This is a genomic window from Shewanella sp. ISTPL2, from assembly GCF_013283205.1.
GTDB classification, from domain to species: Bacteria; Pseudomonadota; Gammaproteobacteria; order Enterobacterales; family Shewanellaceae; genus Shewanella; species Shewanella oncorhynchi.
Window position 1 is genome coordinate 4481053 of record NZ_JAAPAV010000001.1, and the last position, 115343, is coordinate 4596395.

90 protein-coding genes, 17 tRNA genes and 1 pseudogene (2 of these 108 only partly in view) are annotated in these 115343 nt (G+C 45.8%); 60 read left to right on the top strand and 48 right to left on the bottom strand.

Going from position 1 to position 115343, the window contains the following annotated elements; all coding sequences use genetic code 11:
* From HUB64_RS19890 to HUB64_RS19910, 5 genes are all read right to left on the bottom strand, one after another.
* Positions 1-458 carry the beginning of an acetyl/propionyl/methylcrotonyl-CoA carboxylase subunit alpha gene (locus tag HUB64_RS19890; protein ID WP_173497689.1) on the bottom strand. It extends 1585 nt beyond the left edge of the window, so only the first 458 of its 2043 coding nucleotides appear in the window; its start codon is at positions 456-458; the stop codon falls past the left edge of the window.
* Positions 458-1336: an enoyl-CoA hydratase-related protein gene (locus tag HUB64_RS19895; RefSeq protein WP_173497690.1), complete on the bottom strand. Its 879-nt coding sequence runs from the start codon at positions 1334-1336 to the stop codon at positions 458-460. The genes HUB64_RS19890 and HUB64_RS19895 overlap by 1 nt, the downstream gene beginning before the upstream one ends.
* Positions 1337-1384: 48 nt before the next feature.
* The gene (locus HUB64_RS19900) at positions 1385-2992 is read right to left on the bottom strand and encodes a carboxyl transferase domain-containing protein (RefSeq protein WP_105252050.1); all 1608 of its coding nucleotides are present in this window, start codon (positions 2990-2992) and stop codon (positions 1385-1387) included.
* A gap of 116 nt (positions 2993-3108) precedes the next feature.
* Positions 3109-4278 carry an isovaleryl-CoA dehydrogenase gene (locus tag HUB64_RS19905; RefSeq protein WP_173497691.1) on the bottom strand — a complete coding sequence of 390 codons (1170 nt, stop codon included), beginning with the start codon at positions 4276-4278 and terminating at the stop codon, positions 3109-3111.
* Positions 4279-4418: 140 nt separating this feature from the next.
* Positions 4419-4826, bottom strand: a complete 408-nt coding sequence (locus tag HUB64_RS19910) for a MerR family DNA-binding transcriptional regulator (protein ID WP_006082318.1) — start codon at positions 4824-4826, stop codon at positions 4419-4421.
* A gap of 291 nt (positions 4827-5117) precedes the next feature.
* Here HUB64_RS19910 and HUB64_RS19915 point away from each other — a divergent pair, with 291 nt between their 5' ends.
* The 3 genes from HUB64_RS19915 to gndA all read left to right on the top strand — a co-directional run bounded on the left by HUB64_RS19915 (position 5118) and on the right by gndA (position 9362).
* Complete coding sequence (locus tag HUB64_RS19915) at positions 5118-7076, top strand: propionyl-CoA synthetase (RefSeq protein ID WP_173497692.1); 1959 nt, start codon at positions 5118-5120, stop codon at positions 7074-7076.
* A 284-nt stretch (positions 7077-7360) separates the two neighbouring features.
* A complete protein-coding gene (gene sugE / locus HUB64_RS19920) occupies positions 7361-7675 on the top strand; it encodes a quaternary ammonium compound efflux SMR transporter SugE (protein WP_173497693.1) in 315 nt (104 codons plus the stop codon).
* A 160-nt stretch (positions 7676-7835) separates the two neighbouring features.
* Positions 7836-9362: an NADP-dependent phosphogluconate dehydrogenase gene (gene gndA, locus HUB64_RS19925; RefSeq protein ID WP_173497694.1), complete on the top strand. Its 1527-nt coding sequence runs from the start codon at positions 7836-7838 to the stop codon at positions 9360-9362.
* A gap of 141 nt (positions 9363-9503) precedes the next feature.
* Here the strand turns inward: gndA and HUB64_RS19930 are convergent, their stop codons facing one another.
* Positions 9504-10403 carry a LysR family transcriptional regulator gene (locus HUB64_RS19930; RefSeq protein WP_173497695.1) on the bottom strand — a complete coding sequence of 300 codons (900 nt, stop codon included), beginning with the start codon at positions 10401-10403 and terminating at the stop codon, positions 9504-9506.
* Positions 10404-10566: 163 nt separating this feature from the next.
* On the opposite strand from HUB64_RS19930, the gene HUB64_RS19935 reads away from it, so the two are divergent.
* Positions 10567-11049: a DoxX family protein gene (locus HUB64_RS19935; RefSeq protein ID WP_173497696.1), complete on the top strand. Its 483-nt coding sequence runs from the start codon at positions 10567-10569 to the stop codon at positions 11047-11049.
* Between the two features lie 97 nt (positions 11050-11146).
* Positions 11147-11962 carry a class III extradiol ring-cleavage dioxygenase gene (locus tag HUB64_RS19940; protein ID WP_173497697.1) on the top strand — a complete coding sequence of 272 codons (816 nt, stop codon included), beginning with the start codon at positions 11147-11149 and terminating at the stop codon, positions 11960-11962.
* 146 nt (positions 11963-12108) lie between these two features.
* On the opposite strand, the gene HUB64_RS19945 is transcribed toward HUB64_RS19940, so the two are convergent.
* Positions 12109-12984 (bottom strand): 1,4-dihydroxy-2-naphthoate polyprenyltransferase, encoded by an 876-nt coding sequence (locus tag HUB64_RS19945; RefSeq protein WP_028761099.1) that lies wholly within the window; start codon positions 12982-12984, stop codon positions 12109-12111.
* A gap of 342 nt (positions 12985-13326) precedes the next feature.
* On the opposite strand from HUB64_RS19945, the gene HUB64_RS19950 reads away from it, so the two are divergent.
* From HUB64_RS19950 to HUB64_RS19965, 4 genes are all read left to right on the top strand, one after another.
* Positions 13327-14265: an SDR family NAD(P)-dependent oxidoreductase gene (locus HUB64_RS19950; RefSeq protein ID WP_028761098.1), complete on the top strand. Its 939-nt coding sequence runs from the start codon at positions 13327-13329 to the stop codon at positions 14263-14265.
* 226 nt (positions 14266-14491) lie between these two features.
* Positions 14492-15358 (top strand): acyl-CoA thioesterase II, encoded by an 867-nt coding sequence (gene tesB, locus HUB64_RS19955; protein WP_028761097.1) that lies wholly within the window; start codon positions 14492-14494, stop codon positions 15356-15358.
* Position 15359: 1 nt separating this feature from the next.
* Positions 15360-15761, top strand: a complete 402-nt coding sequence (locus HUB64_RS19960; protein WP_168824317.1) for a YbaY family lipoprotein — start codon at positions 15360-15362, stop codon at positions 15759-15761.
* A 740-nt stretch (positions 15762-16501) separates the two neighbouring features.
* Entirely contained in the window at positions 16502-20398 is a 3897-nt protein-coding gene (locus HUB64_RS19965; protein ID WP_173497698.1) for a S8 family serine peptidase, read from the top strand.
* A gap of 85 nt (positions 20399-20483) precedes the next feature.
* Here HUB64_RS19965 and HUB64_RS19970 read toward each other — a convergent pair whose 3' ends face one another.
* Complete coding sequence (locus HUB64_RS19970) at positions 20484-21365, bottom strand: LysR family transcriptional regulator (RefSeq protein ID WP_028761094.1); 882 nt, start codon at positions 21363-21365, stop codon at positions 20484-20486.
* A 162-nt stretch (positions 21366-21527) separates the two neighbouring features.
* Between HUB64_RS19970 and HUB64_RS19975 the strand changes: the two genes are divergently transcribed.
* A complete protein-coding gene (locus HUB64_RS19975) occupies positions 21528-22775 on the top strand; it encodes an MFS transporter (protein WP_173497946.1) in 1248 nt (415 codons plus the stop codon).
* A gap of 16 nt (positions 22776-22791) precedes the next feature.
* Here HUB64_RS19975 and HUB64_RS19980 read toward each other — a convergent pair whose 3' ends face one another.
* From HUB64_RS19980 to HUB64_RS20055, 15 genes are all read right to left on the bottom strand, one after another.
* Entirely contained in the window at positions 22792-24171 is a 1380-nt protein-coding gene (locus HUB64_RS19980; protein WP_173497699.1) for a sigma-54 dependent transcriptional regulator, read from the bottom strand.
* Between the two features lie 4 nt (positions 24172-24175).
* Positions 24176-25972: an ATP-binding protein gene (locus HUB64_RS19985; protein ID WP_173497700.1), complete on the bottom strand. Its 1797-nt coding sequence runs from the start codon at positions 25970-25972 to the stop codon at positions 24176-24178.
* Between the two features lie 129 nt (positions 25973-26101).
* Positions 26102-27499, bottom strand: a complete 1398-nt coding sequence (locus tag HUB64_RS19990; protein ID WP_173497701.1) for a TRAP transporter large permease — start codon at positions 27497-27499, stop codon at positions 26102-26104.
* Entirely contained in the window at positions 27499-28155 is a 657-nt protein-coding gene (locus HUB64_RS19995; RefSeq protein ID WP_173497702.1) for a TRAP transporter small permease, read from the bottom strand. The genes HUB64_RS19990 and HUB64_RS19995 overlap by 1 nt, the downstream gene beginning before the upstream one ends.
* A 59-nt stretch (positions 28156-28214) precedes the next feature.
* Positions 28215-29234, bottom strand: coding sequence for a TRAP transporter substrate-binding protein (locus tag HUB64_RS20000; RefSeq protein ID WP_173497703.1), 1020 nt, complete (start codon positions 29232-29234; stop codon positions 28215-28217).
* A 467-nt stretch (positions 29235-29701) separates the two neighbouring features.
* Positions 29702-29932, bottom strand: coding sequence for a hypothetical protein (locus HUB64_RS20005; RefSeq protein ID WP_105252063.1), 231 nt, complete (start codon positions 29930-29932; stop codon positions 29702-29704).
* 167 nt (positions 29933-30099) lie between these two features.
* Positions 30100-30175: transfer RNA gene (locus tag HUB64_RS20010), tRNA-Val, on the bottom strand.
* A gap of 28 nt (positions 30176-30203) precedes the next feature.
* Positions 30204-30279, bottom strand: a tRNA-Val gene (locus tag HUB64_RS20015).
* 28 nt (positions 30280-30307) lie between these two features.
* A tRNA-Val gene (locus HUB64_RS20020) sits at positions 30308-30383 on the bottom strand.
* Between the two features lie 48 nt (positions 30384-30431).
* Positions 30432-30507 (bottom strand) — tRNA-Val (locus tag HUB64_RS20025).
* 662 nt (positions 30508-31169) lie between these two features.
* Positions 31170-32036 (bottom strand): hypothetical protein, encoded by an 867-nt coding sequence (locus HUB64_RS20035; protein WP_173497704.1) that lies wholly within the window; start codon positions 32034-32036, stop codon positions 31170-31172.
* Between the two features lie 183 nt (positions 32037-32219).
* Positions 32220-32882 (bottom strand): hypothetical protein, encoded by a 663-nt coding sequence (locus HUB64_RS20040; protein ID WP_254451442.1) that lies wholly within the window; start codon positions 32880-32882, stop codon positions 32220-32222.
* A gap of 50 nt (positions 32883-32932) precedes the next feature.
* A tRNA-Val gene (locus tag HUB64_RS20045) sits at positions 32933-33008 on the bottom strand.
* A gap of 37 nt (positions 33009-33045) precedes the next feature.
* Positions 33046-33121: transfer RNA gene (locus HUB64_RS20050), tRNA-Val, on the bottom strand.
* Between the two features lie 44 nt (positions 33122-33165).
* A tRNA-Val gene (locus HUB64_RS20055) sits at positions 33166-33241 on the bottom strand.
* Positions 33242-33848: 607 nt separating this feature from the next.
* Between HUB64_RS20055 and gltX the strand changes: the two genes are divergently transcribed.
* The 5 genes from gltX to HUB64_RS20080 all read left to right on the top strand — a co-directional run bounded on the left by gltX (position 33849) and on the right by HUB64_RS20080 (position 35963).
* Positions 33849-35258: a glutamate--tRNA ligase gene (gltX, locus tag HUB64_RS20060; RefSeq protein WP_173497705.1), complete on the top strand. Its 1410-nt coding sequence runs from the start codon at positions 33849-33851 to the stop codon at positions 35256-35258.
* 105 nt (positions 35259-35363) lie between these two features.
* A tRNA-Ala gene (locus tag HUB64_RS20065) sits at positions 35364-35439 on the top strand.
* A gap of 63 nt (positions 35440-35502) precedes the next feature.
* Positions 35503-35578, top strand: a tRNA-Glu gene (locus HUB64_RS20070).
* 104 nt (positions 35579-35682) lie between these two features.
* Positions 35683-35758: transfer RNA gene (locus HUB64_RS20075), tRNA-Ala, on the top strand.
* Between the two features lie 129 nt (positions 35759-35887).
* Positions 35888-35963 (top strand) — tRNA-Glu (locus tag HUB64_RS20080).
* Positions 35964-36783: 820 nt separating this feature from the next.
* Here HUB64_RS20080 and HUB64_RS20085 read toward each other — a convergent pair.
* Both HUB64_RS20085 and HUB64_RS20090 read right to left on the bottom strand, forming a co-directional pair.
* Entirely contained in the window at positions 36784-37689 is a 906-nt protein-coding gene (locus tag HUB64_RS20085) for a helix-turn-helix transcriptional regulator (protein WP_006083558.1), read from the bottom strand.
* A 69-nt stretch (positions 37690-37758) separates the two neighbouring features.
* A complete protein-coding gene (locus tag HUB64_RS20090; RefSeq protein ID WP_131525795.1) occupies positions 37759-38631 on the bottom strand; it encodes a formate dehydrogenase accessory sulfurtransferase FdhD in 873 nt (290 codons plus the stop codon).
* A gap of 337 nt (positions 38632-38968) precedes the next feature.
* Here HUB64_RS20090 and HUB64_RS20095 point away from each other — a divergent pair, with 337 nt between their 5' ends.
* The 14 genes from HUB64_RS20095 to HUB64_RS20160 all read left to right on the top strand — a co-directional run bounded on the left by HUB64_RS20095 (position 38969) and on the right by HUB64_RS20160 (position 56647).
* Positions 38969-39433: a DUF3305 domain-containing protein gene (locus tag HUB64_RS20095; RefSeq protein ID WP_105250549.1), complete on the top strand. Its 465-nt coding sequence runs from the start codon at positions 38969-38971 to the stop codon at positions 39431-39433.
* Positions 39433-40113, top strand: a complete 681-nt coding sequence (locus HUB64_RS20100) for a DUF3306 domain-containing protein (protein WP_173497706.1) — start codon at positions 39433-39435, stop codon at positions 40111-40113. The genes HUB64_RS20095 and HUB64_RS20100 overlap by 1 nt, the downstream gene beginning before the upstream one ends.
* Positions 40114-40302: 189 nt before the next feature.
* Positions 40303-41964 (top strand): 4Fe-4S binding protein, encoded by a 1662-nt coding sequence (locus tag HUB64_RS20105; RefSeq protein ID WP_173497947.1) that lies wholly within the window; start codon positions 40303-40305, stop codon positions 41962-41964.
* A gap of 10 nt (positions 41965-41974) precedes the next feature.
* Positions 41975-42652 carry a molecular chaperone gene (locus HUB64_RS20110; RefSeq protein ID WP_113940321.1) on the top strand — a complete coding sequence of 226 codons (678 nt, stop codon included), beginning with the start codon at positions 41975-41977 and terminating at the stop codon, positions 42650-42652.
* A 177-nt stretch (positions 42653-42829) separates the two neighbouring features.
* Positions 42830-43021, top strand: coding sequence for a twin-arginine translocation signal domain-containing protein (locus HUB64_RS20115; protein ID WP_173497707.1), 192 nt, complete (start codon positions 42830-42832; stop codon positions 43019-43021).
* 24 nt (positions 43022-43045) lie between these two features.
* Entirely contained in the window at positions 43046-45898 is a 2853-nt protein-coding gene (locus HUB64_RS20120; RefSeq protein ID WP_173497948.1) for a formate dehydrogenase subunit alpha, read from the top strand.
* A 26-nt stretch (positions 45899-45924) separates the two neighbouring features.
* A complete protein-coding gene (fdh3B, locus tag HUB64_RS20125) occupies positions 45925-46521 on the top strand; it encodes a formate dehydrogenase FDH3 subunit beta (RefSeq protein ID WP_006083566.1) in 597 nt (198 codons plus the stop codon).
* A 49-nt stretch (positions 46522-46570) separates the two neighbouring features.
* A complete protein-coding gene (locus HUB64_RS20130; RefSeq protein WP_173497708.1) occupies positions 46571-47599 on the top strand; it encodes a formate dehydrogenase subunit gamma in 1029 nt (342 codons plus the stop codon).
* Positions 47600-47989: 390 nt separating this feature from the next.
* Positions 47990-48190 (top strand): twin-arginine translocation signal domain-containing protein, encoded by a 201-nt coding sequence (locus HUB64_RS20135; RefSeq protein ID WP_105250556.1) that lies wholly within the window; start codon positions 47990-47992, stop codon positions 48188-48190.
* Between the two features lie 17 nt (positions 48191-48207).
* Positions 48208-51060 carry a molybdopterin-dependent oxidoreductase gene (locus HUB64_RS20140; protein ID WP_173497709.1) on the top strand — a complete coding sequence of 951 codons (2853 nt, stop codon included), beginning with the start codon at positions 48208-48210 and terminating at the stop codon, positions 51058-51060.
* 29 nt (positions 51061-51089) lie between these two features.
* Entirely contained in the window at positions 51090-51659 is a 570-nt protein-coding gene (gene fdh3B / locus HUB64_RS20145) for a formate dehydrogenase FDH3 subunit beta (protein ID WP_105250558.1), read from the top strand.
* Positions 51660-51738: 79 nt separating this feature from the next.
* Positions 51739-52722 (top strand): formate dehydrogenase subunit gamma, encoded by a 984-nt coding sequence (locus HUB64_RS20150; protein WP_131525797.1) that lies wholly within the window; start codon positions 51739-51741, stop codon positions 52720-52722.
* A gap of 450 nt (positions 52723-53172) precedes the next feature.
* Positions 53173-54756 carry a methyl-accepting chemotaxis protein gene (locus tag HUB64_RS20155; RefSeq protein WP_173497710.1) on the top strand — a complete coding sequence of 528 codons (1584 nt, stop codon included), beginning with the start codon at positions 53173-53175 and terminating at the stop codon, positions 54754-54756.
* 499 nt (positions 54757-55255) lie between these two features.
* The gene (locus HUB64_RS20160) at positions 55256-56647 is read left to right on the top strand and encodes a tetratricopeptide repeat protein (protein ID WP_173248128.1); all 1392 of its coding nucleotides are present in this window, start codon (positions 55256-55258) and stop codon (positions 56645-56647) included.
* A 73-nt stretch (positions 56648-56720) separates the two neighbouring features.
* Here the strand turns inward: HUB64_RS20160 and HUB64_RS20165 are convergent, their stop codons facing one another.
* Complete coding sequence (locus tag HUB64_RS20165) at positions 56721-57632, bottom strand: bile acid:sodium symporter family protein (protein ID WP_173497711.1); 912 nt, start codon at positions 57630-57632, stop codon at positions 56721-56723.
* Positions 57633-58012: 380 nt separating this feature from the next.
* On the opposite strand from HUB64_RS20165, the gene HUB64_RS20170 reads away from it, so the two are divergent.
* From HUB64_RS20170 to HUB64_RS20180, 3 genes are all read left to right on the top strand, one after another.
* Positions 58013-59350 carry a coproporphyrinogen III oxidase family protein gene (locus HUB64_RS20170; protein WP_105250563.1) on the top strand — a complete coding sequence of 446 codons (1338 nt, stop codon included), beginning with the start codon at positions 58013-58015 and terminating at the stop codon, positions 59348-59350.
* A 132-nt stretch (positions 59351-59482) separates the two neighbouring features.
* Positions 59483-59716, top strand: a complete 234-nt coding sequence (locus HUB64_RS20175) for a hypothetical protein (RefSeq protein WP_011787794.1) — start codon at positions 59483-59485, stop codon at positions 59714-59716.
* A gap of 46 nt (positions 59717-59762) precedes the next feature.
* A complete protein-coding gene (locus HUB64_RS20180; RefSeq protein WP_173497712.1) occupies positions 59763-60704 on the top strand; it encodes a DUF4424 domain-containing protein in 942 nt (313 codons plus the stop codon).
* 53 nt (positions 60705-60757) lie between these two features.
* Here HUB64_RS20180 and HUB64_RS20185 read toward each other — a convergent pair whose 3' ends face one another.
* Positions 60758-62758 carry a ligand-gated channel protein gene (locus HUB64_RS20185; RefSeq protein WP_173497713.1) on the bottom strand — a complete coding sequence of 667 codons (2001 nt, stop codon included), beginning with the start codon at positions 62756-62758 and terminating at the stop codon, positions 60758-60760.
* A 125-nt stretch (positions 62759-62883) separates the two neighbouring features.
* On the opposite strand from HUB64_RS20185, the gene HUB64_RS20190 reads away from it, so the two are divergent.
* Both HUB64_RS20190 and HUB64_RS20195 read left to right on the top strand, forming a co-directional pair.
* Positions 62884-63897, top strand: a complete 1014-nt coding sequence (locus tag HUB64_RS20190) for a LysR family transcriptional regulator (RefSeq protein ID WP_173497714.1) — start codon at positions 62884-62886, stop codon at positions 63895-63897.
* Positions 63898-63974: 77 nt separating this feature from the next.
* Entirely contained in the window at positions 63975-64856 is an 882-nt protein-coding gene (locus HUB64_RS20195; RefSeq protein WP_173497715.1) for a patatin family protein, read from the top strand.
* Here HUB64_RS20195 and HUB64_RS20200 read toward each other — a convergent pair.
* Positions 64840-65781, bottom strand: coding sequence for a LysR family transcriptional regulator (locus HUB64_RS20200; RefSeq protein ID WP_173497716.1), 942 nt, complete (start codon positions 65779-65781; stop codon positions 64840-64842). The genes HUB64_RS20195 and HUB64_RS20200 overlap by 17 nt on opposite strands.
* 28 nt (positions 65782-65809) lie before the next feature.
* Positions 65810-66667: a DMT family transporter gene (locus HUB64_RS20205; protein ID WP_173497717.1), complete on the bottom strand. Its 858-nt coding sequence runs from the start codon at positions 66665-66667 to the stop codon at positions 65810-65812.
* A 193-nt stretch (positions 66668-66860) separates the two neighbouring features.
* On the opposite strand from HUB64_RS20205, the gene trmL reads away from it, so the two are divergent.
* The gene (gene trmL / locus HUB64_RS20210; protein ID WP_105250569.1) at positions 66861-67325 is read left to right on the top strand and encodes a tRNA (uridine(34)/cytosine(34)/5-carboxymethylaminomethyluridine(34)-2'-O)-methyltransferase TrmL; all 465 of its coding nucleotides are present in this window, start codon (positions 66861-66863) and stop codon (positions 67323-67325) included.
* Between the two features lie 29 nt (positions 67326-67354).
* Here trmL and HUB64_RS20215 read toward each other — a convergent pair whose 3' ends face one another.
* Positions 67355-67906 (bottom strand): hypothetical protein, encoded by a 552-nt coding sequence (locus HUB64_RS20215; RefSeq protein ID WP_173497718.1) that lies wholly within the window; start codon positions 67904-67906, stop codon positions 67355-67357.
* Between the two features lie 212 nt (positions 67907-68118).
* On the opposite strand from HUB64_RS20215, the gene HUB64_RS20220 reads away from it, so the two are divergent.
* Entirely contained in the window at positions 68119-70146 is a 2028-nt protein-coding gene (locus HUB64_RS20220; RefSeq protein WP_173497719.1) for a S9 family peptidase, read from the top strand.
* A gap of 88 nt (positions 70147-70234) precedes the next feature.
* Here the strand turns inward: HUB64_RS20220 and HUB64_RS20225 are convergent, their stop codons facing one another.
* The 5 genes from HUB64_RS20225 to HUB64_RS20245 all read right to left on the bottom strand — a co-directional run bounded on the left by HUB64_RS20225 (position 70235) and on the right by HUB64_RS20245 (position 78344).
* The gene (locus HUB64_RS20225; RefSeq protein WP_173497949.1) at positions 70235-71671 is read right to left on the bottom strand and encodes a pitrilysin family protein; all 1437 of its coding nucleotides are present in this window, start codon (positions 71669-71671) and stop codon (positions 70235-70237) included.
* 11 nt (positions 71672-71682) lie between these two features.
* Positions 71683-73014 carry a pitrilysin family protein gene (locus HUB64_RS20230; RefSeq protein WP_173497720.1) on the bottom strand — a complete coding sequence of 444 codons (1332 nt, stop codon included), beginning with the start codon at positions 73012-73014 and terminating at the stop codon, positions 71683-71685.
* 137 nt (positions 73015-73151) lie between these two features.
* A complete protein-coding gene (locus HUB64_RS20235; RefSeq protein ID WP_173497721.1) occupies positions 73152-74549 on the bottom strand; it encodes an amidohydrolase in 1398 nt (465 codons plus the stop codon).
* 543 nt (positions 74550-75092) lie between these two features.
* Entirely contained in the window at positions 75093-76865 is a 1773-nt protein-coding gene (locus HUB64_RS20240; protein ID WP_173497722.1) for an ATP-dependent endonuclease, read from the bottom strand.
* Positions 76866-77624: 759 nt separating this feature from the next.
* The gene (locus HUB64_RS20245) at positions 77625-78344 is read right to left on the bottom strand and encodes a helix-turn-helix transcriptional regulator (RefSeq protein WP_173497723.1); all 720 of its coding nucleotides are present in this window, start codon (positions 78342-78344) and stop codon (positions 77625-77627) included.
* Between the two features lie 64 nt (positions 78345-78408).
* On the opposite strand from HUB64_RS20245, the gene HUB64_RS20250 reads away from it, so the two are divergent.
* Positions 78409-78792, top strand: coding sequence for an NIPSNAP family protein (locus tag HUB64_RS20250; RefSeq protein WP_063882506.1), 384 nt, complete (start codon positions 78409-78411; stop codon positions 78790-78792).
* A complete protein-coding gene (locus tag HUB64_RS20255; RefSeq protein ID WP_173497724.1) occupies positions 78789-79118 on the top strand; it encodes an antibiotic biosynthesis monooxygenase in 330 nt (109 codons plus the stop codon). Before HUB64_RS20250 ends, HUB64_RS20255 begins: the two co-directional genes overlap by 4 nt.
* A gap of 118 nt (positions 79119-79236) precedes the next feature.
* On the opposite strand, the gene HUB64_RS20260 is transcribed toward HUB64_RS20255, so the two are convergent.
* The 3 genes from HUB64_RS20260 to HUB64_RS20270 all read right to left on the bottom strand — a co-directional run bounded on the left by HUB64_RS20260 (position 79237) and on the right by HUB64_RS20270 (position 81286).
* Positions 79237-79626, bottom strand: a complete 390-nt coding sequence (locus HUB64_RS20260) for a DUF6678 family protein (RefSeq protein ID WP_173497725.1) — start codon at positions 79624-79626, stop codon at positions 79237-79239.
* A gap of 114 nt (positions 79627-79740) precedes the next feature.
* Entirely contained in the window at positions 79741-80643 is a 903-nt protein-coding gene (locus HUB64_RS20265; protein ID WP_173497726.1) for a hypothetical protein, read from the bottom strand.
* Between the two features lie 91 nt (positions 80644-80734).
* Positions 80735-81286, bottom strand: coding sequence for an SMI1/KNR4 family protein (locus HUB64_RS20270; protein ID WP_173497727.1), 552 nt, complete (start codon positions 81284-81286; stop codon positions 80735-80737).
* A gap of 265 nt (positions 81287-81551) precedes the next feature.
* Between HUB64_RS20270 and HUB64_RS23090 the strand changes: the two genes are divergently transcribed.
* The gene (locus HUB64_RS23090) at positions 81552-81695 is read left to right on the top strand and encodes a hypothetical protein (protein ID WP_217363206.1); all 144 of its coding nucleotides are present in this window, start codon (positions 81552-81554) and stop codon (positions 81693-81695) included.
* A gap of 196 nt (positions 81696-81891) precedes the next feature.
* On the opposite strand, the gene HUB64_RS20280 is transcribed toward HUB64_RS23090, so the two are convergent.
* Complete coding sequence (locus HUB64_RS20280; protein WP_173497728.1) at positions 81892-82554, bottom strand: class I SAM-dependent methyltransferase; 663 nt, start codon at positions 82552-82554, stop codon at positions 81892-81894.
* A gap of 105 nt (positions 82555-82659) precedes the next feature.
* Positions 82660-83031, bottom strand: a complete 372-nt coding sequence (locus HUB64_RS20285; RefSeq protein WP_173497729.1) for a hypothetical protein — start codon at positions 83029-83031, stop codon at positions 82660-82662.
* A gap of 292 nt (positions 83032-83323) precedes the next feature.
* On the opposite strand from HUB64_RS20285, the gene HUB64_RS20290 reads away from it, so the two are divergent.
* Positions 83324-85444 (top strand): bifunctional diguanylate cyclase/phosphodiesterase, encoded by a 2121-nt coding sequence (locus tag HUB64_RS20290; RefSeq protein ID WP_173497730.1) that lies wholly within the window; start codon positions 83324-83326, stop codon positions 85442-85444.
* 800 nt (positions 85445-86244) lie between these two features.
* Here HUB64_RS20290 and HUB64_RS20295 read toward each other — a convergent pair.
* Positions 86245-86865, bottom strand: coding sequence for a tRNA-uridine aminocarboxypropyltransferase (locus HUB64_RS20295; protein WP_173497731.1), 621 nt, complete (start codon positions 86863-86865; stop codon positions 86245-86247).
* 226 nt (positions 86866-87091) lie between these two features.
* Between HUB64_RS20295 and HUB64_RS20300 the strand changes: the two genes are divergently transcribed.
* On the top strand, positions 87092-87925 hold the full coding sequence (locus HUB64_RS20300) for a hypothetical protein (RefSeq protein ID WP_173497732.1): 834 nt from the start codon (positions 87092-87094) through the stop codon (positions 87923-87925).
* Between the two features lie 170 nt (positions 87926-88095).
* Here the strand turns inward: HUB64_RS20300 and HUB64_RS20305 are convergent, their stop codons facing one another.
* Positions 88096-89304 (bottom strand): multidrug effflux MFS transporter, encoded by a 1209-nt coding sequence (locus tag HUB64_RS20305; protein WP_113940291.1) that lies wholly within the window; start codon positions 89302-89304, stop codon positions 88096-88098.
* A 113-nt stretch (positions 89305-89417) separates the two neighbouring features.
* Here HUB64_RS20305 and HUB64_RS20310 point away from each other — a divergent pair, with 113 nt between their 5' ends.
* The gene (locus HUB64_RS20310) at positions 89418-90389 is read left to right on the top strand and encodes a LysR family transcriptional regulator (RefSeq protein ID WP_173497733.1); all 972 of its coding nucleotides are present in this window, start codon (positions 89418-89420) and stop codon (positions 90387-90389) included.
* Between the two features lie 83 nt (positions 90390-90472).
* Here HUB64_RS20310 and HUB64_RS20315 read toward each other — a convergent pair.
* Positions 90473-90934: pseudogene (locus HUB64_RS20315) on the bottom strand (methyl-accepting chemotaxis protein); the annotation flags it as partial.
* 366 nt (positions 90935-91300) lie between these two features.
* Here HUB64_RS20315 and HUB64_RS20320 point away from each other — a divergent pair.
* From HUB64_RS20320 to HUB64_RS20365, 10 genes are all read left to right on the top strand, one after another.
* Positions 91301-93298 carry a methyl-accepting chemotaxis protein gene (locus tag HUB64_RS20320; protein ID WP_173244282.1) on the top strand — a complete coding sequence of 666 codons (1998 nt, stop codon included), beginning with the start codon at positions 91301-91303 and terminating at the stop codon, positions 93296-93298.
* A 178-nt stretch (positions 93299-93476) separates the two neighbouring features.
* Positions 93477-93567, top strand: a tRNA-Ser gene (locus tag HUB64_RS20325).
* Between the two features lie 376 nt (positions 93568-93943).
* Positions 93944-94034, top strand: a tRNA-Ser gene (locus HUB64_RS20330).
* Positions 94035-94512: 478 nt separating this feature from the next.
* Complete coding sequence (uvrY, locus tag HUB64_RS20335) at positions 94513-95157, top strand: UvrY/SirA/GacA family response regulator transcription factor (RefSeq protein WP_006082070.1); 645 nt, start codon at positions 94513-94515, stop codon at positions 95155-95157.
* 103 nt (positions 95158-95260) lie between these two features.
* A complete protein-coding gene (gene uvrC / locus HUB64_RS20340; RefSeq protein WP_173497734.1) occupies positions 95261-97090 on the top strand; it encodes an excinuclease ABC subunit UvrC in 1830 nt (609 codons plus the stop codon).
* Between the two features lie 47 nt (positions 97091-97137).
* On the top strand, positions 97138-97686 hold the full coding sequence (pgsA, locus tag HUB64_RS20345) for a CDP-diacylglycerol--glycerol-3-phosphate 3-phosphatidyltransferase (protein ID WP_028759642.1): 549 nt from the start codon (positions 97138-97140) through the stop codon (positions 97684-97686).
* A 214-nt stretch (positions 97687-97900) separates the two neighbouring features.
* Positions 97901-97976, top strand: a tRNA-Gly gene (locus HUB64_RS20350).
* A gap of 44 nt (positions 97977-98020) precedes the next feature.
* Positions 98021-98094, top strand: a tRNA-Cys gene (locus HUB64_RS20355).
* Between the two features lie 49 nt (positions 98095-98143).
* Positions 98144-98230, top strand: a tRNA-Leu gene (locus HUB64_RS20360).
* Positions 98231-98367: 137 nt separating this feature from the next.
* A tRNA-Leu gene (locus HUB64_RS20365) sits at positions 98368-98454 on the top strand.
* A gap of 466 nt (positions 98455-98920) precedes the next feature.
* On the opposite strand, the gene HUB64_RS20370 is transcribed toward HUB64_RS20365, so the two are convergent.
* Complete coding sequence (locus HUB64_RS20370; RefSeq protein WP_249195627.1) at positions 98921-100504, bottom strand: glucan biosynthesis protein G; 1584 nt, start codon at positions 100502-100504, stop codon at positions 98921-98923.
* Positions 100505-100956: 452 nt separating this feature from the next.
* Positions 100957-101670 carry a dipeptidase PepE gene (gene pepE, locus HUB64_RS20375; RefSeq protein WP_173497736.1) on the bottom strand — a complete coding sequence of 238 codons (714 nt, stop codon included), beginning with the start codon at positions 101668-101670 and terminating at the stop codon, positions 100957-100959.
* Between the two features lie 435 nt (positions 101671-102105).
* Between pepE and htpX the strand changes: the two genes are divergently transcribed.
* Positions 102106-102969, top strand: coding sequence for a protease HtpX (gene htpX / locus HUB64_RS20380; RefSeq protein WP_006082065.1), 864 nt, complete (start codon positions 102106-102108; stop codon positions 102967-102969).
* Between the two features lie 208 nt (positions 102970-103177).
* On the opposite strand, the gene HUB64_RS20385 is transcribed toward htpX, so the two are convergent.
* Positions 103178-104113, bottom strand: a complete 936-nt coding sequence (locus HUB64_RS20385; protein WP_173497737.1) for a LysR family transcriptional regulator ArgP — start codon at positions 104111-104113, stop codon at positions 103178-103180.
* A gap of 125 nt (positions 104114-104238) precedes the next feature.
* Between HUB64_RS20385 and HUB64_RS20390 the strand changes: the two genes are divergently transcribed.
* On the top strand, positions 104239-104856 hold the full coding sequence (locus HUB64_RS20390) for a LysE/ArgO family amino acid transporter (RefSeq protein WP_173497738.1): 618 nt from the start codon (positions 104239-104241) through the stop codon (positions 104854-104856).
* Positions 104857-105099: 243 nt separating this feature from the next.
* Here the strand turns inward: HUB64_RS20390 and bcp are convergent, their stop codons facing one another.
* Both bcp and HUB64_RS20400 read right to left on the bottom strand, forming a co-directional pair.
* Positions 105100-105567 carry a thioredoxin-dependent thiol peroxidase gene (gene bcp / locus HUB64_RS20395; protein WP_113940881.1) on the bottom strand — a complete coding sequence of 156 codons (468 nt, stop codon included), beginning with the start codon at positions 105565-105567 and terminating at the stop codon, positions 105100-105102.
* A 3-nt stretch (positions 105568-105570) separates the two neighbouring features.
* Positions 105571-106122 (bottom strand): glycine cleavage system protein R, encoded by a 552-nt coding sequence (locus tag HUB64_RS20400; protein WP_028759648.1) that lies wholly within the window; start codon positions 106120-106122, stop codon positions 105571-105573.
* A 172-nt stretch (positions 106123-106294) separates the two neighbouring features.
* Here HUB64_RS20400 and dapA point away from each other — a divergent pair, with 172 nt between their 5' ends.
* From dapA to HUB64_RS20430, 6 genes are all read left to right on the top strand, one after another.
* Positions 106295-107179, top strand: coding sequence for a 4-hydroxy-tetrahydrodipicolinate synthase (gene dapA / locus HUB64_RS20405; RefSeq protein ID WP_113940880.1), 885 nt, complete (start codon positions 106295-106297; stop codon positions 107177-107179).
* 3 nt (positions 107180-107182) lie between these two features.
* A complete protein-coding gene (gene bamC / locus HUB64_RS20410; RefSeq protein WP_028759650.1) occupies positions 107183-108280 on the top strand; it encodes an outer membrane protein assembly factor BamC in 1098 nt (365 codons plus the stop codon).
* 368 nt (positions 108281-108648) lie between these two features.
* Positions 108649-109731: an efflux RND transporter periplasmic adaptor subunit gene (locus HUB64_RS20415; protein ID WP_173497739.1), complete on the top strand. Its 1083-nt coding sequence runs from the start codon at positions 108649-108651 to the stop codon at positions 109729-109731.
* The gene (locus HUB64_RS20420) at positions 109728-112823 is read left to right on the top strand and encodes an efflux RND transporter permease subunit (protein WP_131523289.1); all 3096 of its coding nucleotides are present in this window, start codon (positions 109728-109730) and stop codon (positions 112821-112823) included. The genes HUB64_RS20415 and HUB64_RS20420 overlap by 4 nt, the downstream gene beginning before the upstream one ends.
* A gap of 193 nt (positions 112824-113016) precedes the next feature.
* Complete coding sequence (gene htpG / locus HUB64_RS20425) at positions 113017-114930, top strand: molecular chaperone HtpG (protein WP_028759653.1); 1914 nt, start codon at positions 113017-113019, stop codon at positions 114928-114930.
* Between the two features lie 184 nt (positions 114931-115114).
* A protein-coding gene (locus HUB64_RS20430) for a tetratricopeptide repeat protein (RefSeq protein ID WP_173497740.1) crosses the window boundary here: on the top strand, positions 115115-115343 show its start. The gene runs 635 nt beyond the window's last position; the window shows 229 of its 864 coding nt (coding positions 1-229); it begins with the start codon at positions 115115-115117; the stop codon falls past the right edge of the window.

The following is a 115343-nucleotide window of genomic DNA, read 5'->3' on the forward strand; positions in this document are numbered from 1 at the left end:
GCCTCCGCTTTTAAGGTCGCATCGGTTTGGTCATCGCCGTGATAACCCGGCACTAAGGGCACATTTGCCGCTGTCATAATGGATTTGGCGGCGCTTTTGCTGCCCATGGCATCGATAGCATCACTGCCTGGGCCAACAAAGGCGATGCCAGCGGCTTCACATTTACGGGCAAAGTCGGCATTTTCAGACAAGAAACCATAACCTGGGTGAATCGCTTGTGCGCCCGCTTTTTTGGCGATATCGATAATCAAATCGCCCTTTAAATAGGAGTCTGCCGGCGCGCTGCCGCCTAAATAGAAGGATTCGTCGGCCATGGCGACATGGCGCGCTTCTTTATCGGCATCGGAATATAGGGCAATGGTGCGAACGCCCATGGCATGGGCCGTTTTGATGATGCGACAGGCGATTTCACCGCGGTTAGCAATCAATAGTTTGGTAAACATGTGCTTGGTCAACATCAAAGGGCTCCTTGGGTATCACTTGGCTTTTGCACGGGCTTGGAGGGCGTTGAGTGTGCTTGTTGCCAGTTAGGCTGACGTTTCTCAAAAAAGGCGTTTAAGCCCTCTTGGCCCTCGGTCGATACCCGAATGCGGGCAATACGCTCGCTAGTGTAATCAATGGTTTTTTGGTCTATCACGCCGTCTTCAAGATGCGACAGCAGTGTTTTTACCCATGCCATGCCTTGCGGGCTATTGGCTCGTAACGCGTCAATCATAGGCTTTGCGGCGGCGTCTAAGTCATCGCTGATCTCATGAATGACGTTAAGTTTTAATGCGGTTTCTGCACTAAAACGCTCGGCGGTCAGCATGTAGCGGCGCGATGTGCGGTTACCCATAGCGCGGGCAACGTAAGGGCTAATTACTGCTGGAATTAATCCGAGTTTCACTTCGCTCAAGCAAAAGCTGGCGCGCGTCGTGGCGATAGCGATATCGCAGGCGCAAATCAGCCCCAGTGCGCCGCCAAAGGCTGCACCTTGCACTAGTGCAATGGTGGGCTTAGGAAAGGTATCAAGATCCTGCATCAGTTTTGCTAAGGCTTTGGCATCATTTAGATTTTGCTCAAAGTCCATTTTGGCTTGCTTGCGCATCCAATTGAGATCGGCGCCGGCGCTGAAGTTTTTGCCGTTCGCTTTGAGTACCAGCACTTGGCATTGCTTGTGTTCAGCAAAATAGCTAAGCACAGCAATCATCTCGCTAATCATCACTTCATCGAAGGCGTTGTGCACATCGCTGCGGTCAAGGATAAGCTCGGCAACGCCGTGATTGAGCGCATGGCTCACGTGCTGCAAGTTGCTTAAATCCTTTGCGTCGCTAGCGCTGTTTAATGTGTCTGTCATTATTTTTTCCTATCTTCTTGTGTGGCATATGTTTTTCACATGTGCCTTTTACATACGGAACACACCAAAGCGGGTGTCTTCGATAGGAGCATTTAATGCTGCCGATAGGGCAAGGCCGACCACATCGCGGGTTTGCGCTGGGTCAATAATGCCGTCATCCCATAAACGGGCGCTGGCATGATACGGATGACCTTCTTTATCGTACTGGGCGACAATTGGCGCTTTAAAGGCTTTTTCATCCTCAAGTGACCATTCTTCACCTTTACGGGCTAAACCGTCGCGGCGTACTGTGGCGAGAACGCCTGCGGCTTGCTCTCCGCCCATCACAGAAATACGGGCATTAGGCCACATCCACATCATGGTCGGTTCGAACGCGCGGCCACACATGCCGTAGTTACCCGCGCCGTAGCTGCCGCCGATAATCACAGTAAATTTAGGCACATTGGCACAAGACACCGCGGTTACCATTTTGGCACCGTGTTTGGCTATGCCTTCGTGTTCGTACTTTTTACCCACCATAAAGCCGGTGATATTTTGTAGGAACAGCAGCGGAATTTTGCGCTGGCAGCACAGTTCAATAAAGTGCGCGCCTTTTTGCGCCGACTCAGAGAAAAGAATGCCGTTGTTGGCGACAATGCCGACGGGGTAGCCGTGAATACGGGCAAAACCGCATACTAAGGTTGCGCCATAGTTGGCTTTAAACTCATCAAAATCAGAATCATCGACGATACGGGCGATCACTTCTTTAACATCAAAGGGCTTTTTCAAATCAGTGCCGACAATGCCGTACAGTTCGCTAATGTCGAACTTCGGTGGTTTGACAGGACTTAAGAGTGATTTGATTTCTTTTTGATGATTCAGGCGTGATACCGCGCGGCGTGCAAGCTCTAACGCATGCTCATCGTTTTGGGCTAAATGATCCGCTACGCCGGAAATTTTAGTGTGCACTTCGGCGCCGCCGAGTTCTTCGGCGCTGACTTCTTCACCTGTGGCCGCTTTGACTAATGGCGGACCGGCTAAGAAGATAGTGCCTTGATCTTTTACGATAATCGATTCATCCGCCATGGCTGGCACATAGGCGCCGCCTGCGGTACACAGGCCCATCACTACTGCAATTTGGGGGATGCCCTTAGCGGACATTTGCGCTTGATTGTAAAAGATGCGGCCGAAATGGTCGCGGTCGGGGAAGACTTCATCTTGGCGAGGCAGGTTAGCGCCGCCCGAGTCGACTAAATAGATACAAGGCAAGTGACAACGGCTGGCAATATCTTGGGCGCGTAGATGTTTTTTAACGGTAATCGGGTAGTAAGTGCCGCCTTTAACTGTAGCGTCGTTGGCGATGATCATGCACTCAACACCGCTCACACGGCCGATACCAGCGATAATGCCTGCTGCGGGCACTTCTTCGTCATAAACTTCAAACGCCGCAAATTGCGACAGTTCTAAAAAGGGCGAGCCTGCATCAAGCAGCTTTTCAACCCGCTGACGTGGCAGTAATTTACCGCGGGATAAATGGCGCTCTAGCGCCACAGGGCCGCCGCCGAGTTCGATTTTATTGAGTTTAGTTTTGAGATCGGCCACTAGGGCGGCCATATCGTCGGATTTTGCTTTAAATTCATCGCTACGGGCGTTGATACGACTGCTTAATTGCGTCACTTTGATTGTCCTTATAAAGCGGAAACTCGGTATCACCTTGCTCGAATGGGTGGCGCAAACTGTAAGTTACAGTGAGGTGCTACCCATTCACTTGTGAGAGATTATTTGAACGCGCGTTATTTCGACTCATTGAACAGTTCGCGGCCAATCAGCATGCGGCGAATTTCTGATGTGCCGGCGCCGATTTCATACAGCTTGGCATCACGCAGTAAGCGGCCAGTGGCGTATTCGTTGACATAGCCATTGCCGCCTAGCAGTTGAATTGCATCCAGTGCCATTTTGGTGGCGAGTTCTGCGCTATAAAGAATGGCGCCTGCGGCATCTTTACGGGTGGTTTCACCGCGATCGCAGGATTTTGCCACGTTATAGACATAGGATTTGGCGGCATTCATACCTGTGTACATGTCGGCTAACTTGCCTTGCACTAGTTGGAATTCACCGATGGATTTGCCAAATTGCTCACGCTCGTGGATGTAAGGCACAACGATGTCCATACAGGCATTCATGATCCCCAGCGGACCGCCAGACAGTACGACACGCTCGTAATCTAGGCCGCTCATCAGCACTTTTACGCCGTTATTGAGGCCGCCTAAAATGTTTTCTTCTGGTACTTCTACATCTTCAAACACCAGTTCGCAGGTGTTAGAGCCGCGCATGCCGAGTTTGTCGAGCTTTTGCGCTTGGCTAAAACCTTTCGAATCACGTTCAACGATAAAGGCGGTAATACCGTGTGTGCCTTTGGTTAAGTCGGTTTTCGCGTAAATGACATAGGTGTGTGCATCTGGACCGTTAGTGATCCACATTTTGTTGCCGTTTAAGATGAATCGGTCGCCTTCTTTACGGGCATGCAGCTTCATCGAAACCACGTCAGAACCCGCGTTTGGCTCACTCATGGCCAGAGCGCCAATATGCTCACCGCTCACCAATTTTGGCAGGTACTTGGCTTTTTGCGCTGCATTACCGTTACGGTTGATTTGATTGACACACAGGTTTGAGTGGGCGCCGTAACTTAGGCCGATAGAAGCTGATGTGCGGGAGATTTCTTCCATCGCCACGACGTGGGCTAGGTAGCCCATGTTCGCGCCACCGAACTCTTCGGGTACAGTTACTCCGAGCAGTCCCATTCCTCCAAGCACAGGCCAAAGTTCATTGGGAAAGGCATTGTCGTGATCCACTTTCGCGGCAATTGGGGCGATTTCATTCGCGGCAAAATCCTGCACTGCATCGCGCAGCATATCGACGTCTTCGCCTAGGCCAAAATTCAGACTTGTGTAGAGAGAGTTCATTGCTTGTGTCCTTTCAGATGTTCTAATTTCAGATTGTTATAGTTTTTATGATTTTTAGGTGCTTGAGTCTTTTAAATCTTGTACTTAAATCCGTAGTCGTTATCGCCATCAAATTGATTTGATTTTGTGTTAACGGGGATTTAGGCTTTTGCCGTTTTGTTATCTTCTAAGGCTAAACGGCACTGCTGCTCGGCGGAATTGAGTTCCATTAATACGACTTTGATGTCGTCCATTTGCTGTTGTAGTGCGGACTTCTTTTCTTCCACTAGCGCCAGCATGGTATTGAGCTGTGAGGTGCTGCTCTTGTCGGCATCGTATAATTCGAACAAACGACGGGTTTCTGCCAAAGAAAAGCCCAAGCGTTTACCGCGAAGAATGAGCTTGAGACGCACCCTGTCTTTGAGGCTATAAATACGGGTTTGGCCGCGGCGTTTAGGTTTAAGCAAACCTTGGTCTTCGTAAAAACGAATACTACGAGTAGTGATATCAAACTCTTTTGAGAGATCACTGATCGAGTAAGTCGTTTGTGGTGTGTTCGTTGCGCTCATTCATGCACCCTAAATAATCAGTTTTAAGCAAGATATATGAAGTTTACGTAAAGGTAAAGATTTTGGCTTTTATTCTGTTGGCAAAAAAGTGTCAATCCCAATTGCCATCAGCCTGTGCAGCGAGATTAAAACGTGTGCTTTAAATTAGTGTTCTCACATAAAACCACAAATATCTTCTGGTTATAGGCTAACGTCTAATAGTGGGCTTTAGACCTCCTTGCTAATAATAGAAGCAGGAAGGGGTAGTTATTGCGGCTGACGATGTGAGTCGCAGTCCTGATTGGAGGACATATGTTGACCGAACAGCAAAATGCATCTGTAGCGCAAGCCACAAATCAAAAACAGAACCAACAAAAACATCAAGCGTTGCACCAAGCATCCTTGCTTAATAAAGCCGAATTCTGGGGAGAAGCGGCGAAGACGCTCGATTGGATTAAGCCGGCGCAAACTGTGCTCGATGAATCGCAGGCACCGTTTTATCACTGGTTCGCCGATGGTGAGATGAACACTTGTTATAACGCCGTTGACCGCCATGTGTTGGCTGGACGCGGTGACCAAGTGGCTATCCAGTATGTGAGTCCTGTTACTGATACTGAATACGACATTAGCTACGGGGAGTTACAGGCTCAAGTGAGCCGACTCGCGGGCTTTATGCAATCTATTGGTATAGGGAAGGGCGACCGTGTGGTGATTTATATGCCTATGGTGCCGGAAACCACCTTCGCTATGCTGGCCTGTGCCCGCATAGGTGCGATTCATTCGGTGGTTTTTGGTGGCTTTGCCGCCAATGAACTCGCGACTCGGATCAATGATGCTAAGCCTAAATTGGTCTTGTCGGCATCCTGTGGCATTGAGCCTTCGGGCGTGATCCCTTACAAGCCTCTGTTAGATAAAGCGTTAGCTCAGTCAGTGCATCAGGTTGATCACTGCCTAATTTTGAATCGTAGCCAGTATCAGGCTGATTTGCTTGAGGGCCGTGACTTAGATTGGCAAGCCGCATTAGCAACTGCACCTAAGGCCGACTGTGTCGCGCTTAAGGCTACCGATCCCTTGTATGTGCTTTATACCTCAGGCACCACGGGTCAGCCTAAAGGTGTGGTACGCGATAATGGTGGCCATGCCGTGGCTCTGGCTTGGTCGATGCAGCATATTTACGATATTCAAGCGGGTGATGTGTTTTGGGCTGCGTCTGATGTGGGTTGGGTTGTGGGTCATTCTTACATTGTGTACGGACCGCTGCTGGTGGGCGCTACAACCTTAATGTATGAAGGCAAACCTGTCGGTACGCCAGATCCCGGCGCATTTTGGCGCACGATTGCCAAATATAAGGTCAAAAGCTTCTTCACCGCGCCGACGGCTATTCGCGCAATCAAGCGTGAAGACCCTGATGGTGAGTATCTACAAGGTGTTGATTTAGCTTGTCTTAAATATGTTTTTTTGGCGGGGGAGCGTTGCGATCCCGATACCTTAGTCTGGGCACACACTAAACTCGCTAAACCTGTTATTGATCACTGGTGGCAAACCGAAACGGGCTGGCCTGTCGCAGCAAATTTGATGGGTACAGCACCAGTTACCATTAAACCGGGTTCGCCAGCTTTACCTGTGCCAGGTTATGCGGTTGAAGTGCTGGACGAATTAGGTGAGCAAGTTGCGGCCAATACTTCGGGTAATGTGGTGATTAAATTGCCTCTACCGCCGGGGACATTGACGACACTGTGGCAAAATGATCAACGCTATCAAGATAGTTACTTGTCTATGTATCCGGGTTACTACTTAACTGGCGATGCGGGTTATACCGATGAAGACGGCTATCTCTACATTATGAGTCGTATCGATGACATCATAAATGTAGCGGGGCACAGGCTATCGACGGGGCGCTTCGAAGAAGTGTTATGTCAACACCCTGATGTGGCCGAAGCCGCGGTAATTGGGGTAGATGATGCGCTTAAGGGCCAAGTTCCCCTCGGATTAGTGGTACTCAAGAAAGGCGTGACGATTAGTGATGAAGAGCTGCATAAACAGTTAATAACCCTAGTACGCCAAGAAATTGGTCCCGTCGCCTCCTTTAGGTTAGTGAGTGCGATTCAAAAATTACCTAAAACGCGCTCTGGTAAAATTTTACGCGGTACTATGCGAAAAATTGCCGATAATCAGCAATATACCGCGCCAGCGACTATAGAAGATCCACAGACCTTAGAGTTAGTGCGTACCGCGCTCACTCGCATGGGTTATGCCGATGCTTTAGTGTAAGAAATAGAGCGTAAAGGCTTTTATAGGAAGAGTGTAAAGGTCTTATAGAGAGTTGAAATATTAAGGCGATAGTAAACTGACCAAGCTTGCTATCGCCTTTTTGCGCATGGCATTTCTTATTTCGGCAAAATCAAAGATTGAAATTTTCACCTCAAATTTGCTAGTCTTGCATTCTCATCACGTACAGCTATATCACCTACAGTTTTACTGTAATCAAATGGCTTAGGGACGACCCTAAATACGCCTAATCTAACATGGGGACGACCCCTTTATGGGAGTTCACTATGAGTTGGTTCTTATTAGTTCTTGCGGGTTTATTTGAAATTGGTTGGGCTATAGGGCTTAAATATACCGACGGTTTTACGCGTTTGTGGCCAAGTATCTTTACAGTAGCGTCGATGGCAGTGAGTGTGTTGCTACTAGGACTCGCGGTTAAGCATTTGCCTATTGGTACGGCTTACGGCGTGTGGGTCGGCATTGGTGCTATGGGTACGGCGATTGCGGGAATTATCCTCTTAGGAGAAGGCGTTAGCTTACTGAAAATCACCAGTTTGATACTGATCTTACTGGGGGTTTTAGGGCTTAAACTCGCCCATTAATTGACGCTTATATTGGATAAAATGAGACCTAAACGATTGGTACTTTCGGCACAATCGAAATTGCCAATCGTATGTCTCTGGTAATTAAGTTACAAAGATCGGTATAATTACGCCTCAAAATTGGTTAGCTCTAACCTCTGTGACCCGTGGGAATAATATAATGCAAAACCACAGCAATCTTAATGATATCGGCGTAATTGGCCTTGGTGTTATGGGTAAAAACCTTGCGCTAAACATCGCAGATAACCAATATCACGTCAGCGCGTTTGACCTCGATCCTGTTAAAGTTAATGGTGTAATACAGCAAGAAAAACAGGAACGTGCTGGACTCGAATCTCGCATTCTTGGCTGTGCTAATCTTACCGAAATGTTAGCCAGTCTCACAAAACCCCGTATTCTTGTGCTTTCTGTTCCTGCTGGTGCCCCCGTCGATGGTGTCTGTAGTGCCTTGATTTCTGCCGGAATTGAGTCCGACGATATTGTTATCGACACAGGAAACAGTTTATGGACTGACACTGTTGAGCGTGAAGCGCGCTACAAAGGGCAGTTTGTATTTTTCAGCTCTGCAGTTTCGGGCGGCGAAGTCGGTGCGCGTTTTGGACCCTCACTTATGCCTAGCGGTGATATCGATGCATGGCACCATGTTGCGCCGATTTGGAAAGCGATTGCCGCTAAGGTTGATACCAAAACTGGGCTACCTATCGAACGCTTCGAGCCGGGTAATCCAGTGACAGAAGGCGAGCCATGCACGACTTATATTGGCCCCGCGGGTGCTGGCCATTATGTGAAAATGGTGCACAACGGTATCGAATACGCTGATATGCAGTTGATTTGCGAAGCGTATCAAATGCTGCATGACGGTTTAGGCATGAGTGCATCGGAAGTGGGCGATGTGTTTGAACGCTGGAACAAAGGCAGTTTAAACAGCTATTTGATGGGGATCAGTGCCGAAGTATTAAAACAGGTCGATCCATTAACGGGTAAACCGCTGGTGGAAATGATCTTAGATAAAGCGGGCCAAAAAGGCACGGGTTTGTGGACGGCCGTGAGCAGTTTACAAATTGGCTGTCCGGCGCCGACGATTGCTGAAGCTGTGTATGCGCGCGCCATAAGTACCCAAAAATCCTTACGTCTACAACTCAGCCAGAAATTGGCTGGGCCAAATGCACCTGTTATCGATGACGCACAAAAAGCACTGTTGATTGAAGCCCTTGAAAGCGCGTTATATTGCGCGAAAGTGTGTTGTTACGCCCAAGGCTTCCAGTTGATGGCGATGACGGCTCATGAACAAAAATGGCAGTTAGACTTTGCTGAAATTGCAAAAATTTGGCGTGCGGGTTGTATTATTCGCGCGACTTTCTTGCAATCAATCACTCAAGCCTATGAAGACAAATCTGATCTTAGCAATCTGTTGATGGCGGACAGTTTTGCGTCTGCCTTGTCTGAAAAGCAAGGCCTATGGCGCACTGCGGTAGCGACTGCGGTAATGCAAGGTATTCCAGCGCCGTGTATTAGCTCAGCACTGGCATATTACGACAGTTACCGCTGCGAAACATTACCAGCGAACTTACTCCAAGGTCAGCGTGACTTTTTCGGCTCTCATACCTTTGAACGTATCGATACCCCAGCAGGCGAGAAATATCACTTAGATTGGAGCGCTAAAGAGCGCACCTTAGCTAAGGTTTAGTCTAAGGTTCTGCCCACTAACAAAATGAAAAACGCCCCTTATCAAGGGGCGTTTTTTTATGGTCGATGATTTTATAACGGCTTATGACTTTTTGACTTCAATTCATTTTAAGTCACTAAGTTAAATCTTAAGCTTGAATTCCTAAGTATTCAGCTCAGATGAAAAGGCGATCAGCTTTTGCCAGAGTGCTTGGGCGACAGGGCCTAAAGGTGAGTGGGGTTTTCGCATCACATAGTAATCGAGTTGAATGTTGTTTTGCCTTTCACGCAGATCCAGTGCAATCAACGCGCCCTGTTTGAGTGAATCTACAATCATATAGTGCGGCAGCTTGCCCCAGCCCATACCACTTTGAATAAGCATTTTTTTAGTGTAAAAATCATTAACATACCAACGTCGTTGCCCCGCCTGTACCCCAAACTCAATATTCGCAGTGCCTGAGCCCGTATCTTGGATCACGATTTGGTATTCATTAACGAGCTCTCGTGCGTAGGTCAGTGTCGGATGACGCTCAAGCATGCGCGGCGCGGCAACATCGAGAAGGCTACCGGAAAATAAATAGGCTAATTCTAAATGACTCGAGCGTATGGGCTCAATTCCGCCTGCGGAGATGATGATTTCAGCTTTATCTTGATTCAGCGCTTCGAGTGCACCAGTTAAAAACTCTTGTTTGAGAATAATTTGGGTATAGGGAAACTCATTTTGAGTCAGCTCTAAAATCGGCAAAATTCGAGCGAGATTAAAGGAGGCTTCAAAAGCTAAGGTGATGCTTGCTTCGTTACCTTTGGCTAAATGCTTCGCTACTTGCTTCATTTCTTGCGCTTCATTCAGTACCCGCAGGGTATGTTGCAGCAGTTTTCGACCTTGCTCAGTGATAGCGAGTCGATAACCTTCGCGATTAAACAGGATAAGATCGAGTTGGGATTCTAACTGTTTGATACTTTGGCTAATGGCGGGTTGGGTTTTATGTAGCTTGTCACTAGCAGCTTTGAGTGAGCCCGCCTCAGCCACGGTTTTAAACATCAGCAGTTGGTCTAAGGTCACTGGGATTGCTCGCAAGTCGTAAATTATTAGTTTATGAGATATTAGATTTTATTCCATATTTATTTATCTTTTATCGGCTCATAATCGATTCCATTCTCGCTCGTCGTCTGCGAATTTATACCCAAGACTGACGGCAAATATCACGTTTAATGGGGTGTGTGCGATGCGATTTTCAAACTTATGTAATACCAAGGGTTCAAGTATCAATGGCTTAGTTGCAGAGGTTGATACACAGAAGTTATTCCTTTGTGCCAATACACTCAATCGCGCCGCTGCAACCGTCACATTGGCGATGAGCATAGTGTTTTTCATCTCGGGATTTGCCAAGTTATTTGGCGTGTCTATGTTCCATGTTCCGTTCACATTAATGAATCTTCCCACTGGTTTTGGTTATTTTATTGGTTTGATGGAAGTGATTGGCGCCCTTGGATTGTGTCTACGTGACTACCGAGTGCTATCGGCGAGCGGTTTACTGGCGATTATGCTGGGGGCGATTTATTTCCACTTTAACTATGAAGCGCCGATTAATGCACTGCCGGCATTGAGCTTATCGGCAGGACTCTTTCTGATTATTAAACTGGATGAAATTATTGAGCGTTTAGTGCGATTTCAGCGGCAGTTGGTGCAGAGTCGTTCAGCATTTTAAGCATGCATTGAAGTGTTGTGTAGAACAGTGAGTTAAGTGAGAAATGCTGAGTTTAAAGCCAGTAGTACAGATATAAGTTAATCAACACGAGAGGATTATGATGCAAGTTAACGCGAGTCGTATGCCTGTGCTATTTGTGCCCCATGGTGGTGGCCCTATGCCTTTGCTCAATGATGTTAATCATAGGGAGTTGCGTGCATTTTTAACTTCAGTAACAGCGCCAATGCCAACTCCGAAGGCGATTGTGTTGATCACTGCCCATTGGGAAGAATCTGTGGTGACTTTGTCGAGTAGCCCAAAGCCAAGTATTTTGTATGATTACTATGGATTTCCACCTGAGGCTTATCAGCTGACATATCCTGCACCCGGTGAGCCAGAATTAGCCGCACAGATTGCGAATATGCTAGCGGATAAGGGCATCGCCGCCCGCTTAGATAGCGAACGCGCATTCGATCACGGTACCTTTGTACCACTTAAGTTGATGTATCCTGAGGCGAATATTCCCGTGGTGCAGATGTCGTTAGTCCACAGCCTCGATCCTAAAACCCATATAGCGATTGGGGAGGCTTTAGCGCCGCTGCGGGACCAAGGGGTGTTGATCGTGGGGTCTGGCATGTCGTTTCACAATATGCGGGCATTTTTCTCAAGCGATCTCACAGTGCAAAGACGCAGTGCAGAATTTGATTATTGGTTGACGCAAACTTTAACGGCAAGTGTTAGTTCTGCCGAGGTAAAAACAGCGTTAACTCATTGGCAATCAGCCCCTGAAGCGCGTTTTAGTCATCCGCGGGAAGAGCATTTATTACCGCTACATGTGTGTTTTGGTGCAGGCCATAATGGTTCATCCCATGCCGAACGCAACTTTAATGGTATTTTGTTAAACACTTTGATCTCTGGTTATATCTGGCAATAAATGGAGGGTAGGATTTCCCTCGTCGATAATAAGCCAAATTGGAGTCGTGCTGCGGCCAATAAAAAAGGTTCGTATCTATCGAAGATATGAACCTTTTTATATTCAGCATTGAGCTGTGGTGTAGCATTAGCTTAGCGGATTTACTCTTATGCGGTAAACACTAAACCTACGCTAAACAAGGTACTGAAAATCATGGTTAACTTAGCTGTGCGGCCGAGTAACGGATTTAAGGCTTCACCAGAAACTGCATAAAAATCGCTACTGAGTTTGCGGGCAATAAGCAGAGATAATCCCGCAAGTAGTACTGGTAAGCCGGGTAAAATACCGAATAAAAAGCCAGCGATGACTAAGCCAAAGGGCAAATAGATTAAAGCTTGATAAAGCACTTTTGCCTGAGCTTCGCCAATACGTACCGCTAGAGTATGCTTGCCCGCTTGGGTGTCGGTACGGATATCGCGAGTGTTATTCACCAACATAATCGCAGCGTTGAATAAGCCAATTGCACAGCCTAATAACCAAGCATTAATAGTCGTATCGCCCGCCTGCAAATAATAACTGCCCACCACTGCAACTAAGCCAAAAAAGACAAATGCCGCGACTTCACCGAGCCCATGGGAGGCGAGGGGATAGGGGCCACCACTGTAGCCAAGAGCACCTAAAATAGCGGCTGCGGCGAGAATGGCGATGGGCCAGCCTCCGTGCCAAATCAGATATGATCCCACGGCAAGCGCCATTAAGAGACAAAATATCATGGCATTGCGAACGCTTGTTGGTGAAATTAAACCACTTTGAGTCACGCGAACGGGCCCTAAGCGCTCGTCTGTATCTATGCCGTTTTTAAAATCAAAATAGTCGTTAGCGAGGTTGACGGCGATTTGTAATAAGACAGCACACAACATTGAAGTGGCAGCGATTAACCAGCTGTAACTCTCAAGATGCAGGGCGAGAATGTTGCCTATCAGTAGGGGACCTATGGCCGCGGGTAGCGTACGGGGTCTTATTGCTAAAATCCAAGGATTCATGGCGTCCAGTCGTTATTGGTAAATGGAAATGGTACCGAGCAAGGGCTCAATTAGCGCATAGCATAACAAGATTTAACACGAAAGTGAGCACTATCTAATAAACGCATTTAACAGAGTTTGAATTGGCGCACATATGTTCACTGATGCAGGATGAGATTTGTCGTTAAGTTCAAAGAAAATCAAAAAAGTCTGTGTTTCCATAGTTAATGTTTATGGAGGCTTTGTGCTGTCCATGACATAGGCATAACGCTAAATACTCTGTTTAGTAGATAGCATAGGCGGTTGCTACCCTATGCTCGTTATTTTTTGCCGCTACAACAATGCCGATAAGGACATATTTGGATGCGTTTTGACAATCAGGTGGCATTAGTCACTGGGGCTGCGGCTGGGTTAGGTCGAGCGTATGCCATCATGTTGGCTGAACGGGGGGCAAAAGTGATACTCGTCGACCAGCCGTTATCGTCTTATGAGTCAATTTCCACCGACGGCGCTCAGACGAGCCAAGCTAACTTAGAATTAATGCAGACCTATTGCAGCATTATTAAACTCGGTGGAGATTGCATTTATTTTGTGCTTGATGTGAGTCAGCGAAATGAAGTGAATAGCATGATTGAAGAGGTGATCCTACGCTGGCATCGCATTGATATCTTGATTAATAACGCGGGCGTTTATGGTGCTTGTCCCTTTGAGCACATTAAACTTGAGCAGTGGCAACGGCAATTGGATGTCGATCTCAATGGCAGCTTTTATCTCACTCAAGCTGTTTGGCCTTATATGCAACAACAGCATTTTGGCCGGATAATGATGACAACGGGAGCCTCGGCCTTGTTCGGTGACTTGCACCAAGTTGGTTTTAGTGCAAGCAAGATGGCGCTGGTCGGCATGGTGAATAGCTTATCATTAGAAGGTGAAATCCATAATATTCGAGTCAATAGTTTATGCCCTCAGGCCGTAACTGCGATGACGGCCAAACATTTAGCGAGTGCGATTCAGCCGCTATTTTCCTTTGAATCATTAACTGCTACTACGGCTTTCTTGGTGAGTGAACAGGCGCCAAATGGTCAACATCTACTCGCCGGAGCGGGCAGTGTTAGCCACGGCATGTTTGTTGAATTTCAGCCTATGTATTTTAATGAAGGTCTTTTTACGCCAGATAACCTCGCGCAGCAGTGGCCACAGTTACACCAATCCTTCCCCGTGACTTTGCACTCCTGTGGAGAGGATAAAGTGTTGTCTTGGTCTAAGTTAAGTGCGCTAGAACATCACATTAAAATCGATTGATTCATCATGCTTGTATTTGAACTAAGCCTGCATCTATAGCGATTTAAATGCAGTAAATGGCCGTAGATGCTAACCACAATAAACAACATGATAATCCAGCGTGCCTCGTTTAATTCCTCACCGTTGGAGTGATGATTTGATTGTGAATAATCGATAGAAGACTGGTCAGCCTAAGGCTAACTGAGTTACCCTTTAAGATTAATTGCTAATTACGCAGTAGGATCCCATGAGTCAGGTATTAGACGATCTTTTATCATTACTTTCCCTTGAGCAAATTGAAATTGGCCTCTTTCGTGGTCAAAGCCAAGATCTGGGTTTTGGGCATGTGTTTGGTGGTCAAGTGATGGGCCAAGCACTGAGCGCCGCAAAACAGACAGTAGCTGCTGAGCGTAAGATCCATTCATTACACTCCTACTTTTTACGTGCAGGTGACGAGAAGTTGCCGATTGTTTACGAAGTAGAAAATATGCGTGATGGCGGTAGTTTTAGCGCTCGTCGGGTTAGTGCTATTCAAAAAGGTCGCCCTATTTTTCATATGACCTGCTCCTTCCAAGAACCTGAGGAAGGCTTTAGTCATCAAGCCGCTATGCCGCAAGTGCCCGGACCTGAAGGTTTGTTGAATCAGCAGGAATTGGCGCTGACGATGCGGGATAAAGTACCGCCGAGCATACTTGAAAAGTTTATGGCCGATGCGCCAATTGAGATGCGATTGGTCAATCCACTACACCCTTTTGCGCCTAAAGAAACCGAGCCGTACCGTTATGTTTGGATGAGGGCTAATGGTCCTATGCCAAATGATGCCCATATCCATGAATATTTACTCGCCTATGCCTCAGACTTTAACTTTTTAGTCACGGCAGCTCAGCCCCACGGTGTATCCTTCTTAAGTCCTGGGGTACGAATGGCGACGATCGACCATGCGATGTGGTTCCACCGCCCGATTAATATGGGAGAGTGGTTGCTTTACAGTATCGATAGCCCTAATGCTAGCGGTGGCAGAGGTTACGTCAGAGGGCAGTTTTTCAATCAACAAGGCGAGTTAGTGGCTTCTTCTACCCAAGAAGGCCTGATACGCATGGTAAAAGGACGTTAGTATGTATCTGAAAATAAAATCGTTTATATTGTTCTCTCTCATGGCTGTCTTGCTCAATGGCTGCGTGACTGTAACACCTGAACAACCGATTATCATCAATGGCGCAGCTGGCTATCTAGAGAAGATCCCATTACCTCAAGGCTGCCAAATCATTATTGCCATTATTGATTTGAATACTCCAGGTGTCGTCGTCGCACAAAAAACCTTCAATATCGCCAGAGCACCTGTGCCATTTAAATTTACACTGCCCGCTAAATCGATCGATAAAAGTATCCAATATGGCGTAGTGGCGATGATCAAGTTTCAAGACCAAGTGATCTTCCAAACCTATGACAGGTTCCCAGTTATCAATAATGATAAGTTCACGACAGAAGTGTTAATGAAGGCGGTGATGGCGAATTAACCACTGGCCACAACTGCAATAATATTGTTTTTATATTGATGAAGATTTTGCCCTTTCAATTCGATATTGAAAGGGCTTTTTTGTGGTCAATAATCCGCTTGCTATGCTGTAAATGTGAGATTAAGTATTAATTTGCTCTATACAGGATTAAGAATATTAATGCATAAGTTAGTTAATTTTTATAAGGGGTATCATTTTGTAAAATATTATACAAATACAAAATGCATACAATTTGTTAATTTAATGTTTCATTTTTGATTCTTTATTGTTTTATTTGGGGTCTTTTGTGTTTATTTTGTAACTAATGATATTTATAAAAAAGAGTATTTATTTACGGGGATTTATTCTGTTTAACCTAATGCTATTTTTGAGATGACACTTAAGTGTTGAGTTTAACTCTATGATTTAATGTGTATTATTTGTTTTTATCGATTTTTACACTACGAATTATCGTTGGGGCATAAAACAGTCTGATAAAGGTTCTATGGATTTATTTTAACAAGGTATGAGGTCGTTCATCATTTACTGAGTTACGTTCTGTTAATTTGCTGTTTTAATTTGTATCATCGCGTGTTACAAATTGTCGCGATAAAACTCAGTGATCATCATCACAGTAAATTGAATGGTTATTCATAAAAAATGTCAGTTACGGGTGATGTTTTTGGTTGCCGCAGCGTTTTCATGCCATCCAAACCTGAGTTTTATAAATCATACAACTTATAAGAATTAGGGAAGTCACAATGAAAACTAAAATAGCATTAGCAGTGTCTATGGCACTGTTATCGTCGGCGGCAAATGCACAAACCGTATTATCACCTACGGGTGAAACCTTGCAGTTAGATATTCCAAGTGAATTACAAGTCACTTCATTACGCGGTAACGCTGCCGGAGCTGAGGTTAAGTTTGTACCAGAAGCAGATTTAGGTGAGGGTGAATATACTTATATCGTTCGTTTACGCGATAGTTCGGTTGCTAATTACCAAGGAACTATTCCAGGATTAAAAGCGACTAGTTCACAAAGAGTGCAGGTAAACGGTACTTCAAAAGTTGCTGTGAACGGTAAACTTGATGCTTCTAAAGCTGAAGTCAAAAGTTATGTTAGTTATTTGAAAGTAAAACAGAACCGATTTTTAGCTAACGCGAGTGCGGCTATTGGCACCAATCTGCAACCATTAACGACATATCAGTATGCGTTAAACGGTATGGCGGTTCGCATGACTCAAGCTCAAGCGAAGAAAATGGCTGAGTTACCTGAGGTTGCGTTTGTTGAGCGCGAGCGTATGGAGCAAATGGAAACCGATGTCAGTCAAGCGCTTATCGGTTCTCCTAATGTATGGGATGGCAGCGCGACGGGCACGAAAGCCATGGGGGAAGGCGTGATCGTCGGTATTATCGACTCAGGTATTAACTCAGATCATGCTTCATTCGCTGATGTTGGCCAAGATGGCTATGACCACACAAACCCATTAGGTCAAGGCATCTATATTGGTGATTGTAAAACTGATTTCGCGAGCATGTGTAATGACAAGTTGATTGGAGTTCGCAGTTACTCTGAGATAACAAATAACTACGACGATGCAAAAGTGTTTGGTGACACCCCTCCAGCTAAAAATGGTGAGGATTACGGTGGGCATGGTACTCACGTTGCGAGTACCGCAGCAGGTAACATCCTAGTGAATGTGCCTTATGTGCAAGGTGAAACAGGTAAGTTAGAAAGCGATGGCATTGCGACAGGCCTTGAATTTAAACAAATCTCAGGTGTTGCACCACATGCAAACATTATAGCTTATCAAATTTGTAATCCGGGTAATGCGGGCGACACTTATTCTGGCTGCCCGACCGCACCGATTTTAAAAGCCTTAGATGATGCGATTAAAGATGGCGTCGATGTGCTGAACTTTTCTATCAGTGGTGGTGGAAACCCGTGGAATAGTGCGACGGAACAAGGTTTTTTAGCCGCGCGTAATGCGGGGATTTTTGCTGCAGTGGCTGCGGGTAACACACGTGCTGCGACAAGCACGAGCCCTGCGATTAATCAAACACCTTACTCTACGCCTAAAAATGCACCTTGGTATACTTCGGTCGCTAACTCGACTCATAACCGTGACATAGTACGCGCCGTGGAATTTAATGGTAAAAACTATCATTACACTGCTGGTTCTGGTCCGGTTCAAACTGAAGTGCTCAAAGGTGTGCCCCTTTATGCTGGCGCAATCGATGCGACCAATTTTGAAGCCTGTAAACCGTTCCCAGCCGATGCCTTTAAAGACAAGATCGCCGTTTTAAGACGCGGTGTTTGCTCATTCGATATCAAAGTGGCCGCCGCAATGGCCGCTGGCGCTAAGGGTGTGATTGTTTTCAATAGAGATGGTGAAAATAATGCGCGTCTGACTATGTCGGGGCTGGATAAATTGAATATTCCAGCGGTATTTATTGGTGATATTGATGGCTTAGAATTGATTGCTGCTATGGCGGCAAATCCTGCTCTTGAAATCACGCTGTCTCCAACCCCTAAAGTTGCCAGTAAAGAAGCGGATGTTTTATCTGCCAGTTCATTGATTGGACCTAATCTGACTAACGATGTACTCGTACCCTATGTCGCTGCACCGGGCAGTGACATCTACGCAGCTTATTCCGACCAACAATTCGGCCATGATGAAACAGGTACAGATCCTGCTGATTTCACTTTGATGTCAGGTACTTCAATGGCGAGTCCTCACGTTGCCGGTGCTGGTGCGTTACTTAAATCGCTGCATAAGGATTGGACGCCAGACAACATTCGTTCTGCGCTAATGATGACGTCAACGACAGCCCAAGCCATGAAAAAAGCCGATGGTAAAACCGTTGCTGATCCGTTTGACGTAGGAGCCGGTCGTATTCGTGTTGATTTAGCGGCAAAAACGGGCTTAGTGATGGATGAAAGTGCCTTAAACTACGAGATTGCTAATCCTTCGACAGGTGGCGATCCACGTAAGCTAAACATTCCAAGCATGGCTGATTCACGTTGTATCGATACTTGTACTTGGACACGTACTGTTACTGCAACGGCTGATGGTAGCTGGACTGCAAAAGGCGTTTCCGCAACGGATAAATTCGCGTTAACTGTGACGCCAGAAAGCTTTAATCTCAAAAAAGGTGAAAGCCAAACGATTACAGTGACTGCGGATGTGACTGACGTCGGTGCAAGTTGGGGCTTTGGTAACTTAGTATTAACGTCCGATACTTTCCCAACGGCTAATATGCCGATCGTAGCTAAGATAGCTAAACGCGATTTACCTGCTTTGGTTAATGTTTCAGCCTCACGTGATGCCGATGAACGCAATTTGGCGCACTTGAAAGCGGTTGATCTACCGGGTGTTGCGGCGACAGTGACTGCACTTAAATTAAGCGCTACTTATGAATCAAGTGTGAAACAGGATTCAAATACCGATAGTGCATTTGATGATTTGGCCGATGGCGTAAAAGTATTTAGCTTTAATGTTGAAGATAAAGCTTTATATTTCAATGCATCAATCGGTAATACAACCTCTCCTGACTTAGACATGTTTGTGATACTCGATAAGAAAGACGGTAGCAAGCTTTCTATAGCGGCATCTTCTGCGTTTGGCGGTTCAAAGGAAAGTGTATCCATTAAGAACCCAGTGAAGGGTGAGTATATTGTCGTTGTACAAAACTATCAGGCATCTGCAGCCGATGCGGATGATGCCTTTAGTTTGAAACAAGTAACCTTATACGATGAAGCGGGTGATAACTTAACTGCAAATCTTACGGGTGATCATAAAGATTTCAATGTCAACTTAGCATGGAAACAAGCGATGCTAGTGGGAGATGCTGGCATCGCTATGCTGACGCTGACCACCACTGATGACAAAGTTGCACCTGTTAAAATTCCGGTCGTATTTGAGCGCGTTAGTGATGACGTATTACCTCCTCTAGGCAGTACTGTTTCTGGTGAATTAACACCTGGTACCGCTAAAGTGATGAAGACACGTATCGAAGCGAACAAAACGCAAGAAACCCGTGTTTACACCCTAGAGGCGTTATTACCAGAAGGTCACGAAGTGGCTAATATTAGCCATCAAGGCGCACAAGTGGGCAATAAGATCACTTGGACTATCGAAATGGCCTCTGCTGCTGCGGCATTAGATGTCACGTTTGACTTAGTGCCACGTAAGGCGAGTCAAGGCAACATAGTGGCATTGACCAACAAAGTGAATAACGACTCGGCTGAAATCTTGAAGCAGGAGTATCAATTTGATGTTCCAGAAGTGGCGCCAGTCGCTGTGATTGAAGCTCCTGCCACTGTCCAAGAAGGTAAACCTTTGTTCATCGATGCGAGCAAGTCGTCGGATGCCAACAATGATCCTTTGACCTACAAATGGACTCAGTTAGGGGGCACCAGCTTTAACTTTGACGCTAATGCGGCCAAGCTTAATCTCGTTGCACCAAACGTGAGTGGCTCTGCTCAGACTGTTTCATTCCAACTGACAGTATCTGATAACCACGGCAATAAAGATTCAAGTGTTGTGTCTGTATCTGTGACTGAAACACCAGCCAAGAAAGATGATGGTGGTGCCTTAGGTTGGTTAAGCTTGTTGTTGCTACCTTTTGCTTTTGGTCGTCGTAAACAAGGCTAAACCCTCAGAGTAAAATCGGAAGGTTTAATGGTAAGAGAGAAGGGCTGATATTGATATCAGCCCTTTTTGTATTTGCTGGTTTGGGTTAGCGATTTGACATTAAAAAATCGACAAAGGCACGGTCTGCTTGGCTGACAGGGCGCTGCTTTTTCCATGCAATATGGAGGTTTAAAAATACCGGTGGATCGAAGGGTTTAGCTAAAATGTCATCTTTTGAGCTTATCGCCATCTCAAGTACACTGGTGATCCCAAATCCTTGGGAAACAATCTGTTTAATCAGATTAATCAAATTGGTCTCGAAGGCAATATTGGGCTTTTTGCCTAATTCTTTGGCTTGAGAGAGTATCCACTCACGGTGGAAATAACCTGTCTTGAACATCACTAATTCATGGTCGAAAAAGTCATGTAGACTCACAGCGCTATGTTCTGCTAAAGGGTGTTCAGCACCCATGGCGATCACCATTTGCTCACGGATCAACAGCTGACTATCAAATTCGGGCTGTAGGTCTTGGGCGGTAATGATCGCAATATCCACTTCTTCCTGTTGCAACATGCGCAGTGCATCCCGCGTCCCGCCTTCAAACAGTGATAGTTTCAACTCGGGGTATTTATGCCGAAAAGCCATTAAGCGCGAGGGGAGATAGAAAGAACCCAGCATGCCCGGCACGGCAATGCGGACCTCTCCCGAGGTGAGATTGGCCATGGCGCGGATTTGCGCTTCGGCCTGCTTAACTTGTTTTAGGATCAAAGTGGCGTGTTGATGCAGGACTATACCTTCGGCCGTGAGTGTGAGCAGTTTATCATTCTTGTTGCTCGTACGATTGACTAAGGTGACGCCGAGTGCGACCTCTAAGCGCTTGATACTTTGACTTAACGCGGGCTGAGCCATATTCAGTTTCTTGGCTGCGGCGGTAAAGCTGCCGGTATTGGCAAGGGCATCTAAATGTTTGAGTTGGCGAATATCCATTAATCGGGCTCGTACTATTTTATCAGTGGCAAGATGTGTACTTTTGGCGCGCTATTTCTATAACAAAAATCAATGATTACGATAGATATTATCTATTATTGTTATGTTATGCCCAGTGATAATCTTTGTCTATCCTATGAGTGATACTTGGTCGAGGCTCCCGTGCAAGCCGTATTAGATACTATGATTGACAATAAACAGCGTGACACCCGATTGATGTGGGCGCTCTGCGTCGCTTCAGTGGTGGTCTATATCAACTTGTATTTAATGCAAGGCATGTTGCCGCTGATTGCGGAACATTTTGCGGTATCAGGCTCTAAAGCAACCTTGATCCTGTCGGTGACCAGTTTTTCCTTAGCCTTTTCATTGCTCTTGTATGCGGTACTGTCAGATCGTATCGGTCGACACACTCCAATTATTGTCAGCTTGTGGTTATTGGCATTGTCTAACTTACTATTAATCTGGGCGCCGGATTTTAATGGGTTAGTGCTAGTGCGATTGCTACAAGGTGCATTACTCGCTGCTGTCCCTGCAATTGCCATGGCGTACTTTAAGGAACAATTATCACCGAGCATTATGCTGAAAGCCGCAGGTATTTATATTATGGCGAACAGTATTGGCGGGATTGTTGGACGTCTGCTAGGTGGTTTAATGTCGCAGTTTTTATCTTGGCAAGAATCTATGTGGTTGCTGTTTCTAGTGACGTTAGCGGGGGTGGCTTTAGTGAACTATTTGCTGCCTTCACTTGCCGATGCGCAGTCGATGTCACCCAGTAACACTGAGCCTTCCTTATCAAAACGCGCCCGTTTAGCGCAAGATCTTCATGGCTTTAGTCATCATCTGACCGATGCGCAAATGCGTTTGGTCTACGCGATTGGCGGCTTGACCTTTATGATGATGGTGAATCAATTTAGCTTTATTCAACTGCATTTGATGGATCCACCCTATGAATGGAGTCGTTTCCAAGCCACCTTGATTTTTCTGTGTTATTCCAGCGGGACTATTGCGTCGTATTTCACTGCGAAATGGCTCGCCAAATTTGGTCAACATAAGTTGTATCAGTGGTCTTGGTGCGTGATGTTGCTCGGCAGTTTACTGACCCTGTTTGATACGACCTTAACCATTAGCTTAGGTTTTTTAATGACCGCCTGTGGGTTCTTCCTAACCCACAGTTGCTGTAATTCCTTTGTTGCAATGCGGGCCAGTCGTGATCGAGCTAAGGCGACGTCACTCTATTTATGTTGTTATTACTTAGGTGCTGCGATTGGCGGCCCTTATTTGATGATGTTTTGGCATGAGGCGCAGTGGCGCGGTGTGGTGATGGGATCGTTAACCTTATTAGCCTTGATCGCCTTAGCAATCACCCGTTTGCATTACCATCAAACTCATGTCAAACGGGCGTTAGTCTAAAGCTTAAATATGTCCTTTAGTCATCGGAATTAATGTATTGTTTGCGGTCTAAATCGTATTTACGCATTTTGTCGTAGAGGGTTTTGCGGGGCAGTTCTAGCTGCTCCATGGTCTGCTTAATGCTGCCCTTGTTGTGGCTAAGTGCTTCTTCAATCAGTACCCGTTCAAAAAACTCTACCCTTTGTAGCAGGGACATACTCGAGTGCAGGCTTGGAGTATTGCCTAACGTGCCAGCAAAGGCGGCTTCTCCGCCCAGCAGCACAAAGCGTTCGGCGAGATTACGTAACTCACGCACATTGCCTGGCCAGTCGTGGGAAGTAAGTATCGCGTTTTGCTCTGCATTTAAGGCGATAAGCGCTTTGTGATAGCGTGCCGATGCGACGCGGGCAAAGTGTAAAAAGAGTAACGGAATATCTTCACGGCGATCTCTCAGGGGAGGGATGGGTACAGTCACCAGATTTAAGCGATACAACAAGTCTTGGCGAAATTCCCCGGTGTCACACAGGCTCTTTAAATCTACTTTAGTGGCGGCGATTACCCGTATATCAAGGCTGATGCTTTTGTTTGACCCTAAACGTTCAACCTTACGATCTTCAAGCACTCGCAGCAGTTTTACTTGCAACGACAGTGGTGTACTTTCAATTTCATCTAAAAATAACGTGCCACCATTGGCATATTCAAATTTGCCAATGCGCATCTTATCGACGCCAGTAAAGGCCCCCGCTTCGGCGCCAAAGAGTTCACTTTCAATCAGGTTTTCGGGGATTGCACCACAGTTGATGGCGACAAAGTTAGCTTGGCTGCGGCTGCTGTGGTCGTGTAAATAGCGGGCAACAAGTTCTTTACCTGTACCTGTTTCGCCTTCAATTAACACATCCGCAGGCGTATCTATCACTTGCGTTATGATGTGGCGCATACGGTTGATGCCGACACTGTTGCCCAAAATACGAGGGCCCGGTACGCTTTGGCTTTCGAGATCCTTTTTAAGCTTGCGGTTCTCTAAGGTCAGACTGCGTTTTTCTAAGGCGCGTTTAACCACATCGAGTATATGTTCGTTATTAAAGGGTTTTTCGAGAAAGTCGTAGGCGCCTTGTTTTAAGGCATTGACTGCCATGGCAATATCACCAAAACCAGTGAGTAGGACGACGGGGAGATCGGGATCTTGCAGACGGATTTGTTGCATTAAGCTGATGCCGTCTAATTGTGGCATGTTGACATCCGATATCACCATTCCCGCCCAATCTTTATGCAGCAACTTAGCGATACCTTTGGGTTCTGTGGTGGCGAGCGCCTTAATGCCCTCCAGTTCAAATAGTTGAACGAGAACTGTGCCTATGTGCGGCTCATCGTCGATGATGAGAACAGAATAATCTTGAATTGAATTGGGCACACTCATAAAACTAACGTTCCTCGAGCAAGTAAATAGGTAAAATAATCTGGAAAATAGCGCCACCCTCTTCGGCATTGGCAACGTTAATTTGGCCTTGCATGGATTCGATAATACGTTGTGAAATCGATAAGCCTAGCCCCAATCCGTGCCGTTCGTTGGTGGTAAAGTAGGGTTCGAAGATTTTCTCCATTTGGCTTTCACGCACACCAGGGCCCGAATCTTGGATACTGATGCAAAACTTATCTTCACTGGTCACGCGGATAACCAATTGGCGTTTAACCGATTGTTGCATAGCGACAATTGCGTTGCTCATAATGTTGACAAACACTTGTTGTAATCTAACCTTATCCCCCCAAACCTGATAGTTGCTGTTGGGTAATTGCACATCGAGTTCAACACCCTGTTTATCAATTGCAGGTTGAACTATGGTCAGGGCTTGCTTGATACAGCGGCCAATATCGGTTGCGCTATCAGCGCCTTGGCTCTTGCGGGTAAAGCTTTTAAATTGCCCAACAATATCGGCTAATCTGTCGGTAAGTTCAATAATAATCTTGATATTATCCAGTGCCTTATCTTGCATATCACGGGCGAGAAAAGTTTGGGTATTTTGGGCATAGCTGCGAAGTGCCGCGAGTGGTTGATTGAGTTCATGGTTAATACTGGCGGATAAACTACCGATTACTGTCAGTTTTGCCGCTTGGATCAGCTCGTCTTGAGTATCTTTGAGTTGATTGTTGGCCTGCTGTAAGTCCTGAGTACGTTCTTCAACTCGCTGTTCTAAAAGGCTTTGCGCTAGTTGCATTCGGTGTAGATTGCGACGGCGCTCGGCGTTAAATAGGATGCTGAGTGCCAGCAAAAGATAAATACTAGCTGACAGTAACATCAGCGCGGGCAAAGAGGTCAGTAAAGGTTTGATTGGCGCTAAGATGTGTACTCGCCAGCCTGCTTTAGCCATTGATTGGTGGATGTCCATGTATTGTTCATGGTCTGTACCCGTTTGCAGTTGGTAAAGCATAGCTTGACTACCACTTTCATAGGGCGGCTTCATCAACAACTCTCCTATGGGACGTTCTGCATAGCGTTTAGAGGCATTAAGGGCATATTGCTTGGCTTGGGTAAGCGGGGTTAATGACTTTAACCGCCATTCATCGATACTGGAAATAAAGACGATATCTTCAGGATCACTGATAAGGAATTGATACTGACCCGCAATTGCGATACTGGTACTTTGTTGCTCTATGTCGGCAATATTAACTTTGACTATGATGGCCCCAAGTATGCCTTTACCACCTTGTTGATAAATAGGGTAAGAGAAATAAAATCCGCGCTTATCTGAGCTGGTACCCACTGCATAATAACGGCCTAGATTGCCCGAGATAGCATCTGTGTAATAGGGTCTAAAGGAGTAGTCCTTGCCAATAAAGGAAAAACTTTGTTGCCAGTTACTGGCGGCAATGGCGATACCTAAGGCATCAATCAGATAGATATCGGATGCTTCGGTAACATGCTGAATTTCTTCGAGATATAAATTAAGCTCTTGGACTTTGTCAGGATTCTGCTGGTCGTTCAGGACATTGGCGAGCATTGGGTTAGTCGAGAGCACGTGGGGAATACTTTCGTAGCGCGATAGTGCACCATCGAGAAAACTGACTAATTCCTTTAGTTGTTTCTCCGATTGCTTTTGGATCTCGATTTTACCTTGATGCAAATGCACCCAGTATGTCAGTTTGAGGGTTGCAAATAGGCCTGCAAGTAACACAACGGTCAGAAAGAGGCGTTTCTTGGCCTTAGGCGTCATGGGCAACATGGTGGTTATCCTGATAAAGCAACGGGATCAATAACTGATACTGCGCATAATAAAACAAAGCGAGCCTGACTAGGCTCGCTTAAAATCTATCTGTAATCAAGGGGTAATCTCACAACCTTGAATTGCAGACTAATATCCACGCATCGAATCCAACCATTCAGGTAAGAAGAGTGAAATCTGTGGTACGTAAGTAATCAGGGCTAAGAAGGCTAGCATCACGAGTAACCAAGGCAGAACCGACTGAATCACCCAACCAATACTGCGCCCCGTGATCCCAGCGGTGACAAAGAGATTGAGTCCCACCGGCGGCGTTAGCATACCGATCTCCATGTTCACGACCATTATGATACCTAAGTGGATAGGATCTATACCTAATTGCGTTGCAATAGGGAACAGAATTGGCGCCATAATGAGTACAATCGCCGATGGCTCCATAAAGTTACCGGCAGCAAGCAACAGTAAGTTAACGATGATCAGGAATCCCCAGGCGGGTAAACCCATGCTAACAATATACTCAGCAATAATGTGAGGGATACGTTCTGTGGTTAATACATGCGCAAATAGCATAGCGTTAGCTATGATAAACAGCAGCATGATACTGACCTTGGCACCATCGCGCACAACATGACGTATGTCTTTGTCGATAGGCGTTTTAATCAGTCCTAAGAACATATGGCCTAAGTTACGCGCAGTTGCTTTGGCTAAGTTTTCATCTTGATTACGCCATGCCACGTCTTTTAATGGCCCGATATCACGGTAGCCAAATACCGCAATAAGGTAAGCATATACACAAGCCACAGCTGATGCTTCGGTTGGGCTAGCAACGCCACCATAGATAGAGCCTAATACGATAAAGATGAGTGCTAATCCACCCATTGCCTTGGCACTTGAAATCCCCAGTTGTTTAACGCCAGGGAAAGGACGTGAGGGCAAGTTTTTAAAGCGGGCAACGATATAAATGACGATCATCAATATAAATCCCATCATTAAACCTGGGATTAAGCCTGCCATAAACATTTTTGCAGCCGACACTTCAGTTGCTGCGGCATACACTAACATGACGATTGAAGGTGGGATCAAAATCCCGAGAGTGCCAGAGGTCGTGATCACGCCTGCAGCAAATTTTTCGGGATAACCTGCTTTTACCATGCCGACTATGACGATAGAACCAATTGCCGCAACAGTCGCAGGAGATGAACCAGAAACCGCAGCAAACAGCATACACGCCATAACGGATGCCATTGCTAATCCACCACGGACATGTCCAATACTGTCCATGGCAAAATCGATAATCCGTCTAGCGACACCACCCGTTGATAGGAAGGCGGATGACAGAATAAAGAAGGGGATAGCGAGTAAAGTGTAATGCTCTGATGAAGACTCATACAGCTTGAGTGCAACTGAAGCTAAGGAGTCATTCGAGAACAATAAAATCGTCAGCATGCTGGAAAAACCTAATGCGATAGCGATAGGCATACCGAGAAACATACATACGAATAGGGCGGTAAATAGGGTTGCAATAGCCATTATTTAGCCTCCTTTTGGTCAGAGACTGGATCTACTTTAGCGTTTTTAGCGCTCTCATCGATTAAATGCATACTTTCTTTCGCTTCATCGGCAAATTGGAAGCCTGAGACTTGGTCACGCAGAATGGCGATAAAGAGTTCGACGAAACGCCAAGTCAACATAAAAAAGCCAATAATTAAAATACTTTGAGATAACCAAATCGGTATTGCGCCATCTTCAATATCGATTTTTAAAGTGTTCCAAGCAAAATCTGGATCGAGGCTTTTTAATATAAATTGTGGGAAATGTATGTCTTCCATAGGCAAACCGATTTGATACATCTGGCTTAAGTAATCCCAACTGCCTTTTAAAAAGAGTCCGCAATAGACGATACAAACAAAGGCGGTAATAAGAGATACTATCTTTTTAGCCTTTGGCGCTAAATTTTTAACAAACGCATCGACACCAATATGGGCACCGACTTTAACCCCATAGGACATACCAAATAACACAAACCAACCGCAAAAGGTTAATGTAAGTTCTTGGATCCAAAGAAAACCCGTGTTGAAGAAGAAGCGAGCGACGACTTCTGAAAACACTAACAGCGTCATCAGAGTGATCAATAAATTGAGCACACCTTCTTCAATATAACCAAATATTCGCGATATCACAGCCATAATCCCCTCGCTGAAATGGTCGCCTAAGCTCGGTTGAGCTTAGGCGACTATCATCATTATTATTTATTTGCAGCTACAGCAGCATCAATCACATCTTTACCGATTTGATCTTCAAACTTAGCCCAAACAGGTTTCATTACCTCAACCCATTTTTGACGTTCAGCAGGAGACAGAGTCACTAACTGTGAACGTTTAGAATCAAGGATTAACTTTTTGTCTTCATTGTCTTTTTCAGCGGCAATCTTGTTACCTAATGCGATAGATTCGTCTAAAGCTTCTTTGATGATCTTACGTTTGTCAGCAGGTAGACCTTTCCAGAAAGTGTCAGAGGTCACGACCATATAGTCGAGAACACCGTGATTACTTTCAGTGATTTGGCTTTGCACTTCATAGAACTTTTGTGAATAAGTATTTGACCAAGTGTTTTCTTGACCATCGATAGCGCGGGTTTGAAGTAGGGTAAATACTTCAGAGAAAGGTTTTTTCACAGGGATTGCACCAACAGCATCAAACTGGGCTGCTAGAACATCAGATGCCATAACGCGGAATTTTAAGCCTTTTGCATCAGCAGGATTTTTAAGTGGTGTATTAGAGGAGAACTGTTTCATACCATTGTGTAAATAACCCAGACCGACAATCCCTTTACGGCTCATGGAGTTCAGTAATGTTTGACCAGCTTCACCTTGTTGGAAACGGTTCACGGCATCCATATCATTGAATAGGAAAGGTAAATCGAATATTTGTAGACGTTTAGTGTAACGCTCAAACTTTGAGAGTGAAGGCGCGACAAATTGTACGTCGTTTAACAGCAGTGCCGCTAGTTCGTTGTTATCCCCAAATAACTGTGAGCTAGGAAATACACTGACTTTGTATTCACCTGGTAAACGTTGTTCAACGAGTTCTTTAAATTTAAGTGCCATTTGGCCTTTAGGTGTGTTTTCTGCCACTACGTGTGAAAACTTAATTTCAATCGGTTCTGCAAATACGTTAAAACTGGTCGCAAATACGGAGGCAACAGCGAGCATTTTGACTAAGGTTTTGAGTGGACGGGTCAATCCAGTTTGTTGATTCAATATCATCTTGAGTTCCTTTTTCTGTTGTTAGGATTTGTCCTCAGTCTTGGTTAGTTTGTTACCAAGTTTGAGTAGGAATACAGCCTTGATTTCCCTGAGGTCTGTCTTACTAAAGGCAAATACCACGCCAACTTACACTGGCTTCTGTAAGTGTTTGGTTACTAAAGTGTAGTTCATTTGATGTTTGTCACACTTTTAGTTTGGTGGGTGAGATCTCGCTCACAGTGATTTTGTGTTTGGGTGGAAACCCACCCATAGTGAAGATCGGCCCCAAATTGACGGCTTTTGTCGTTGCAGATAAATTAAACAAACTTAGTTATTTTGAGATCAAAAAAAGCCGTAAAAGTATGCGATATAACGACAAATACTGTGGTGGGCTGCTTTAGGAGAAGAAGTGTAGGTGAGATGTGAAGTCTATGGAGGTTAAGTCGATAGCTATCGTAGTCAATCAAGACACAATTCATTTGATGCTGTTAGTCATCCTCTAAAAGAATACGTTTAAGGATAGCATCGCTAGGTAACAAGGCTAAATGGCCCTGTTCATCAAAGTACCAACCGGTAATAAAGCCTTTTTGGCGCATGCTGACGAGATTATGCATGACTTCCCGCGCCTCTTTTAGAGCTGTTTGCTCATCGCAGGCATGGGTATGCTTTAAATAAGTGGCAATATTGGCAAGAGAAGCGGATTGACTGACGCTGGCCATAATGTTGATCTCCAAAAATGCTAAAGCAGAATGAAATCAGGCCGAGTGTCGATAGTGCTTAGTATTTAACGAAATATAAAATGCCGAACAGCACAATTTATCACTCGCGGATTGAGATCAAGCATAGTTGAGTAAGCGCGTGGGTAAAGTTTATTGGGGGAGATATATGGTGGTCGCTACTGGGCTCGAACCAGTGACCCCCTCCTTGTAAGGGAGGTGCTCTCCCAGCTGAGCTAAGCGACCTGGGATATAACGTGTGTATTGCAGAATATGGTGGTCGCTACTGGGCTCGAACCAGTGACCCCCTCCTTGTAAGGGAGGTGCTCTCCCAGCTGAGCTAAGCGACCTGGGATATAACATGTGTATTGCAGAATGTGGTGGTCGCTACTGGGCTCGAACCAGTGACCCCCTCCTTGTAAGGGAGGTGCTCTCCCAGCTGAGCTAAGCGACCTGGGCATTCTTAAACTACACAACTTTTAAGTCATTCTTCACTAAAGAATGGTGGTCGCTACTGGGCTCGAACCAGTGACCCCCTCCTTGTAAGGGAGGTGCTCTCCCAGCTGAGCTAAGCGACCTGGGANGACAACCCCAGATGCAGCTACTGGGCATCCTCGTGGTCCCGCGGCTGGTAATGGCAGCGGTACNCCAACCAGAGGTAGCGGATAAATGGCGCAAAAATCAATGCCATGAAAAAAAAACCATACCATTGGTCAGACTCATACCAGTGTGCCACCAAGCCAATCAGCACCATTATACCGCAGGGAATAATGACAACGAGCCACCCCATGGCATACACGGTCGCTACCTTAATATCCCACTCATAGAGGGTGGGCGCCTCACGCACCCGCTGCTGACGTAGCTTATTGAGCCGGTCTTGCTCCTCTTGGGGTAATTGCAGGAACTCACTGCGTGGCAAATCTTCATACCGGCTGTCGTTCAACGGTTGTGTGTCATGCTCTGTCGACGCCGACTGCTGCGGCGCTGATCTCTTATTCATATAGCTATTCCTTTGCTGTGCCCACGGTACTGCATGGTCATCGTTAACCTACCCACACGGCTCGTACTTAATGTCTTCTCGCTCTTGACGACCTCGCCGCTAAAGGTCTGTTAGCCTATATCCAGATAATGGCCGTAATTGGCGTCACCCTAGCACAAACAGACCTGTCAGCATCTTGGTGGTAAAACTGCCACTGATGGACACCGAATCTCGCGCCAATAACAGGCGCGAGAAAAAACGTTAACTGGGCAGGGTATTGTCAGGGGTAAAATCTGATAGTTGGGCTAGTTTGCCGTCACGGGTGCCAACTTTAGAGAGGCCAACTATTCGTTCATTTTTCAATAAAAAGAGTTCAGACCCCGGTAATTGCTTCATCAGTAGCGACAACACTTTATGCATATCTTCGGGATGGCAATAACAGTCGAGATTTGAATAATATCCGAAATAAAACCTGTCTGTATCACACGATATATATGGCCTCTTGTGGGTCACTTTTATCATATGGGGGTGTCCACGCTTGATAGCACTTATTGAGGTGGTTTCTACATTTTTAAAACCAGTAAAGAAAAATGCCCCCAGAGCCATTCCGCCTGCACCAATCAGCGCTGCTGGGCCTAAAAAGGCCACCCCGACAATACAAACCACCACCCCAAACCAAGCCAGCCCACGCACTACCGCGTAAGCTGCATCCGGAATCGCGTCATGATAGGTGGTAACTAAACCCTCGGAGGTGAGCCGATAATGGTACTGTTTGTCTGCAAACCAGAGGTAACGAGCAGATAAGCACATAATTAAAGCCATGATGATTAACCCTATACCCAAGCTAGTATCGCCAGATAGCAAATAGCACCCTATAAGTGCTACGCAACCACACGGGATCAGGAAGGTTAACCAAAATAGACCATACACAGTCGCTACCTTAATATCCCACTCATAAAGCGTGGGCGCCTCGCGCACCCGCTGCTGACGCAGCTTGTAGAGCCGGTCTTGCTCCTCTTGGGGTAATTGCAGGTACTCACTTCGCGGCAGGTCTTCATACCGACTGTCGTCCAACAGTTGTGTCTCTTGCTCTGTCGACGCCAACTGCGGCGCAGCTCTCTTATTCATATAGCTATTCCTTTGCTGTACCCACGGACTGCACGGTCATCGTTAACCTACCCACACAGCTCGTACTTAATGTTTTCTCACCCTTGACGACCTTGCCGCTAAAAAGTCTGTTAGCATCTTGGTGGCAAAGCTGTCACTGATGGACACCGAGTCTCGCGCCAATAACAGGCGCGAGAAAAAACGTTAACTGGGCTGGGTATTGTCAGGGGTAAAATCTGCCAGTTGGGCAGGTTCGCCTGACTCAAATAACGCAAATGGTACGCCATCTAACACGCGCTCATTTTTAAATACACGGATTTCTGAATCAGGTAACTGCGTCATCAGCAATGACAAGATAGTGTGCATCTTATCCAATGGGCAATGAAGACGAATACTTGCTCGTAAGCCCATTGTTCGTACATCCGATTGGCAGGCAATAAATGGACGATTCCGCGTTACCTTAATCAAATGACGATGCCCATTTTTTATAGGGCTCTCATAAGTTGTCTCTATATTTTTAAAACCAGTAAAGAAAAATGCCCCCAGAGCCATTCCACCTACACCAACCAGCGCTGCTGGGCCTAAAAAGGCCACACCGACGATGCAAACCACTACCCCAAACCAAGCCAGCCCCCGCACTACCGCGTAGGCGGCATCCGGAATAACGTCATGATAGGTAGTAACTAAACCCTCGGTGGTGAGTCGATAATGGTACTGTTTGTCGGCCAACCAGAGGTAGCGGATAAATGGCGCAAAAATCAATGCCATGAAAAAAAAACCATACCATTGGTCAGACTCATACCAGTGTGCCACCAAGCCAATCAGCACCATTATACCGCAGGGAATAATGACAACGAGCCACCCCATGCTATNCATTCTTAAACTACACAACTTTTAAGTCATTCTTCACTAAAGAATGGTGGTCGCTACTGGGCTCGAACCAGTGACCCCCTCCTTGTAAGGGAGGTGCTCTCCCAGCTGAGCTAAGCGACCTGGGAATGACTTTTACACATTAATACATCAAGTTATATGGTGGTCGCTACTGGGCTCGAACCAGTGACCCCCTCCTTGTAAGGGAGGTGCTCTCCCAGCTGAGCTAAGCGACCTGGGATATAACATTTTGTATGCCATAATTTCTTTGTAGAAAATATGGTGGTCGATACTGGGCTCGAACCAGTGACCCCCTCCTTGTAAGGGAGGTGCTCTCCCAGCTGAGCTAATCGACCTCGCTGTGTGGAGCCGTATTATAGGGAGGTTCGATCTAGTGTCAACGCTTTTTAGTGAAAAAAGCATTGGTCGCGCTATTTTTGTCCACATTGGCTTAATGCTAATCACGCCGCCGATCAAAGTGTTATTTAATTCGCCAGTCAATGGTACGTAATTTGGACGCTCGCGATTAAATACGAGTTGAACTCATCCCATTCACCTGACTTTTTTGTGGTAAAAGTGCTGAGGAAGTGAGTGATTTATAAAAATTAGCGCACTAACAGCATGAGTGCATTGATAGTGTATAGATGCGCGTGTTCGATGGCGCAGATATTTATAGTCGAAGGTATATAGGTGTAGAGATTTAGGGTTGGAATATAAAGCCTGAAAAATCATCTCAAGTGTTAGCATTAATCAATGGTGGTGATAGCAATAGTGCCACCTTTATATATCGCTTTATATTGGCTTCCTATATAAAGGAGAGGGATTAGCGACACGATTTAACAAGATAAGTGATACTGTGAAGCTTGTCCCATTTGCAGCGCCTGCTTTGACTGTTAGAATAAGCCCACTTTTTTATCGTGATTGTCTTTATCTAGACGACTTTATATAGGTTAGTGTCCCATTATGACAACTAAGACGCGTTTTGCCCCTAGTCCTACCGGTTTCTTGCATGTTGGTGGTGCCCGTACTGCACTTTATTCTTGGTTACAAGCCCGTGCCAATAACGGTGAGTTTGTATTACGTATTGAAGACACTGATATTGAGCGTTCGACTCAAGCCGCTTGCGATGCGATTTTAGAAGGCATGAACTGGCTAGGTTTGACATGGGACGAGGGCCCATATTACCAAACTAAGCGTTTTGACCGTTATAACGTAATCATTACTCAAATGTTAGAAAAGGGCACAGCGTATAAATGTTACTGTTCACGTGAGCGAATCGATGCCTTAAGAGAATCACAGGCCGCTAACGGTGAAGCACAAAAGTATGATGGTTGCTGTCGCGACTTACCCGCTCGCGAGACTGATGAACCATTTGTGGTGCGTTTTAAAAATCCAATCGGTGGTTCAGTGGTATTTGATGACCATGTTCGTGGTCGGATTGAATTTTCTAATGATGCATTAGATGACTTGATCATCGCCCGTACCGACGGTGTGCCAACCTATAACTTCTGTGTGGTGGTTGACGATTGGGATATGGGGATCACTTGTGTGGTGCGTGGTGAAGATCATATCAACAATACCCCGCGTCAAATCAACATTCTTAAAGCATTAGGGGCGCCGATCCCAGAATATGCACACGTATCTATGATTCTAGGTGATGACGGCGCTAAGTTGTCTAAGCGCCATGGCGCTGTTAGCGTAATGCAGTACCGTGACGATGGCTATTTACCAGAAGCACTGCTGAACTATTTAGTACGTTTAGGTTGGTCACATGGCGATCAAGAGATTTTCTCATTAGAAGAAATGAAGCAATTCTTTAAGTTGAGTGACATCAACAAAGCCGCTTCTGCTTTTAATACCGATAAACTGGTGTGGTTGAACCAACACTATATAAAGAGCCTAGATCCAGAATATGTGGCAACACACTTACAATGGCACATGGACGATCAAAAAATTGATCTGTCAAATGGCCCAGCATTAGCTGAAGTGGTCACTGCATTAGCTGAGCGCGCTAAGACTCTAAAAGAGTTAGCCGCATCTAGCCGCTATTTCTATGAAGATTTTGCTGAGTTTGATGAAGCACAGGCGAAAAAGCATTTACGCGGTGTTGCGTTAGAGCCATTGCAACTGGTGCAACAGAAATTATCGGCATTAACTGAGTGGACAGCTGAAGCTATTCATCAGGCAATTGAAGATACAGCGACTGAATTAGATGTGGGTATGGGTAAGGTCGGTATGCCTTTACGTGTTGCAGTAACAGGGGCAGGGCAGTCTCCAGGCTTAGATATCACACTATTTTTAATTGGAAGAAGCCGTTCTGAGCAAAGAATATCCAAAGCGATTGAATTTGTAGCAGATAGAATAAATTCCTAAAAAAACGAGTTGACACTTTTAGGTGCGCTGCATAGAATGCGCCACGCAGTTGAGACACAGTCGAGCAAATGCTTGCTGTGCACTTAAATGTAGTTCGATAGGTTTGGGGTTATAGCTCAGCTGGGAGAGCGCTTGCATGGCATGCAAGAGGTCCACGGTTCGATCCCGTGTAGCTCCACCAAACTTACCGTAGATGTTAAACGGGAACCTTTTCTAGTGAAAAGTTCAAATTAATATGTCCAGGGTCCCCTTCGTCTAGAGGCCTAGGACACCGCCCTTTCACGGCGGTAACAGGGGTTCGAATCCCCTAGGGGATACCAAATATTGGTTCCTAGCAAATAACTAACGTGTTGTTTGGTAAGAACAAAATCTAAATTTCTGCTGATACATATACTGCTAAAGTTAGCTGTGTTGACAAAAATTTGGGGCTATAGCTCAGCTGGGAGAGCGCTTGCATGGCATGCAAGAGGTCCACGGTTCGATCCCGTGTAGCTCCACCAATTTACTGCCTTATTAAGCAGAAACGAAAGTTTAAATTAATACACCCAAGGCATACTTCGCTACTTAGAAGAGGCCTATGAGACCGTAGATGTTAAACGGGAACGTTAAGTTCAAATTAATATGTCCGGGTCCCCTTCGTCTAGAGGCCTAGGACACCGCCCTTTCACGGCGGTAACAGGGGTTCGAATCCCCTAGGGGATACCACATTTTGGTTCCTAGCAAATAACTAACGTGTTGTTTGGTAAGAACAAGGCATTTGCTTCCTAGNGTTTTATCTTGTTAAAGAGCAACTCAATATTCGTAAGAGAACTTGAGTACCACACTGAGCGTCGAACGCTTCCAGTTGGCTAGGGCTGCGTATTCTACGCATTTCCCGTTTCGCGTCAAGGAGTATTTTCAACTTCTTGCTGCGGTTGAATTAAGTGCTTAAAAGCTATTCAATTCAACCTAACTCGTCAGCCTGCTTTCGCTGTCTGCCGTGTCAGTGGATGCGCATTATAGGCAGCAGAGGATTTTGTGCAACCCCTATTTTAAGGAAATTTGCAGTTAATTCTAATTATCTAATCTAGCCACAAGATACCCACTACTTACCCCCAAAGTTATCCACAAAATAGCGCTTTATCTGTAATTTGGCCCAATTGATTACCAGCGTACAGTATCAAGACAAAGGGATCATGAGCATGAATGCTATCAGATTTAAATGAGAATAACGGCTGCTCGAACCGGAATATCTCACCTCCACTTTTATATGGAGTCGTTTATGGGAGAATGACGGGGAACAACAGAAGAAGATGGCACTCTGAGTGTATTTGGCGATGAAGATACTTTACCTATATATAGTAGTTGCCTCCCATCAGCCCACCATAGAAAGTCGAAACAACGTAATCAGCAATATAAAGAGGGTCTCTTTGATACTTATTCGTTAGTAACTGGCTACATTAGATATCAGCATGTAGTAGCAGTAATAAGTAGTTCAGAGACCATTCAACTCTATTCACCTTAATCCATTACCGAGTTGAGTGGATTAGCTCGCACTCCATAGCAGTTGTCCGCAGTCGGTAAGATCATAGCCACCAAGTAGTGCCGCCATTTGCCTCGAGTGACCACTCGCCAACATAGTAAAAAGTTGTTGAAGCTGACGACGGAAGTAAATGCTTTGCGGCATAACGAAATCGAAAGACTCTTTAATCAGTGGCACGAAACTTAAACCACTTTCCAAAGCCACAGATTGACAACCAAAACCAATATCGGCATCACCCCTAGCGATATAACCCGCCAACTCGCGTTCACTATAGGCAGTTAGCACGACATTAAGTTGATCTAAGCGAGCACCTTGCTTTAACAACCAATGCTCTAAGTGCTGTTGGCTACCTGCGCCCCCCTGACGACTCACCCAACGCCAAGGCAAGTTCACGACTTTATCTTCTTCTTGGCATCTGTGGTGCATATCGGCACGCATGATCAACCCTTGCTGACGGGAGTAACCATGCACCATGATCCATTGTTGATGGTTGTTATAACCTTTAAGTAACGCTGGGTGGCGAATATTTCTATCCTCCATGCTACCCCAGTGTAAGGTGCACACATCGGCATAACCTTTAGCAAGCAACTCTAACCCTAAGCGTGAACCTGTTGCGCTGTAGCTTATCAACTCACGGCTACCAACTTGCGCCATCAAACGCGCCACCAGCATAGATAATAGTGGATCGTCACTACCAGTGATCAATAAACGGTCGGTCAGCATGCCACTGTGGCAAGAATCCATTACCCAACGGTCGATTAACACTTTCGGAAATAGCCATTTACCGGTGATTTTAGTGGCGGGGAGAATTCTGTCATTAGCCATGGCGTAGACTTTTTTCTCATTAAGATCTAAATACTCAGCCACTTGCTTCGCGCTCATGTAGACCAATTCACTGGCAGACGTCATCTTGTTTCCTTGTCTTATTCTTCGTTACTGCATGTAAGTCTTAGCATTACTGTCTTAGCTAACTTGGGGCTAAGGAGCGGTATTGGCATCAAACTGCAGATTTTCACTACCGTGGTACACCAAAAAGTGACGACCTTTGGCGCGGGCAATAATAGTAATACCCAGCTGCTGCGCTAGTGCTAAGCCCATTTGAGTCACGCCACTGCGTGATAACAAAATAGGGATCCCCATTTTAGCGACTTTAATCACCATTTCCGAAGTTAAGCGACCAGTGGTATAAAATATCTTATTATCGCCGCGATCCTGAGTCAGCCACATATCCCCAGCCAAAGTATCTACGGCATTATGACGGCCAACATCCTCGACAAAAGCCATAATTTTATCGTCTTCGCACAAACCACAACCGTGCACAGCACCCGCATTTTTATAGGTTTCGTTATATTCATTGATATTTTTCAATAAGCTATAAAGGGTGCTTTGCTTAAGACTTGGCGTTGGTAAATTGATGCCGTCTAAATCTTGCATAAAACTGCCATAAACAGTGCCTTGACCACAGCCTGATGTCACCGTTTTTTCGGAGAGTTTCTCATCCAGATCGGCGGTTTGTTCACGGGTAACCACGGCTGCAGAACTCACATCCCAATCGACAATAACCGAGTCCAATAAGCTCACATCCGAAATAAAGCCTTGGTTCTTAAGATAACCTAACGCCAGTGACTCAGGTTTCGCCCCTAGGGTCATAAGTGTCACTATTGGTCGCCAGTTCAAATACACGGTAAGCGGACGTTCGCAGGCGACAAATTTATCCAACACTTCCCCAGCTTCATTCACTGCTTTTACAGCAATGGTTAGCGGTACTTCCACTTGAGTTCTCACAAAAGAACACTGATGCTGAGTTTTTTGAGAAGGATTGGCTACCGCTATTTCGCTATCTGTGCTCATGTTGTTATCAGGAATAGTGATATTTTCAGAGATCATAATGTTACCGCTTAACGAGTCATGGCCAGAGCATAGCAATATTTATACCTAGACATAAAAATTGGGGTTAAATGCGTGATCTGCCGCAATGCTGATTTTTCATTAGCCCTTTTATGTCCCAAACAAAATCCTGTACTGGACAAAATGTCCAATTTACAGGGTGTTTTTGATGATCTAGCTCAAACTAATCCACTATGTTTACTGGCACCAATATTGCAGTGACCTTTTATCGCAATTTGTTGGTAAAACCGAACCGTTCACTCTACGGTTTGTCCATCAACACGGCTGAGACGGAGAGACAATGCAACATACAACTAGTGTTTGGCCTATGTACGTTTCACTCAAGAAAGTAGAGAAGCAAGTTGGCCGCTGGACCTCAGTACAATGGGAAATTGATCACCTACTTCCCGCCACCCATCAAGCCCCAGACGATGCAACCTTAGTGCTACTCGAACTGCACAAAGACGAACGCGCCAGCTATCGCCTCAATCTCGATTTAGATAACGCCATGCTGTATTTAGTATGTGATGAAACGGCCGATGGCACTTGGATACCGGCGGCATTATCGGCGGATCAGAATGTCGCGGCGGGTTGTCTTGAGGGCAATACCCCTGTCCTCAACTTATTGATGCCAAAAGCTATCGCTTGTTGGATTGAAGCCTTTATCACCCAATATGGTGAAGTCGAAATTGCCGCTCATCGCCGTAAACATGTCGATGGCCGTAATAATCAAGGCCCGAGTCACGATCCATTGCGGAGGGACTAATGGCTGAATCCATACAAAAAACAGGCGGGCTACTGAGTCGCTGGAACCAACGGCGCGAACAAGTTGCAGCAGAGGAAGCGCGAGAGGCTAACGGGGAAATCACACCTCAGGAGACCATCGTAGCCGAGCCCACTATGGCAGTTGAGCAGCTTCAACCCACAGAGTCAGCCATTGAACCTAATACTGCAGAGCATGACGATCCTAATCGCATCCTCACTGCAGCGGATTTACCCAATCCAGACGAAATTGAAGTAGGCGGCAGCTTTGCGAGTTTTATGGGCGCCAATGTTGACCCTGCGGCTAAATCTGCAGCGCTACGTGCACTGTGGAAACAACCGCATTTCAACGAGATAGATGGGCTTTTGGAATATGCACTCGATTACAGTAATCAACCGAAACTCAGTGCAGAAGTCTCAGCTGAATTGATGCAAAAAGTCTTCCGTTACATAGCCGAAGACAGCGAGACCTCGGATGAAGAATCAGCTGTTTTAGCCAAACAAACTGAAGAAAGCAATCCATCCACGAGTCTTGATGTAAGCGAAACAACAACTCATGAGACTAATGAAGTCGAAGTCGAATGGGCAGCTGAGCCGATAACGGACAATTTGGATGGGGAGACTGATGACCTACCCCAAAATGCACCAGAGCCCTTAGCTCAGGTACATACCCGAGTTGTTTAACGTCAGTTTAGCTAATTTTAATGTCCGTAACTTTGGTATGTGAATTGCTGTACTAAGATATAAAAAAGCTTAGATAAAAGCAGAAAAGGCAATGACTTACTTATTACCAGCCGCCTAAATCTGCCCAGATACAGTAAAACAAGAAACAGCCAAAGTACTGTTCAGGAACGCAATGTGAGCACTTATTTGATGACCAATCAAACCCAAGAAGCGTTAAAACAAGCGCGACAACAGGTATTAACGCAAACTCAGATGTTGCAGAATCTGATCCCGCCAACTGTCAGCTATACCACCGAAGGCAATGTTCTTATTATTGGCCCAGAAGATCTGGCTCGCCTTGCCGCGGACAAATTGTCCACTATGGCCCATAGGGTGATTTTAGCCAACGAAGCCATTACCAGCCAAGATGAAGCACACCTAGAACGTGTCATGGCAGCGGCAACTGATGTCGAAAGCTATTACAACAAACTCATTGGCGTAAAAGGCTTTTTAGGCCAATTTCAAGTCAGTGTTGAACATCAAGATGGTGCAGCCGAACTCAGTTTAGTGTCAATCCGTAAACCCCATTTCGATATCGTGCTCGATTTGAGCAGCGCAGCTTGTTTGAACTTAGAAATGCTGCCACCCGGCTATTTTTACGTAGGCCAAGACGCTGAAAAACTCGAAGATGCCCTTGCGCAAATTCCCGATCTCATAGGCCAATTTGATAAGCCGCGCTACGTCAAAATTAACCCAGATATCTGTGCCCACGACCGCAATGGCATCAATGGTTGTAATCGTTGCCTCAACTTCTGCCCAGCAGATGCGATCAGCAGTGTCGCAAAGAAAATTGAAATCGATCCATATCTTTGCCACGGCGCAGGCAGTTGTACCAGCGCTTGCCCAACGGGTGCTATCAGTTACGATTTACCTACGCCGCAAGCTTTGCATTCATACCTGAACAAAATTGTTAGTCGGTTCCGCGAGCAAGCACAAACCGCACCGGTGATTTTGTTCCACGATAATGCCGTCGGCGCCAACTTTATTAGTGACGATTTAGCAGGCGACATCCTCCCCGTTGCCCTCGAAGAAATTACCGTTGCTAGCGTAGATCATTGGTTGTCAGTACTCGCTTGGGGCGCGCGCCAAGTGCTGATCCTCAACACCGATGCAACAGCGCCAACCCTAACGCAAATGCTTAAAGGCGAACTTTCTTTAGCCAACAGTATTTTAGATGAGATGGGTCAGCCGCAACGTATCAGCCTCATCGACCCAAGCATGCTTGCCGATTTAGATTCGATGCTCGATATCAGCTTAGATTGGCCCGTGATCGTGCCCGCCGCATTTGCGTCGACCACTAAACGCAATACGCTATTTGAAGCGATCGACCACCTCAATAGCCAAGCGGGTGAAATCGATACTTGCCTCAGCCTCAGCAATATTCCCTTTGGCAAAGTCAGTGTAAATGTAGAAAAGTGCACTATGTGTATGTCCTGCGTGGCAATTTGCCCAACCGTGGCATTACAAGATGGTGGCGACAAACCTTCACTACACTTTATTGAGCAAAACTGCGTGCAATGCGGTTTATGTGAGGCAGCGTGTCCTGAAAAAGTGATAAGCCTTACCCCGCAAATTAACTTTAATAAAGCTGCCCGTCAGCAACAACACACCCTGAAAGAAGAAGCCCCCTTCGAATGTATTCGCTGCGGCTCTCCTTTTGCGACCCAATCTATGGTGCATCGGATGCTGGATATGGTCGGCGCGCACAGCGCATTTTCTGCCAATATTGAACGCTTGAAAATGTGTGGCGACTGCCGGGTAAAAGACATGTTTGAAGACATTCTTCAAGATCCTGAAAAGCAACTGCGATAAGAGATCCGCTATGACCGAATCAGTAAGACAAGTTTCAGAAAACGATCAGTTGAGAGCCGATATCTATCAACTGTTAGCCGCCCTATTGCGCCGTCAGCCAAGCCCTGAACTGCTACACTTTTTGGCCAATCTTGAAATTGATGCCAATGAAGACAACGAGATGACTAAAGCTTGGTTATCACTCCAACTCGCCGCACAGCAGTTCAACAGCGCACAACTAGAAGACGAGTATTTTGCCCTGTTCCTCGGTGTAGGTTGCGGTGAGATCCTGCCCTACGGCAGCTGGTTTATGACGGGCTCATTGATGGATAAACCACTGGCATTGCTACGCCAAGACTTAATGCAACTGGGGTTTGAACGCGAAGACAACGTCAAGGAACCCGAAGATCACGTTGCAGCCCTGTGTGAAGTGATGGGAACCCTGATTTTAGAAGCGCCAAGTTATCGCCAATTGGCTTTTTACCAACGCCATATCGGCAGCTGGATTGGCCGTTTTTGCGATAATTTAGCCAAGGCGCCAAGTGCGGCGTTTTACGCCACGGTTGCACAGCTAGCAAAAGCGTTTTTTGCAATGGAAGCCAGTGCTTTTGAGCAATTAAGCTTAGATATTCCAGTCAATTGCCCAGGCAGCGCAGACTTACAGCCAGCCACCAGCGATTTAGCAAAACCAGTAGAGTTAATGAACTAAGACTAAACTGAGTGATAGCGCGGCATGTGCGTGCTAAATGTAAATGTTAGAGATGAGTTCAAACTGCGAAGGTGAGATTAATGTTTACCTTAGCAACAATAACGGAAGCTTAGGCTTCCACAATAACCGAGGTGGTAGCCGTTTATACCACCTTATCCAGTAACACAAGGAGACACTATGAAGAAGCCAGCTTCCGACATGGGCCGTCGTCAATTGCTTAAAGCATTGGCACTCGGCAGTGCGACAGGCGCAGTGGTCACTGTGAGTAGTCAAGCGTTAGCTTCGACAAAAACGGCAGCAACCACAGAGCCTAAAAGTGAGAACTACCGCGAAACCGACCATATTCGTAGCTATTATGCGTCGCTTTAAAACTAAAATAGAGGAGAGTGTGTGATGCGATTAACCCGCAAAACAGACCAGGTTGTCGAAGCTAAAGCGCCAGCACTGGGTCTCAATCGTCGTCAATTCTTAAAATCGGCAAGTCTTGCCACAGGAGGGATCGCTGCGGCGTCCATGCTGGGCACAGGCATGATGCGTAAAGCACAGGCCCAAGAAGATATTGGCCATAATGTTCCCACCGAAGTCAAACGTACCATCTGTTCTCACTGTGCCGTAGGTTGTGGTGTGTATGCAGAAGTACAAAATGGTGTATGGACGGGTCAAGAACCCGCATTCGATCACCCGTTCAACGCTGGCGGTCACTGCGCGAAAGGTGCTGCACTGCGTGAACATGGTCACGGCGAAAAACGCCTGAAATACCCCATGAAGTTAGAAGGCGGAAAATGGAAAAAGATCTCTTGGGATCAAGCGATTAATGAAGTCGGCGATAAAATGGCTTCAATTCGTCAAGAGTCAGGTCCAGATTCAGTCTACTTTATGGGTAGCGCTAAGTTCTCTAACGAACAAGCTTATTTATATCGCAAATTTGCGGCATTGTGGGGTACGAACAACGTCGACCATTCTGCCCGTATTTGTCACTCTACCACGGTAGCCGGTGTTGCTAACACTTGGGGCTACGGTGCGCAAACCAACTCAATCAACGATATTCGCAACTCTAAGTGCATCATGTTTATTGGGGCAAACCCCAGTGAAGCGCATCCTGTTGCCATGCAGCATATTTTGATTGGTAAAGAACGCGGTGCCAAAATCATCGTTGTTGATCCACGTTTCACCCGTACTGCAGCGAAATCTGACGAGTACGTGCATATCCGTCCTGGCACAGACATCCCCTTCATTTATGGCCTGTTATGGCACATATTTGAAAACGGCTGGGAAGATAAAGAGTTTATCAAACACCGTGTCTATGGCATGGATCGTATCCGCGAAGAAGTGAAAAAATACCCCCCAGAAGAAGTTGAACTGGTTGCGGGTGTACCAAAAGCGCAGATGTACCGCGTCGCCAAAATGATGGCTGAAACCAAACCCGGCACCATTATTTGGTGTATGGGTGGTACTCAGCATCACGTGGGTAACTCGAACACCCGTTCATACTGCATGTTACAACTCGCTTTAGGCAACATGGGTGTACCTGGCGGCGGCACTAACATTTTCCGCGGCCATGATAACGTGCAAGGCGCAACCGACTTTGGTTTGTTATTTGATAACTTACCGGGTTACTACGGTTTAACGACTGGCGCTTGGGCCCATTGGAATAATGTGTGGGATCTCGACCCTAATTGGGTAGCGAGCCGTTTCGATCAAGGCGAATATCTAGGACAAAAACCGCAAACCTCTGCGGGTATTCCTTGTTCGCGCTGGCACGATGGCGTGTTAGAAGATAAAACCAAGATAGCGCAAAAAGACAATATTCGTCTGGCGTTCTTCTGGGGACAATCGGTCAACACTGAAACCCGTGGCCGTGAAGTGCGTGAAGCTTTAAATAAAATGGACACCGTCGTCGTTGTCGATCCATTCCCAACCATGGCGGGTGTTATGCACCAACGTCAAGATGGGGTTTATTTACTTCCTGCGGCAACCCAGTTTGAAACCTATGGTTCAATCTCTGCGACTAACCGCTCAGTACAATGGCGTTCTAAGGTCATAGAACCCCTGTTCGAATCCCTGCCTGATCATGTGATCATGTACAAACTCGCCAAAAAAGTGGGTATAGATAAAGAGCTATTCAAGCATATTAAAGTCAATGGTGAAGAGCCTTTGATTGAAGATATCACCCGCGAATTTAACACAGGTATGTGGACTATCGGTTATACCGGACAAAGCCCAGAGCGTTTAAAAATGCACCAAGAAAACTGGGGTACTTTTGATGCTGACAGCTTAGAAGCCCCCGGTGGTCCTGCCAAAGGCGAAACCTACGGCTTACCTTGGCCATGTTGGGGCACACCAGAGATGAAACATCCTGGTACCCAAATTCTGTATAACGAAGCCAAACATGTGAAAGACGGTGGCGGTAACTTCCGTGCTCGCTATGGTGTGGAACATGAAGGCAATAATATTCTTGCCGAAGGTACTTACTCTAAAGGCAGTGAGATCCAAGATGGCTATCCTGAATTTACCGCCGATATGCTTAAGCAATTAGGTTGGTGGGATGACCTAACCGAAAACGAGAAAAAACACGCCGAAGGCAAAAACTGGAAAACTGACATTTCCGGCGGTATCCAACGTGTTGCTATCAAGCACGGCTGTATCCCTTACGGTAACGCTAAAGCTCGTTGTATTGTATGGACATTCCCAGACGATATTCCACGCCACCGCGAACCACTTTACACGCCTCGTCGTGACTTAGTCGCTAAATACCCCACCTACGAAGATCGTATGGTTGCACGTTTACCGACACTGTATAAGTCAATTCAAGACAAGGATTTTGCTAAAGACTTCCCATTGGCACTCACATCAGGCCGCCTAGTGGAATATGAAGGTGGTGGTGAAGAATCCCGTTCTAACCCTTGGTTAGCTGAACTACAACAAGAAATGTTCATCGAAATGAACCCTGCTGATGCAGCGGATCGCGGTATTCGCGACGGTGACAATGTTTTTGTTCATGGTCCAGAAGGCGCCAAAATCACGGTTAAGGCTATGGTGACACCGCGCGTTATTACCGGTGAATGTTTTATGCCATACCACTTTGCTGGGGTGTTTGAAGGCGAAAGCCTAGCGAAAAACTATCCAGAAGGCACTGTGCCTTACGTGATAGGCGAATCTGCAAACACCATTTTAACTTATGGCTACGACGTTGTGACTCAGATGCAAGAAACTAAGTCCAGCCTATGCCAAATCAGCAAAGCCTAACCTACTTGATGAGGAGATAAGCCATTATGGCAGTCATGAAATTTCTGTGTGACACCAAGCGCTGCATCGAGTGTAACGGTTGCGTCACTGCATGTAAGAACGAAAACGACTCCGCTCTCGAGTGGGGAATTCAACGTCGCCGCGTGGTGACGATCAACGATGGTCTACCTGGCGAAGCCTCAATTTCAGTGGCTTGTATGCACTGTACTGACGCTCCCTGCATGGCCGTATGTCCGGCAGATTGTTTCTACCGTACCGAAGACGGCATAGTGCTGCACAACAAAGATACTTGTATCGGTTGTGGTTATTGCTTCTATGCTTGTCCATTTGGTGCACCGCAATTCCCGAAAAAGACTGCCTTTGGTAGTCGTGGCAAGATGGACAAGTGTACTTTCTGTGCCGGTGGCCCAGAAGAAACCTTCTCCGAAGCCGAGCGTAAAAAATACGGCGCCAACCGTATTGCTGAGGGCAAGTTACCTATGTGTGCTGAGCTTTGTTCTACTAAAGCGCTGCTCGCAGGTGATGCGGAAGTGGTATCAAACATTTACCGTCAACGTATGGCCTCTCGAGGCAATCCTAACGTGATTTGGGGTTACAACCCCAAGACAGGTGAGATTAACTAAGCAGAGCGAGGGTTAGGGAGAAATCCCTAACCTCTGGCAAGGAGTGAAAATGTTAAACAAACAGTTAAACAAATCACTGCGCAGTCTGTTTGCTCTGTTGGTGCTCGTCATGGGATTGGGATTAGGTTCAGTCATGAGCTCAAACCCAGTACACGCAAGTGATCAGCAATCGAGTCAACAACAGGCGAAAGCGCAAACCAGCGATGCCGATCTTTGGCGAGCGGTAAAAGCAGGCGATGCCGGCTATACCACTGCCAAAGGGATAGATACTGGGGTGTTGATTAACGTTGCCGGTAACCAAGGTAAAGAACTGAGAAATGAATACTTAACCCCCGTCATGGCGCTAGCCGTGGTAGGTGTGTTTGGTGCTTTCTTATTGTTTTATCTGGTGAATGGTCCATCAAAACTGAGCCATGGCTTTTCAGGCAAGATGGTTTCGCGCTGGTCAAAGGCGGATCTGTGGATCCATTGGGTCATGGCGAGCAGCTGTCTGGCACTGATGTTTACCGGTCTAACCATAATGTTAGGTAAGCATGTCATACAGCCAATGTTAGGCCCCGACCTTTGGGCGCCATTGATCTATGGCAGCAAAACAATCCACGATTGGGCAGGTCCCATTTTTATCGCGGCTTGGGCTATATGTGTGGTGAAATGGATGCCGTTACAAACCTTCAAGATGTATGATTTGAAATGGTTTTTAGTGGTAGGTGGTTATATCAACTTTGGCCCGTTCAAAGGTAAGCACCCTGACAGTGGTTTCGCTAACGCCGGTGAAAAAATGTGGTTCTGGACCCTGATGTTGTTTGGTTTATTCATCAGCGTATCTGGCATCATGTTGGTATTGCCAGGCTTGGATTTACCCCGCGAAGCCTCTATGGGCGCGCTGCTGATCCACTCTATCAGCGCCATTATCTTGATTGCCTTTACTATAGTGCATATTTGGATGGCGACCGTACTGAGCGAAGGCGGTATGGAGTGTATGAAGTCAGGCTATTGTGATGAAAACTGGGCAATCCAGCACCATAATCTCTGGTATGACGAAATCAAAGCCAACGGCAGCTTAAAGTATAAAGACTAAGTTAAACCGCAGCTTTTACATCCTCAAAACACCCCGCATCGCGGGGTGTTTTTTATTCGCACTGATACCCTAATTCAACAGTACAAAAAATTAACAACTGAAACGGCGAGATACAAAAATCCGCCAACGCCATCCTCCCCAGTAGTTCACTAAACTATGAGCGAGTTAACGCTTTAAGAGAACGGCCGCAGATTTCAGGGCTGCAAACTGTCCTAGATCAATTCCTACTCAACCCTTTCCTACTATATTGCCGTCACGCGCGATGATTGATGGTAAACAAGATGATTTCATTATCTTTTCCGCCGCTAATCTTCACTTTTTGATAACAAGATAAACCCCCACAAAAAGCCGTGCGATCTCAAAAACTAAACCCTAATTTCAGGAGTCAGCATGAAGCAGCAACCCAGCGATTTATCTCGCCGATCTTTGCTCAAAGCGCTCACCGTCGGCAGCGTAGCGGGTGCCGCCATTGCCGCAACCGGCATGAGCGTGGCACAGGTCAGCGAGAGCAGCAAGGTAACCACTAAAGAGTCAAAGGGTTACCACGAAACTGCGCATATCAGCAGCTATTACGATAGCTTGCGCAGCTAATCTAGGAGAAGTCAGCGATGAAGTTAACTCGCAAGTCCAATGTTGCCACAGTGGCAGACAAACCGGCGTTAGGCATCAGCCGTCGTCAATTTATGAAGCACGCAGGTATCGCTACTGGTGGTATTGCCGCAGCATCTCTGATGGGCACAGGCATGATGCGTCGTGTCGAAGCCAAAGAAGTGCCGCATGATGCGCCAATCGAAATCAAACGTACTATTTGTAGTGCCTGCGCCGTCGGTTGTGGCCTGTATGCCGAAGTACAAAATGGTGTGTGGACGGGCCAAGAACCCGCATTCGACCATCCATTCAACGCTGGTGGTCACTGCGCGAAAGGTGCTGCACTGCGTGAGCATGGTCATGGTGAAAAACGCCTGAAATATCCAATGAAATTGGTTGATGGCAAGTGGAAAAAAATCTCTTGGGAAGATGCTATTAACGAAGTGGGCGACCAAATGCTCAACATTCGTAAAGAATCTGGCCCAGACTCAGTGTACTTCATGGGTAGCGCTAAGTTTTCTAACGAAGGTTGTTACATGTACCGCAAATTGGCGGCTATGTGGGGCACAAACAACGTCGACCATTCAGCTCGTATTTGTCACTCTACCACTGTAGCCGGTGTTGCTAACACTTGGGGCTACGGTGCGCAAACAAACTCTTTCAACGATATCCAGAATGCTCATGCCATCTTCCTGATCGGGGCAAACCCAGCAGAAGCGCATCCCGTTTCGATGCAACATATTCTGATCGCTAAAGAAAGAAACAACGCCAAAATCATCGTCGTTGACCCACGTTTCTCTCGCACTGCAGCGCATTCAGACTTGCATTGTGCAATTCGCCCAGGCACTGATATTCCGTTTATTTACGGTATGTTATGGCACATTTTTGAAAATGGTTGGGAAGATAAAACCTTTATCAAGCACCGCGTTTTCGAGATGGAAAGTATCCGTGCTGAAGTGAAGAAGTTCCCACCTAAAGAAGTCGAAAACATCACTGGCGTGAGCGAAGCCGAGGTTTATCAAGCGGCTAAATTAATGGCTGATAACCGTCCTGGCACTGTGATTTGGTGTATGGGTGGAACTCAACACCACGTTGGTAATGCCAACACTCGCGCTTATTGTATTCTGCAATTAGCACTAGGCAACATGGGCGTTTCAGGTGGCGGCACTAACATTTTCCGTGGCCACGATAACGTACAAGGCGCAACTGACTTAGGTTTGTTATTTGATAACTTACCCGGTTACTACGGTTTGACCTCAGCAGCATGGAGTCACTGGACCCATGTTTGGGATCTGGACATGGCATGGGTGAAAGGTCGTTTCGATCAAACAGCCTACCTTGGCAAAGATCCAATGACGACACCGGGTATCCCTTGTTCTCGTTGGCACGATGGTGTGTTAGAAGATAAGAGCAAATTAGCGCAGAAAGATAATATCCGTATGGCGTTTTTCTGGGGACAATCTGTCAACACTGAAACCCGTCAGCGTGAAGTGCGTGATGCCTTAGACAAGATGGACACAGTCGTCGTTGTCGACCCATTCCCAACGATGGCAGGTGTTATGCACCGTCGTAAGAATGGCGTATATCTGCTGCCTGCGGCAACTCAGTTTGAGACTCACGGTTCAGTATCTAACTCAGGCCGTTCTATCCAGTGGCGTGAGCAAGTCATCGAGCCACTGTTCGAGTCTAAAACCGACATCGAAATCATGTACCGTTTAGCCCAAAAACTGGGTATTGCCGAGCAGTACACTAAACGCATTGCGATTGAAAATGGATTACCTGTGATTGAAGAAATCACCCGTGAAATCAACCGCGGTATGTGGACTATCGGTATGACAGGTCAAAGCCCTGAGCGTATCAAGTTACACACCCAAAACTGGGGCACTTTCAGCAACAAGACGTTGGAAGCCGCAGGCGGCCCAGCTAAAGGCGAAACCTACGGTTTACCTTGGCCATGTTGGGGTACGCCAGAAGCTAAACACCCAGGCACTCAGATCCTCTATAACCAAGCCAAACACGTTAAAGACGGCGGTGGTAACTTCCGCGCCCGTTACGGTGTTGAATATAAGGGTCAAAGCATTTTAGCCGATGGCACTTATTCTAAAGGCGCTGAAATTCAAGACGGTTACCCAGAATTTACTGCCGATATGCTCAAACAATTGGGTTGGTGGGATGATCTGACGGCGGAAGAAAAAGCGGAAGCCGAAGGTAAAAACTGGAAAACAGATTTGTCAGGCGGCATAGTGCGCGTGGCGATCAAGCACGGTTGTATCCCCTTTGGTAATGCTAAAGCTCGTTGTATTGTTTGGACTTTCCCTGACCAAGTCCCTGTGCACCGTGAACCGTTATACACAGCACGTCGTGACTTAGTGGCGAAATACCCAACCTATGACGACATGCAAGTACACCGTCTCCCTACGCTGTATAAGTCTATCCAAGACAAAGACATGAGCGGCAAGTACCCGTTGGTACTGACATCGGGTCGTCTGGTTGAATACGAAGGTGGTGGTGAAGAATCTCGCTCCAACCCTTGGCTGGCTGAACTTCAACAGGAAATGTTCGTTGAGATAAGCCCTGCCGACGCTGCCGATCGCGGCATTCGTAACGGTGAAGACGTCTGGTTAGAAGGCGCCGAAGGTGGCCGTATTAAGGTACAAGCCATGGTTACCCCAAGGGTAAAACCCGGCGTTACCTTTATGCCATATCACTTTGCGGGTGTGATGCACGGAGAAAGTTTAGCGCCTAATTATCCAGATGGAACAGTGCCTTACGTTATTGGTGAATCTTGTAACACTGCGCTGACCTATGGTTATGACCCTGTGACACAAATGCAGGAAACCAAGGCATCACTCTGTCAGATTGTTAAAGCGTAAGTGCAGCTTAAGCTAGGAGAATTGCCATTATGGCTACAATGAAATTTTTGTGTGATACCAAGCGCTGCATCGAATGTAACGGTTGTGTCACTGCCTGTAAAAACGAAAACGACTCCGCTCTCGAGTGGGGTATCCAACGCCGCCGCGTAGTGACAATCAACGATGGTCAACGTGGTGAAGCCTCAATCTCTGTCGCCTGTATGCATTGCTCAGATGCACCTTGTATGGCGGTTTGCCCAGCAAACTGCTTCTACAGAACCGACGACGGCATAGTGCTACACGACAAAGATGCCTGTATTGGTTGCGGTTACTGCCTTTACGCCTGTCCATTTGGCGCACCTCAGTTCCCGAAAAAAGGTGCCTTTGGTAGCCGCGGTAAGATGGATAAATGTACCTTCTGTGCCGGTGGCCCAGAAGAAAACCACTCAGATGCAGAACGCCAAAAATACGGTTCAAACCGTATTGCCGAAGGTAAACTGCCTATGTGTGCAGAACTGTGCGCGACTAAAGCCCTGTTAGCGGGTGATGCCGAAGTGGTTTCAAGCATCTTCCGTGAGCGTGTGGCTTATCGTGGTGCTAAAAACGCGGCTTGGAATTAATTCAGGTCAACAGGATCTGTCCACAGACTTAGCTTAGCGCCTTCCTAGGTGGGCGCGGCTAAGTGAGAGAGGATATATGATGAACAAATGGTTCAAACACATAGGTTTAGCCATAGCACTGTTATTTAGTGCTGTGTGTATAGCCAATGGTGGTGATGAACTGGCGAATCAAGTTCAACAGTCTGATGCCCAAATTTGGGCACAACTGAAGGATGGTGCCACGGGATACACTACCTCCCAAAGTGAGTTTCATGCTCAGCCGATCAATACCTACGATTTACGGGTATTAGCGCTGCGTAGCGACTGGTTAGCGCCCGCCTTAATGGCTGCACTATTCGGTATGATCATTATCTTTGTCCTATTTATCAAGGTGAATGGCATCTCCAAGCTGCACCATGGTTTTTCAGGCAAGTTAGTGCATCGCTGGTCTAAGTTTGATGTTTCAATCCACTGGTTAGGCGCGATTCCATGCTTACTGTTGATTTTAACAGGCTTAACCTTGCTGGCGGGTCGCTTTTTCTTCCAACCTTGGTTGGGCGAAGGCATCTGGGAAGCAATCGTCTATGGCGCGAAGCAAATCCATGACGTGATGGCGATTCCCTTCATGATAGGTTGGGCATTGATGACCACCCTATGGGCAAAAAACCAACTGCCAAAAATGTACGACGTAAAGTGGTTCATGGTAGTAGGCGGTTACATTAACTTTGGTCCGTTCAAAGGTAAGCACCCAGATGCAGGTTTTGCTAACGCGGGTGAGAAAATGTGGTTCTGGGCATTTGCCCTGTTTGGATTAGTGATTTCGGCCTCGGGCATGTTATTACTCTTCCCTAACCTGTTCGAGCCAAGCCGTACATTAAGCTTGATCGCCCTGGTACTGCATTCAGTGAGCGCTATCGTGATCTGTGCTTTCTCTATCGTACACATCTTCATGGCAACTGTGATGTCAGAAGGTGGTATGGAATGTATGGTGTCAGGCTACTGTGATGAAAACTGGGCAAGCCAACATCACAACCTATGGTTTGATGAAATCAAAGCCAACGGCACGCTTAAATATAAAGAATAAGACTGGAATCTAGTTGTAGGTATTCCAAAAAATACTTAGCCACTAGCAAACGTAGAGCCCCCGTCAATCACTACTGGCGGGGGCTTTTATTTCAGCATTAGTCATCGGCTTTAACTATATGTCTGAATTACATTTTGAATCATTTGTAGCATTTGAGTACGAGATCACAAAGACCAATTTAAATGCTAAATCACTGTAAAAAAATTGCATGTATCATAGTCATTTAATAATAAAAACAATAATCTAGATAAAAGTTGAATTTAAACAACACAACATTTCGTAACTTAGCAACCAACCAGATGCAACACCAATAAAACAATTCAATTAAAAACAGTATCTTAGTGGACATTTCCATAAAATACTCTCTTGCTGGCTAGCTCACGCACACGCTAAAATTACCTATAGCGTAATTAAATTACGCATTGCTGCTTTTTATCCTAGAAGGTCACCATGTTTAAAAATGCCAAAACCAGTACATTGACGGCATTGCCATCAGTGTTTACAAGTATCTTACTGATCATCATAGGTATTTCGTGCTATCGCAGTTTTAACGAACTCGGTGAGACCAGTAAAAGCCTAGTCGACAACACTCAGCTCGCAGAAACTTTCACTACAGTACGAGAATCCTTTTTTGAGCTGCGCTTAGCCACCTTAGTCCACAACGGTAAAGCTATCGCCGATCAACAACATAAGGTCGCACAACTTGTCTCTCAACTGACCAAATTTAATACCGACTTCATGGGCACTGATGCTCAAGCTATTCACACTCTTTTACCACAAACAGAACATTATGTTCGTCTCTACCAAGAAGAACTGGCACTCGCTAAACAAACTGGAGCAGTACCTGAGCTAACCGCTGAGCGTGCAGCGCTCGGGCCTAAGGTCAGTAATCAAATCAACCAATTAGTCGCGCTGATCACTCAGCGAAATCATGAGTTAGGCAAACAAGCTGAAGATAAAGTCACCTCAACAGAAAGCATCCTACTGGGATTGATCTTGTTCGCGATTGTAGCGTCACTCTTCAGCGCCCTCATTATGAGTAAACAACTCGTCCACATAATCAATGAGATAAAACGGGTAATGGAACGTCTTGCCCATGGCGACCTAACTCATAAAACAAATATTAAAGGACAAAATGAGCTCTGCTCACTCGCAGAAGATCTCGACAGCGTGATAGGTAATCTACGTGAAATTATGTCTGAAATTGCCCAAGCCTCGGATCATATGTCCGACCAAATAGGGCAATTGAATGTGCAGTCAAATGCCAATAATCATGCACTGCAAATCCACGCCGTTGAAACCGACCAAGTCGTGACAGCCATGACTGAAATGAGCGCCACGGCCCATAATGTCGCGGGTGATGCTGCATCCGCAGCCCAGTTTACTCAACAAGCAAATGCGCAAGCGGATAAATCAAAGCAAGCCGTCGAACAAGCTGCCAACACTGTGATAGCCTTAGTCGCTAAAGTCGATGTCGCTGCTGATGCGATTAATGATATGAACGAAAATACCCGTCATATCGCCGCGATTTTGAATGTAATAGGTGAAATTGCCGATCAAACCAATCTGCTAGCGCTTAATGCAGCCATCGAAGCCGCCCGTGCAGGTGAACAAGGTAGAGGCTTTGCTGTTGTCGCCGATGAAGTTCGCTCACTGGCCGCACGCACTCAAGCAAGTACCGCAGAAATCAACCAGATGCTGGAACAACTTTATCTTGGTGCCAATGCCGCCGTAACCGCAATGGTGCAAACTAAACACAGTTGCCAGCAAGCCGCCGATACCACCAATCTGGTGACGGAAAACCTTGATACCCTGACCACTTATGTGTTCGATATTAATGGGCTCAGTAATCAAATCGCCACCGCAGCAGAAGAGCAAAGTGCTGTGACCGAAGAGATAAACCGTAATCTGACCACCATTCGTGAAATGGTCGATGAACTGAATCAAAGCGGTAAAGCCACCCTCAATAGCGCAACCTCTTTGGCCGCGACGAAGGAACAACTCGTCGTTGTGGTCTCGCATTTTAAGCTTTAGGTTTAGGCTCCCTGAAAAAAGCTTTTAAATCTGCGGCCTAATAACAAAAATTATTGGGCTGTCAGATTTTTAGATGAGATATAAAGCGAGTCACACACCTGCAATATAAATCGCAGCCAAGAAAACTAACCTATTATTAATGCTGTATTTTTAGAAAAATTATTTATCAAAAAATGATTAAATTGATTCAGTGCCAACAGTACTAAAGCAATAATAAGAGCGTGAAGCCTATAGTTCAGGAATGAAGATGCGTATTGCCCATCTCCCACTCCCACAATATTAAATGCCACTAAAAAACTTCGGACTCAGCTAATCAACGATTAGCTATCGTCGGCTTCCATGTAACGCCAACACACGGCAGTGCTACCGCTGCAATTCATCCACCGATCCATAACACAGTGGTAAACCGCAAGGCTTGCTTGTAGCATAACAAGCCTCTACGTTAAACAACTTCACTAGCACTACCGCTTACAAGTACCCGCTTAACGACAAGGATGTTATGAAGATATTCACTATTGCGACTCTCCTATTACTGTTGACAGTAAGCTTTGCAGCAACTGCAGAAAAGTCCGCGCTGGAACAGCTATTTGAGCAACAACAATACGACGCTTTCTTGCAACAAGCACAGCAGCAAGCAGCAGAGAACAATGCTGAGGCGTTATTCTTACTGGGTAAAGCCTACCATCTCGGCCGTGGCGTCACGCAAGACAATGCCACCGCCAGCCAATACTATGAACAAGCCAGAGCCTTAGGTTCGGCCCGTGCCAGCCATAATCTAGGCAGCATGGCGCTGGATAATGATAGCAAAACGCAGGCCATCCCCTTGTTAGAAGAAGCGCTGGCGCGGGGTCTTAAACTACCGACCTTATATAACCTAGGACGAGCACACAGTCCGGCAGATCCCAGCTCAAGGTTCTATCTAGCGAAAGCAATCACTGCGGCGCAGCAAGCGGGGAGTTACTTTGGGCAAGCCTTTGAACTCCAGCCCGATAACCTCTATCTGGATAATGCCTCACGCGAGTGTCTGCGCGCGTACTTAATGGCGATGCAAAGTGTCGGCAGCGAAAGAGAAAGCCTCAACATCCCGCAGTTACGCCAGCAAGCCATAAAGTGGCTAGAATTGGGTATGGCAGCAGATGACGGTACGGCGTGGACAAACTACGGCGCTCTGCTGTTGAATGAAAATGACTACAGCGGTGCGAAAGCCGCATTTTTACAAGGTGCTAAGCATCAAGTTGCCATCGCTAACTATCATTTAGGCAGCATGGAAGAGCGCGGTTTGGGCGCAGAAGCCGATAAAGTGCGAGCACTGGCATACTACGAGAAAGCAGCGTTAGCCGGCATGGAACAAGCTAAAATGCCCGCATATAATCTGCTTAATGCACAACTAGAATACGAAAATGATCTCACGAAATTGGAACAGGGCATTGCCCGCTTTAATGCTCTAAAACAGCAAGATGAGTATGTTCCCATCTCACTGGACTCAGTTATTCATCGCCTGGCGTGGGGCACGTTTCTGGCACAGCAGCGACAACAGATTATTTCGCTGCCAACAGCGGCCAAAAACCAATTAAGCTTGCAGGCCTGTGGTTTAGGCTACAACCAACTGCATGGCAGCACATACAATATTGGAGAAAACTCTCACTGGCGTATGGCGGCGTATCTAACCTTAGCTGACAAAATCGCCTTACCACTAGAAGGCAGAGTCGATGAGCATGGCTGCGCCAGTTTAACGATTGCCATGACAGATCAGCTGTATCACTTGTTACAACAAGGTGCCGTATTCGGATTGCGCTTTCCCAACTACACACTGCCACTGGCATTAAGCCGGCAAGAAAATATCTTGCAGCTGACACTTATGCCCGTCGAGACCCCATTACCGGTTAATTAGTCACAGCAATTTAAGCCTGTGGCCGCGCTTGCTCAGGTTACAGGCATAGTCTATTTTCGACAGCAACATCTTATTAATCTTGCGATTCCCTCGCCCAATATCCGGCCAACATGGCGCCTGATAGGTTATGCCATATCGAGAAGATGGCACTGGGGATAGCGGAAATGGGGCTAAAAAATTTAATACATAAAGCAGTGGCGAGACCGGAGTTTTGTAGGCCAACTTCGATAGAGATAGTTTTACAAACTGTGTGGTTAAAGCCTAATAAACGGCAACAGAAATAGCCTAAGGCGAGACCAAGACCATTATGTAAGAACACGGCCAGCAGAATAATGGGGCCAACTTTATCAAACTGATTGGCATTTAACGCCACGATAATCGTAATCGCCATCACAATTGCCAAGATAGAAATCAGTGGCAATGCAGGAGCGACTTTAGCCACCAGCGATTTAAAAAAATGATTGATAATCACGCCAACGCTGACAGGGATTAGCACAATTTTCACTAAACTCAGCAGCATATCGGCGAAGGGTATATCGATCATTTCCCCAATCAACAGCTTAATAATCAGTGGTGTTAACACCACGCCCGCTAAGGTTGATAGGGCCGTCATGGTTATCGATAAAGCCACGTCGCCTTTCGCTAAATAACAGATCACGTTTGAGGCGGTGCCGCCTGCAACACTGCCTACTAGCACCATGCCTATGGTGAGTTCCCTATCTAATCCTAATAACAGGCTGATCAATAATGCGCTGAGCGGCATGACCGAAAATTGCAGCACGAGTCCTGCGAGTACCGCACGTTTCTGTTTGAAGGCATTAGCAAAATCCTGCAGATCTAAGGTGAGCCCCATAGATAGCATGATGATCACCAACAGCGGCACTATGGCGGATTTAAGCTCAGTAAACCAACTCGGTATCAGATAAGCTGTCATTGCGCCTATCAGTGCCAACAGCGGGAAGAAGCGGTTTACGTTTGCCAACATAGTGGGCCCTTTACATCAAGAGGTTATTTTTATCGCTCGGATGATGACAGCCGTCCCTTGGATAGACAAGCGCTAATCCGCCAGCAACAAAATGCCTAGAATGGTGATTTTCAATCTCAGTATTTAGACTGACACGGCAAGCTAACCCCGCAAATCTACAATAAATTCCGCTAAAAAATGTATGATAAAAATGCATTCTCAATCGCTAAAACATGATCTGCTTAACAAAAAGCCCGTGATTTCCTTGTTAGGAAACCGTAACTTATAACCAGTTCACGTTTTAACAATTACATACGAGGTAGTCTTATTGCGCTAGGTGGTCGTGAATTACCTAAAGCAATTTCGGTGTTTACGGTTAGCACTCTCAGATAGGAATCGTTATGTCATCAGTTATTCAAACGCTCAGCGGCGCTATCGCAACGCCTTATCAAGCGAATATTACCGTCCCTAACTGGATGCTCGGCTCGATGGAACGGGTCATGCAGTACTATGTCGATAAGAATCTTCGCCTCGATACGCTTTCCGCAGAAATGATGCCAGCACCGGTTGAAGGCAAAAAATATATGCTATACGCACATATTCCCTTCTGCCATACCCTGTGCTCTTACTGTACCTTCCACCGTTTTATGTTTAAGGAAGACAAGGCGCGTGCCTACTTCATCTCATTACGTAAAGAGATGGAAATGGTCAAGGCCCTCGGCTATGACTTTGAATCTATGTACATTGGTGGTGGTACCACCACGGTATTAGAAGACGAATTAGCCCGCACCATAGAACACGCTAAAACCCTATTTCCTAGCATTAAAGAAGTCTCCTGCGAGTCCGATCCGCAGCATTTAGACAGCCCAGGCTTTAAACAGCTCAAAGGCTTAGTGGATCGCATGTCTATCGGCGTACAAAGCTTTAATGACGATATTTTAAAAATGACCGACCGACTCGATAAATTCGGCACGGGTCAGCAAACCTTCGACAAGATCATGGGTGCCAAAGAGTTGTTCCCTATTATCAACGTCGACCTGATTTTTGGTTTCCGCGGCCAAACCGATGAAGTGATCCAACACGATCTCGACATGGCATCGCGCTTAGACCCAAGACAAATTACCACCTATCCGCTGATGATCACTCATCAAACCCGTAAAAGCGTTAAAGGCAAATTAGCGGCGCCGCAAGCGGATATGGCAAACCAATATCGCCAAATATTAAACAGTCTTAATGGTCAATATAATCAATTGTCTGCATGGGCATTTGGTAAAACCGATGACGAAGGATTTGATGAATACGTTATCGATTACGACGAATATTTAGGGGTAGGTTCGGGCTCATTTAGCTTCTTAAATGACACGCTTTATGTGAACACTTTCTCGCTACGTAAGTACCAAGAACGCATCGCAGCGGGTCAAATGGGTGTCGAGCAACAAAAGAACTACAGCAAAAAAGACGTGATGCAATATCGCTTTTTGCTGGGCATGTTCTCCGGCCGTTTATCGCGTAAATATTTCCGCGAAACCTTTGGCGTCAATTTAGATACCGCCTTATTTAAAGAAATGACCTCGATGAAACTGATTGGCGCCATCAAAAACGACCCAACAGATCCCGACAATCTGATAGTCACCGATAACGGCAAGATGATGGGTCTATTGATGATGAAAGAGTTTTACTCAGGCATGGACAACGTGCGCGCCCAGTTGCGTAAGCCACTCAAACCCTGCGATATGTAACACTTATTGATGATTGTTGATTCATAAAGACTAAACAGGCCCTTCGAGGGCCTTTTTGTTAACTCGGTTTAAAGGTAATCTTGCCCAGTACTATTAATTGAGCACAATCCCAACAATAAAGGAGTATTCGTTATGGGTTTTAATGAACAAGAAAAACAAGCCTTATTAGCACTCAAAGGCGTTGGCCCGACAGTAATTAAACGCTTCGAAGAAATTGGCATCAGCTCGCTACAACAACTCGCCCAACACGAAGTGGATGATATTGCTAACTTAGTCGCCAGCATGCTGCGCACTACTTGCTGGAAAAATAGCCCACAAGCGCGAAATGCGATAAGTGCGGCCATCGACCTCGCCCGCGCGCAATAATCGTTCCCCATTGATACTAAAACATCCAACTAGAGTTAAGAAGTACATGTCAGCACACTTAGCCATACCCCTTTTTGCTATAGTTTTACTCGTCTACGGAGAAACTGCCTCTGCCAACGATAGCAGTTTTGGCGATGCTAATGGCTCTATTACCTTGAAATATCAGCCTAATATCAGTATGGATAAAGAGTCCCTCTTCATCAGCGAGACCGAAGTCAGGGTCGATTATGTGTTTACCAACACCAGTTCGCAGGATCTTATCGTCCCCATCGCCTTCCCCATGCCACCGATGTTTTTTGGCTCCGCCGATCACAGCAGCATTGATAACTTCACCCTTAAAGTGAATGGCAAAACCCAGCCAACTCAGCACAGGCTGGTTGCCCAACTCGCCGATAAAACCGATATTTCAACCGAGCTGAAACAGCTTGGCTGGGGTGTAGATGAAGTCGCTTACTTTGCCGAATATGCCAAAGTCCCCGAGGGCAAACCCGCGCTCCCCAAGCAATGGTTGGATGAGGACCAACAAATCGCCTTTACCCTAAGTGATTACTTTGTGTGGGAACAAACCTTTCCCGCGGGCCAATCTGTCGCTATCAGCCATAGCTACACGCCAAGCCTCTCAACGGGCATCCCCGATACTGCCAGTAGTATTATTGATACTTACACTGAACTGGCCTGTTTAGATGAAAGCGCCAAGCAAGGCATTAGGAAGCGCAACCTTATCGTTAAACAAGACGGTGAAGATCAGGAGATTGGCGTCGAATGGAGCCATCTTAGCTATATTTTGGTCACAGCTAATAACTGGCAAGGGTCAATTAAGGACTTCAAACTCACCCTAAAAAAATCCCAGCCCACAGATCTCATTAGCTTGTGTTTTGATGGCGAGCTTAAAAAAACTGACCCACTCACCTTTGAGTTCCAGCAAAAACAGTTCACGCCAAAGCAAGATCTCAGCGTCCTGTTTATTCGTAAACCGAATTTTGAATAATCAAAAAAGAAGCCAGCTAAGTGCTGGCTTCTTTATAACTCGCTATTTTTAATTTAAAAACTATAGGTCATACCTAACCAGTAACGGCGGCCATCTTCGATATAACCGTATTCTTCTTGGGTAATATCCTTATCGAAGGCGTTATAAATGCCCGCGCTAAATTTCAGGCTATCGTTCAACTGGTAGTTAGCCCCCAAATCCAGCAGAGTATAAGAAGGGGCGATTAAACTGCTCGATGAAGGTCCTGTCGTCGGTTGGCTCTCTTCGCCACGGTAGTTCACCCTCAACCAAGTGCTTAAATTATCAATAGGCTCGTAGTTGAAAGACGCTTGGATCAAATGCTTAGGCAATTGATTCAATGGGCTACCTTTATAAACACCTGTCTTTTGCTCTGAATCCGTATAGGTATAGTTACCTGTCAAACTCAAGTTTGAGCGAATGCGATAGTCGATACTCAGTTCAATCCCTTGGGTCACAGCTTCGTCGACGTTCACATAAGTCGTCGGATTAGAACCAAATTGATTTGGACCATCGGTACATTGAGTCGCAGGACAGGCTACGCGGGTGATCTTGTCATTAAACTCGTTATAGAACACACCCGCGCTGGCGGTAATGCTCTCGGTCAGATCAGAATACAAACCTAACTCGTAGTTAACTGAAGTTTCAGGTTGTAAATCTGGATTACCGTACATGTTGCCACCGCGGCTAACTTGTCCCCAGTCGGGCACTGTCTGGCGTAAACTCGGCGCCCTAAACCCTGTTGATACACCGCCCTTTAAGGTGGTGCTGTCGGTTAATCCCCACACGCCATAAACGCGCGGACTGACATGATTACCAAAGTTTTCATCATCATCCAAACGCAGCCCCATGGTCAGAGCAAAGCTATCGACAATGCGCCATTCATCCTCTGAAAACACCGACCATTGTTTGCGACTAATATCAGTTAAGTCACTCACTTGGTTACCTGTTTCGTCGGTGAGATCTTGATGGTTGAATGCTGCGCCAAAGGTCGCTGTATGACTTTGGCCTAACGTAGTGATAAGGCTAGATTGCGCATCCGTGTTAGTGATTTTCATCTTACGGGATTTATTATCAAACACTTCATGCTTGATATAACTATCCGAAGTACCAAAGTCCCAACGACCTGTATGTGAAAGGGAGAAGGTGCTGTTTTCATATTCTGTCGTTGAAGATTCAGGGCAACCGCGACGACCACAGGCTTCGCCCGGTGCTAACGGTGTGACTGTTTTACCTAAACTGCTGTCGAGTTCTTGGTTAGAAGTGCCAACTTCAAACATGATATCGTGATTTTCATTGGGCGTGAGCGCAAATCTCGCGGTCAAGTTAGTCGCATCGCGACCTCGGTAACCACCATAGATTTGATCTTCTTCACGCTGGGTATATTGACCATAAAGTTGCATCCCTAGCAGATCTTTGATCAAACCACCGTTGACGAAAAAGTTGCCTTGATACACATTTCCCGAGTCAGATTTCTCCTGCAAAGTGCTGTCGAGTCGCACCTCACCCTGCCACTCGTTTGGCACTTTGCGAGTGATAATGTTAATTACCCCACCAATGGCATCCGAACCATAAAGTGACGACATAGGCCCACGAACGATCTCAATTCTATCGATAGCAGCCAATGGTGGCGTCCAAGCGCCTTCAACGCCTGGGCCGTCACTGTTGGTCCGTGTCTCGCGCGAGGATTGGCGTTTACCATCCACTAAAATTAACGTGTATTGGCTACCCATGCCCCGCAGACTGATATCCTGACGGTCTGCACCGCCCGTAATCACCACGCCGGGCACTTCTAACATGGCATCGGTTAAGTCGCGGTAGAAGCGGTTATCCAGATCCTCACGGGTGATCACGCTGATAGAAGCTGGCGCATCGCGAATTTGCTGTTCAAATCCCGATGCAGTCACCACGATTCTTTCCATCATCTTTTCTTTATCTGACGCGGTATCCGCAAGGGCATTTGTTACTGGTACTGTGGGCAACAAACATAAAGCGGTGATCACTTGAGCGAGGTACTTCTTACGACTTAACAACATAACCGACAAGTCTCCATTAGAGCAAAGATTGTAAATGAGAACAATTTTCAATACGGTAATGTATCTCTATGTTACAATCAGCTCAAGTTAGACTTTAGGTATTCACTTGTAAGAGTTACTTAAAAATGAATAAAAACATGATCAAAGGGATGATCGTTTTTGCGACAATCGCAGAAAAGGGCTCAATGAGTGCCGCAGCGCAGCAATTAAATCTCAGCTCGTCGGCGGTAAGTCAGCAAGTGACCAAGCTCGAAATGGACATGGGGATCAGCCTATTCCACCGCAATACCCGCAACCTCACACTCACCGAAGCGGGCAGTTTGTTCTATGAGAATTGCCGCAAGGTCATAGCGATAGTCGAAAGCACAGAGCAGAAACTTAATAACTTGAAAGGTATTCCATCAGGGGAATTAAAGATTGCCGCGCCTATAGGATTTGGCGGCGGCCTGTTAAGCGAACCTTTTAATTACCTGTTGGCAGCACATCCACAGATAAGTTTGAATTTACTGCTGCAAGATGGCCCGATAGATATAGTCAACGACGGTATCGATCTGGCGATTTGCATCGGCCCCTTATCGGATTCCAACCTAATTGCCCGCCATTTAGCCGATTGGCGTATGTTACTGTGCGCCTCACCTAATTATCTGCCAATGCATAAAAACCTTAGCCACCCAAAGGAATTAACTGAATTAAATCGGATCTATCACACTTATGCTAAAGGCGATATCTTAACCCACGCCTTCAGCCAAGAGTGTTTTGAACTGACAAGCCAGCGAATTAGCGTCAACAATATGCAGGCGTTAATTCAACTCACACTCGATGGTCTAGGATTTGCCGCCCTGCCCGAACCTGAAGTACACAAATACCTCGAAAGCGGCCAACTGGTCACCCTATTACCCGAATGGTCACTCAATACCTACAGTGTTTATAGCGTAACGTCGGCGCGAGATAAGCAGCCCGCAAAAGTGAAAGAAGCGCTCAATGCACTTAGCCAATACTTTAGTCAGGCAGATTTTCACCAAGCCTATCATGTTAATCTGGGCCATCAAAAAGATAGCGTAAACGATAACGTAACCAATATCTTACCAATTAAAACTAAGAAAAAGTCACATCATCTTGATGTTGGTCACGCATCTTGAGGATACCTTACACGCATTCATTTCTGCGCTAAGCTGGGGTATTCTGCGGTGATAAACCGATAAAAAGATGTAACTCGATGAAAGATGTGGCCTTAGTGTTGGAAGGTGGTGGCCTCAGGGCCATTTATACCGCAGGTGTATTAGACGCGTTTTTACAGCAGTCACTTCACTTCAACTATGTAATTGGGGTATCTGCAGGTGCCATTTATCCCGCGTCCTATGTATCCCGCCAATTTGGTCGCAATCTCCACATTCAGCAGCAATATCTCAATGACAAACGCTATATGGGCATTCGCCATTGGCTGGCAACGGGTAATTATGTCAATACAGACTTTACCTACCGTCGCATGGCTTATGAGTTGCTGCCATTTGATTTTGATACATTTTTAAATAGTAATACCGAATTCAAGGTCGGCGCCTTTAACTGCAATACAGGAAACACCGATTACTTTGGGATGGCCGATTTTAATGAACACGATAAATTGCTCGACGTGCTCATTGCCTCCTCTAGCCTGCCTTTTATGTCTAAACCCAGCGTGATTAACCAACACCATTACCTCGATGGCGGCATCGGCGAACCGATACCGTTAGCGCAATCACGCAAAGATGGTTATGCACGCCAAGTGGTGATCTTGACTCAAGATCAGCATTATCAAAAATCCGCGATGAAAATGAATTGGTTAGCCCGCAAAACCTATAAACACTATCCCGCCGTTGCCCATGCGCTAAATGAACGCCATCGTGTTTATAATCAAGCATTAGTCGAGTTAAACCAAGCCGTTGCGAATAATAAAGCCTTTGTGATCCGCCCAGCGCAACCACTTAATCTATCGCGGCTCGATCGCAATATCGGTAAAGTAACCGCTGTCTATCAGCAAGGCTTAACAGATGGGCAAAATATCTTGCCCGCATTAATCACTTGGTTAGCCGCACCAAAACGGCCTAAATCTGAAGTGTAATCGAACGCAGCACTTGGCTAATAATCAACTCTCGCAGCCATTTATGGCTCAAGTCGTGTTCGAAGTGTTTGTGCCACATCAATAAATACGCACCGGGGATCAGCTTGATGGGTGATGGTAAAGACTGAAGCTCAAAAGACTTCATCACAGCCAAGGCATAGCGCGAAGGTGCGCAGAGGATCAAATCGCTCTGTTCACACAGGGTGAGAGCACTCTGAAAGTCGGTCATATTCACGGCAATATCCCGCTGACGGCCCTCGAGTTGCAACACATCATCCAGCAACCAATGCTCTAAACCGCCAAAGGCCACTTGCAGATGGCGATAACTCAAGAAGGTATCTAAATTCCATTCTTGTGTTAACGCCGGATGATCACGACGCATCAAACACACGGGATAATCCTGCACTAACTCAACATGGCATAAGTCATCGGGAATATTATTCACATGCATGGGCGAGCGCTCGTCCCACTCGCGGCAACCTATGGCTAAGTCGATGTCGCAGCGCAGTAATCTGTCCATGGTATCGAGTCGCCACGTTTGGCAATTGAGACTCACACCGGGCGCTTGAGTGAGCAACATGGGCATAAAATGAGGAAAGGTCAGTGAATAGGTGGTTTCGACCAAATGCATTCTAAACTGTCGTTGGCTCAAGGCGGGTTCGAAGGTGTCCGGCCGAGTAAATTGCGCCAATTGCTGTAAGCATTGGCGCAACTCAGGCGCGAGTGACAAAGCCTTGGGTGTCGGTTTTAGGCCGTAGGCGGTACGCTCAAATAAAGGATCATCAAATACTTCCCTCAGACGTGTGAGCTGTTTACTCACCGCCGACTGGCTCAAATGCAACCGCGCAGCAGCGGCGGTCACGCTTTGCTCCTCAAGTAGAATTTCGAGTACGGGCAGTAAATTCAGATCCAAACGTTTTAGCATCTATGCCTCATTCACCCCAAAATAATGACTAGGGTTGCACTTTTTTAAATGGATTTAACCTTAAATTCTGCGGCAACTTCATCAATAACAGTGACAATAAAATCACAGCTATTCCCATCCATTGGCGCATATCTAAAGTTTCCCCCACAATCATGACCCCTAATGATACGGCAACCACAGGGTTGACTAAAGCGACCATACCCATGATTTCTGGCCCTAAGTTTCGCATAGACCATAACCAAGCCCAATAGGCAACGGCGGTGTTGGCAATCACTAACCATATCAGTGAAGGTACAAGCGTCATACTCGGTAGCTGCGGTGGCCCTGCCATAAACCAAGCCAGTGGGATCAACATCAAACCGCCTAATAATAGCTGCCACGCGGTCAGCACTAAAAAGTCACCCACATCCCACTTTTGCATCCAGCGAGAAGAAAAGGCAATTAACGTAGTGGCGCTCAACATGCACAACACGCCGATAGGATCGAGATCCGCCGAAGGGTTAAGCAGTAAAATCACCCCACCAAGACCCATTAAGCCTAATAATAACCACTTCATTGCTGGGCGTTTTTTATCAATGAGCCAAGCCAGTATTAAGAAGATGAGCGGCAGAGTGGCCCCTAAGGTTCCCGCCACCGCGCCCGGCAAACGATACGCGCCGATAAATAGCAAAGTGAAGAAGGCACCGATATTACAAAAAGCCAGCAAACCAAGCTTTGACCAAACCAAAGTTGGCAAACGAGGACGCAGCATCAACATCAGAATCCCCGCAGGCAGCGCGCGCCACACAGCCACCCAATAGGGCGACATATCATGTAAGTAGAGACTCACTAACGCATAGGTCGTCCCCCAAAATACAGGGGCGAGTAACGCAATAATAAAGGGCATAATGACTTCCTAAAAAGTATCTTGATGTTGAGATATATTACTTTGAGATAATAAAACAGGCAAGCCTTGAGATAACAATTCCACCTATCACAACCTCTATTGCATGAACTTAGCCAAATCCACCCACAACAGACACTGCGCTTGGCCACCGTTTGCCGTATAATCGGCCGTCATTTTCTACAGGCGGGCCAGTATGTTCCATATCGCACTCTATGAGCCAGAAATCGCACCTAACACAGGTAATATCATTCGCCTTTGCGCAAACAATGGCTGCCAGCTGCATTTGATTGAGCCATTAGGTTTTGATCTAGAAGAGAAAAAGCTACGCCGCGCGGGTTTGGACTATGCCGACTTAACCAATGTGACTCGCCATAAAGACTTCGATACTTTCCTCGAAGCCATGACGGGCAAGCGCATTATGGCCTGCACCACTAAGGGGAGTCGCCCGCATACTGAGCTGAGTTTTGCCAAAGACGATGTGCTGCTATTCGGCCCAGAAACCCGAGGTTTACCGATGGCGATTATCGAATCTATCCCCACTGAGCAGAGACTACGCATCCCCATGGCGGCCACCAGCCGTAGCTTGAATCTGTCTAATGCGGTGGCAATTATCAGCTATGAAGCATGGCGCCAACTGGATTTTGCTGGCGCACTTTAAGCGCTATCGAAGGTAAATCGGATTGGCGACTAAGGAGATGGCGCGACTGGCGTCATCTCTATCCCGCGAAAAAGCTGATAGCGATCAACATCATCGTCTAAATATTGAATATTCTGCGTCCATTGCCATGTGTTAGCTTGAGCACCCGCCCCCTTTGCCTCGAACAGTAATTGAATTAACGCAGACCGGGCAGTCACCACGCCCTCACCCAGCAAAGAATAATCGCCATTTTGACGATATAAGCTAAAGACTTGCTGCTTCTCTTGGGACACGCCATCGTAATAAGTCAACAACACTTGCTCGCCCTGCTCCCTAAACCACCAGGTTTCACTATAGGGCGCACGCGTGCCAACACTCACAGACAATAACAGCTGCCGCTTATCATGGGAGCAAAATCCGGTGACTGTGACTTTTCGTGGCACTTCCCCCACTTTAGCGGCATCGCCCACCCATTGACCGGTAAACTGAGGGCAAAACTCACTAAAACTTACCCTAGCCGCGTGCGCAGCCAGAGGAATAACAGTACTCAGTGCAATTGTCACTCCCCATAATAGTCTTAATCGATTGATTTTATTCTGCATCTACCTAGTCCTCAGCCGAAATCTCATCCTAGATTAGCCTGTAATTCTGCCATCAACAAATCACAATTAGCCGACAACCATTCACAGATGCTTACACAAAGCGTCCCGCTATGGGTTATCACTCAGTTTGCTTTCATGCTCGGTTTCTATACTCTCGAATCTGCACCATAAATAAAATCATTATAACTATATGTATGATAAGGAGACTCACAGTGAAGAAGGCAGGAATCTTATTGCTCTGTCTGTTGATGCCATTCGGCTCAGCATTTGCGGAGCAGGGTAAACCGCTCTCGGTGGAATTGCTCTGGCAACTTAAGCGTATTGGTAGCCCAGTCGTATCGCCCTCTGGTGAGCATATTATTGCGCCAGTCACAGAATATGATCTGAAGGAAGATAAAGGTTCGACCCAGTTATGGCGTTTTGATGGCGAAGGTAAAAATAATCGTGCTATTACAGTCAAAGGGTTAAAGGTAAGTGAACCCGTGTTTTCGCCCGACGGCAAAACCTTAGCCTTTGTGAGTGAGCGAAATGAAGACGACGCAGGCCAAATCTACCTATTGCCTATGGACGGTCCGGGTGAAGCGCAGCGCTTAACCGACATACCTACTGGCGTAAATGGTATTAAATGGGTTGGCAAGCATTTGTATTTCATCAGCAATATATTCCCAAATCAAACATGGGACGAGATGAAAACCCAACTAAAAGCCGACGAGGACAATAAGGTCTCCGCTCGCCAGTGGAACGCTTTGCCCTACGCTCAGTTCGATCATTGGTTAGATGAACGTCGCCAAGCCCATGTATTTAAGATCCCCGCTTCGGGCGGCGAAGTCGAATCCGTGACGCAAGCGCTCGGCCATGAGTTACCACGCTCGAGCCAAAGCAGTTCAAGTTACGATATTTCGCCTAATGAAGGCTTAATTGCCTTCAGTACTTATGGCTCAGACAACCGTATCGACCCTAAACTGGATATTTTCCTTGCGACGATTGGCAGTGGTAAAGCAGAGAATATCACCCCAGAAAATCAAGCCGCTGATGCTGATCCCAGCTTTAGCCCCAATGGCAAAACGCTGGCTTTTACCCGTCAGAAAATCCCTGGTTTCTATGCCGATACTTCAAGGCTGATGTTACTGGATATCGATAGCCGTAAACTTAATACGCTAACACCTGAGTGGGATCGTTCGGTCAGCCAATTTAATTGGACCCCCGACAGTAAAGGCTTTTATGCCACCATCGAAGATGCCGCCACTAACCGCATTTATCATATCGATGCCAAAAACGGTAAAGTCAAAGCCATTACAGAGGCAACTGACTTTGGCCAACCCGCCATAGGCAAAGACGGTGAACTGATTGCCACCAACGAGAGCTTTTTGCACCCAGCGCGCTTGGTCAGCATTAATCCCCGCAATGGTAAGACGGTACGCCTAGAGAATTTTAATGACGATATTCTCAAAGATGTTGATTTAGGCACTTACGAATCAGTGACCTACAAGGGATATCAAGATCAAGATATTCAAATGTGGGTTCACTATCCCCCCGGATTTGATCGCAGTAAAAAATATCCACTCTTTATGCTAGTTCACGGCGGGCCACACAACGCCATTACTGACGGTTTCCATTACCGTTGGAACGCACAAACCTTCGCTTCTTGGGGATATGTCACTGCATGGCCGAACTTCCATGGCTCTAGTGGCTTCGGACAAGCGTTTGCCGATGCGATTAACCCAGATTGGAAGAATAAATCCCTCGAAGATGTGCTCAAGGCGGCCGACTGGTTTAAACAGCAAAGCTGGATTGACAGCGACCGCATGGTGGCGGGTGGCGCAAGTTACGGCGGTTATCTGACCTCAATTATTTTAGGTCAACCACATCCCTTTAAAGCCTTGTTGATCCACGCTGCGGTTTACGACATGTATTCACAAATGGCGTCGGATTTTGCCGTCCACAGCACCCGATTTGGCAACTACTGGGATAATCCTGAGCTGTATAAAGCCATTTCTCCACATTACTTTGCGGCTAACTTTAATACCCCAACCTTAGTCAGTCATGGTCAACTTGACTACCGGGTACCAGTGGGGCAAGGGTTTGAACTGTTCCGCACCCTTCAAACTCGCAATGTGGAATCGCGGATGATTTATTTCCCCGATGAAAACCATTGGGTTATGAAACCCAATAACTCTATCTATTGGTATAACCAAGTGAAGGATTGGATGACCCATTATGCTAAGCCGGGTGGACAATAAACGCTGCATCTAGCACCAAGAACAGAAAAGCAAAAGGTCTGCACTATGCAGACCTTTTCTTTATCGAATCAAGCCTCGCAATAATAGCTTATTGGCCAAATCCCGTGGCTTTAATATCGACGGTTTGCACTTTGCCGTACTTAGCAGCAATCGGTGCAATCTTAGCCGCATTGCCAATCAGCACAAATTGCAGATCTTTTTGCGGGAAGTAAGTTTTCACTAACCTTTGGGTTTCTTCTAAGGTCAAACCATCCACCTTAGCTTGGAACTCATTGATAAACTTATCATCGAAACCGTACAAATACATGCCAGATAAGAGCCCTGCCAGCTGACCTGAGGTTTCAAACTGAGGCGGGAACTGACCCTTAACATAGGCTTTAGCCGAATCTAAAGTCGCTTGATCTACACCTTTCTCCCATAAACGTGCATAGGTTTTTAAGGCTAGATCCATCGCTTCTTGAGTGGTTTCCGTCTTAGTGAAAGTGCTGATAGTAAACACACCCGAGTCGGTATAAGGACTAAAACCTGAGCGCGCGCCATAGGTTAGACCCGCGTTCACCCGCAGCTCGTCGTTAAGCCAAGAGGTGAAACGACCACCTAGAATAGTGTTCACTACCGTTAAACCTACATAGTCTGGATTGTCACGACTAATACCTAAGCCCCCGATCACAAAAGTAGTTTCGATTGCATCGGGTTTATCCACCAGCAAGACTTTGGCCTCGGTCAACTGAGGCAAACCTTGGTTTAAATCAGGTTGTACCAGTTTTTCGTTGCCTTGCCACTGACCAAAGGTTTGCGTCAACTTGGCTTTCATCGTCGCCACATCAAAGTCACCCACGACAGTTATCGCAGTATTGGAAGGCTGATAGTAACTCTTATGGAAGGCGCGCAGCTGCGACACAGTCACTTGTTCAAGCGAATCACTGTTACCCGAAGCCGCATTACCATAAGGATGGGCACCGAATACGAGCTTATCGAAGTAGCGACCAATCACCGCCCGTGGGCTTTCTTTATCCTGCTGCAGCCCAGCAATCGCGCGCTGTTTGAGTTTATCAAACTCGGCGGCATCAAAGTCAGGCGTTAACATCGCCGCGCTAAATAAGCCCAGCATCAAGTCAATGTCCTTCGCCATAAAGTCAGCACTCAGATAACTGCCTTCCTTATCCGCTTCGGCCACTAAACTTGCACCGAGAAAATCCACTTGCTGCTCGATATCTGCCTTAGATTTCCCCGCCGCACCTAACAGCAAGCCTTCTGCTGTCATATGTGCCACGCCTGCGGTGGTGTCATTGACAGCCCCCGCACGTACCACGGCATTTAAGGTGACTAAAGGCACTTCGCGCTGCGGCATTAAATACACAGTTAAGCCGTTATCCAGCACGAACTTGTCGTAACTTGGCATCACAAAGCTGCCAGTTTCAACGCGTTTTGGCGCCGATGTCGTAGTAGCACAACCCGCTAAGGCTAAACTTGTGCCTAGGGCTAATGCGGCCATTAACTTAGAAGGTTTCCCGATTGATGCCATCTTAAGTGATTTCATTGAGAGATCTCCTCGTTTGCCGCCAGCACAGCCACAGTGCGATTTGATTTACGTAAGTAGGTTTGGGCAACACGTTGAATATCCGCTGGCGTCACCTTGTTATAGGCTTCAGGTGCATTAAATAACTTGTCGTAACTGCCAAAATACATCTCATAGGTGCCTATGGTATTAGCCTTACCATTAATGGTTTCCATCGAGCGATAAAAATCCATCAACTTAATATTTTTAACTTTATCCAGTTCTTGCTGGGTAACACCCGTTGTCGCAATCGCATCGATTTGTTCAATCAACGCATGCTCCAGCGTCGAGGCTTTCACCTCAGGTGTAGCAACGCCCATCACATAGAAGAGGTTAGGATCGACCGACATCGGCATGTAGGTTTGCGCTTCTAAGGCCACTTGTTTATCAACCAATGATTGATATAAACGCGAGCTATTACCTTGACTTAGAATCGAGCTTAATAAGTCCAGCGCATAAAAATCCGCATGGGTTGCCGCCGGAATATGGTACGCCAACATTACGTTAGGTGTGCTGACCGATGCCTTCTGCACAAAGGTGCGACGCTCACCCTTTTGCTCAGGTTCGACAGTGCGAATCGCTTTAGGCGGAGTCTGTGCCGGAATAGGCGCAAAGTACTTGTCTGCCAAGGCTTTTACTTGGGCAAGCTTTACATCGCCGGCAATCACGACCACGGCATTGTTCGGCGCGTAATAGGTTTTATGGTACTGGACTAAATCTTCCAGCGACCAAGCGGCGATATCCGACTCGTGACCGATCACCGACCAAGAATAAGGGTGGGCTAAAAACGCCACGCCTTTGATTTCGCCTTCGAGGGCATTCCAGTTAGAGTTTTCTAAGCCAGTGGAACGCTCCGACTGCACTACGCCACGTTCGCTATCGACCATGGCTTGGTTGATATCTAAGTTAGCGATGCGGTCAGCCTCGAGATCGAACATAGTTTCGAGCGCATTGGCGGGGAACCAATCGGTATAAACCGTCATGTCTTCAGTGGTATACGCATTGTTCGCGCCACCGGCGGCTTCCATAGTGCGGTCGAACATTTTCGGGCCGTACTTTTTCGAACCGTTGAACATCATGTGTTCGAAAAAGTGCGAAATACCAGTAATGCCGGGCACTTCGTTACGTGAACCGACCTTCCAAAATAAATACATGTTGGCATTGGGAATAGAGGCATCTTCTAGCACCATGATTTTCATGCCGTTATCTAGCGTGAAACTCTTAATGTCTTCTGCCGTGGTGGCCTGTGCTTGGCTTAGGGGGTTCAAAAGTCCCATGGCCAAAACCAGAGCCGATAGCGTGCGCTTCATCTTGTTCGCTCCTTGCTGTAAATATCCACATATAGAGGTAAATTGTTTAACAAATCAAGCGCAGGAAGCGTATCCCGCGCCGATTTTTTGTAAGCTCAAGTTATACCGCAGTGCTTACGGAATAATACGTTAGCCACTTATTGGGCTTTGAGTGCCGTTAACGCCACTTTGGTCATGGCCTCAACGCCCACTTTTAGCGCGCTTTCATCCACATAAAATGCTGGCGAATGATTGCTGGCCGCCGTTTCAGGGTCCGTTCCCTTTGGCGTCACCCCGAGGAAGAAAAACATCCCCGGTGTTTCTAAGGCATAGTAAGCAAAGTCTTCGGCACCTGTGATTAATCCGGGTTCAATCAGCATCTTATCGCCCACTACGCTCGCAAGCACAGGCCGCATACTGGCGACTAATTCGGGATTATTAACCACCACAGGATAGCCTTGGTGGATCTCAGTAGTCGCAGTCGCCCCTAAGGTTTTCGCCGACAGCTGTGCCATTTGCGCTAAACGCACTTTGATATCGGCGCGCATGGGTTGGTCGAAGGTGCGAATCGTGCCAATCAGCTCGACTTCATCGGGAATAATGTTAGAGCGAATGCCACCATTGACTGCACCAAAACTCACCACCGCCGGCGCTTTAGTGATATCCACCTGACGGCTGACGATCGTTTGCACGTTAGTGATAATTTGTGCCGCAGCGACAATAGGATCGACCCCATTCCAAGGACGGGAACCATGGGTTTGGCTGCCTTTCACTTTGATAGTAAAAGAGTCTTCACTCGCCATTGCTGGACCACTGCGCAGGCCAATCATGCCACTCGGCATACTCGAGGTGACATGCATACCAAATACTTGCTCGGGTTTGCGCTGAGCAAACAACCCTTCTTTGAGCATCAATTCCGCGCCGCCCTCTTCACCCTCTGGCGCACCTTCTTCAGCGGGTTGGAAGATAAACATCACATCCCCCGCTAGGCTGTCTTTCACTTTAACCAAGTTTTCGGCCACGCCCATTAACATAGCCACATGGGTATCGTGACCACAAGCATGCATCACACCCACTTTTTGATCGCGATAAGTGTCAGTCGCCTTAGAGGCAAAAGGCACATCGACCACTTCAGTCACAGGCAGTGCATCCATATCTGCTCGAATCGCAATCAACGGACCAGGCTTGCCGCCCTTCAGCTTCCCGCCTTTCAAAATGGCCACCACGCCCGTATGTGCAACACCCGTTTGCACTTCTAATCCTAAGGATTTCAGATGTTTTTCAATAATCTTGCTGGTACGAAACTCACGGTTAGACAACTCAGGGTGTTGATGCAAATCACGACGCCAGTCGATCACCTTTTGCTCCACACCCGCCGCCAACTTAGCCGCATCAGGCATAGCACTGGTCGCCGCTTGCACTGAGGTTAAACCTGTGCCCATAAAGCTTAAGGCTAAGGCCGACGCGAGTAAGGTCTTGGAAAAATGGAATTTATTTACTAGGGGCTTAAATTCAAATGATGTTGATGCAGCAAGTGATACAGAGGGTAAAGTCATAGCGATAGCCTATTGTTGTTTTTATAAGCTACCTAAACTACACGGACATGGATTAATTGTTAATAGATTTAATGATGAAGGTAAATAACACAACAGGTATTAGGGACTAAAAACCGTCAGCAATAGAGATTAAGCACTGCCACTACAGTGACTCGCAGCCATGGCAGCACTTAATGCCGTTAATTCCGGCGTACATATTTAGCTTATTTCTCATCCACAACATCTATCAATGGATGAATAGCACTGTCCTTTAGGCGGAAATTTACACAACCAGAATCCGATACGCCTTCACTTGTCTGGCATTGAATCAGTTCTCTAGAGATTTGATTCGTCTTAAGGGAAAAAACCACCCTAGAATAACCGTAAACTGTGCATTAGAGCGGGTTTTAGCAGTTGGCGTGAATCGGTCTGATATAGAGTGATTCACTAGCTCATTTTTTGAAATTTCCGAGTAAGACTTCTAAATCTAATTAGTGGGTTTCAGATTAAAACCTCTATGGGTAACGTCCGCTTTAGCTGAGTGTAAGCTTGGAGGCGCGCTTGTTATGTCCGGCAAACACGAAAAGCCTCCAATTGGTCAATCAACTGGAGCAAATCACACGGAATTTCCTCGGCTGTAAATTCATCTATTATTTGAACGTCGGTGAGATTCACCTTGTACTTTTCTTGGATCCCCCCCCTAAGCAGTCTAAGAGTTGTTTTTCCAGGAACAACTTCCATACGACGATTGAGATCTGACCAATTACTTTCAAAGGTCTCTATAGCTTGCCGGCTTATAGTTCCTGTATCTAGCCCTTTTCCTTGATGATGGCTTATCCTCTTAGCTATATATTGTGATTGAGACTCAACCTTTAATCCCTCGGTTATGTCATTTAAATAATCTGCGATTCCTTTTTCAACAATTACTTCTTCACCAGACCTTCGCCTTCTGCTACCAAGCTGTTTTGCTAAAACTCTTTCAAGAACTGGAATCACTAGAAAATAATTTTCCATTTCTTTTCGTTGGTGTATATGTGCATGGCTTAATTCGGCCTTCAAACCTTCTAGAATTGAGTCAATTTCTTCTTGGCAATAATAGTCACGATCATATATCGCGAAGAGCTTCATCTTTGCATCAATAGTATTTTTTAAACCCCAGGCAAAAGACCTAATTCTTTCCCATGAAGAGAATCCTCCAGATTCAAAAGCTGTCAAATCATTACCAGAAGCTAAATCGTTAAATCCCAAATTTTTTGCGAAACGTCTAACTGATTTGTAGTCGCTCATTCCCTCAACAAAAAGTATCTTTTTTGTCCGTGCCAAATGGGTAAGAGTAACATTTTGAGTTGAGCCTAATGATTCTAGAGCAACTTGTACCCCTTCCACATCCTTCAACCTTTTCGCGGAACGACTTCCTTTGTTAACTAAAAGTATCTCTGATGGGTCAGCTTCTCCCATAATCTCAACAGAGTGTGTTGCAAGTAAGACATCTGCGTCTAGACTCCTGAGAATACTCAGCAATTGGCGCTGCACATCAGGATGAAGATAAATCTCAGGCTCATCAATAATGATAATACTGGCTTCATTTGAACGTGACAGATGGGTAAGTAACTGACACCAAATTTGAAATCCAAAACCTGCCCAATAAACCTCTCTATCAATTCTCTCCTCGGAAACGAACATGCTCAATTTTCTGTTTGGGATATCTAACTCTGGTTTTCTGATAACCATCCCAGACCAAGTATTAGAAATCATTTCAGAAAACTGATTCCATCCATCATCAAAATAATGCCAGTAATTTCTAAAGTGCCTGCAAGCACGATGTGTATTCAATGAATTCTTAACGGTATCTTCATTGACATAAGCTTCTTGATGCTCAAGCGGACCTAATACAGGAACTACTTGAATATTTATAGGAAAGGCATTCCTAAATTTAGCGGGTGAATTGACACCAGAGCCCTCATGTTCCCAGTGGAGAATGCACCCTCCCTCATTTGGGAAAAACAAGAATAACTTATTTCGATTGGTTAGCCTGAACTCGATCTTGCTATCTTCTCCATTATAGTCTGTAGCGACATTCTCTAGAGATACGCTAATTTGTTGCTCGGGCACCCTATGGCCAAACCCAGTGCCTCCATTGGGAAGTGGAACTCTATCTGCCTTTAATCTTCTAGCTTTGCGAAGCGCAACATCTAGAATTCGAAAAGCGCTAATTATCGTAGATTTTCCGGCGTTGTTTGGCCCAACTAAAATATTGGTTTCGCTCAAGCTCACCGAGTAGTTGCTTAACGCCTTAAAGTTTGTAAACTTTATTGAGCTTATCTTTACTTCAGACAATTTGAACTCCGTGTAATTGGTGGGCCATAAAATCTTAGTATTTATGTCCAGCACTGTTTGAGGACATAAATCGCTTGTTAACTAAATCTCAAATATGGCCACTGCCACATCCATGTCAATTAGTACAAATGATGCTATCGGATTTTGCTTTTTTGCGGTAGCGGTTTTTTATACAATTTGATGGGTAATCACTTGATATCGTTTTAGCTTTATCATTCTTTCTGGCTCACTTTGGGCTGATTAATAAGGTTTAGCCTAAAGTATCCCAGCCCTACATTTACACTAATATGTGCACTTCGAGAATAACAAGGCAACGACTTTTGTATGCCTTAGTGACAAACAGACAATAATAAAACCAAAAATATACACCCTCCCCTCGGAGTTGCCGCAGGGCGAATAGACAAATTGCGTGAGTTCGGTCATGGATGACCGACTAGCTTTCGCAGGTGCAGGGACGCATCCTTCGGAAGCGATAGCAAATTTGTCAATGAGCACAAGGGGCTTTCAACTCCGTTGAGGGCGTCTTGGAGCATCCAAGGAGGATAGGACGAGCAGTCCTCCTTGGTCGGGTGTGGGGTGAAGCCCCACGACTTTGATTAAACAATTAAAACGAAATGAGAAAACTTTAAAGTCGATAGTTCTAATATCCACTAGAACTATAGAAAACAAAAAGTATTAAAAAACATCGGACTGGCGGCGCGCTGTTAAACAAGGCCAAGTCGCTATGCATCATTGGTAAAATAGGCAACATTAAATTGTCTATTTTGTCGCAATGCCATAGTCAGCACGAAAGGATTTTAACCCTCGGCTTGAAAATTGTAGGGCACGGGTGTCGAGGGCTTTCTCTGCCCAGCCTTTAGCCAAAATATCCTTAAGGATCCATTGACCTAGAACACCCGCAAGATGACTGCGACGTTCGCTCCAATCGAGGCATGACTTACATAAAGGACGGCGAGATTGACGACTTTTCGGTACATCGAATACATCATCTGGTGCACTCAGCAACGAGTGTTCTACGCCACGTTTGGCAAAAAAGGTCATCCCTGCTGCGGTAATTTTTGTTTCGCCACCTTCATGGGCGATCAAATTCTGCCGACTTAAGCTGTCGTAAAGCGCAACACCCAATTCACCCGCGAGATGGTCATAACAAACACGAGCCAGTCTCAATCTAGGGTCCGCAGGTCCATGAATGACCTTAGGGTTCGTAATGGCAGCGCTCATGTTGAGCAGACTTTCCAACAGTTCGGCCACTTGGCGGCTCTGCAGCTGAAAATACTTATGCCTCCCCTGCTTACGCACGAGCAATAGTTCACCTTCAACCAACTTAGTTAAATGACTGCTGGCAGTCTGTGGCGTGATGTCTGCTTCAAGAGCCAGTTCTGTTGCCGTCAATGCCTGTCCGCCCATAAGAGCAATCAACATACGTGAGCGGGCGGCGTCACCAATCAAGTTGGCAATAAAAGCGATGTTAGGTTCCATGCTTGTAATCTCATTCGGGAACAGTTCGATAACCATCGAAGCATTAAGTTTTCAGGTAATTACAATGCAACTAAAACCTTTAGCACACAAGTCAATGGCGCCAAACATAATGAAAATCACCTGTTTTATCGAATACAAAATAGATCCGTTCAAATTGGAACAATTTGCCCAATATGCCGAAAACTGGGGCGATATCATTCCAGCCTACGGCGGCGAACTCCTTGGCTACTTTCTGCCACACGAAGGCACCAACGACACTGCATTTGGTCTCATTAGCTTCGATAGTCTGGCCCACTATGAACGCTATAGAGACAAACTGAAGACAGAAGCCGCAGGCAAGGCAAATTTTCAGTTGGCCAAGCAAGGAGAGTTCATTTTGAGTGAAAAACGCAGTTTCCTAAAGCCGATAGCCAAGACCTATCAAAGAGCCGCGGAGACAAAACTATGATGGTAGTTATTTTTGAAGTCGTGCCGAATCCCTGCTGCCAAGAAAGGTATTTAGAGATAGCCGCCGACCTGAAATCAAGCCTGAGTAACATTAAAGGATTTATTTCAATCGAACGGTTTCAGAGCATGGTCAATCCCGAACGCCTATTATCGTTGTCATTCTGGGAGAATGAGGCTGCGGTTCAGGCTTGGCGACAACAGATATATCACCGCGAGGCACAAACTCAAGGACGCGTACAATTATTTGCCGACTATCGCCTGCGGGTTGCCGAAGTTGTTCGTGACTATGGCATGTTCGACCGTGCTCAGGCACCAAGGAACAACTGATATGCTGCTACTTGAGTAGCGTGCTTTGCAGGCACTCAGTCCTAGCAACAAAGAGTGTACTCGCCAGCGAAATTTGCCCCACAATATTAAACGGTAGGCGCCACTCTAAAACGGTTTTTTATGTAAATACTGGGGTTGTATCTTGGCTTATATAACCCCACACCCGAAAACAAGAGCCTTCAATCGCGTATTTAATTCCGCGTCTATTTAGAATAGTAAGAATTTCACTGCTCCTATCGGTCTCCTGAGGTGCAACTAAACGACCACGATACTCGGAAACTATTGGATTAAAGTCTAGCCACTCGATACCTGAACTTTCTTCATAGATCTCGTTCCACCAAACGGCACTAAATCCTAAAATATCATCTGATGAAATCAGTTTGTACCTTACGCTAATAGATAGAAAATGAAGCGCTTCAAAATCATTACAAAGCTCGCGCCACTTAGTTTTATTCATCACTGAGACTAACTGGCGTTCATTAATTATTTTTCGATATTTCTCGTGCATAATTTCAAGTCCAACTCATTTTTAGGGCGTGTGTATCCAGAAATGAGCAAGAACAATCCTCCTTAAATAGAAACTAAATCACAATCTCATTTTAACTTGTTAATTTTGTTTGGGTTATTCGTGGCCATCTCTGTGAGAATGTGGTGTTAATGAATGGATTAGCGCCAGCGTATTTTGTTCAATTGGCAGATCATTTAACTCTCGCTCAGCTAAAGGATCGAAAGATATCCCAATGGACTCGTGACCCGTAGTAAAAAATCCGTGTAATTCATGCTGCCATGGTAGGGGAAAATCAAGTGGTGGTAGTGACGCATTGGCCGTATGGAACCGCCACAGATTAACTAAACCATGGGCGTTAACACAGTAACATTTTTCCAGTGGCGAGAACTCCTGCTGCAGGCGATTAGACTTGACCATAATGGCGATATTATCGATAAACGAGGTCATATCCTGATTGATTATGGCGGCTAGGCTGCGTAGCATCGCCATGCTGTATGTCGAGTCTTTTAGGTTTGTAAGTTGATGGCGTAACTTATCTGTCACGGCTGTGGCACCTAAAATGGCATATACGGCATTGCAGGCCAAGAGTGTCACCTTATGCCCAGTTAAAAAAGGCGGCACAAATCGCTGTTTATAGGCTGTAATAGTAGGTAAATCATGGATGGCTAGTGCCGCCAACAAGGGCCAAATATGTAGGCTATCTGTACCCGAATAATCCCCATCCCGCACTAATCGCGTCAAACAACCAAAGCGCCCCGCTAATGTCAGGCAGTTTATAAACTCATCGAAGTTATTAAAGGCCACCCGTTGGATTATGGCTAATTGGGTTAAATCATTTTCTATGTAGCAGATGCGATTGATCCATTCGTTAGCGGAGAGATGACGACTCTCTTTTACACCCTGTTGTAGGATAGCGAGCTTGGCGACTTGAGGCTCAGTTAACTGCTTGTCATTTTCTGCCAATCTCTGCAATGCGTTTAGTGCTTGGTCTCTGTCTTTTTTAGGGTAGTTTTTCACATAATACCTCACTTCATGTTGCCCTGAAGTTCAAAATGTAATCATAGGTTTACTAGGCTTATCGAGTAGTGGACGTTCATTTTCGTTATCCTTAGTCCTCAATTAATTCATCTGGATATAACCTGATTTGCGCTAAGGATTGTTCAAAAAATTGGCTTAGGTTTGGACAAATAAAGTCCATCATATCGGGGTCATGGGTGTATGCGATCACTTGTCCCATTTTACCTAATGCTGAGGGCGAATGATCTGCAATCAAGAGTAATGTGCCACCCCCAAATTGGGCAAAGGGCAGCCAACCTTCTTGATACCACCCCGATTGGATTTTGGGATCCCGCACTTCTGGCTCGTGGTAATCAACGTAGTACTGGGCCTGTTTTCTCATTCGGTCACGAAATTTAAATGATGAGGCTAGTGACAAAAAATCATACCGGCAAAAGTAATCTTTCCGGGCAAAGACTGTGCTCCACTCATTGCCGCCATTGGCATACCCCCAAAGTTCCCTTAACGGAGAAGCAAATTTAAAACCTAATTGTTTTTCGGCTTCATCTAAAACTGAGTTTGATAAGCCACGATCCAGTTCTAATGTTTGATTCATGTTGGCGTAAATAGCACTCAATGCTTGTAGATACGTCTTAACATCCATTGTATTTATTCCTTCATCTTGACACTTGGCCGCAGTGTTAATCCGTTTGCTTTATACCGCTAACATATACACTTGGCGAACTTATTTAATCGAATTAACTACATAAATTCTATTTTCATATTACTGCGACAGATTTTGTCGCAGCCTTCTATTACTTACTATGCAGCTATTCCAGCCATACCTTATTAACTAGATATACAGCCTAATTTTCAGCGTCAAGTGACCCTTACTCAGTTTGAACCCTCGCTCGCCCCGCAAAATATCGGTGAACGAATTAGTCGAGCGTCTTGCAAACCACACGCAGAATACGAGTAAACGTTTGGTGCAACATCCACTACTCGATGATATAGACCAAGCACTAGCGGCAATTGTGCGTGTAGTCGCGAGGAACACCATAGAACTCAGTTAATACAATCAGATAGGCGTGCTAAACAAACAACGCCCCCCACGATGCCCTAGTGATTATCGGGCTAACGGCTAACCCTAATCTTGAGTCAGAGCTTGAAGTATTAGTAATAGCCACTGGCATTACAACAAAACCCATAGAAAATCAGGCATCTATAGCGTCACAAATTGATGATAAGTACATTTAAGCGACAACAGCATTAACTCGACTGATGAATTCCTTTATGCATCTCTTTATGCAAGAAGACTACGTCCTTATCGATAATTTCGAGTCGCCAGCCATAGTGATGCGCGAGCCACTCAAAGGTCGCTTCGGCGTAAAAATTGATGTGGGTGGGATCGTTTTTATAGTGCCAGCGGGCAAATGCGATTTTATCCTGCACACGCTTGGTCATAACAGCCAAAATGCCATTAGGTTTTAATAACCTATCAAGCTGGGCAAGTAACCCTGCGGCACCACTCACGTGTTCAATGACTTCGGTTAAGGTAATAAAGTCGTATTGGCGGGCTAACGTTTCGGGATTATTAGCGTAATAAAGGTCGTAATTATCTATCTGATAACCGCGCGCCTTTGCCATTAGACTCAATGCCTTACCTTCTCCGCAGCCAAAATCGAGCCCTTGGGCCGAAGTGCTAACACGGCTAAGTAGTGGCTTGAGTGTGCGATTTAAAAATGTTTGATAGCCGAGATCATCGGCATGATTCTCGTGCTTATCGTACTCGGCTTTTTCTGCCTCGGCCGAAAGATAAAACTCAGAAGGCACGCTCACCAGTTGGCAGGTTTGGCATTGCTGGTAACTGCGCTTCCTATCTTGATGATAAGCGAGTAATTCAACGCCATGACATAAGGGGCAGATATTCAACAACAATTCCTAGTGATAGTAAGGTGCATAGTAATGAGAATAGCCGTAATGCCCACAAATAATGCTAGCACTGACTAGCTGAAATCGACTATGTCGATGGCCTAATTAAGGCTTAGGGATTTTACGCTCTTTTGCGGCAGCTTCTTTTGCTTCCCGTAAATATTTTTGCTCGCGACTTTCTCTTTCGTCGAACTGTTTTTGTGCCTTAAGTTTTTGCTGCGCTTCCCAATCGTTGGTTTGGGATTGTTGCTTAATTTTATCTTCCCGCTCTGTCGTCTCTTTAGTGGCTTGACGGGCCTTTTCTAATTGAGCCTGTTCTAATCGCTGTGAGTCGATGCGTGCCTTATCGGCTTTTTGCTCTAGGGTCAATCTAGGCTTTGGCGCCTCGGTGGCATTTGCTAACGCGAGATGAAAACTAAAGATAAGGACTAGCGATATTAATATTTTAGAGATTAACACTTTAAATAAATACGCCATTTCCTGTCTCCTTTATTCGAAAATTGAATGAATCAATGATAAAAGCTAATTCACGCAAGATGTGCAAAACATAGCATAAAATCTGCCTAAGCTTAAAATATGCAGCAGGTGTTCTTAAAAAATATGCTTGAATACAAGTCTTAAACTACACTTTTTAAGTTTCTATTTGAGTGAAACAACAATTAGGTTTATTTTTAACCCCATTGGAATGATGTACTATTGGGCAACTTCGTGTTCAACGAAGACCTAAAAATGGGATGTGACTATTTTGCGTCACAAGGGAGTATCCTGAATGATCAGATGGCAACACTTACTTAAGAAACTCAGTACAGATGATCCTGTACTGCAAGAAAAGCTGTCTCTCTGGCAAGCACATCCCCATAGAACCCCCTTAGCCTTAATTCAAGGCTTTAGCTTTATTAGTGCCAACCAAGCCACCCTCAGTTATTTTGAGACTGAATACGATGCTTTTGTGAATGCGACTCCCTATGATTTTTCTCCGAGGATCCAATCTTCAGGCCGCAATAGTGTTGAATTTGCGCGGGAAATGATCCTCGAAGCCATTGCAGGCAATAATGTTGAATTCAACTGGCTGCACATGAGCCAACAAGGCAATGAACTGCCGACTCGAATTAATCTCTATCGCTGTTATCTGCAACAACAGCCCGTGGTACTCGTTGAATTACAAGCTCTTAATCGCCGCAATCAAATGCGCGAAACGATTTCTGATGGTTTTGCTCATATTCCCAAAGAAATTTTATCGACCACGCTCGAAGAAAGTGCCGAAGCTGTGTATATCACTGACACTGATAATCAAATTTTGGCCGTCAATAAAGCCATGTGCCGTATTTGCGGCTATAGCGCTGAGCAGCTCATCAGTAAAACCCCTGAATTTTTAGAGGTAAGAACCCATAATATGGGGGAAGAAACCGAATGCCAAATCGCCTTGAAACAAAGGGGATTTTGGCAGGGCGAAACGTGGAAAAGACGTTCAGATGGCAGTAACTTTCCTGCTTGGCAGAGCAGTCGTAAAATCGTCACGGAAGATGATGCTCATTATAATGTGAATATTTTCAGTGATATTAGTACTAAAAAACTATTAGAAACCCAGCTAACAACTCGAGCTATGTACGATACCTTGACTGGATTACCTAACAGGTTCCATCTCAAGCAGATCCTCAATAGTGCCCTCGAAAAACTTAAAACAGATCCCCTCGCACTGGGCGCGTTGATGTTTTTAGATCTCAATGGTTTCAAGAATATCAATGACAGCTTCGGTCACTCCATGGGCGATAGAGTATTACAACTGGTCGCAGCCAGACTCGAAGCAGGTTGTATCGAAAAGGCCGATATAGCCCGTATGGGAGGAGATGAATTTACCTTAGTGCTGCAAGACTGTAGCTGTAAAGATGAAATTCAGCTGTTTGCAGAGCAAATTCTTAGCCTATTTGAGAGCCCCTTTGAAATTGAAGGCCAAAAGTTCTTCCTCGGCACCAGCATAGGCATTGCGCTATTTCCTACCCACAGTAACCAAGCGGGACAGCTGATTAGTCTTGCCGATACTGCCATGTATTGCGCTAAAAAGAGCTTACCGCATCTCGTGTTTTACGATAAGGAAATGAGCCTAGCAGCCGAGTTAAAATTACAGTTAATCAATAACCTAAGGCATGCGCATAGCCTAAAACAATTCACTCTCGCTTATCAAGCCATAGTCGATTTACACACAAATCAAACTATTGCTGCCGAAGCCCTGCTCCGCTGGCAGAAGTCACCGACAGAATATTATGAAGCTGCCGACTTTGTGCCATTGCTTGAGGAAACAGGATTAATTGTCAGCATTGGCCAATGGGTATTAGAACAGGCCTGTGTACAAGCGGCCCTCTGGCGAGCACATTATCAACCCGACTTTAGAATTTCAGTCAATGTGTCACCACTGCAATTAGAACACTTAGATTTTATCGACCAAGTGATAAATGCCTTAGAAATGGCGAAGTTACCCGCCGAAGCACTGATTTTAGAAATTACCGAATCGGCATTGTTACGACAACCGGAGCAAGCACGACTCACACTCAATCGTATTAAAGCGTTAGGTGTCAGCATTGCCATCGATGATTTTGGGACTGGGTTATCGTCACTCAGTCGCTTAGGGACTTTGCCGATAGACAGCGTCAAAATTGATGCCGAGTTTGCCTTGCGCTTAAACGAAGTCTCAGGACAAAAGCTCTGCAATGCTATAGTGCAACTCGCACAAGCACTCGACATTCACTTCGTCGCAGAAGGTATTGAAACTCAACAACAAAAAGACATAATGACTGACATGGGCCAAGGTTTCGCCCAAGGATTTCTATTTGGCTACCCGAGTTCAGTCGAAAACTTCACCCAAGCCTTTCTTGCGGAAAAACGCTTAGCCTAGAACAGATTTAGGACTGCCGATGTTCGCATCGGCTCGATAATCCGACCGGCGTACCGAATTAACGCTCTCAACGTTTACAACGGAAAACGAAAGATTCCGCTAAGGTTTTATCGAAATATTTTGATGGGTCGCGAACGAAGGGGAAAGATTTTCTTGCAGAAAACATATGATTTAAGCTCGATAGCCCTGCCAGCACACCATTTACTAATAGTTATGAATGGAATAACTCCCCTGCAAAGCCAGTGATGGCCTGGCAAAGCACTCTCATCATTATCAACAAAAACACCATATTTAAAGCTCAATAGCCCTGCCAGCACGCCATTTACTAATAGTAATGAATGGAATCACTCCCCTGCAAAGCCAGTGATGGCCTGGCAAAGCGCTCTCATCATTCTCAATAAAAACACCATATTTAAAGCTCGATAGCCCTGCCAGCACGCCATTTACTAATAGTAATGAATGGAATCTACTCCCCTGCAAAGCCAATGATGGCCTGGCAAAGCGCTCTCATCATTATCAATAAAAAAACCATATTTAAAGCTCGATAGCCCTGCCAGCACGCCATTTACTAATAGTAATGAATGGAATTACTCCCCTGCAAAGCAATTGGCTGGCAAAGCTATCTCATCATTTGCTGCGCAAATGAATCCCAGTTATTAAACCGTATTTCACATTACGTTAGCGTGATCTGAATAAGATTTTGACTATTTTAATTCGTACGGAGTCTCAAAAACTCAATAACTTAAAAGCACTAATTCATACCTAAAACATCTAAGACTCAATAGCCTTAACCCCATCAACTATACCTTACCACTGGATTCATTTGAGTTCTGATAACGAGCCTGCACTGTACTCGGCATCGCCTTAATCCGCAGTTCCACCATAGCATCAAATGCCATCATTAACGGCTGAACATCAAGGGTAGGATCGAGGGCGCTTAACATATAAGCGCAAGCTTCTAAGGTCGATAAACTATCGCTACGACTCGATTTACGGATCCGATAGCGCGATTCATAACCTTCAGCCAAATGCACCGCAGGATACTGGGTTAACCAAGAATTCAGCTGCAGCATTTTGAATGCCTTACGCCAAGTGCCATCGAGCAACAGCAATATACAATCAGGATTAATATGTTGCTGTTCAACACTTACACTTAACGCAGAGGGATAGACGAGATAAATAGGCTTATTACACGCCGCTAAATATTCCCGTAAACCTTTGAAGTCAGACTCGCTTTCACCCACATAAACTTGCGTTTTAGGTACAGCAAGACTCAATACCCGCACACTATTCTTCTTATGTTCGACTTCACTCGGGTGCTGTAAAACCACCAACTGAGTCATTGGAGAGATAGGCTGAACACTCGCACATAAGCAAGCATTTTGCGGATAACGACAGATAGAACAATAAAAACGCGACAAAGGCGCAGTCCTCTTAACTTTAGCCTAAAAACTAACACAGCTCACTCAAATTCAATATGCAAGACGGTTTAAGGCTCTATTTTTCAAGCTGTTTTTTTGTTGAACTTTTGTGACAACATCGTATAGTGACACCAGCAAGAACGCTAAGGTCAATAAGTTAAAACTGCTAACACTTAGCATTTATTATACTTTTCTTGCTTTCAGTACCCACAACAAGGACGATAAAATGGACAAAAGACTGATCAGTATTGCGGTTGTATTCGGATTATTGAGTACAAATACATTTGCAGCCACAGACAAAGCCTACCAACATGATGTCAATATTAACTATGGCGCCTCAAGTGAAGCATTTAGTGATGGCGGCTGGAGTGCTGACTATCGCTACTATTCTACCCCAGTTAGTCAAGATTCTGCGCCCTACGCAATAAGTGGCTTTTTAGCACAAACATCTAATATTGGTGGTAATTATAGTTTTAATGATGATTTAGACTCTTATGCTGTCAATGGAGAATATGTTTTCGCATCTAAATGGTTTGTTGGTGCAAATTACTTCAATCTAGATAATGATTTCTATAATGCTAATACTTATGGAATCAACTTAGGTTATTACTTTAACGCTACCTCGGCTGTTTATGCTAGCTACTCCAGTAGTGACGGTGATTATGATGCTGGATTTGGATCAAAAGGAAATTCTGACAATGATGCGTTCGGCATAGGAATACGCAGTTTTATTCCTTTGCAATCGACAGCAGGTATTGATTTGCAAGCAAACATCTACTACAGCCAGTCTGATAATACGCTAACTAACGGCCCTAACGGTCAATATAACAATAGCAATAACAGTACAATTGTAAACTTAACTGCTGATTGGTACATGACTCGCGCTTGGTCTATCGGCGCAAACTACAGTATTCAAGACGATAAGGACCCTTACAGCATTAATACTGCTTATCACTGGCGTATTACAGACTTAATATCCGCTCGAGCTGGTATTGCCAAGTCATTTGAACCCGATTGGGATGGCGTTGATATTTCACTTAGTCTCAACGGCCGCTTTTAAATAAAAAATGCCCGCAGCTTGTGGTTAGCAAGACTGCGGGCAAAGGGTTTACAGAATATACTCAGCAGCACTGATTTCACAAACAGCCCTGTTTACTCTTGAAGCATCGTCATCACAATCGATCATATGATGGGTCTAATCCCGCTTTATCGCTCCTGAACTCAATACTACTAATGCTCGCCAACTAACTGCTCTTGGTGCCAGTGGTCGAATCGACTCAGCGCCATCATCAACAATAAACCGATAGAAAACACGCCCATGACGAGTGCCACTGCATAAGGTGCAGTTAAATTCGTTTGCTGTATAAGTCCAGCTAAAACGGATGCACCACTCATCTGAATAAAACCTAGCATAGCCGCGGCAGTCCCCGCTCGCTCACCGAAAGCTGACAGCGCCATACTCGTCGCAGGGCCGAGTAAAAAGGCAAATCCCACACATAACAACATCATAGGTAACATGAAGTTAAAAGCTGCTGCCATCCCTGTATTTGGACCAAACTGTTGGCCCGCCACTGTCGCCACTGAAGACAGAACGAGTAAGGACAGAGCCAAAATAACCGTTGGACGATTACCCAGTTTGCGAATGACGATCGGTGCCGCAAAACAGGCCACGATATTGAACACAGCATTGAGACCGAATAAACCACTAAACGCCAGCTCAGAAACCCCTAAATGCCCAATCAACCACACAGGCGCATAAGACACATAACTCAAAATAGCCGCCATAGCAGACATACAAGCAAAGGCATAAAACAAAAAGTGGGTGTTACCGAGTACAGGTTTGAATCTACCCCAACGGTAAAGTGGGCCAGTAGTAACAGTGTTGGCTGGACGAGTCTCAGGTAAGCGATAACCAACAACGAGCATCATCAACATGGCATATAACGTCATGAAAACGAAGGTTGAACGCCAGCCGAATTGCATCGCTAACAAGCCACCTAAGGTTGGTGCTAAAGCTGGGATCACACAAATCGCGCCATTTAAGTAACTGTAAATTTTAGCGCCTTCTTTTTGTGAGTAGCAGTCGCGCACTGCACTAAACACCACAATAGAAGTTGAACAGGCGGCTAAACCTTGCAGCACACGAGCAATCTGTAACCAATGAAATTCGATGGCCGCGGCAGCGAGAAGACTACTTGCGCCGTAGAGTAAGACCCCGAAAATGGCCACAGGACGGCGGCCATAACGGTCGGCTAATGGCCCAATCAACACTTGGCCTAAGCCCATGGCGAATAAAAACAATACGAGTGTGGATTGCACATCACTGGCAGATACGGCGAATTCTGTCGCCATAGTTGGCATTGAAGGTAAATAAATATCGATGGCTAATGGGCTGAGCAGCACCATAGACATCAGGATAGGTAACAGATTGCGCCGCATAAATAATCTCAGTTGATCAGGGAAAGGTATTTCAGTGGGCGCTATTTTAATTAACTCAAGGTATGAACAGAAATGGTATAATTTCCAAAGTAAATTTCCTCTGAGGAATATCTGTGAATATCGACAACTTAGCCAGAATCGATTTGAACTTGCTGGTCATACTCAAAGTACTGCTAGAGGAACAGAGTGTCACTCGCGCCGCCAGCCGATTACATATAAGCCAGTCAGCACTCAGTAAGAGCTTAAATCGACTCAGAGAAACCTTAGATGATCCCCTATTTCAGCGCACGGCGCATGGCTTAAAACCCACCGCGCACGCCCTCATTCTTGGGCAAAAACTACCAAATATATTGCAAGACTTGTATCAACTCACTCAGCCTCCGACCTTTAATCCTGCCAGTAGCAATCGACAATTTTCTTTTGCCATGGTGGAAAGCGCCTATGAAACCTTAATCCCATATTTTATCGGTCCTATGCTGACCACGGCACCCAACGTCAAACTTGACTCCTATGTCTGGACCGAAAAATCGATGCAGGATTTGCAGCAAGGGCAAATCGACTTTGGCATTTCAGGGCGGGATTTGCATCCACTGTCGGATTTTCAAGTGGATCGCCTGCCCGAAGGGATTGCCTATCAAACATTATTTACCGATCAACAAGTCTGCTTAGTGCGAGAAGATCACCCGCTGATGGCGGCGATCACCTCAGAACAATGGAATTTACCCCTTTACCTCGATATGGCCCATGTGCAGGTTCGTTGTGAAGGTAGTGATTGGTGGGCACTGGATTACTTTCTTGCCGATCTTGGGCATAGACGCCGGATCAGCACGACTGTACCCGACTTTTATGGTGCCGCCAGCGTTTGCGCCCACAGCAATTTAATCTTCACTCTGCCGTCGAGCTTTGCCCGTCACGCCTGCCAACTTTATCCGCTCAAACAACTGCCACTGCCTTTCGAATTTATGCCAATGGCCTATGTGCTGTTATGGCATCAAAGAAATGATGAAGATCAAGGGCATAAATGGATTAGAGAAACCATTTGTCAAAGTGTGGCTAAGTTATTCAATCCCAAAGAAATGCTTTAACACGACAAAAACGGTCAGTAAAAAGCCCGACAAAGCAAAGGCTTTATCGGGCTAATATCGAGGCACGCTATTAAGAATAGCGATTACAGAATAAATGTCGCGACTTGCGCATTCAGGTCATTAGCGCGAGCTTTTAAGCCCCTCGCCTGTGCCAAATCTGCCATGGCCGATGCGGTAATCTCATCGGTCACATCTTTAATCGCAACAGTATTCTGAGTTATTTCACCCGTCACTTGAGTCTGTTCTTCCGCTGCGGTAGCAATTTGGCCTGCCATATCAGAAATCACGTTGACCGCTTGCGTAATCTCTTCAAGGGCTTTCGCCGCGGCATTTGCATCTTCTACGCTATGACCCGCTAATGCTTGGCTGCTTTCCATCAAGCTGACTGCTCGAGCGGTAGTCCGTTGTAGCGTTTCAATCGTGGTATGTACTTCCTGAGTCGAATCCTGTGTACGACGTGACAGTACTCGAACTTCATCGGCAACGACCGCAAAACCACGGCCTTGCTCGCCAGCACGAGCCGCTTCAATGGCTGCGTTAAGCGCNGCGGCTTTTTGCATTTATACAGTTTGAACCTTTGGGTTCCTAATTTGAAGCGCAGCTCCTCTGCCATATTCACGAGAAAGGCCATCAGTAATGATGGCTTTTTTGTTTGTGCAATTTGAACCCTTGGGTTCCTGATTTGAAGCGGAGCTCCTCCGCCATATTCACGAGAAAGGCCATCAGTAATGATGGCCTTTTTTATCCGCGCTTCTCATTTATGGTCTACACTAAGTTTGTGGCCAAGTTAATGGTTTTTATGGCCTTTAAAATTTGCACTAGGATGGTGCGACGTATGATTCTCGACAGTCTTGGACCATACGGCCGAACAATTCTCCCATCTGGGTGACTTATTTTAAGTAGAGAAAGCTATGTTGTTACCTACACGTATTTCGCAGCGGCTCACAATGGGCAGTGTAGTGCTGCTTCTACTGACCGGGCTCGCGGTTTTTGGTGTGATGTCACTTCGAGGGCAGCCTCGAGTGGTGGCGGCGAGTCAAGAGTTAATTGAGCAAACGGGTAGCAGTATCGTAAGGCAACTCGCCCTTAAGTTGGCAAGCATTGAGGGGATTACTTTAAGCCTTGCACACCTCGCCGAAGTGTTGCCCCACGAGCAAGCTCTTTATCTTAATTCTTTACCTAATCTAATTGATAACAATGGCGATCTCACTATTGCTGGCGGTGGGATCTGGCCTGAGCCAGATAAATTCGTCGCTGGGGGTATCCGCCACAGTTTCTTCTGGGCCCGTGGTAGCGATAATCTACTGGCTTATTCGGATGACTATAATGCGCCATCTGGCCCTGGGTATCATAATGATCCTTGGTATACGGGCGCGCGGACTAGCTCAGTATCTCAATGTTTATGGTCAGAGGCTTATCAAGATCCAGTCACAAAGGTGGCTATGGTGACATGTAGTGTGCCATATCGTCTCACGGGGACATTTGCAGGGGTCGCAACGATAGATTTAAAACTTGATGATTTAGCCAAATTTTTAACAGAACATGGCAATGTAACTGACGGTTATGCTTTCGCTTTAGACCAAGCGGGTAATATCTTACATTTTCCTGAAACGAATAAGTCCGACACTATGTTGCGTTTTACGGATCTCGTCGGGCAGTTACCTTGGCTTGCCCCCGTTGAAACTGCACTTAAGCAAACCTCAATCAACAAAGTGGTGTCTGTAAGCTTAAATAAGGATGGAAGACTTAATCAGGCGAGTGAGGTGAGCCTTTTTGTAATGCCTGATACTGGATGGGTGATTGGCCTTGTGACGCCTAAAACGCGAGTCACAGGGCTTGCCCGTGAGCTGACATTTGATATTTTATTGTTTTTATTACCATTACTCGCCATTTTACTTTCTCTGGCTTGGTTATCGGGTAAAAAACTGTTGGCGCAACTTGAGGAAACCACAGATCAAATTGCTTCCCTTGGGAGCGGTAGTTTGGGGGCGAATGTTGAACTGCAAATTCAGCGGGATGATGAGATTGGTGCTTTGCGCCGAGCCGTAAACACCTATGCAGGGACGTTAAGGGCAATGTTAGATCTGATCACTCAAGAAGCGAAGAAAATTCAATTTGAGGCAACGCAATTAAGCGGACTTAGCCGTAAGTTAGCTCAGCGCGCAGAGCAACAGCGGCTGGAGAGTGCACAATTAGCCGCTGCGATAACGCAAATGTCTTCAAGCGCTATGGAAGTCGCGAATAATACCAATGACTGTGCTGCAACTGCGCAATCGTCTTTGATTGTAGTGCGAGAAGGGCAAACCCGTGTTGCAGCCAGCAATACTTCTATTGAGGCATTATCAGGAGAAATTGCCAACGCAACTAAGGTGATATCCCAATTGGCCCAAGACAGTCAAAAGGTGGGCGCTGTATTAGATGTGATTAAGGCGATTTCTGAGCAGACTAATTTGCTCGCTCTCAATGCGGCAATTGAGGCGGCTAGAGCGGGCGATCAGGGCCGCGGTTTTGCAGTCGTTGCTGATGAAGTTCGAACTCTTGCGGGGCGAACTCAAGATTCGGCCAATGAAATTAGTACCATGATTAACGCTTTGCAATCGGCTTCGCGGCTCGCTGTGCAAGCAATGCAAGCTGGGGAGTCCCGCACTGTCCATGCAGTTGCGGAGGCTGAGGGCGCTGCCAATTCTCTATCGAGTACCGTACAAAGTTTCGATGATATTTCACAGCGTGCCCAACAAATCGCGTTAGCTGCTCAGCAGCAAAGCCAAGTCACTCAAGAAATTAATGAGTTGGCAGTGCGAATAAATAGCATTAGTGAAGATAACTCCCTCGATGCAACGGCGCTTGATGTGTTAAGCCTTGAGATGCAGAAACTATCTGACCGTTTAATCAATATCAATCGAGCTTAGTCTTAATATAGTGTGAAGTGTGCCACCTTAAAATGGCGCTTCAACTGATAAGGGATTCAAAGATAAGTTGAATAACGCGATATTTTTAAGCGGATTGGATGTAGATTGACCATGTAGATTGCTTCTTTAAATTAAGGGTTTACAGCAGAGTAGTTGATAGCTATTATCTCGCTCGTTCGGAGGGGTGGCAGAGTGGTTTAATGCACCGGTCTTGAAAACCGGCGTGGGTTTATAGCCCACCCAGGGTTCAAATCCCTGCTCCTCCGCCATATTTACGAGAAAGGCCATCATTACTGATGGCCTTTTTTGTTTGTGCAATTTGAACCAAGGTTCCTCATTCTAAGTTCAGCTCCTCCGCCATATTTAGTCAAAATGCCGCTAAGCAATTAGCGGCTTTTTGCATTTATACAGTTTGAACCCTTGGGTTCCTGATTTGAAGCGCAGCTCCTGCGCCATATTCACAAGAAAGGCCATCAGCATTGATGGCCTTTCTTGTTTGTGCAATTTTCATTTCAGTTTTCTCATCCTAAGCCCTTTGTTGTTCACGGCTTTCGATTTAAGTGAATATGAAATAGTCAATCAACGCTATTAACCATAAATTTAAGTTTACAGTGGCGACAGAGATAGCTATTATCTCGCTCGTTCGGAGGGGTGGCAGAGTGGTTTAATGCACCGGTCTTGAAAACCGGCGTGGGTTTATAGCCCACCCAGGGTTCAAATCCCTGCTCCTCCGCCATATTTTACAAAAAAGGCCATGTTTATTCATGGCCTTTTTTGTGTGTGAAATTTGAACTAGGGTTCTTCATTCTAAGCGTAGCTCCTACGCTTTTTTGCATTTAAGCTATTTAAAAACCTTAGGTTCCTGATTCTAAGCGTATCTCTTCTGCTATTTTCACGTGAAAGGCTATCAGTAATGATGGCCTTTTGTTTTTCTTGAACTGAAAAATTGCCTATATTTGCTGGATATTTTGATATCGATTTAACAGGGATTTTAGGCTGGTCATTCTGGGGTTATTGCTTCGTTTTTAAACGCTTTTTATTGGTATGCTATTCTGGAATCCTTCCTTTAAATATCATCTAGTTAACAATGTTGAATTTATGCTTTGCGAAATGGGGTTGTTGGGCTAAATTAGCCCTATGAACTCGTTATCCGTTTGCCATGTTGCTTTTTCTAACACACGGATCGAGCTGTAAATTGTAAAAGGTGGGTTAAGTTGATTTCGATATATTTGGTTGACGATCATGAGCTTGTGAGAACTGGGATCCGCCGCATCTTGGAAGATGAACGTGGGATCAAAGTCGTGGGCGAAGCCCCTGATGGTGAGACTGCGGTGCAGTGGGCTCGCCAGAATGAAGCGGATGTGATCTTAATGGATATGAATATGCCTGGGATGGGCGGATTGGAAGCCACTCGAAAAATTTTACGATATCAACCCCATGCAAAAATTATTGTATTAACTGTACACACGGAAGATCCGTTCCCAAGTAAGGTGATGCAGGCTGGCGCTTCGGGCTATTTAACAAAAGGAGCGACGCCGCCGGAAGTACTGCAAGCGATTCGTCAGGTCTCTCGCGGACAACGTTATTTGTCCCCAGAAATTGCCCAACAGATGGCGCTGAGTCAGTTTAATCCCGCCGATGAAAACCCGTTTAAGTCTTTGTCTGAACGTGAGTTACAGATCATGTTGATGATCACTAATGGCGAGAAGGTTAACGATATTTCTGAGCAACTGAACTTAAGTCCTAAAACCGTTAACAGTTACCGTTATCGTTTATTTGCTAAGCTGGGGATCAGTGGTGATGTCGAACTAACGCGGTTAGCTATTCGCTATAAGATGTTGGATGCTGGCCATTTTTAATGGAAAGTGGATTGCGTTGGTCGATGACTTTAATCTAGCGAGTTCTTGGGTTACATGTTCCTATGTTGTTTGTGTTAAGTCTTCAAAACTGTGGGTGTGAATGATGTCTAATGAATTTAACGCCCAAAGTTTCTTACGTACTGTTTCATCCTCTGCTGGGGTTTATCGCATGTATGACGTCAAGAATGACGTCATTTATGTGGGTAAAGCAAAAGATCTTAAAAAACGGCTCAGCTCGTATTTTCGTAAAAACCTCGGTAATGTTAAGACCCAAGCCTTAGTCTCACATATTCACCATATTGATGTGACGCTGACCCACAGTGAAACAGATGCTCTGTTGCTTGAGAATGATTACATCAAGCAATACATGCCAAAATACAATGTGTTGTTGCGTGATGACAAATCTTACCCTTACATCTTATTAAGCCAGCATGAGCACCCAAGGCTTGCCTATCATCGCGGTCCGCAGCGGGAAAAAGGCCACTATTTTGGTCCTTATCCCAATGGCGGTGCTGTGCGTGAAAGCCTGCATTTGATGCAGAAGCTGTTTCCAATTCGTCAATGTGACGACCTTTACTACAAATCGCGCTCACGGCCCTGTTTACAATATCAACTTTCCCGTTGTAGCGCGCCCTGTGTGGGTAAAGTCAGTAACGCTGATTATGATGAGCAAGTGAAATTAGCCAGCCTGTTTTTAAAGGGGAAAGATCAGCAAGTGATCAGCGCCTTGGTTGATAAAATGGAACTTGCGGCTGAGCAGCAAGCCTATGAACAGGCAGCACGATTTCGCGATCAGATCATGGCGCTGCGTAAAGTTGCCGAGCAACAGGAAGTCTCTAATAATAAAGGCGATATGGATGTTATTGGGGGGCATTATGCGTCAGGCATCGCCTGTTTCCACCTGCTATTTATCCGCGAAGGTAAAATTTTTGGCAGTCGTAGTTATTATCCTTCAGTGCCAGCCCAAACTGATATGGATGAAGTGCTGCGCTCCTTTATCCTACAGTTTTATTTAAATGCAGATATTCAACGCACTATTCCAAAAGAAGTGGTGATTAGCCATAATTTTGAAGAATTACATGAACTTGAAGCGGCAATTTCAGAGGCGCTAGATAAAAAGTTTTCGATTAAGACCAATGTTCGCGCCGACAGGGCGAGCTTCTTACGTTTAGCCGTGACCAATGCGACGAATGCAGTGGTTACGCGCTTGTCCCATAAAAATACGGTCGAGCAGCGTTTTGTGTTACTCGAAGAAATCTTAGAGTTGAGTGGGCCTATCCAGCGGATGGAATGTTTCGATATCAGTCATACCATGGGAGAGAGCACCGTTGCCTCCTGTGTGGTATTTAATCGAGAAGGGCCGCATAAAGGCGAGTATCGTCGTTATAACATCGAGGGTATTACGCCGGGCGATGATTACGCGGCAATGAAGCAAGCGGTAAGCCGCCGTTTCGATAAGATTGAGGCAGGCGGTAAAATCCCTGACATTCTGTTTATCGATGGCGGACTAGGGCAGTTGCGTATTGCCCAAAAGATAGTGGATGAAAAGTTTGTTCATTTGGATAAAGCACCGCAGCTTATTGGGGTGGCGAAAGGTGAGGGCCGTAAACCTGGGCTTGAAACCTTGATCTTAGGGGATACCGAAACCAGCTTTTCCCTCGAAGGGGATTCGCCAGCACTGCACCTTATCCAACATATTCGTGATGAATCCCATCGATTTGCAATCACTGGCCACCGTAACCGTCGCCAGAAAACCCGTAATACTTCAACATTGGAATCGATTCCTGGTATTGGCCCTAAACGTCGTAAAGCTTTGTTACAGCATTTAGGAGGATTGCAGGAAGTGAAAGGGGCAAGTGTGGCGGAATTAGTCAAAGTACCAGGGATCAGCATAGAAATGGCACAAACCATTCATGATGCATTGCGAGGGTGATAAAATTAAGGCAAGATTGGCGCTGCTTTTGACTAACTGGTTTGATCATGCCGTTTAACTTACCTATAGCATTAACTCTTTTCAGGCTTTTTTTACTGCCCATTTTTGTGGTGCTGTTTTATTTACCCTATGACTGGACCCCTTTTGTTGCCGCATTTACCTTTTGGCTCGCGGCGTTAACGGATGCATTAGATGGTTATGCTGCCCGTAAATTGAAACAATTAACTCGTTTTGGCGCTTTTCTTGACCCAGTCGCTGATAAGTTGATGGTGATTACAGCTTTAGTTTTGTTGGTCGATCAATACGCGAATATCTGGCTGACATTGCCCGCCCTGTTTATGATTGGTCGCGAGATTGTCATTTCAGCGTTGAGGGAATGGATGGCTGAAATTGGTAAACGTGGTACTGTCGCCGTGTCTTGGATTGGTAAATATAAGACGGCTGCGCAAATGGTGGCAATTATTGGGCTGATTTGGCAATACAATCCTTTAATGACTAATGCCGCATTTGTACTGTTATATATCGCCGCTGTATTAACGTTTTGGTCAATGATGAGTTACATTTTAGCCGCTTGGAAAGATCTTACCGCTGAATAGTGCAATAAAAAATCAAAGAGATTATTTAGTGTGCAAGCAGTAAGTTATCGATAAAACAGCGGTTGACACTGGGTGGTAAATCGGTAGAATGCCACCCCGTAGACAAGAGGCAATGTGCAAACAAAGTCTTAACGTTACCAAATATTGATGTTTGATATTAGCTAGGTAATAAAGTGAAATGCTTTGTTTATCTGAGTGACTAGTAAAACAAGATGCGACATTAGCTCAGTTGGTAGAGCGATACCTTGCCAAGGTATAGGTCATCGGTTCGAACCCGATATGTCGCTCCAATATTTTTAAAGTCTAATTCTACTCAACATGAGTTAGCAACTATGGCGCGATGGCAGAATGGCTATGCTGCGGATTGCAAATCCGTCGATCTCGGTTCGACTCCGGGTCGCGCCTCCATAGATTAAAATATTAATGACACGATTCCCGTCGTTAATATCAAGAGTTTGCCCGAGTGGTGGAATCGGTAGACACAAGGGATTTAAAATCCCTCGCTGGTAACAGCGTGCCAGTTCAAGTCTGGCCTCGGGTACCATTATTTTGATAGTGATGGTAAAAATAAAGTCCGAATCTTCAATAGGCTTTATTAAATAGATTTATTAGTGTTAAGCGTTAATGATTTAGAGTTAATAATATTTTTGACATGATTCCCGTCATGAATATTCAGAGTTTGCCCGAGTGGTGGAATCGGTAGACACAAGGGATTTAAAATCCCTCGCTGGTAACAGCGTGCCAGTTCAAGTCTGGCCTCGGGTACCAAAAAAGAAAAAGCCTCGATATTTATATCGAGGCTTTTTTGCATTTAGATTTCTACTTTTAGTCGGCATTCTTTGTGAGGGGTTTAAGGTCAAACTTGACTGACGCACTTAACTTACTGCTTACTTTAGTTCGCAGAGGTCCTTGCGGCGACGCACATCAGGAGAGGCTAATAACCCTAAAATCACACAATAGTGCTACGTTTTAAGCTGATAGTGTCATTTTGAAGTAAGCCAGCAGTTATGCTGGCAGAGAAGTCGAGCGATAAGGTATGGGATTATGTTTGCTGAAAAGCAGATCGTGAGTTTTTAGCTTTGGCTTGTTCTATTTATGCTAGAGATAAAACCTATAAATAGTAAGCCTATAAATAAAACCCTAGGCATAAAAAAACGCCAGTAAAAACTGGCGCTTTTATTCATTTACTCGGTCAGTTTATGCTTGTTAGACAGTGATACTAGTGAATATCAGCTTATTGCCAATCATCGCTATTCCAGCGGTACAGCCAAGTCGCTGCAAGTGGTTTATCGTCTTTCTTAAGCTGTATTCTCAGTTCGGCTACATTGGTACTTTCTGGTTCGAAGCTGATAAATACTCGAGCGCCATTGATGTCTGGGTGGGCGACAATCCGAGACGACAGGATTTTACCTTTGCTGATGCTGGCATCGATGATAATTTTATCAATATCTTGCGGCTTGATGTTACTGAAATCAATAAGTAATTCTTTGCCTTTTGCTAAGACTTGCCCCTTAGTACTGCGGACAACACGTGCTTTTGACGCCGTAGAAGGGCTGTCGTTTGAGGCTGTTATGCGATAGGAGTATTTATAGGGCTGATCCTTTTTCAGTCCGCCTTGCGGCTCCCAATAGGCAACTATGTTGTCGTTGGTTTCAGCATTAGAGGGAATTTCAAGCAACACCAGTTGGCCTTTGCCCCAATCATTGAGGGGTTCAATCCATGCTGAAGGTCGAAGTTGATAGTTCGCACTCAGATCTTGATAGTCTTCAAATTTACGATGGCGCTGGATAAGACCAAACCCCTTTATATCTTCATCGCCAAAAGCACTGATCTGCAGTTTGTTAGGATTATTTAATGGACGCCATAGGCGCTCGCCATTACCGCGATCGATTTGTAGGCCGTCGGAGTTATGTACTTGTGGGCGGTAATCGGGTTTATCTGAGTTATCGAGTCCGCCAAAGAGGAACATAGAGGTCAGCGGTGCAAGACCCACATGCTGGATATCTTTGCGTGGGAATAAGGTTACATCCACTTCGACACGTGATGGTGCGCCGGGATAAATACCAAAACGATAGGCGCCAGTGACACTTTGGCTATCTAGCAGAGCATGAACCACAATTGCCGTCTGATATTTAGATGGACGCTCGACCCAGAAACGCTTAAACAGGGGATATTCTTCACCTTTTGGCTGAGCGACATCAATCGCTAAACCACGATTAGACAAGCCATAGGTTTGCCCTTTAGAGAGCACGCGAAAATAGCTCGCACCTTGAAACATGATAAATTCATCTTTTATTTCATCATCATTGATAGGGTAATGTAAACGCACACCCGCGTATTGGCCCACTTGAGTGATGAGTTTTTCAATGGTGTCGTTAGGGACATCGAATGAAGCTTCTGTTAGCTCAATTGGAATAGCTTTGCTGTTTTCGACCACGTCGATATCGACAAGGTTTTTATAGAGAAAGCCTGGAGCAAAAAGTTGTACCGAAAATTTGGTCGGTGTTCCGCCCCAAATCGCGGCATTTTCTTGGTAATTGATTTTACCATAGGTCGCGAAATCGAGATCAACCAGTTCTTTAGGTGCTTTTTTCGCTTCTTTAAATGGCTTTTGCGACAGTTGTTGAGCGAGTTCAATGACTGTGTCTTGGGAGAATTTTTTAGATTTCTTCTCTGGTGCAGGCGTTGGTGTTGTCTCTGCCGCTGCGGCATTGACGTTGTTTATGCCGACGACATAGACGATGGCGGTCAAGATGACAAAAGGTAGTTTTTTGAGTAATGCCGGATAACCGGTAGGGTAATTCATCATAAGATTCATTCGCAAAATGGAAACTCCTTACTAAAATGACGCTGATTCATAGGCACAATGTATGCTTCAGTCTATCTAATCCCTAAATATTAATAACTTGTCTGCTATAAAATCCTCAGTCGTGGGATTCGAGTAGCTGAGGTAAGGGATAATTTTACCTGCGTAGCTAGAGATTTGTAACATAAATTATGCTTGGCGCTATTTTAGGTGCCGTTCTCAATACTTTGCGGTGTGATTTTACGATAAGTAATAGCAATTGGTACTGCAGTAAAAACTGTCTTGGCTGAGCTAACACTGTTCTCATTGAATTCAGTGGCGTTTTTACACAAAATTGGTGCAGTTGAATCGATAGTGTTAATTAAAAGCTTACAATATCAAATAGTTAATCTTAATTATTGCTAATGAGTGATTCAGGCTCACGGTATTAACTGTGAGCCCATTTAGATATGCTAACGTGGATATTATGACTTGAGTAAGTGCGATAGGTCACTGCCCACAGGAATTAGGATCTCTTGCTGCTCACCACAGAATAAATACGCAGGTTTGTCACCTAAGAGTGATAGTGTGTCTCCTTGTCGCCACAAAGCTGAGCCTTCAACTATGCCGATCACTGGGGTTAATGGGTCGACTTTAGTGAATTCTAATAACCGTTGGGCACGGGTTTCACCATTGTGGCCCGGTGCTTGGTAATTGGAATAGTGTGGATTGAGCTGGAACGGCACTAAGTTTAATGCGTTGAACGAAGGCGGTTCGATGATCGGCATATCATTAGTGGTGCGAATACTCAGTCCCGATACGTTTGAACCCGCGCTCCAGCCGATATAAGGTTTACCAAGGGCGACTTGCTCACGAATAAGCGCGACCAGATCATAACGATATAGTTGGTGTAACAGGTGAAAGGTGTTACCCCCACCGATTAAAATACCATCGGCATCTTTTATTGCTTGTTTAGGGTCTGGATGCTGATGAATACCACTGATATCGAGTTCAAGCTCAGCTAGCCCAGTCACGACAGACGCTAAATAAGTGTCATAACTCATGCTAACCCCTGCATAGGGGATAAAAATCCATTTTTGTGCGTTGGCGGTGAGCGGTTTAATAAAAGGGATCGCGTGGGCAAGATAAGGCGTATCACCGACACGAGAGCTGCTCAGTAGTAGGGCGTTGATTGTCATTTTGTATCCTGAAATCTCGGAGTGTATTGGTATGTTAACAAAGATTAATTCCGATAAACATAGAGAGTTAAAGCAGAATTGCGCCATAGCACGGCTAGCGGTGGTGTTTTTCAAGATAGTGATCCCCACCAAGATGGAGCGTTCTGGGCATTCTACTTCTGTGTGGCATCAATGCAAAAGTCAGAGATTGATGCGCCTTGAATTAAAGCTCTCAGAACGCGATGAAACTCGTATCTTGAGGTTGCTTGGGCATAAGTTTAAGTTTCGATTAATATACTGTCCCTAGACTCTCGGCCATGAAAGGCAGTGTCTATATACGAGAAAAATAACCTATTTTAAAAACTCTTTTCTTTTACCACTTGAATTTCGATGATTTGGACATATTATGTCTTTGAACAAAGTTAAATGGCCTATTCTTGCCCTAAAGGAGCTGAAATGAAGCGTATATTTCTATTGATTGCGACTAACCTAGCTGTGTTGCTAGTAGCCTCAATTGTGATGTCTATTCTAGGCGTGAACACGTCTACTATGGGTGGACTGCTGGTGTTCGCTGCCATTTTTGGATTCGGTGGGGCCTTTATCAGCTTAGCCATTTCAAAATGGATGGCGAAAAAGACCATGGGTTGTGAAGTCATCACTACCCCACGTGACAGTACCGAACGTTGGTTAGTGGAGACGGTTGCCCGTCAAGCTAAGCAAGCAGGGATTAAAATGCCAGAAGTGGCGATTTATCAATCGCCTGACATGAATGCGTTCGCTACTGGTCCAAGTAAAGACAATTCATTAGTGGCTGTCAGTACGGGTCTGTTATATGGCATGAGCCAAGATGAAATTGAAGGCGTATTAGCCCACGAAGTGAGCCACGTAGCTAACGGTGACATGGTGACCTTGACACTGATCCAAGGTGTGGTTAACACGTTCGTGATCTTCGCGGCCCGTGTGGTTGCTGGTATTATCAACAACTTCGTGTCGAGTAATGATGAAGAAGGCGAAGGTTTAGGTATGTTCGCTTACATGGCCGTTGTTTTCGTACTGGATATGCTATTCGGTATCTTGGCTTCAATTATCGTCGCTTACTTCTCACGTATTCGTGAGTATAAAGCCGATGAAGGTGCGGCACGTTTAGCGGGTAAAGGTAAGATGATTGCTGCGCTTGAGCGTTTACGCCAAGGCCCTGAAAGTACGGCAATGCCTGCACAAATGTCAGCCTTCGGTATTAACGGCAAACGTTCAATGGCAGAAATGATGATGAGTCATCCTCCATTAGAGAAACGTATTGCTGCGTTAAGAGCAAGCTAATAGATAGTGAGTTAGATTTTAAGTTTTAAGACTCACAATTTCGGGCTCAAACTTTGGTTTGAGCCCGATTTTTTATGCCTGCCATTTAACTCACATTTGATGAAGCAAAAAGACGCCGCTATGAGAATCATCACACCGCGTTAAATACCATCGCAGGTAAATCGCTGTAGATTCATGCGGGTTGTGCGTTCTGTCTTGATGCAACAAATCATACCTGCAGCAAATTATGCTGCGCTGTTGCCGCAAGGGCACGGTAAACCAGTGTCGTTTGTTTTGCTTTGATATTCCAATGCTGCCAAAACAGCGGCACGCGCATGCGCCGTTCAGGGGTGATCTCAATCAGTATCCCTTTATCGATTAATGGTTTAGCTTGTAAATGCCCAACGAGTCCATAACCTAAACTCAAGTTAATCGCTTCTAAAAAGCTTTCTGAGGAGGGGATCGTATGTTGCCACCATTGCCCTGGCGTCATATTGAAATACTGGGCGAGAAACTTCTCATGCAACTTATCTTTGGTGGAGAATACTACTGCAGGCGCCTTTGCTAACTGAGCTTGGTTGATGGTGTTGAATGACGAGGTGTCACTAAATGATGGAGTATCGCTCAGGTCGCCAAAATAGCGCGCAGCAAATTCGGGTGTGGCCACACACAAATATTCCATGGTGCCTAAAAACTCACTGCTGCAACCCGCCATCGGCACTTCGGTTGTGGTGACACATCCGACCGCTTCACCATTTTTCAATAGATGATGGGTGTAAGACTCATCATCGACAATTAATTCCAATAACCAAGCGTGGCGACTGAACATGCCTGCTAGCGCAGGTAAAAACCACGTGGCCAAACTGTCGGCATTCACAGCGATGCGCACTGTGGTTGGATGGTTGGGATCGTCGGCGTCCATCTCAGCTCTTAATTCACTCTCTAGTAATTGTACCTGTGAATAGTGGCGCAGCAGGCGCTTACCTGTGGGCGTTGCGACCACAGGATTGGAGCGAATAAGCAGTGACTGACCGACTTTTTCTTCAAGTTGTCGAATGCGCTGTGATACAGCCGACTGGGTGATGTGCAGCACTTTAGCGGCGCGATCGAAGCCGCCTTCCGAGACCACAACGGCGAGCGCTTTGAGATTGGCGTATTCCAGCATAGTCATCCTCAAATGAGTGTGTTTGGACGGTTATTAATTTTACTTATGATACATAAAAAACATTAGTTATATTAATTTTGTTGTTTTGACTATGCTAGCGCCTTCTTTGAACATGAGAGGTGATTATGCAAGCGGCATTTATACAGGGTATGGGGATTGGTGGGAGTTTGATTATTGCTGTGGGCGCGCAAAATGCCTTTGTGCTCAAGCAAGGCATCAAGTGCTCATACCCGTTACCGATTGCCTTGCTCTGCTCTATCATCGATGCGCTGATGATCACTGCGGGTGTCGCGGGGCTAGGACATATTATTGAGTCGTTTCCCACTATTAAGCATGTGGCGAGTTTCGGTGGCGCCGCGTTTCTACTCTGGTATGGTGCGAATGCGCTAAAGGCGTCGTTTGTGGCTAAGGGCATTGAGATGGATCAAGCCGATAATGCGGACACATTTAAGAAAGCCGTATTGACGACGCTTGGGATTAGTTTGCTTAATCCGCATTTGTATCTTGATACTGTGGTGTTGCTCGGCAGCATTAGCACTCAATTTGATGATTTTGATCGGCCTTGGTTTGGCGCGGGTGCCGTACTGGCATCATTTATTTGGTTTTTTGGCTTAAGTTTTGGTGCGCGTTTGTTAGCGCCCATTTTTACTCGCCCAGCGGCATGGCGTTATCTTGACCGTTTTATTTGGTTAACCATGTGGAGCATTGCCGCTGCGATTATTTGGCCCTATGTAGCAGGATAACCGGTGTTGGGATGCCATAGAATACGGGCATAGCTGAATACTTTTGCGGTTTTTTTGCTCGGTTAGACCGTATCTTGTGATATGAAAGTGAAAATTTTTCATGAAAAAGGTCCTGATTTCAGGACCTTTTCGTTATCGATTGCCGATTATTTATTCAGGCTACCAAGTTCAACTGACACGTTTACACTTTTGTGCCGATTAAAGCAGCAGCTTGAAGCCTTGTATTCATCGTCATATCTGTCATTAACCCGCGATTTGCGCGAGTACGACTTCATGGTGATCTTTGGTTTTAAACTTATCGAATACGTGGGCGATGGTGCCGTCGGTATTGATAAGGAAGCTTAATCTGTGGATGCCATCATAGGTTTTTCCCATGAATTTCTTTTCACCCCAGACCCCAAAAGCGTCGGCGACACTGTGGTCTTCATCGCTCAGTAAAGTGAAGTTGAGTGCTTGTTTTTCAGCAAATTTAGCCAGTTTAGCCACAGGATCTGGGCTAATGCCAAATACAGTGACATTATGACTATCGAGCTCGGCTTTACTGTCACGTAGACCGCAGGCTTGAACTGTGCAACCCGGCGTTGATGCTTTCGGGTAAAAATACACTAAAACAGGGCCTTGCTTAAGGCTGTCTGCCAGCGATACTGAGTTGCCATGTTGATCTTGCAGTGTAAAGTGAGGCGCTTTTGCCCCAGCCGTTAAGGTATTCATCTATTATCCTCTGTCCTCTAAGATGGCAGTGCCTTCCATACGACGAATAGTACAATCTAAGGTCATATCTTGGGCGAGCTGATAGATACTCTGTTCGAGCTTTTCTAGTTCAACTTTTTCAGGAATATTAATGGTTAGCGACACATTTTGCGTTTGCTCACCACCGGGGAGTTCCTCAGAAAATGAACGTACTGCGGCAAGATCTAATGACCTGTCAGCAAGGAACTGGGTAATGCGTTTAATGGTGCCGCGTTGGTCTTTACCCGTGAAGCGTACTTCGAGGCGAGAAAGGTAGTTTTGTGGTGTGTGTTTAGAGGTGCGTTTCATCACCGTCAGCAGTTCTAACTCAACGCTGAGACTGGGGAACATACTTTCAATTTTCGTTATTGATGCCCACGAGCCTGACAACATCATAATCAGGGTAAATTCGTTACCAAATAATGCCATACGGCTGTCGACGATATCGCAGTCACAGTCACTGGCAAGTCGAGCTAGTTTACTTACAAGTCCAGGACGGTCGAGACCCATCGCTGTTACGACCAGGAAATTGGTCATGAATTTTCCTCACTTTTTCGATATCATAGAGCGAAAACTCAGGGTTAAAGCTGAGTTTTTGTGCGGGATGTAATGCTACCATAACTAATTCAATTTGAGAGCCCCGTTAATGCTTGTCATTAGTGGTTGGCATCAGTACCATAGCGAATCCTGAAATCTTGGGGAAAGTCAGATGATAAACGGAAGCATCGTAGCCTTAATCACGCCAATGAACAGTGATGGCTCAGTAGATTTTGCAAGTCTTGAAAGGTTAGTCGAATTCCATATTGACCAAGGCACAGATGCCATTGTGGCCGTTGGTACTACTGGCGAGTCAGCGACTCTGCCTATGCCTGAGCATGTAGCGGTCGTTTCACAAACCGTTAAATTTGCTGCGGGACGTGTTCCTGTCATTGGTGGCAATGGCGCCAATGCCACATCTGAAGCCGTTGAGCTCACCAAGTCCTTATCTAAGGTGGGTGTTGCCGCTATGCTTGGCGTAACGCCATATTATAATAAGCCAACGCCTAAGGGATTGATTGCGCATTATAAAGCTGTGGCCGCTAGCACAGATATTCCACAAATTCTTTATAATGTTCCAGGCCGTACTGCCGTTGATATGCTGCCAGAAACTGTTGCCGAGCTTGTTAGCGTGAGCAACATTATTGGTGTAAAAGAGGCGACCGGTGACTTATCCCGTGTAAAACGTCTGCGCGAACTGTGTGGCGACGATTTCCTCTTGTATAGCGGTGATGATGCCACTGCCAGAGAGTTTTTACTCTTAGGTGGAAATGGCGTAATTTCTGTTGCTAACAACATAGTACCAAAGGCTTTTAAAGCTATGTGTGATGCGGCGCTCGCGGGCAATGGCGAGTTGGCTCAGAGCATAGATACCCCGCTGCGCGGTTTGTATAGCACACTGTTTTGTGAAGCCAACCCTATCCCAGTAAAATGGGCTGCCCATCGTATGGGTTTGATTGAATGTGGCCATATTCGTTTACCTTTGACTGAACTTTCTGAGCAATGTCATGGTCTGTTGATAGAAGCAATGACTCGTGCCCAGATAGAGGTTAAATAATTAATGTTAAAGAAAGTCACTCCACTGATCTTAGTTGCTGCAGTTGCAGCCTGTAGTTCGCCACTTGATCGCCGCCAAGCGAACGGTAACGACGACTATGTTCAGGCCGAGCAAGCGCCTTTGCTTAAGATCCCCGCGGGATTAAAAACGCCACCCTACAATAAAGAATTCGATGTACCAGCACTGGGTTCTAAAGTGAATGCTTCGCTGTATGGCAAAAACTTAGATATCCGTCCGCCACTGCAAGTACTGCCAATGGCGGAAGGTACTCATGTGGAAGAGGGCAGTGACAACATTAAAATCGTGGTTGAATCCATCGACAATGCTGTGGATTTGAAGCAAGAAATCTTCACAAACTTAGATGGTTTCTTTGCTCAAAAAGGTATTGCTGTTCGTAGCCGTGATTTTGACAAAGGCAACATAGAAACCGATTGGATTGAAAGCCGTGAAGTGATTGAATCGAGCATGTGGGGTGCGGATAAAGTTTATCTGTTGCGCCAACGCTATCGTTTTGACGTGGAAACGCGTCCACATGGTCGCACTGCCAATATCGTTATTCACTTAGTTGAACACGAAGAGTTCTACGACGATAAAGCGCAACAAGTTTTATTAAGCGGTGAAGATAAGCAAAGATACACTATTGATATGCTGAACAGCGCCATTGCGTATATCAGCGTTAAGCGCGACCAAGCGATCCAATCGAATCGTTTGAAGCAAACCTTAGGTATTAATGTTGATCTCGTAACACCTGAAGAAGGTAAAGCTTACTGGTCTGCTAAAGCCTCTTACAAGCAAGTGTGGGATCGTCTACGCATAGTGCTACCAGAAATGGGCTTTGAAATTGCCGATATGGATAGTGCTAAAGGATTGTACTTTATCAAGTTTGACGATAACTCTGGTTTCTGGAGTTCATTGTGGGGCGAAGATAAGTTAGCACTGAAAGAAGGTAGCTACCGTTTACTGCTTGAAGATGGTGATACTCCAGAAGAAACGAAAATCTTCCTTCGCGATAACGAAGATCAGCCATTAAGCGATGAAGTAGTTAGCAATGTGTACCAGTCACTGTCAAACCTTATGAAAGAAGAACGTCAAATACGTTAATTTCAGCAGTTGACTAGAAAAGGGCGAATTATCGCCCTTTTTTATTGGCTGCAATTTGAGTTTTAAGCAGGGGATTGTCGATTATCTAGGCGATCTGTGTTGCAGAATTAAATTATCTATATACCAATCTTTTTCAAATGGTTTTAGTGATAAATGTTGATTTAGTGGCAATAAGTAAAATTAATCACTTAACAACCTTGTTATCGTACTGCATTCTGGCAACTCTGCCATTGATATCGCCAAGGACACTTAATCATACATATTTTGCGCTATCAGCGTAATTTGTAAGAAAAAGTAAAACGTATTGATGCGATGATGTGAGTGAGTAAACTAGCCGTCATTAATGCGAGTCATTCCTTGGAAGCCCGATGAAAAAAATTATTCTAATAATCGCCATATTGGCCGCGGCATGGTTTGGATACCAAGCCATGCAACCGCAAGAGATTACTGTAGCCCAGATTAAACTCATACCTAATGTAGTGATTGCCACTGCCGCTATGGCGCCCATTCGCGATGAAGTTGAAGCTATTGGTAGCAATAAAGCCGCAGAATCTGTAACGATAACGCCTAAAGTCACCGACATGGTGATAGCGCTTAAATTTGATGACGGCGACATTGTTAAAAAGGGCGAGTTATTAGTCCAACTGCAAAATGCTGAGCAGATCGCTAAGGTTAAAGCCGCGCAAGTCAAAGTCATTGATAATCAACGTGAATTAGCTCGGATCAGTTCGTTGGTGACTAGCCGCACTGTGGCCGAGTTAGAACGCGACAGATTACAAACCCTTATTGATACCACCCGTGCCGAGCTCGAACAGGCGCAATCATCACTCAATGATCGCAGTATTCTGGCGCCTTTTAATGGCCGTTTAGGTTTACGTCAAATCAGTGTGGGCAGCTTAGTGTCACCCGGCACTGTAATTACGACATTGGATGATATTTCTACCATTAAGCTCGATTTTTCAGTGCCAGAGCGCTTTATTCAAGATTTAGAACTAGGTAAAAAGGTTGAAGCCAAAGCGGTCGCTTTCCCTGATGTGACTTTCAAAGGTGTGGTGACATCGATTGATAGCCGCGTGAATCCAACCACGCGCACAGTGATCGTTCGCGCCGAAATCCCCAATCCTGAACTGCGTTTATTACCGGGCATGTTGATGAAGGTCAAACTCATCAAGCGTAGCCGCGAGGCCTTGATGTTGCCTGAATCTGCCATTATCCCGATCCAAAACAGCCATTATGTTTACAGCGTCAATGCTGACAAGGTGATTGAACGTAAACAAGTCACTATTGGTATTCGCACCCGTGGCTGGGTGGAGATCTTAGATGGTTTAGCCTTGGGCGAAAACGTAGTGATCCGCGGCTTACTGAAAGTTCATCCTGGGGATAAAGTGCAAACTGAGTTCGCGGAAAAGTTTAGTTATCTTGCCGATACGAACGCGGAGCCAAGTGTATGATCCTTACTGATCTCTCGGTCAAACGTCCCGTATTTGCCTCAGTGATCAGCTTGTTGCTGGTCGCTTTCGGGCTTGTCTCCTTTGATAAATTACCCCTGCGCGAATACCCGAATATAGATCCGCCAGTGGTATCTATCGACACGAATTACCGCGGTGCCAGTGCTGCCGTGGTGGAAAGCCGCATTACCCAATTGATCGAAGACAGGATCAGTGGCGTCGAAGGCATTCGTCACGTGAGTTCATCGAGCAGTGATGGCCGCTCATCGGTTACCTTAGAGTTTGATATTAGTCGTAATATTGAAGATGCAGCTAACGATGTGCGCGACAGGATCTCAGGTTTACTCGACAATTTACCCGATGAAGCTGATCCCCCAGAAGTACAAAAGGCCAATGGCAGTGATGAAGTGATCATGTGGCTCAATCTTGTGTCAGATCAAATGACGACCCTAGAATTGACCGATTACACCAACCGTTATTTGTCGGACCGCTTTTCGGTGGTCGATGGTGTGGCGCGGATGCGTATTGGTGGTGGTAAGGTTTACGCCATGCGCGTTTGGCTTGACAGACAAGCCTTGGCCTCTCGCAGTTTAACGGTTGCCGATGTTGAGGCCGCGCTCAGAGCTGAGAACGTCGAGTTACCTGCTGGTTCGATAGAGTCGAAGGAGCGGCACTTTACAGTGCGACTGGAGCGGGGTTATCGCACTGCCGAAGATTTCGCAAATTTAGTGATCACCCAAGGGGAAGACGGTTATTTAGTCAAACTGAGCGATGTCGCACGGGTGGAAATTGGCTCTGATGAAGAGCGGATTATGTTCCGTGGCAACAAAGAGGCAATGATAGGTTTAGGCGTGTCTAAACAGTCAACCGCCAATACGTTAGAAGTGGCGCGCGCAGTGAACGCGCTGGTTGACAAAATCAACCCGACCTTGCCAGCGGGGATGTCGATTAAACGCAGCTACGATAGCTCAGTGTTTATCGAAGCCTCGATTAAAGAAGTGTATCAAACCCTGTTCACTGCGATGATTTTAGTGATTATCGTGATTTATCTGTTCCTTGGCAGTGTGCGCGCTATGTTGATCCCTGCGATCACTGTGCCTGTGTCTCTGCTCGGCACCTTTATTGTGCTGTATGCGCTAGGTTATACCATTAACCTCTTGACCTTATTGGCAATGATCCTCGCCATTGGTATGGTGGTGGATGATGCGATTGTGATGCTGGAAAACATCCATAGACGTATCGAGGAAGGAGATTCACCACTCAAAGCTGCTTTTCTCGGTGCGCGTGAAGTGGCTTTTGCTGTCATCGCGACCACACTCGTGTTGGTCGCGGTATTTATGCCAATCACTTTCCTTGAGGGTGATTTAGGTAAACTCTTTAAAGAGTTTGCCGTGACCATGAGTGCGGCTGTCCTGTTCTCTAGCCTAGTGGCGCTCACACTCACGCCCATGATGTGCTCTAAGTTGCTTAAGCCGAGCTCGCAGGATTCTTGGTTGGTGCGTAAGGTCGACGGCATAATGACAAAAGTGTCCAACCGATACCAATTGTCCTTAAAATCCGCCATGGCCCACCCGATATTGGTGTCGATTCTGGTGTTAGTCGCATTAGGTTCTAGTGTCTATTTAGTCCAAAAAGTACCGCAAGAATTTGCACCACAGGAAGACCGTGGTTCGTTATTCTTGATGGTCAATGGGCCACAGGGCGCGAGTTACGAATACATAGAATCCTATATGAATGAAGTGGAAAACCGCTTGATGCCATTGGTCGAAACGGGTGATATCAAACGTCTGCTCATTCGTGCCCCCCGTGGCTTTGGCCGCGCGGCGGATTTCTCTAACGGTATGGCAATCATAGTACTGGAAGACTGGGGCAAACGTCGTCCAGTAAAGGAAGTTATCGTCGACATTAATAAGCGTCTTGCCAATCTCGCCGGAGTGCAAGCGTTCCCTGTAATGCGCCAAGCCTTTGGTCGCGGCGTAGGTAAACCTGTGCAATTTGTGATTGGTGGACCTAGCTACGAAGAGCTTGCCCGCTGGCGCGATATCATGATGCAAAAGGCGGCACAGAATCCTAAATTATTGGGATTAGATCACGATTATAAAGAGACTAAGCCTCAACTTCGTGTCGTCATCGACAGAGACAGAGCGGCGAGCCTTGGGGTGTCGATTTCAAACATTGGTCGTACGTTGGAATCCATGTTGGGCTCACGCTTAGTGACGACGTTTATGCGTGACGGTGAAGAATACGATGTGATCGTTGAAGGCGAGCGCGATAATCAAAATACTGCGGCGGATCTGCAAAATATCTATGTTCGTTCCGAGCGCAGTCAGGAGCTTATTCCGCTGTCTAACTTAGTGACTGTGGAGGAGTTTGCCGACGCCAGTTCGCTGAACCGTTACAATCGTATGCGTGCGATCACCATAGAAGCCAGTTTAGAAGATGGTTATAGTCTAGGTGAAGCCCTTGATTATATGAATCAATTGGCGCGTACCTATTTGCCAGCGGAAGCGGTGATTAGCTACAAGGGCCAATCTCTCGATTATCAAGAGTCGGGTAGCTCTATGTACTTCGTATTCATCCTCGCACTGGGGATTGTATTCCTCGTGCTCGCGGCGCAGTTTGAGAGTTATATCCACCCTGTGGTGATCATGCTTACTGTGCCGCTGGCTACCGTCGGCGCCTTAATTGGTTTGTGGCTTACGGGGCAGAGTCTTAATATTTACAGTCAGATAGGCATTATTATGCTGGTCGGGTTAGCCGCGAAAAATGGCATCTTGATTGTCGAGTTTGCTAACCAATTGCGGGATAAAGGCGTTGATTTTGATAAGGCTATTATTCAAGCGTCAGCGCAGCGGTTACGACCTATCTTAATGACAGGGATCACCACTGCTGCTGGTGCCGTGCCATTGGTATTGGCGGTAGGCGCGGGTGCTGAAACTCGTTTTGTGATTGGTGTAGTGGTGTTGTCGGGGATTTTACTGGCAACCTTATTCACTATCTTCGTGATCCCCGCCGCTTATGGACTGTTTGCCCGCAACAGCGGATCGCCCGAAGCTATCGCCCAACAGTTAGAAAAAGAATTAGCCCAAGACTAACGCCTAACACCGGCTGATGTTGAAAGCACACGAAAGTCCACATATATAGGCGCTTGGTATTCATCAAGCGCCTTATTTTTCGCCATTCGAACCTCGTTTTAGCCCTTGCCCTTGAAAAGCAAATTTGGAGCCCCATTTAGTAAACACTAAGCGTTACTTTTACCAAATTGCGTAACAAATAAAGGAAAATTTCATGTCACAACAAGAAACTCATGGTTTTCAAACAGAAGTCAAACAGCTGTTGCATTTGATGATCCATTCTTTGTATTCCAACAAAGAAATTTTCTTGCGTGAACTGGTCTCCAACGCTGCGGATGCGGCGGACAAGCTGCGTTATCTGGCGTTGACCAATGACGCACTCTATGAAGGCGACGGTGAACTGCGAGTCCGTATCAGTGCCGATAAAGAAAAAGGCACTGTGACCATCGAAGACAACGGTGTGGGTATGACCCGCGACGGCGTGATTGAGCATTTAGGCACAATCGCAAAATCAGGCACCGCTGATTTCTTTAAGAATCTATCGGGCGAATCCTCAAAGGATTCACAGTTAATCGGTCAGTTCGGTGTCGGTTTCTATTCGGCTTTTATCGTGGCTAAAAAAGTCACTGTTCGCACTCGCGCTGCCGGTCATAAGGCCGATGAAGCCGTATTGTGGGAATCAGAAGGCGAGGGTAACTTCACCGTTGATACCATCACTAAGGCGAGCCGTGGTACTGAAATCACGCTGCACCTACGTGATGAAGAAAAAGAATTTGCCGATGATTGGCGCCTGCGTTCGATCATCACTAAATACTCAGATCATATCTCTGTGCCAGTCGAAATGTGGCAAGAAGGCTCGCCAGAGCGTGATGGTCCTGATGGCGAAAAAATTCCTGCGACCGAAGGTCAATGGAAAGTCATGAACAAAGCCACGGCTTTGTGGATGCGCAATAAAGCTGACATCAGTGATGAAGAGTATCAAGAGTTTTACAAACACATTTCCCACGATTACACCGACGCACTACTGTGGAGTCATAATCGGGTAGAAGGTAAGCAAGAATACACTAACCTATTGTATATTCCTGCAAAAGCGCCTTGGGATATGTGGAATCGCGACCGTAAACACGGCCTAAAACTGTTTGTGCAACGTGTGTTCATCATGGATGACGCCGAGCAATTTATGCCATCTTATCTGCGCTTCGTGCAGGGCTTAATTGACTCAAACGATCTGCCGCTGAACGTATCCCGCGAAATTCTGCAAGATAACCACGTGACCAAAGCGATGCGTACTGGTATCACCAAACGTGTGCTTGGCATGCTGGAAAAACTGGCGAAAGACGATGCGGAAAAATATCAACAGTTCTGGGCTGAATTTGGTCAAGTGCTGAAAGAAGGGCCTGCGGAAGATTTCGCCAACCGTGAACGTATCGCGGGCTTATTGCGTTTTGCCTCGACCCACACGGGCAGTGCTGCGCCGACTGTGTCACTCGATGACTACATCAGCCGCATGAAAGAAGGTCAAACTAAGATTTATTACATTGTTGCCGACAGCCATGAAGCCGCTGCTAACAGCCCACATTTAGAGTTGTTACGTAAGAAAGGCATTGAAGTCTTACTGATGTCAGAGCGTATCGACGAGTGGCTAATCAACCACTTAACTGAGTACAAAGAGAAACAACTGCACTCAGTGACCCGTGGTGATTTAGAACTTGGCGAGCTGGAAGATGCATCTGAAAAAGAAGCGCAAGAAAAGCTTGAGCAAGAATCGGTAGCTTTAGTTGAACGCATTAAAGCGGCATTAGGCTCAACCGTTGCGGATGTGAAAGTCACGTCACGCTTAACCGATACCCCAGCCTGTGTGGTGGCGGGTGAAGGCGAAATGTCGACTCAGATGATCAAGCTGATGCAAGCTGCGGGTCAACCTGTGCCAGAAGTGAAGCCGACATTTGAGATCAACCCAGCGCACCCATTAGTATCGCGCTTAAATGATCTTCAAGATGAAGCCGCCTTCGCGGATTGGTCAAATCTGCTGCTGCAACAGGCGCAATTATCTGAAAAAGGTAGCCTTGCGGACCCATCGGCCTTTATCAAGCTGATGAACCAAATGTTACTGGCTAACATGAAGTAAATGACTATCGGGGCCCTTCTTTGAACGGCCCCGATATTGTTTCTAGTGCAGGAAGAGTGGTTTGCGCCTAGCCTGTCACTCAATCCGTTAGCGGTAAGACTCGATTTTAAGACTTGGTTCTAACGCTTAGTTTTAAAAGAATAAGGCCTCCCATGATAGAGGCCTTAAATGTTAAGGGAATACTATGGATAATATCCTCAGTCTGACTAAAGACAATATTCAGCAAGTGGTTGACGCCTCGATGCAACAGATCGTGGTGTTAGCATTTTGGGCACAGCCGCAGGAACAAAGTGTGGCTATGCTGCACACCTTAGAGAAAATTGCCGCGCAAAATGCGGGTCGATTCGTGCTCGCAAAAGTTGACTGTGAAGCCGAATTAGAAATTGCCAATTACTTTCGCATTCAAAGTCTAC

Bases quoted from the DNA above. Each gene is read 5' to 3' on its own strand.
- HUB64_RS20190 (WP_173497714.1), top strand. From the start codon at position 62,884: ATGAATAAAAACATGATCAAAGGGATGATCGTTTTTGCGACAATCGCA.
- HUB64_RS20235 (WP_173497721.1), bottom strand. From the start codon at position 74,549: ATGACTTTACCCTCTGTATCACTTGCTGCATCAACATCATTTGAATTT.
- HUB64_RS19905 (WP_173497691.1), bottom strand. From the start codon at position 4,278: ATGAACTCTCTCTACACAAGTCTGAATTTTGGCCTAGGCGAAGACGTC.
- bcp (WP_113940881.1), bottom strand. From the start codon at position 105,567: ATGAATACCTTAACGGCTGGGGCAAAAGCGCCTCACTTTACACTGCAA.
- HUB64_RS19915 (WP_173497692.1), top strand. From the start codon at position 5,118: ATGTTGACCGAACAGCAAAATGCATCTGTAGCGCAAGCCACAAATCAA.
- HUB64_RS20035 (WP_173497704.1), bottom strand. From the start codon at position 32,036: ATGAATAAGAGAGCTGCGCCGCAGTTGGCGTCGACAGAGCAAGAGACA.
- HUB64_RS20165 (WP_173497711.1), bottom strand. From the start codon at position 57,632: ATGTTGGCAAACGTAAACCGCTTCTTCCCGCTGTTGGCACTGATAGGC.
- HUB64_RS19985 (WP_173497700.1), bottom strand. From the start codon at position 25,972: ATGTTGCCCATGACGCCTAAGGCCAAGAAACGCCTCTTTCTGACCGTT.
- HUB64_RS19970 (WP_028761094.1), bottom strand. From the start codon at position 21,365: ATGGATATTCGCCAACTCAAACATTTAGATGCCCTTGCCAATACCGGC.
- HUB64_RS20100 (WP_173497706.1), top strand. From the start codon at position 39,433: ATGGCTGAATCCATACAAAAAACAGGCGGGCTACTGAGTCGCTGGAAC.
- HUB64_RS20260 (WP_173497725.1), bottom strand. From the start codon at position 79,626: ATGCACGAGAAATATCGAAAAATAATTAATGAACGCCAGTTAGTCTCA.
- htpG (WP_028759653.1), top strand. From the start codon at position 113,017: ATGTCACAACAAGAAACTCATGGTTTTCAAACAGAAGTCAAACAGCTG.
- HUB64_RS19935 (WP_173497696.1), top strand. From the start codon at position 10,567: ATGCGATTTTCAAACTTATGTAATACCAAGGGTTCAAGTATCAATGGC.
- fdh3B (WP_105250558.1), top strand. From the start codon at position 51,090: ATGGCTACAATGAAATTTTTGTGTGATACCAAGCGCTGCATCGAATGT.
- HUB64_RS20200 (WP_173497716.1), bottom strand. From the start codon at position 65,781: ATGCTAAAACGTTTGGATCTGAATTTACTGCCCGTACTCGAAATTCTA.
- HUB64_RS20085 (WP_006083558.1), bottom strand. From the start codon at position 37,689: ATGACGTCTGCCAGTGAATTGGTCTACATGAGCGCGAAGCAAGTGGCT.
- fdh3B (WP_006083566.1), top strand. From the start codon at position 45,925: ATGGCAGTCATGAAATTTCTGTGTGACACCAAGCGCTGCATCGAGTGT.
- HUB64_RS20180 (WP_173497712.1), top strand. From the start codon at position 59,763: ATGTCAGCACACTTAGCCATACCCCTTTTTGCTATAGTTTTACTCGTC.
- HUB64_RS20250 (WP_063882506.1), top strand. From the start codon at position 78,409: ATGCAACTAAAACCTTTAGCACACAAGTCAATGGCGCCAAACATAATG.
- HUB64_RS19960 (WP_168824317.1), top strand. From the start codon at position 15,360: ATGTATCTGAAAATAAAATCGTTTATATTGTTCTCTCTCATGGCTGTC.
- HUB64_RS20420 (WP_131523289.1), top strand. From the start codon at position 109,728: ATGATCCTTACTGATCTCTCGGTCAAACGTCCCGTATTTGCCTCAGTG.
- HUB64_RS20175 (WP_011787794.1), top strand. From the start codon at position 59,483: ATGGGTTTTAATGAACAAGAAAAACAAGCCTTATTAGCACTCAAAGGC.
- HUB64_RS20170 (WP_105250563.1), top strand. From the start codon at position 58,013: ATGTCATCAGTTATTCAAACGCTCAGCGGCGCTATCGCAACGCCTTAT.
- HUB64_RS20000 (WP_173497703.1), bottom strand. From the start codon at position 29,234: ATGATATTGAATCAACAAACTGGATTGACCCGTCCACTCAAAACCTTA.
- HUB64_RS20205 (WP_173497717.1), bottom strand. From the start codon at position 66,667: ATGCCCTTTATTATTGCGTTACTCGCCCCTGTATTTTGGGGGACGACC.
- HUB64_RS20090 (WP_131525795.1), bottom strand. From the start codon at position 38,631: ATGAGCACAGATAGCGAAATAGCGGTAGCCAATCCTTCTCAAAAAACT.
- uvrC (WP_173497734.1), top strand. From the start codon at position 95,261: ATGTCTAATGAATTTAACGCCCAAAGTTTCTTACGTACTGTTTCATCC.
- HUB64_RS19995 (WP_173497702.1), bottom strand. From the start codon at position 28,155: ATGGCTGTGATATCGCGAATATTTGGTTATATTGAAGAAGGTGTGCTC.
- HUB64_RS20230 (WP_173497720.1), bottom strand. From the start codon at position 73,014: ATGAAGCGCACGCTATCGGCTCTGGTTTTGGCCATGGGACTTTTGAAC.
- HUB64_RS20150 (WP_131525797.1), top strand. From the start codon at position 51,739: ATGAACAAATGGTTCAAACACATAGGTTTAGCCATAGCACTGTTATTT.
- bamC (WP_028759650.1), top strand. From the start codon at position 107,183: ATGTTAAAGAAAGTCACTCCACTGATCTTAGTTGCTGCAGTTGCAGCC.
- gltX (WP_173497705.1), top strand. From the start codon at position 33,849: ATGACAACTAAGACGCGTTTTGCCCCTAGTCCTACCGGTTTCTTGCAT.
- HUB64_RS20400 (WP_028759648.1), bottom strand. From the start codon at position 106,122: ATGACCAATTTCCTGGTCGTAACAGCGATGGGTCTCGACCGTCCTGGA.
- HUB64_RS19940 (WP_173497697.1), top strand. From the start codon at position 11,147: ATGATGCAAGTTAACGCGAGTCGTATGCCTGTGCTATTTGTGCCCCAT.
- tesB (WP_028761097.1), top strand. From the start codon at position 14,492: ATGAGTCAGGTATTAGACGATCTTTTATCATTACTTTCCCTTGAGCAA.
- gndA (WP_173497694.1), top strand. From the start codon at position 7,836: ATGCAAAACCACAGCAATCTTAATGATATCGGCGTAATTGGCCTTGGT.
- pepE (WP_173497736.1), bottom strand. From the start codon at position 101,670: ATGACAATCAACGCCCTACTACTGAGCAGCTCTCGTGTCGGTGATACG.
- HUB64_RS20225 (WP_173497949.1), bottom strand. From the start codon at position 71,671: ATGGCATCAATCGGGAAACCTTCTAAGTTAATGGCCGCATTAGCCCTA.
- HUB64_RS20005 (WP_105252063.1), bottom strand. From the start codon at position 29,932: ATGGCCAGCGTCAGTCAATCCGCTTCTCTTGCCAATATTGCCACTTAT.
- htpX (WP_006082065.1), top strand. From the start codon at position 102,106: ATGAAGCGTATATTTCTATTGATTGCGACTAACCTAGCTGTGTTGCTA.
- HUB64_RS20105 (WP_173497947.1), top strand. From the start codon at position 40,303: ATGACCAATCAAACCCAAGAAGCGTTAAAACAAGCGCGACAACAGGTA.
- HUB64_RS20135 (WP_105250556.1), top strand. From the start codon at position 47,990: ATGAAGCAGCAACCCAGCGATTTATCTCGCCGATCTTTGCTCAAAGCG.
- HUB64_RS20115 (WP_173497707.1), top strand. From the start codon at position 42,830: ATGAAGAAGCCAGCTTCCGACATGGGCCGTCGTCAATTGCTTAAAGCA.
- trmL (WP_105250569.1), top strand. From the start codon at position 66,861: ATGTTCCATATCGCACTCTATGAGCCAGAAATCGCACCTAACACAGGT.
- HUB64_RS20155 (WP_173497710.1), top strand. From the start codon at position 53,173: ATGTTTAAAAATGCCAAAACCAGTACATTGACGGCATTGCCATCAGTG.
- HUB64_RS20195 (WP_173497715.1), top strand. From the start codon at position 63,975: ATGAAAGATGTGGCCTTAGTGTTGGAAGGTGGTGGCCTCAGGGCCATT.
- pgsA (WP_028759642.1), top strand. From the start codon at position 97,138: ATGCCGTTTAACTTACCTATAGCATTAACTCTTTTCAGGCTTTTTTTA.
- HUB64_RS20390 (WP_173497738.1), top strand. From the start codon at position 104,239: ATGCAAGCGGCATTTATACAGGGTATGGGGATTGGTGGGAGTTTGATT.
- HUB64_RS20270 (WP_173497727.1), bottom strand. From the start codon at position 81,286: ATGGATGTTAAGACGTATCTACAAGCATTGAGTGCTATTTACGCCAAC.
- HUB64_RS20110 (WP_113940321.1), top strand. From the start codon at position 41,975: ATGACCGAATCAGTAAGACAAGTTTCAGAAAACGATCAGTTGAGAGCC.
- HUB64_RS19990 (WP_173497701.1), bottom strand. From the start codon at position 27,499: ATGGCTATTGCAACCCTATTTACCGCCCTATTCGTATGTATGTTTCTC.
- sugE (WP_173497693.1), top strand. From the start codon at position 7,361: ATGAGTTGGTTCTTATTAGTTCTTGCGGGTTTATTTGAAATTGGTTGG.
- HUB64_RS20415 (WP_173497739.1), top strand. From the start codon at position 108,649: ATGAAAAAAATTATTCTAATAATCGCCATATTGGCCGCGGCATGGTTT.
- dapA (WP_113940880.1), top strand. From the start codon at position 106,295: ATGATAAACGGAAGCATCGTAGCCTTAATCACGCCAATGAACAGTGAT.
- HUB64_RS20305 (WP_113940291.1), bottom strand. From the start codon at position 89,304: ATGCGGCGCAATCTGTTACCTATCCTGATGTCTATGGTGCTGCTCAGC.
- HUB64_RS19895 (WP_173497690.1), bottom strand. From the start codon at position 1,336: ATGACAGACACATTAAACAGCGCTAGCGACGCAAAGGATTTAAGCAAC.
- HUB64_RS20370 (WP_249195627.1), bottom strand. From the start codon at position 100,504: ATGAATCTTATGATGAATTACCCTACCGGTTATCCGGCATTACTCAAA.
- HUB64_RS19910 (WP_006082318.1), bottom strand. From the start codon at position 4,826: ATGAGCGCAACGAACACACCACAAACGACTTACTCGATCAGTGATCTC.
- HUB64_RS19950 (WP_028761098.1), top strand. From the start codon at position 13,327: ATGCGTTTTGACAATCAGGTGGCATTAGTCACTGGGGCTGCGGCTGGG.
- HUB64_RS20285 (WP_173497729.1), bottom strand. From the start codon at position 83,031: ATGGCGTATTTATTTAAAGTGTTAATCTCTAAAATATTAATATCGCTA.
- HUB64_RS20130 (WP_173497708.1), top strand. From the start codon at position 46,571: ATGTTAAACAAACAGTTAAACAAATCACTGCGCAGTCTGTTTGCTCTG.
- HUB64_RS20140 (WP_173497709.1), top strand. From the start codon at position 48,208: ATGAAGTTAACTCGCAAGTCCAATGTTGCCACAGTGGCAGACAAACCG.
- HUB64_RS20040 (WP_254451442.1), bottom strand. From the start codon at position 32,882: ATGGGGTGGCTCGTTGTCATTATTCCCTGCGGTATAATGGTGCTGATT.
- HUB64_RS20320 (WP_173244282.1), top strand. From the start codon at position 91,301: ATGTTGTTACCTACACGTATTTCGCAGCGGCTCACAATGGGCAGTGTA.
- HUB64_RS20095 (WP_105250549.1), top strand. From the start codon at position 38,969: ATGCAACATACAACTAGTGTTTGGCCTATGTACGTTTCACTCAAGAAA.
- HUB64_RS19965 (WP_173497698.1), top strand. From the start codon at position 16,502: ATGAAAACTAAAATAGCATTAGCAGTGTCTATGGCACTGTTATCGTCG.
- HUB64_RS20255 (WP_173497724.1), top strand. From the start codon at position 78,789: ATGATGGTAGTTATTTTTGAAGTCGTGCCGAATCCCTGCTGCCAAGAA.
- HUB64_RS20215 (WP_173497718.1), bottom strand. From the start codon at position 67,906: ATGCAGAATAAAATCAATCGATTAAGACTATTATGGGGAGTGACAATT.
- HUB64_RS19980 (WP_173497699.1), bottom strand. From the start codon at position 24,171: ATGAGTGTGCCCAATTCAATTCAAGATTATTCTGTTCTCATCATCGAC.
- HUB64_RS20290 (WP_173497730.1), top strand. From the start codon at position 83,324: ATGATCAGATGGCAACACTTACTTAAGAAACTCAGTACAGATGATCCT.
- HUB64_RS20185 (WP_173497713.1), bottom strand. From the start codon at position 62,758: ATGTTGTTAAGTCGTAAGAAGTACCTCGCTCAAGTGATCACCGCTTTA.
- HUB64_RS20245 (WP_173497723.1), bottom strand. From the start codon at position 78,344: ATGGAACCTAACATCGCTTTTATTGCCAACTTGATTGGTGACGCCGCC.
- HUB64_RS20120 (WP_173497948.1), top strand. From the start codon at position 43,046: ATGCGATTAACCCGCAAAACAGACCAGGTTGTCGAAGCTAAAGCGCCA.
- HUB64_RS20385 (WP_173497737.1), bottom strand. From the start codon at position 104,113: ATGCTGGAATACGCCAATCTCAAAGCGCTCGCCGTTGTGGTCTCGGAA.
- HUB64_RS20160 (WP_173248128.1), top strand. From the start codon at position 55,256: ATGAAGATATTCACTATTGCGACTCTCCTATTACTGTTGACAGTAAGC.
- HUB64_RS19945 (WP_028761099.1), bottom strand. From the start codon at position 12,984: ATGAATCCTTGGATTTTAGCAATAAGACCCCGTACGCTACCCGCGGCC.
- HUB64_RS20300 (WP_173497732.1), top strand. From the start codon at position 87,092: ATGGACAAAAGACTGATCAGTATTGCGGTTGTATTCGGATTATTGAGT.